Below are 114,007 nucleotides of genomic sequence, written 5' to 3' on the forward strand. Positions count from 1 at the left end.
TCGGCGGTGATCACTATCCGAGGCGACAGCTACCGGCTTCGCGAAAAGCGTCGCTCCGGCCTTCTGCAGAAGGCCGGAGCGACGCTCGAACCCAACGAAACCGCAAACCAATGAGGGGTCAGTTCTTCAATTCGGCAAAGGGGTCAATTCCTCGATTCGCTTGACAGGGTGATGGCGTTGAAATGGTGATAGAACGTCGACACGCCCATTGCCGCCATGTCCGCCAGAACCTCGATCGAAACGGCCTGAGCATAGTGCTCGCGCAGCCAGGTAATGATCCCTGCAATCCGGTTGCACTGCGTTCCGTACCTGGCAATTTGCCTGAGCTGTCCACCGGCCGGACCGACCAGCAGGTGATAGATGATCTCGCGCAGCACCAGCCGGCCCATGATCGGAATGTCTCGCGGCACGTCTGCAAGGGCCGCCAGCCGAAGGATCGCATCAAGCAGACCGGCCGTGACCACTCCGATCGTCATCCCCGATCCGGCCTCGCTTGTCGGAATCCCGTGGAGGTCGATCTTGCAGTGGATCGATCCCGCATCGCGCAGTATCGCCAGGACGGAGATGCCTTTGGCAGCGAGCTCGTCAAACTGCTCTGTAGCGTCGATGCCGTCGGTGGCTCGGCGCAGTAAGCCGGCGAATGCCACCAGGAGATTAGCGTAGTGACAATCTTGAGGTTGTCATCAGATTTTGCCAATCGGTGGCATCTGCACGCGCACACCGGCGAAAACACGCAGATACGCGCGGCGATTTCAGAATATCGATCAAAAAGAAGCAATTGTCTACTGCATTTGTATCGTCCAGCTGCTATTGCGAACCAGGGAGGTGCCGGACGGACCTACCATTTCCAAGCGAAAAAACGCCGCTCAGTCATTTCCCTGATTTCAGTACGAGAAGGACGACATGAGAGACTTCCACTTCCCAGGGCGCTCCGTATCGATCGGAACGCGGTACGCAGCCGCGACTTCGCACCAGCAGGCGACACTGGTGGCAATAGATGTGCTACGCGGCGGCGGCAATGCGGTTGACGCCGCCGTCGCCGCATCGGCGCTGCTGGGTGTCGTCGAACCGCACAGCGTCGGCATCGGAGGCGACACCTTCGTCCTCTACTGGTCGGCGCGCGATCGCAAGCTACACGGACTCAACGGTTCGGGCTATGCGCCAGAGGGACTGTCTCTCGACTGGCTGAAACGGCAGGGCCTCGGCAGCATCGGTGGCGACAGCGTCCACTCGGTCACCATTCCAGGTGCGGTGCGTTCATGGGAAGCGTTGCTGAATGCGTTCGGCTCGCGCAAGCTCGGAGAACTGCTGCAGCCAGCCATCGCAGCCGCGCGCGACGGCTGGCCGGTCGCCGAGCGCATTGCCTCGGACTGGCCGGCGCACGTAGCGCGGCTTGCCGCATCAGGCGCCTCTCGGGACCAATTTCTGATCAATGGCAATGCGCCCAAGACGGGTGAGGTGCTGCGTACGCCCCTGCTGGCAAAGACGTTGGAGGCGATCGCTGAGGGTGGAGCGGACGCATTCTACACCGGGCCGTTGGCGGCCGGCATGGTGAAAAGCCTCAACGAAGCGGGCGGCAGGCATACGCTGGCCGACTTTGCAGAATGGTACCCGCAGATGGTCGAGCCGGTGCGGATCAACTATCGCGGCCACGACGTCTACCAGATTCCTCCCAATGGACAGGGCCTCGTGACGGCGATGATGCTCAACATCCTTGCAGGTTTCGATCATCGGAGCCTCGATCCCCGGGGGGCGGATCGCTTCCATCTTCAGATCGAGGCCTATCGTCTTGCTTCGGCGGCTCGCGACGCCTATATCGCCGACCCCAATCACGCGCGTGTGCCGACCGAGGAGATGATTTCGGAGCGCTACGCCGACCGCATGCGCGACCGCATCGACCTAAGGAGGTCGATGAACGACGCCGTCATCGAACCAATCGGCCCGAACGATACGATCTATCTCACCACTGCCGATGCGGAAGGAAACTTCTGCTCTTTCATCAGCTCGATCTCCGGCGCCTTCGGCTCGGCGATCACCTGCTCGCGAACCGGCGTGCTGTTCCAGAACCGCGGTTCGGGCTTTTCGACGAGAGCCGGTCATCCAAACACGGTGGGGCCCCGCAAGCGCTCGCTGCACACCATCATCCCAGGCTTCGTCACCAAAGATGGTACACCATTTCTCTCGTATGGCGTGATGCAGGGCTTCTACCAGCCGGTGGGCCAGGTGCAGGTGCTGCAGAATATTGTCGAGTTCGGCATGGACGTGCAGGCGGCGATCGACGCGCCGCGCGGGCTTCGGACGGGGAACGCCTTCGAGGCGGAACGCTCGATCCCCGTCGCCACCCTCGAGGAACTGGCAAGGCGCGGCCATCCGATTGCGACTGCTGGCCTATCCTATGGTGGCGCACAGGCGATCATGCCGGTGAACGGCGTGCTATTTGCAGGTTCCGATGCGCGTAAGGACGGCCTGGCGCTCGCCGTCTGACAGCGCGGTTTCCGCGGGCGAGCCCCTTGCGCAAGTCTGTGCACAGGTTCGGGTCTGTAAGGCAGCGCCGATGGAGACGCCTAAACCTTGTCTCCCGTCACCACCGCGAGGTTGAAATTGGGGTGGCCGAAGGCGGCCTCAAGGCTCATCCAGAGCGGGATCAGCTGCTCCATCGCCCGGCAATGCTTCAGGTCGCCCAGATCGAGGATACGGCGCCAGCCGAAGGTCTTGAGCAATTCGGTCACTTGCGCCTTGGCATCGGCGTCGTTGCTGGCGATGAAGACGGTATGCTCGGCGCCCAGATGAGCCGGATCGACCATCAGGTGGGCACTCACACTGTTGAGCGTCTTAACCAGCCTGACGCTCGGAAATGCCTGCTGGATCGCTTGGCCCAGCGGCGCGACGATTGGCTGGTCGACTGCAATGTCGTAATTGCCAATGTCGATCAGGATCTTGCCGTCAAGATCGCAGCTCTTGAGCAGTGGGATGCTCTGCTCTCCCGGGAGCGCGTTGACGATCCATTCGCCATGCGCGGCGGCCTCGGCATGGCTGCCGACACTGGCGCCGGTGGCGTTTGCGACGGCTTTCGCCTTGTCGGCTCCCGGCGCGCGCGAGCCGAGCATGACCGAATGGCCAAGCCCGACCAGTCTGCCAGCGATCGCCGAGCCCACCATGCCGGTTCCCATGACTGCAATGTTCAATTGCGCCTCCACTCCCGATCCGCGGCTTCGGCCGTCCGTCTGTAGTCTATGTGATACGCCCGGCCGCGCAAATAAGTCAAATTCGATCACATCCATGATTGACATCGATCCAATACGCTTACAAACTTGGTCATATCGGGTTTATTGACAGGCAAACGATACTTTCCACGCGGGCGCTTTGCCGCGGCTGATGGCCGTGGCAAAGCACGGGAAAACTGTGCCCTCGTGATAGTCGCTGGAACGCGCTGGAGGGCGAATGACAAACGAGAAGTTGTCGCGGGATTTGCTGCTGAGTGAGTTCATTCCCGAACAGATGGTGCGATTACCTGAGCATCACCCCTCCCGTTTTCCTATCCCCGCCTATGATGCCCACAATCATCTCGGCCGCTGGTTCACCAAGGACTGGGTGATTCCCGATGTGCCGGCCTTCGTTGCCATGCTGGACGAGGTGAATGTCCAGGGCGTTGTCAATCTCGACGGCCCGTGGGGTGACGAGCTTGAAGTCACGCTCGATCGCTATGACCGCGCCTATCCAGGCCGCTTCGCGACCTTCTGCCGGCTGAACTGGGCCGAGACAGCAAATGCGGGGTGGGGCGAGCGGCTCGCTGCCTCCGTGCGCATTGCGGCTAAGAGTGGCGTCAGCGGGCTTAAGCTCTGGAAGGATATTGGGCTGCGCAACAGGGACGAGAAGGGCGAGCTGTTCTTCCTCGACGACACACGTCTTTCTCCGGTCTGGGCCGAGGTCGCCGATGCGCGTATTCCCATCCTCGTGCACATCGCCGATCCGGCCGCCTTCTTCCGGCCGCTCGATGCGACCAACGAACGCTTCGAGGAGTTGGTGAGGCATCCGGACTGGCATTTTTATGGTCCGGAATTCCCGAGCCTCGAGCGGCTGCTCGACTCGCTCGAATACTGCGTCGCTGCCAATCCGCGTATCCAGTTCATCGGCGCGCATGTCGGTTGTTATGCAGAGGATCTGGCCTGGGTCGACCGGATGATCTCGACCTATCCGAACTTCAATGTCGATATTTCGGCGCGTATTGCCGAACTCGGACGCCAGCCGCGAGCAACGCGCAACCTCTTCCTCAAGCACCCCGACCGGGTGTTGTTCGGCACGGATATCTTCCCGGCCAGGGCGTCTGACTACCGCAAGTATCTACGGTTTCTCGCCACGGATGACGAGTGCTTTCCCTATTCCGAACACAATCCGCCTCCGACCGGCAGGTGGACGATTTCGGCGATCGACTTGCCCGAGGACGTGCTCGCCAAGGTGATTGCGGGCAACGCCAGACGCATCATTCCGGCATTCTCGCGAGGACGGCTGCAATGAGAACCGTCCAGGATGACGGAACTTACGATGTCGCGGTCCTGGGCGGCGGCATCGTTGGCGTCAGCGCGGCGCTCAGGTGTGTGCAGGCAGGTGTGAAAGTTGCACTGATCGATGCGGGCCTTGAGGGCAAAGCGAGCGCTGCCGGCGCCGGGATCGTTTCGCCCGTCGGCCTCGGAGGTAACGAAGCGAGCAGGGAGTGGTCGCAGCTCGTGGCATCCGCCATCTCCCACTATGGTCGCATCCTGGGTTTACTTGGTGAGGCCGGCATGTCGGATGTCGGCTTCGGCAAGGTCGGCGAGATCGTGGTGGCGACCCGCGCGCAGGACGTGCCGCGCCTCGACGAGCTGCATGATCGCGTGAAACTCTTCGCCAAGGCGGGAATTCCGGTCGGCGAGGTTAAGAGGGTTGGTGCCGGCGAGCTCGGCCGGGCCTGGCCGGAATTCCGGCGTGATCTTGAGGGGCTCTATATCGAGAATATCGCCCGCATGGATGGGCGGCGCATGTGTGCGGCGATCTGCAAACTGGCCGAGCTTAACGGCGCAACCATCCTGTCCGGCCGCGCCGATATCCGGCTGAACGACAATCACTCGATTTCACTCACCGTCGCGGGCGCGCCGATCAAGGCAGACACGGTGGTGTTGGCGACCGGTGCCTGGTCGCAGCCGTTGCTCGAGCAGATCGGCGTCGCCATGTCGGTGGAGCCGGTGCGTGGGCAGATCGTGCATCTGCAGCTTGCCGACCGGGCGACCGGGCGGAGGCCGGTAATCAATACGTTCGAGGGCCACTATTTCCTGGGCTTTCCTGATGGCCGTGTAGTCGTGGGAGGCACCCACGAGCCGGAAGCGGGATTTAAGGTGGGTATAACGGCGGGTGGCGTTCACTCCGTGCTCGACAAGACATTGCGCATCGCACCGGGACTTGCGGCCGGATCGTTGCTTGAGACCCGTGTTGGGCTGAGGCCGCGCAGCCGCGATGGCTACCCGATCGTCGGGCGACCACGCAGCACGACCAATGTGGTCATTGCCACCGGACTCGGTGCCTGGGGACTGACACTGGGGCCGATGATTGGCGAGATTGCCGCCGAGCAGGCGCTCGAGTTGTCACCGACCTATGAGGCAGGGTTTCTTGGCCCCGACCGCCAGGACATCACCGAACCGGCAGTGCTCTCGCCAAACATCAACTGAGTTGGGTTGCCGTGTAGGGCGACGCCTGGCCAGTTCGCATCAGTAAGGAAACGACCATGCCAACGATCAACAAAAGAGGGAACAACATGCAAATGACATTCACACGCCGCAGCGCCGTTAAACGGCTTGTCCTTGCCGCTCTGGCCAGTGCTGCGCTGGGCGGCGCAGCACTGGCCCAGGAGAAAGTGACGATCTCTTACGCCATGTGGGATGCCGCGCAGGTGCCCGCAATGCAGCAGATCATCGCCGAGTTCAACGAGACGCATCCGAATATCGAGGTGAAGATTCAGGTGACCCCGTGGGACGACTACTGGACCAAGCTCCAGACTTCGGCCACCGGCGGCAGCGCTCCGGACGTATTCTGGATGACGCTCGCCTATTTCAAGCTTTATGCCAGCAACGGCGTGCTCTTGCCGCTCGACGAACAGATCGCCAGCGAGAGCATCAACATGGCTGACTATGTGCCCGCCATGGCCCAGGCCTACAAGTATGATGACGTACAGTATGGCATGCCCAAGGACGTAAATGCCTTCGGCCTGTTCTACAACAAGGACTTGTTCACCGCCGCCGGCGTGCCGTTCCCGGATGCGACCTGGACCTGGCAGAATGTGATCGATGCGGCCCAGAAGCTTACCGATCCCGCCACGGGCGTCTACGGCGTCGGAGCCCAGGAGACCGACGAACTCGCCTGGTACCTTACTGTGCCGCAGACGGGCGGCTACGTTCTCAGCGACGACGGTAAGAGCTCGGGCTACGACAAGCCGGAGACGGTCGCCGGGATCCAGTTCTGGGTTGATCTCGTCAACAAATATAAAGTCTCACCCAACTTGCAGCAGCTGACCGATACCGAGGCGCTTGCCCTGTTCACTTCGGGCAAGCTCGCCATGTACTACGGCGGCTCATGGGATCCGGTGGCTATTGCCGACGTTCCGGCGGCCAAGGCATTCACCGATGTCGCACCTTTGCCCAAAGGCCCGAAAGGCGGCAAATTCTACAGCAACGGCCTTGCCTATTCGATCTACGCAGGCACCAAACACCCCAAAGAGGCCTGGGCCTTTGTCAGCTTCCTCGGCTCCAAGCGCGCCAATGAAATCCAGGCAACGACCGGCACCGTGATCCCGGCCTACAACGGCCAGGCGGGCGGCTATATCAAGGCGTTGTCGTGGATGAACGCGCAGGCGCTGATCGACCAGCTCCCCGAGGCCCTTCCGTTCCCAGTGTCGGAGAACACCCCGATCTGGCGTCGCAACGCCACGGCGGAGTTCGCAAAGGCCTGGACGGGCAAGGAGACCGTGGAGGCCGTGGCAGCTCGCGTCGCCGCCCAGATGAACGAAGCTGTGGCTGCCGAGTAAGCCGGTATGACCCATGTCTCCCGACCGGAAACCTGGGATAAGTCGGCGAGACCGGTCGCCGAAACCAATTACCGCCGCGCTCGCATCAGCAGGGCGCAGCGGGAAGAGTGGGGATGGGCCTTTCTGTTCATCCTCCCCACGATGATCGGTCTCGGCGTCTTCTCGCTCTGGCCGATCTTCGAAACCTTCTATTATTCCTTCACCACCTGGGGCGCTTTCGGCGGCCACAAGTGGTCGGGGCTCAAGAACTACGACTTGGTGCTCCGCGATGCCGAGCTGTTGCAGTCGACGATCAATACGCTGGTCTTTACCGGCCTGTCGTTGATCGGCGTGCCGATCGCCATCGTGGTCGCGGCGTTGCTAAACCGACCCGGGTTGAGGGGACTAACGCTTTACCGCACCGTCTACTTCCTCCCCGTCGTGACGCTTCCGTCGGCAGTCGCACTGATGTGGAAGCTGCTCTACAGCGGCGACTACGGCTTGGTGAACTGGCTACTCAGCCTCGTCGGCATCGACGGCCCCTACTGGCTCTCCGACCCCAATACCGCACTCTACGCGGTGGGCATCGTCTCCATTTGGAGTTCGGTGGGCTACAACATGGTGATTCTACTCGCCGGCATGCAGACAGTTCCGCGCGAGTACTACGAGGCGGCCGAGATCGATGGAGCGGGCGGCATCCGTCAGTTCTTCTCGATTACCATCCCGCTGCTCACGCCCTCGATCTTCTTTGTGTGCGTGATCACCGTCATCAATGCCCTGCAAGCCTTCGACCTCGTGTTCCTGATGGTCAATGTCAACAACCCGGCACTCCCGTGGACGCAGACGGTGGTCTACCTGTTCTTCGAGAAGGGTTTCATCGAACACAATGGCGGCTACGCGGCGGCGATTGCTTTCCTGCTGATGATCGTGATCCTCGCGCTCACGGCCATCCAGTTCCGGCTCCAGCGGCGATGGGTGCACTATGGCTAGGAAAATCAACCGACACAGCAACGTCCTGCCGCATCTCTTCCTGTCCCTCGGGGCATTGATCATGATCGGCCCGTTCCTCTGGGAAGTGCTGACGGCCTTCAAGACATTCGGTGAATCCATCCAGGTGCCGCCGGTGATGATCCCGGCACATTTCAACCTCGACAATTTCCGGGAAGTGTTTCAGTCCCTGCCGTTCACGAGCCTGTTCATCAACACGGTGCTGATGACGGCGGCGCGGACGACTGGCCAAGTGTTCTTCTGCTCGCTCGCCGGCTACGCCTTCGCGCGGCTGAATTTTCCGGGGCGGAACTTCATCTTCATGCTGTTCCTCGCCGTTATGATGGTGCCGGGGCAGATGTTTCTGATACCGCAATATCAGCTCATGCAGAGCTGGGGGCTGCTCAATACGATCCCGGCGCTGTTCTTGCCGGGCATGTTCAGTGCCTTCGGCACGTTTCTGATGCGACAGTTCTTCATGCAACTTCCGAAAGAACTCGAGGAGGCGGCACGGCTTGACGGGGCCAATACCTGGCAGATCTACTGGAAGATCATGCTGCCGCTGGCGGCTCCCGGTATGCTGGCACTTGGGCTATTGGTGGCGATCTGGTCGTGGAACGACCTGCTGTGGCCGTTGGTGGTCAACACCGACCCGGAAAAGATGCCGCTCTCGGCCGGCCTCGCAAATCTCAAGGGCGAACATCTCACCGATTATCCGGTGCTGATGGCGGGATCGCTGATGGCCAGCGCGCCGCTGATCATCGCCTTTCTCCTCTTCCAGAAGCAGTTGATCCAGGGCATCGCCACCACGGGGGGCAAAGGCTGACGAAGGTCGGGCGGGCCTTCATCAGCCCGCATATCCGTAGAAGAAATAGGATAACGTCGGCTTGGGATGACACGCCTTCAATTGGCGTTTTGTAATACTTGCGCTCGAGCGCGGTCATCACTGTACGGCGTCAAGATCAATCATTGGTGTGATTGACTTCTGATGACTCGCCGTTCATGTGGATGCACTGGGGTGCACTTTCAGACCGAGTGACGGAGATCATGTCGCAGAGCGAGGGACTAAAGGTAGACAGGTTGGATGCCATTCGTGGATATCTCTATGCCCATGGTTTTTCAACCGTACAGGCGTTGGCTGACGCGGTCGGCGCCTCGCTCGCTACAATTCGGCGCGATCTCCAATATCTGGAGCGCAAAGGTGCAATCGACCGAGTGCACGGCGGCGCGCGCATCGCCGAAGGCTCGTCAGTGGAGGTTGCCTTCCAGGAGAGGGCCAAACACAACCTCGCTGCCAAGCGGGCGATCGCTCGCACCGCCTACGAGCTGCTGGTCCCGCATACGACGATCTTCCTTGACGCCGGGACGACGGTGCTGCAGCTCGCACTGCTGATCCGCCTCAATCCGTTGCCGCTTAGGATCTTCACCAATGGCCTCAGCGTAGCACAAGAGCTTCTTAATGTTCCCAATCTGAGCGTCTCTGTGTTGGGCGGCCAGTTGCGAAGTGAAAACGTCTCATTGGTCGGGCCTGAAGCCGAGGCCATGCTCGAAAGCCTATGGTTCGATCAGCTTTTTCTTGGTGTGAGTGCCATTGCAGCCGACGGCGCGCTCTATAGCGTCGATAGTGCCGAAGCCAGTCTTAACCGCAGGATGCTGGCGCGCTCGGCGGCCTCGCACCTGCTCACGGATTCCAGCAAATTTGGCACGACTGCGACTTACAAGGTGGCGCCGCTCACCTGCGCTCACGTCATTACTGACTGGCGGCTCGGTTCCGATTGGCGTACTCGCCTGGCCGAGATGGGCGTCGAGGTTGCCGTTGCCGAATCCGGCCCGTCCGACGACTGACGGCACGAACCGATCCTCATCCTGTCTGGAGGAGGCCCATTCGCACCCGATCCCATCGAAACCTAGCTGGTCCGCCGCGCAACGCCGGGAACGAAGGTCTCTATCTCCGGGGCGGGAGCCGGATCGTCTCGCCTCGCTCGCCGGAGAGATAAAGGCCCATCAGCATTTCGATGACCGCCACGCCATCGTGGAACGTCTCCAAGAGCAGCTTTTAGCCGATCGACAGTCGCTTTTCGCTTTTGGCATCGAAGAGATGCAGCTTTGTGAGATCCGGCGTCAGCCCGACGCTGTCGCCAGCCTGCAGGGAAAGGCGCTCGCGCACCGTCGCGACGATCGGATCCGATCCGAGCTTGGCGTTGATCTGGGTCTCGGCTCCGGTCGGTTCTATCACCACCACCTCCGCACTCACGCCGCTCTGGCTGATGATCAGATGCTCTGGACGGATGCCGTAGATTACGTCTGCGCCTCGCGCCGATGCGGCGTTGTCAGGTAACGGCAGGCGAGCTCCGCTGTCAGCGATGAATTCAACCGGTCCGGAGTTGCTGATTTTGCCTCTAATGACATTCATGCCCGGCGAGCCGATGAAGCCGGCGACGAAGAGATTGGCCGGCCGGTCGTAGAGATCGAGCGGCGAGCCGATCTGCTCGACATAACCGTCACGCATGACCACGATCCGGTCGGCCATGGTCATGGCCTCGATCTGATCATGCGTGACATAGATCGTGGTCGTTTGCAGTCGCTGGTGCAACTGCTTGATTTCCGAACGCATTTGTACGCGAAGCTTCGCGTCGAGGTTGGATAAGGGTTCGTCGAAGAGGAAGACCTGAGGCTGGCGGACAATTGCTCGGCCCATGGCAACGCGCTGGCGCTGGCCGCCGGAGAGGTTTCGTGGATATCGATCGAGCAATTGTTCGAGACCGAGGATCTGTGCTGCGTCGCGAACGCGGCCTTTGATCTCTTCCTTCGGTGCCTTTGCCAGGCGCAGTGAAAAGCCCATGTTCGCCTCGACGGTCATATGCGGATAAAGCGCATAGGATTGGAAGACCATGGCGATATCGCGCTCCTTTGGCGCCACATCATTGACGACCTTGCTCCCGATCAAAACATTGCCGTCGGAGATTTCCTCAAGCCCTGCGATCATGCGCAGCAGGGTCGACTTGCCGCAACCGGAAGGGCCGACGAGGGTGACGAACTCCCCGTCGCGGATGTCGATGTCGACGCCGTGCAAAACCTCGAAATGACCATAGCTCTTGCGGACATTTGCCACGTTTACGGATGCCATTACTGTCTCCTGCTGCGAATCTGGTTTCGGATCTATGGTCGCTCGCACCGAGCGACACGCGTCGCGCCTCTTATCGGGGCGCTGTCGCGGCGGTGTAGGGGGCGAGAGCCGCGTCAATGGCGGCAAGGCAGAGATCGCGGGCTTTCGGCGCGAGACGTTTTTCGACCACGTCTGGATAGAGACGGGCGAGATGCTGGCTGATCAATGTTTCCGGGATTGTCTCGGGCAATCTGGCCAGCAATCTATCGACCGCCGCCGCCGCACGGGCATCAGGCCAGTAATAGCGAATACGGTCGCTGTAGCTGAAATGTCGCTGCAGCCGCTGCTCATCCACTGTGCCGCCATAGTGACCGGCCCAATGTCGAGGTTCGGCCAGCATGATATCTTCCATAGTCGCAGCCAGTCGGCTGGCCGCGGTATCACAGGAAAGAGTGTTGGCAATCGCATCGAGACCGTAGAGTGCCTCGCGCAATGCGAAGGTCAGCCCCGGACCGACTTTGAGGATCGCAAATCCGCCGTCAACCAGCGCCGAAAGCATGTCCGCCGGCTGGTAGTCGGTCGAATGGGCTTCGAAGAGCAGTCCTTCCATCTCATGGAGCGCGGAAATAAGCTTCTGCGCCCGCTCGGGCTTGTAGAGCGCGACATTGGCGTTGCCGAATTCCACGCCCGGCTGAACGACGATGGCGATTACCCGCTGCAGCGCCGGATCGGCTCCTGCTTCCGTAAAGGCGTGACGGTGGACCTCAAGCGTTTTGAGGGCCGCGTCGCGGTGCGTGACCTCGAGCTCGTCCAGCGCATGTGTCGCGCCACCAGGCGGCGGCACCTCGGTGCCGATGACGTAGACCGGCAGACGACGGCCGTTGCGACGGGCAGCGTCTTCCGCTGCCCGCGCCAAGCGTGCTGCCCTTGCGGCGGTCAGTTCGTCGGCAAGGGCCACAGGCTCGCCGGCGCAGCCCATCGACGTGTCGAGGTGCAGCTTTTCGAAGCCGGCTTCGACATAGGCCGTTACCATGGCTTCGGCGCGCGCCATGGCTTCGTCCGCGTTGAGCTTTCGCCAGGGATTAGGGCCGAGATGATCCCCGCCGAGAATGATGCGGTCAGCCGGAAAGTCGATGCCTGCCGCGATGCGCTCGATGAAGGTTCGGAAATCGGCGGGGGTCATTCCGGTATAGCCGCCTTCCTGATTGACCTGGTTACAGGTCGCCTCGATCAGAACGGCCTCATCCTGCCGGGCGGCACGCCGCAACGTTCCTTCGATGACAAGCGGATGTGCAGAGCACACCGATGTAATGCCACGTGGTAGCGAAAGGCTCCTGGCGCCGAAGAGTTTTGCCAGGGCAATCTGTCGATTGTGATCGATCGCCGCGCTCATGCCAGTGTTACGACCTTGGTGAGATGACGCGGAGAAACGGTGTCTATGTTTCTCGCTTGCGCCGCGCGTTCGCCGAGGATCTGCAGTGTGGGCAGGACGACGAGACCGGCGAGCGACAGATCGACATCGATGGGGAGCTCCAGATCCCCGGGGCCGCCAAGCCCGATGACCAGGGCGCCTTTCTGGCGCAACTCGCTGACGAGTTTGGCTTCGGCCTGCTTCTGGTCCTCGCTGTAAAGCATGATCGCTGCGGTTTTTTCATCGACGAGACTGATCGGCCCATGCCGGTATTCGAGCGGATGGAAGGCTTGCGTCATCAACTGGCTCATTTCCATCAGTTTGAGTGCGCCTTCCAGCGCGATCCCGAAAAGCGGTCCACCGCCCAGAAAGACGAAATGCGAGCGATCCCTGATGATATCGGGCAGGGCCACATCAAGGGTATTGGCCAGTCTCTGAGCTGACGCGATGACAGAACGGGGCACGGTCTGGCCGATCATCTGCAGGCTGAGCAGCACCATGAGACTTGCCGAAACCGTCATGACGATGCCCTCGTCGGGGTGAGTGGGCGAGCAGATCAGTTGATCACAGTTTTTGGCAAGCGTACTTTCGGGCTCGACCGTCACGGCGGAGACGAAGGCACCGGCAGCGCGGCTCGCCTTTGCGGCGGCCACCGTCTCCGTGGTCTCGCCGCTGCGTGACAACGCAACCACGTGCGTCTTCTTCCAATCCGGCCAGAAATAGGAGGGCCTGTTGAGCCATTCAGCACCCGGAACAGCAATAGCCTTTCGCTTCAGGTTGTTGGCATAGGCGGCCAAAGATAAAGCGAGATTAAAGGACGTGCCGCAGCCGAGGAAGACGAGAAGATCTTCCTCCTTTCCGATTGCCGCGTTCGAGCCGATCGCTTTTCCCCAATAAGGGAACTGCTCGAAGATTACCTTTTCGGTCGTGTTCATGATGTCTCCGATTATTTGACCGAACCGGCCAGCAGACCGCTGACGAGGTACCGGTTGAGGAAGATGACGACCAGGGCAGGGATGACGATCGCGATCGATCCGCTTGCCGTGATCAGCCCGTAGTCGATGAAGTTCTTGGTGACGAATTCGGGGATGAGAACCGTCAGGGGTTTCGTCGCCTGCGGCGAGAAGATGAGGGGAACGAGGTACTGCCCCCAGGCTCCGAGAAAGGTCAGGATGGCGGCTGCCGTCAACCCGGGGCCGGCGAGCGGCAGCACGATGTTGAAGAAGATGAAGAGGCGGCCGGCACCATCGAGCTGTGCCGCCTCCTCGAGCGCAATCGGAAGCTGCTCGAAGACGCTGCGCAGCAGCCACAGCGAGAGCGGCAGATAGGCCGAGACGTAGATCAGCGAGACCCCGATATAACTGTCGACGAGATGCATCTTGATCATGATCTGGTAGAGCGGGATAAGCACCGCATAGGCGGGAATGGCGAGTGTCGCGACGACTGCCCCGAACAAGAATTGACGTCCGGGAAAACGCATCCTGGTGAAGGCATAGGCGCCGAGTGCCGAGATCGCGACGCAAAGCAGCGTGGCAGCGGCCGACGTGATCACGCTGTTGACGAGTGCCGCACGGAACTGCTTCCAGACTTCCACCCCGCCGATCCGCGCGATATTGACGCCGAGCAGGCGCGAATAATGGTCCAGCGTGAAATGCTGCGGGAAGAAGTGGATCGGCCGCGTGGAAAAATCTTCCGTCGGCGTCACGGAGCTTGCGAGCGTCCAGTAGATCGGACCGAGCGACCAGATCAGCAGCACGGCAAGACCGGTCCATATCATCAGGCGGTAGAGAATGGTTGGTTTCATCAGTCGAACCGTGTGTTGCGATAGACGCGGAGCACGTAGACGAGCGAGACCAGCAGAGAGACCAGCGTGATGACGACCGAGAGCGCCATGCCGTAGGAGAAACGCAGGTTCTGGAATGTCTCGAGATAGATCTGTACGAGGATCGGCCGCGTTTCGAGGCTCGATCCGGCAAGCACCCAGGCCTCGTCAAAGAGGTTGAAAGCATTGACGGTCGCATTCGTCATGGCGACGGCAATGGCGCTGCGCACGAGTGGGAGCGTCACAAGGCTGAACATCTGCACGCGTGTTGCTCCGTCTATGCGGGCCGCCTCGTAAAGATGCGCCGGGATGCTCTGCATGGCGGCGAGCACGATGACGATCGTCAGCGGCATCATCCGCCAGACATGCACAACGGTCACTGCAATGATCGCGCTCGTCCGGTCGTTGAACCAGACATGATTTTCGAAGGGCAGGCCGAGTGCCACAAGTATACCGTTCAGCAGGCCGGCGCCCGGCTGATAGATCCACAGCCAGATAACCGAGTTGACGACGCCGGGTAGAGCCCAGGGCAGGATGACGGCCGCCAGGACCCATTGGCGCCCAACTTTCACCTGGTTGATGAGAGCAGCAGCAAGTACGCCGAAGACCGTCTCGGCAACGACGGCGAGGACGACATAGATGAGTGTATTCATCCAGGTCGATCCCAGCTGCGCGTCCGACAGCATGCGCGTGTAATTCTCCAGCCCGACGAAGGGCGTTCCGGCCTGCATCGGATTGACCCTATGCAGTGAGTCCCAAACCGTCCGGCCCATCGGATAGAAGACCAGCGCTGCCATCGTCACGAGGATGGGCAGCACCAGCAGCACTCCGAGCGTAGTGTCGGCGTTGAGGCCGACACTACGCTTGGTTGCGACACCTTCAGCGGTGACTGCTGTCATTGGGCCATCGCCTGCTTGGCGGCATCGGCGATGCTCTGCATGGCCTGATCAACGGAGACCTGGTCCTTGGCAGCACTGTTGATCGCCGTGTTCACCGCGCTTGAGAACTGCGGATACCACGGCGGCGTTCCCTGCTGGAACAACGGCTCGACGGTCTTCGACTGTGCAACGAGTGCGTCGCCGCTCGTTAGCTTGCCCTCTGTATTGAGCTCGGAGAGTGCCGAGGTGCGTGTCGGCAGAAAGCCGTTTGCCGCATTCTTCTTCTGGAACTCCCGGCTGGTGAACCATTTGACGAAGGCGACTGCCGCTTCCTTGTTCTGGGAGACGTTCGGAATGGCAAGCGCCTCCGGAAGGCCAAAGCTCCGGGTCTGACCGCTTGCGGTCGGCACCAGAATTGCTTCCACCTGACCTGCGACCTTCGACTGCTTTGGATCGTTCATCTGACCCAACCGGCCGGGCTCACCCGAGATCATGATGCTGGTCAGCCCTTGGGCAAACATGCTCTCGTTGATCTGGCTGTCCTTCAGGCCCGTCGAAGCTGGATCGACCAAACCGTCCTTCAAGAGCGCCAGTTCGAAGGCGAGTGCCTTGTAGCCGGCGGAATCTGGCGTGAGGAAAAGCGGCTTGAAATCCTTGTCGAAAAGTTCGCCGCCGAAAGCCTTTGTCAGCAGATACCAACTGGTGGAAGCGCCTTCAGTCGCCGAGAGTGGCAGGCCGATCGGATAGGTGGAAATACCCTTCTCCTTGATCTGCTTGGCCGCGGCGACCAGCGCATCAAGAGTCTTCGGCGTCTCGGTAATGCCTGCATCCGTGAAATGCTTCTTGTTGATGAGCATGACACGGAAGTCGTTTGTATAGGGCACGCCCAGGAGTTGGCCATCGACGGTGAAGATCTTGGCGACGCCGATATCATCGATCGTGTCTTTGTCGATAACGTCGTTCAGCGGCATGTACCAGCCGGCGGCGCTGAACTGCCCGGTCCACGACCAGTCGAACTCCGTCACATCTGCCGGTGCCGTGCCGGCGACCAGGGCCGTGACGAGCTTCGGGCGGATATCGTCCCATGACAGGGTCTGGAGATCGACATGAATGCCGGTCTCCGCTTCAAAATCAGCCGCAACCGTCGCTCCCTGCGGCGACGGCATCAGCACGGTAATCGACTGACCGGCAAGCGGCTTGGCGTCATCGGCCAGAGCAGGCAGAGCGATGGCCGCTGAGGCCAGCAAAGGCAATATGAATTTATACATGTTCCCATCCTTCGTTATCGTTGACATTCATTGTCTTGATCGCGCGATCGCATCTTCGGAAGCGCCCGCGATTTGCCCGAACCAGCGCTCACCCAGCGGCCAGTCGAGAAGTTGGGCGGCAGCCAGAAGCGCACCGCCAATGGGGGGAAGGATTGGGGACACCGCCCGCCGGCCGATCCGCCGCTCCACCGCTTCGAGAAGAAGACGACTGGAAAAGGTGCCGCCCGCATAGGTCCAGTCGGTGCCGGCCTCGCAATGGCTCGATATCGCCCGATAATGCTTGGAAAGCTCGTCGGCCGCCTTCTCGATCAGGCGGATCGAGGTCTCGTCGCCTTGATCTGCCGCGCGGTCGACAAGGATGGCGAGCGCAGCAATGCCGGCACGCGGGCGTGCAAGCCCGTTGATCCAGCCGCCGAGCGCGTTGATCGGATCAGTGATATCAAGCCGGAGGTGGTCGTAGATGGCCTTCGCCAGTGCGGTCGGTTTGGCGCGTCCATCGAGGCTCTGGCTGATCAGATTCAGGGCTGCCCGACCGATCCAGTAGCTGCTCCCCTCGTCGCCAATCACATCACCCCAGCCACCGGCGCGGGCGGAGACACCTGCGCCGTTACGCGCCCAGGACATGGATCCGGTTCCCGACAGGATAAGGACGCCTGGCCGGCCGGCAAAGGCTCCGAGATGGGCAGCATCGACGTCATTCAGCACGATCCTGCGGATCGCCGGAAAGGCGTCGTCGATACATTGCTTCTGGAGCGCGGAGAGGTGTGCGACTTCGCCATAGGCGGGCAGGGCAGCGCCGATAGCGGCCAGGCCCGGCTCATCGCGGAAGGGTTCGATATGCCGCTCCAGCTCATGACGCCAATCGGGATTATCCATGGGATTGATGCCGCCGCCGAGTGCAGTGCGGAGAATTTGGCCGTTTCTGTCAGCCAATGTGACGAGCACCTTGCTGCCGCCGCCGTCGATGCCGAGGATCAACTCGCCACTCATTCTTTCGCTCCAAGCTCGGCAAACGTCGCATCGACACCGAAATTGGCGAGTTCGGCGCGCCATTGCGTCGTAAGGTCCTTATCCGTGATGAGCCTTGCCGCATTGACTGGCGCGACCTTATAGGTCGCCATCGTCCCGAACTTCGTCGAATCGGCGAGTAGATAGCGATTGGCCGAGCGAGCGAGCATGCGCCGATTCAGACTGGCCTCCGCGCTGTCCACGCTATAGATCGCTCCATCGCGGCTGATTGCGCTGGCACCCAGAAAGAGCTGATCGAGCCATATCGATTCCAGCATCGCCTCAGCCTGCGGGCCGACGAGCGAGACGTTTTCACAGCGTAGCTGGCCACCGAGGAGGACGACCTCTAGATTTGCGATGTTCAAGAACTCCTGAGCCACGATCAAGCCGTTGGTGAAGATGCGCAGGGGAATGGGATTGATGCGGATCAGCCGGGCAAGCTGCAAAACCGTCGTACCGGCATCAAGAAAGATCGTCGTTCGCGGCTGAAGCAGCTCATAGGCGGCATTGGCGATCGCGCGCTTGGCCGAGAGATGGCGCTTCTCGCGCTCCTGAAAGGCAAGTTCAACCGAGGAACCCCCGGCGATGCGAGCGCCGCCATGCAGGCGGTCGATAGCGCCATCCTGTTCGAGAATCTGCAGATCACGGCGCACGGTCGCCAGCGAGGCTCCAACTGCATCGGCGAGATCCTGAATGGTCGAAAAACCATGCGCATAGAGATGGCTGCGTATGGCGTCGAGCCGATCAGTCTTTACGCCGCCACTCTGGTCCAACGGTCGTCCCCTGCTGCAATCTTGTTATTTGTGCCGAGGCTCCCACTCAATATGATCAATGTCAATCATAAATTTGATCTTTTGTGAAATCTTAGGGCGCGATAATCTTGCTGGATGTCAAAAACGATTGAGGCATGCCGTCTTTAAGGACGGCATGCCTCTGGATGTGTCTGCGCAAGACGGACCTACGAGTCGGTCTCAGTTATATTTCGGCAGAAGGTCGCCATGCGCCTCGATCAGATCGTCCACCATGTTCCAGACCTCGTCCGGGGACAATTCAGCCGATGTGTGAGGATCGAGGAGGGCCGCCTGATAAATGCGTTCACGCTTTCCCGTCAGCGCCGCTTCCACCGTCAGTTCCTGAACCGATATGCTGAGTTTCATGACAGCGGCGAGCTGTGAGGGGATCCTGCCGACGCGGGTAGGCTGAATGCCGTTCCTATCCACATGGCAGGGTACTTCCACGATACATTCGGCAGGAAGGTTTTCGATCAGGCCGTTATTGGGAACATTGCCGTAGATCAGCGCCGGATTGCCGGTGACGGCGGCATGAATGATGCCGGCGGCATACTCGTTGCTACGGCAGACCTCGATTGGCCTGTCGCCTTCGAGATCCCGTCGCAGGGCATGCCATTCGGAAATCTGCCGTTCGCAGCGGCTGATATATTCGTCAAGCGGGATATTGAGCTTGTCGATGAGCTTGGGGCGGCGGTCCTTGATGTACCAGGACGTATATTCGGAGAAATGCTCGCTCGATTCGGTCACGAAATGGCCGAGCCGCTTCAGCACATCGAAGCGTACCCGGTCGTCGGACGGTACGCGTCCCTGATCGGCGAGCGCCATCAGCCTCGGATAGAGATCTTCGCGTCTGCCGTCGGCATGCAGTTTTTCGTACCTCAGGAAGAAGGCGATGTGGTTGATGCCCGCCGAGATATAGTTGATGTCGGAAATGTTCTCGCCGAGGCATGAGGCAAGATGAGCGGCGGTATGCTGAACGCTGTGGCAAAGACCGACCGTCCGGATGGACGGCGCCAGTTCCTTGATCGCCCAGCAATTGATCGCCATCGGGTTTACATATTGCATGAGCAGCGCGCTAGGGCAGACTTCTTCCATATCGCGGCAGATCGCTTCGAGCACGGGGATGGTGCGAAGTCCACGGAAGATGCCGCCTATTCCGAGCGTGTCGGCAATCGTCTGCCTGAGACCGTATTTCTTCGGCACTTCGAAATCTGTCACAGTGGCCGGCTTATAGCCGCCGACCTGCATCATCAGGATAACGAAATCTGATCCGCGCAGCGCAGCGCGACGATCGAGCGTGGCCTCTACCTTCACGTTCGGCATTTTGAGTGCTTCGCAGATGCGTCGCGCCACGATCTCCGATGTTCTCAACCGCTCGGGATCGATGTCGAACAGGCTGATGACATAGTCGCGGCCCGAAGGCGTGGACAGTACATCCCCCAGAATGTTCTGCGCAAAAACGGTGCTGCCCGCACCCACGAGGCAAATTTTCGGCATGTCGCTCTCCTGCCAATTGAAGTCGCAATAGTCGTGCCTCTTCCAAATCAGAATTTCTTCCGGTTATTAAAGCGAGTTTTCCCGGATTGAAGCGTTGGGGCACATGGCAGAGGATCATTTTAACAGGAGTGGCGAGTGGACGGGCTCGCCGCGGAGCTTCCTGATCGAACGTCACACGGCCGATGCCATGAGTGCCGCGCACTGGCACGACCATGTCGAAATCAACCTGCTTTTCGACGGTGCCATGACTTATCTGTTCAATGGCCGGCAGGAGCGGGTCGAGGCCGGGCGCCTTGTTCTCTTCTGGGCAGCCATTCCCCATCAGACGATCCTGGTCACGCCAGATGCGCCGCTCATCTGCATCTATTTACCGCTCTGCGACTTTCTCGCTCTGTCCATCGACAAAAAGGCAAGACAGGCGATCATGCAGGGAACGTTCGTGGTCGAACCTCGCCGTCAGGAAACGACGTTGCTGAGCGCTTCCACCTGGGCCGAGGAATGGGGTAGGGGTGATCCCTTGCGACGCCAGTTGATCGCCGACGAGGCCAAGCTCAGGGTGCGCAGGCTCATCCTCGATCACACCGAAGACCAGGGCTCATCGATTGCGGCTGCCGCGACGCCCATCAGTCCCGCCATCCGCCATTCGGAAGTGCTGACCGACCTGATCAACCGGCATTTCTCCGAGCAATTGAGCCTTACGGAACTCGGAAAGCGTGCCAACGTGCATCCGACGACCGCCAACCGGGCGTTCCGTGACGTGCTCGGCATTTCCGTGATGGAGTATCTGACACGCTATCGTCTCGCCAGAGCAATGCAACGCCTGGTCGAGACCGAAGATTCGATCCTGGAGATTGCTCTCGACTGCGGTTTCGGTTCCAGCAGCCGGTTTTATGACGTCTTCAAACAGCGCACCGGCACGACGCCCCGGCAGTTCCGTTCATCGTTGGAAGTGCCGCATCTGGCTGACCAGGCATTGACGCGCAGGACATTTCATACCTGAATGCCGCTTTCGAAACGCGGATCGATGATGGTCTAATAGGACATAGAGTCCTGATAGATGCGGCGGACGAGTTCCTTGCTAAGGGGTCCCATTGCGTTGTCACGCAGCTGAAAGCGCTCTTCGTTTCGCCGAACCATATAGAGGATTCTGGACGAGTTCGGTCCGATGATGCGACGAACCGCGAAATTCCCGCGGACAACCTCATCCACCACGCTGCCTTAAAAATCAGATGCTTCGCTGAACCAAAGTTGGTAACGACGGTTTCATTCCCATCAAGACAATCTGGCTCTCTTCACGGAGGCCGGAACCATTTTAATCCGGCGCGGTATCTTAAATCCCTGATCCGTCGAGTTGCTGCCCTTCGGCGCCTTCCCAAGGTGAGGGCATCGAGAAGCGATTGACGTTGGCCGAGGGCATCGGCATCCAGCACTTCAATTCCGGCTCAGCATATTCGATGATGTGCCCGGGCGAGGAGTCAGAGGCGCGCCAGCCTTCTCTACCGAACTGATCGCCGTTCGTCCAATAGGCGAGGTCAACTTCTGCCGGCCCCTGTTCGGACGGGCGGATCGTGACCAGGATCCGACTGCCGTCTTTCGGTGCGCTTGCCATGTTGCGCCAGCGATCTGGCTCGTCCATCGTTTTTCCTCCTGCCTTGTGCAGGTGGCAACTGTCGCCTCGTCATCGAAGGCGGTCAACTCAAACTTTGCGGAACCATCCTCCATCGATTGACCAGCGATCTCGATGGTCAATCCGGCGTGCCATGTCGGCGTGATAGCAGACGGCAATCTCTTCGAGGCTTATTTACCAGCAATCAATATCAGGGCCTCATCGGGACCACGTCTCCTGATCGTCAACATGGAACTTCATTCCTACGTTTAGTGATCTGCGTTGATCAGAGGCAAATCGAGCCGAATATTTTCTGAAAGGAACGCAAGGGCCGCGGCTCCGATCAGCCCGGAATTCTGCCCTAGAGCCGCTCGAAAGAGTTCGACGTCCTTGAAACCTGGCATTGCCCATTCCTTGATGTAGTTCCGGATACCTGGCTGAAGCCGGTCGAACTCGTTTGAAAGGCCGCCGCCCATTACGAGGATGTCGGGTGAGAATATATGAATGAGGCTGGTGAACCCCCGGCCGAGTATTTCAGCCTCTTCCTCGATCAACTGGTTGGCTAAGCTGTCGCCGCTTCTCGCGGCAGAAAACACATCACGACTGTGAATTTCCGCGCCGCTTTTGCCAAGCGTCGTCGAGCGGTGTTCGGCAGCCCAGGCGCGCGCGCGCCGAGTGAATGCAGTGCCGGAGCCATAGGCCTCGAAGCAGCCCCTATTGCCGCACGGGCAGGGCTCGCCGTTTGGCATCACCGACATATGGCCGATATGGGCGGCCATTCCCTTGCGGCCACGCAATACCCGTCCATCGGAAACGACGCCGCCGCCGATGCCGGTGCTGACCGTCACGTAAACAAGGTTGTCCACTCCCTTGCCGGCGCCGAACTGCCACTCCCCGATCGCCGCGGCGATTCCGTCATTTTCCAGGCTGACGGGGAAACTGAACCGTTTCTGGAGTTCCTCCCTCAAGGGGAAGTCCGTGAACCCGGAGAGGGTCGGTATGCTTGTCGCTATGCCGGCGACCGTATCGATCGGACCCGGCGCCGAAACGCCGATGCCGACAATGGCCGATGGTTTGGATGTCGCCACCAGTTCATCCGCGAGGCCACGGATCTGGGCGAGGATACGATCCGGACCGCCTTGAGCGTCGGTTCGCTCCTCGCACCTGGCGATGAGGTTTCCGCGTTCGTCGACAAGTGCCGCCCTGACCTGCGTCCCGCCCAAATCTATCCCGATCGCAATCCGCTGCATTTCTGAACCACGCGTTAGAGGGCACGAAGCCAGGTCATCCGCTCTTCGAGGGACGGGGCATTGAAGGCGAGAGATCCGAGCACGACGGTTTCAGCACCCGATTGACGCAGCAGCGGCACTGTGTGTTCACGGATGCCTCCATCCGCGGCCAGCACGATCCTTTGAGCCGCGCCGGTTTCCCTGATCAGCCGTTGCGCTTCAATGAGGCGGTTGCCGGCGCTTTCGTTGAGGCCCTGACCCTTCACGCCGATCGCCGTACCGAGAAGAGTGACAAAGCTCAGCCGCGGGATGTGGTGTTTGATCCGCTCAACCGGCGTATCGACCTTGAGGACCATGCCGGCGGCGACACCGCGGCGTTCGAGAAGATCGAGCGCTTCGCCCGCGACCGCCTCATTTTCCACATGGATGCTGATGAGATCGCAACCGGCATCGGCGAATTGTTCGATCTGGGACAGGATGATGCTGTCGACCACCATGAGATGGACATGAATGGGGCGGGAGGAAACCTTCCGGACACCGGCGACCAGATCGGGGAAAAACAGCATGGCCGGCGCGAAATGGCCATCGGCCACATCAATGTGCAGGATATCGACATAGGGATCGACGCGGGTGAGGTCGTCGGCAAGCCGCACCAGATCGGCCGACCACACGGAGAATTCGGCGATCAGCCGATCGCGCGGCAGGTCTTCGATCCAGCTCTTCGAGGCGGTGGGCATCAGCTAAAGCTCCCTCAGGAAATTGCGCATGGCTGTATGGAAGTCGGAGACGTACTGCGCCCGGTTGACGACCTTCGGTGTGATTTCCACAAACTTCGCTGCCGGAACGCATCCGGCTATCGAATGGGCGTGGGAGAGGGGATGGATGAGGTCCTGTTGATGCCCGATTACCAGGGTGGGGATGGCGAGATTGCCGATCTCCTCCTCGGTGACTCCAGGGCCGTCACCTGCGATGGCAGTCAGAAGGGTTGCCGTGACCTGAATGGGCTGGCGGGCAAAGAAGCCGGTGAGAGATGCCAGATTGTCTGGCGCTTCCTTGGCAAGACGCCGTCCGGTCTCGCTGGCCAGAAAGGCTGCTTTCGCCGCTTTCGGCTCCAATGTGCGGAGCAGATGCCCAACCTCGGCGTTTGCCCTCATGTTCGCCGGCGCGGCGGCGGCGATCCATGCCGGCCTGGCGATAACGAGAGCCCTGACGAGATCCGGACGTCTGACGGCGAGGCGAAGGCAGATCGCCGCACCCATCGAGATTCCTCCGACGACAACTGGCACACCAAGCTCCTGTTCGATGAAGCCAGCCAGATCATCGGCGAAAGTCGCTATCGACAGTTTTCGTAGATCGCCAGGTTCCGACGATCCATGGCCACGGGCCTCGACGGTGAAGCGTTGGTAACCGCAGTCTGACGGAAAGGCCTCGCGGGTCTGGCCCGCATCGCCGCATAGGCCATGCTGGAAGACAACTGCCGGTCCAGCACCAGCGGAATCCAGATTGAGCCTTGTTCCATCCTCCGTCATGAACGATCCGGCCTCACTCATTTGCGGCTCCGACTGTGCTCTGCAATCGCGAGCCGAGGAAAGTTGCCACGCCTTCAGCTTCGGATGCTGAAAGCCCGTGAGTGATCAGGCTGCCGCTAAAGCCGACAGAGGCCAGTTTCCGGAGATAGTGCGTGTAGTCGAGGACGCCCTTGCCAGCGGTCGCGAACCGGCCGTCGATCGTCCGGTCCTTGGCGTGCGCCATGACGATGCGATCGGCAAGCAGGTCGATCGCGGAGGAGACGATGGTGCGTTGTTCTTCTACCGTTGCGACTTCGAAGAGATTTGCCGGATCCATGACGATCTTCAGGCGCGGGCTTTTGAGTTCGTCGATCAGGCGGCGAGCTGCTCCGGCCGAATTCACCACGTTGGCGAGCTCCGGCTCGATGCCGAGATCGACATCATAGCGATCGGCGATGCCGATGGCTGTCTCCATCGCCTCGAGCAGGTCACGCCATGCCTCCGGCGAATTGTTGTCGGGATGCTCCTTCCACTGGTCGACCGGATCGCGCGTGCCGGTGCACAAGGTGATGAGCCCGGTCGACATGGCGGCGCAGCGCTCCGCCAGGACAGCAAGCCTGCGGTGGCCGGCGCGGCGGACGGCGAGATCCGGATGGATCATGTTGTAGGTGCCGGAGACGGCGACGATCTCGACCCCCGTGCTTGCCGCCGCGTCCGCTACCGAACGCGCCTGCGCGTCGCTGATTTCATCCGGCATGGGGGGCAGGCCGGAGCAGGCCATGTTGTATTGCGCGCAGGCGAAGCCGGCGCCAGCGACCGCCTTCAGCGCGGTTTGCGGATCGGTTCCGTCAAATGTCTTGGCGAAGATGCCGAGCTTCATCACACACCACCTGACGCATCAGCCAAAGCGACGGATTTGCCGCCTTCAGCGGACCGTGCGATCGCGACCATGGCCTGGACCGATGCGAGACCGTCATCGACATCCGCGCCTTCGATGGGCGTCCCGTCGAGAATAGTACGGGCGAAGCCCTCGACCTGACGGCGATAGAAGTGGCCGTCGGCCCCCAGGACCCGGTGCGTCGCGCCGTCAGCCTCCCGGAAGATGTCGACTTCACTCGTCCTGTAGTACCACGGGTTATAGGTCTTGCCGAGAATGCTGCCGTTCTTGCCATAGATCTGGAAGCCCTCGTGCCAATCCATGCGGACCTGCACAGTGAGATCGAGATGGCCGAGCGTGCCGGAGGCAAACTCGACATCCACAAACCAGCACCAGATGCCGGCCCGTTCGGACAGGCGCGCATGGACGGAGACGATATCACCGGCGAAATAGCGGGCCGTGTCGATCAAGTGGCAACCATGGGCGAGCATGTAGTAGCGCCGCAGGTTGGTTTTCGGATTTTCCGCCGGCTTCCTGGCATTGGCGCTTGAAACTATGAGAGGCTGGACGGCGTCGGTCATCGGGTAGCGATGCGTGCTGTCGCAATACCAGGCCTTGAGCGCGATCACCTCGCCCATTTCGTCGCGGATGAAGGACTTGGCGGCCTGGAGGCCGGCATCGAAACGCTTCATGTGGCCGACCTGGAAGACCTTGCCGGATTTCTCGACGGCCGCTTTCAGCTCGCGGCATTCCTCGACGGTTACGCCGACCGGTTTTTCGCAGAGAACATGCTTGCCGGCCTCGAGCGCCCGCAGAGTCGCGGGAACATGGAAGGCATCGGCGGTCGCGATGATCACCGCGTCGAGCTCCGGATCGGCAAGCATCTTGTCGTAATCATTGTAGGTCTTCTCGGCACCGTGGGTGATCGCCATGCGTTCGCGCAGATCGTCGGCCACGTCGCAGATGGCGTAAAGGTCGGCATTGGACGCTTTCGTGCAACTTTCGAAATGGGCGGCCTGGGCGATCTGTCCGGCGCCGAGGACGCCCACGCGAAGGCGTCGTTCCTGCTTTGCTGGCATCTGAAATTTCCTCGTCTTCGAAGGTTAAAGTGCGACACCGGTCTCGGCATCAGGGAGTATAGCTCTCAAAAGGTCTGCGGCGAGCCGAGCTTTCACTCCGACGCGCACTGGCGAGCCCGGTGCTGGCAGCAGATCCGGTGATCCCATGAAGTTTGTGACGAACACATTTGCCGGGCGATGGTACATGTCTTCCGGCCCTCCAAACTGCTTCAGGACGCCTTGCTTCAGCAGCACTTCGACGCTTTCGGCCGCAATGGCATGACCGCTGACGGACGCAATGAGTGCGGCCGAGGCCATCATTCTGAAAGACAGGCGCATATGCTCCTCCCAGCCGATCGGTCTGTTAAAGGCAATTGACACCCCCTAATTTGTTTGGATTGAAAACAAACATAATATGATATATGAGTCAAGAGAGTTTGTTGCGAAGGCGAACAATGGTCATTGGATTGACAATTCTGCTGCTGTTTCAGCTCCTTGGGGAGGTCGTCGCCTATTTGACCGGCGGCGTCGTACCCGGTCCGGTCATAGGCATGGCGCTGATTTCTCTGGCGCTCGGCACGCTGCGAACGAAGACAATGGCGAAACTGGTGGCTGCCACGGTCGCGACATCCAAAGGGCTGCTCGCCAATCTGGGTGTGCTCTTCGTTCCTGCAGGGGTAGGGATCGTCCAGCACCTGGACCTGATCGCGTCACGGGGACTTGAGCTTTTGGTGGTGATCCTTGTTTCCACCACCGCGACGCTGATCGTGACCGTTTTCTGCTTCCTGGCGACGAAGCGGCTAATGGGAGGCTCCATCGATGAGTGAGGGGCTCTGGGTGTATCTTGCGGCATCTCCGCTCTTGTGGCTGGCGGGAACGCTGCTTGTCTGGAACATCGCGCTAAGGATCGGGCAAACGCTGCCGTCAAACCCGCTTCTCAACCCCGTCCTGATGTCGGTCAGTGCAATAGTGGGGCTCCTCATGATGTTCCACATCAGCTACGACCGGTATTTCGCCGGTGCCCAGTTCATACACTTCCTCCTCGGGCCGGCGACCGTTGCTCTCGGAATCCCGCTTTATGAGAAGCTGTCGCTTGTCCGAGCCAATCTCCTGCCAATGATCGTGGCACTCATCTTCGGCAGCCTGACGGCCGTGGCCACCACGCTTTACATGGGGCGGCTGTTCGGCTTCGAGCCGACGATCGTGGCTTCGATCGCTCCGAAATCGGTGACGGCCGCAGTCGCGATGGCGATTTCTTCCGGACTGCACGGCGATCCGGCACTGACGGCGGCCGTCGTCATCCTCACAGGCATATGCGGCGCTATCATCGTCACGCCATTGATGAACATCATGCGGGTCCGCGACTATAGTGCGCGCGGTTTTGCTGTCGGACTTGCCTCGCACGGCATCGGCACGGCACGCGCCTATGCCGTAGATCCTGTGGCCGGGCTGTTTTCCGGCCTTGCCATGGGCTTGAATGCAATCGCTACATCCCTGATTGTGCATTTCTTTCTGTGAGTCTTTTCGATCGGGAAACCTCCTATGACCATGCCGCGCACCGTAAGGCACATAAACGAGGTCCGGGCGCTGGATGTGGTGTTTCGGCATGGCAGGATCAGCCGGGCGAATATCGCCAAGGAGCTCAATATGGTCCGCTCGACGGCGAGCAGTATCGTGGCGAGCCTTACGGACGAGGGCCTGCTTGTCGAAGACGAGTCAGAGGATGACAAGAGTGCCGGAACAGGTCGCCCGGGAACGTTCGTTCGCATCAATGCCAACTATGGAATGTTCATCGGTGCCGATATCGGCGTCGGTCGCATGAACGTTGTTGCCCTTGACATGGAGGCCTCGGTCATCGCGCAAGCGAAGGCCGAGCTCGATCTTGCCAATGCCGACCCCGACCGCGTGGTGCAGCAGCTTGTCCGTGCCGTTGCGGAGATAACCGAAAATGTCGGAAGGAACTACCGCATTCGCGGCCTTTGCCTGACCGCGCCGGGCGTCATCGACAGGTCAGGCACGATTCTGCGCGCGCCAATCCTTGGATGGCGGCAGGAGCCAATCCTGGAAAGGCTGCAGCAGAGGCTGCCCGGCATACCGCAGCTTGTTGCAGAGAACGATGCGAATGCTTTTGCGATTGCAGAAATGTACCAGTCCAAGGAAGAAGGCGTCGATACGGAGATCTACATCTATCTCGATGCAGGCGTCGGGGGGGCGATCGTCAATTCCGGCCAATTGCTTCGGGGCCAGGACGGGTATGCCGGCGAGCTCGGACACATTATTCTTGGCGATGAAGGCTTTGTTGAGCTTGCAACCATTTCCGGCTCGTTTGAAAGCTTCATCGGGAGAGAGGCAGTCCTTGCTCGCTATCGGTTCCACGGGGGCTCGGCGGGCGACATTACGGCCTTCATTCAGGCTGCGAAGCGGCAAGAGCAGGCTGCGCTGTCGACGCTGAAAGACTGGTCGTTCTATCTGGCCCGCGGAATGGCGACGCTCACCAGCATTTTTAATCCGGCAAGGATCGTGCTCGGTGGTCCGGTTGCGGAACTTTTCGATCTCTGTCGCCAGGAGACCTTGCAGAAGGTCGGTCGGAACCTGCTCGACGACCATCCGATTCCCGAAATAAAGCTCTCCTCGCTTGGCCCGGAGGGGCCGGCGATCGGGGGCGCGTCCATGTTGCACAAGCAGATGCTCTCAGTTGACGAAAGCCTCGTCTATCGCCGGGCGAAAACGGAACCCGCCCGGTAGGTCTTATCAGAGCTGCGACAGGCCCAGTCCGCCATCGACGATCCTCGGACGGATGCGTTCGTAGTTTGAGATTTGGCGATGACTGCCGGCTAGCCGATGTTTGTGGGTTTCGGCAACGACGACGACCTGGCAACCGGCAGCGGCCGCGGCAGTAATTCCCGCCTCCGCGTCTTCGAAAACCAGGCAACGGGCTGGATCGACCGAAAGCCGCTCGGCTGCAAGGAGGAAGCAATCCGGCGCTGGCTTGCCGCAACTGACGTCCTCGGCAGTAACGATCGTCGCCGGCATAGGCAGTCCCGCGACCTCGATCCTTCTTCTTGCGAGCACCGCCGGGGCCGAGGTTACCACCGCCCAGCGGCTGGGAGGAATCTGGCGGAGAAAGCGCGATGCCCCGCTGATGGGAACCACGCCTCTCACCGCATCGATTTCGGCCTTTGTGATTGCAGCGGCCTCCGCCTCCGCATCGACCCCGGGAAGGCCGAGCGAAGAAATCGTTTCGGCTGCGCGGCGCCCATGGATTGTCGGAAGAAACACTTCCGGATTGAGCCCGAACTTCCACGCCCAGGCACCCCAAACACGCTCAGCGACGGCTATCGAATTCAGGATTGTGCCGTCCATGTCGAATAGGAAGGCGTCGAAGGTTGACGTAAAAAGCTCGGGCATATCTCTCTCCTTCTGTCTCCAGGTGATCGCGTGGCGCGCCCTGCTCAGGTTGGAGGAATGACGCCCTTGCGCAGGATGACGCTGCCAAAGAAGCGTCGTTCACCTGTCACCACGACGGTGTGGGCGGCGCGGACGCGATCCTTGAAGTCATCGGGGTGGACAGCCGTCAGTTCGACCGGCTTCCCTTGAGTCCTTCGAAGTGTCGCGCCGTAGTCCTCGAAGACGGGCAGGATTTTGACCGGATCGTTTTCGGCGATCATTCGCCACGCCACGTGCGGCTCCTGCTCCTCCAGAGGGAATACTCCGAGAATGGCGTCGAGGGCTCGTGGGCCGGACACGCCGTCGAGGCGGACGAGGCGATTGTCGCCGGCATCGCACGGGAAGTTCGCATCGACGACGGCAATATCATGACGATGGCCCATAGCGCGAAGGGCGTAAAGGAGTTCGGGGGAAAGGATGGGGTCGACCAATTTCAGCAAAGTTTCCTCCTCTAGCTGGACATTTGCGTTTGTATTATACAAATACAAATTCGCTGTCAAACGGGTTTGACGGCGAGAGCGAAATCAGACCGTCGGCAACTCGGGAAGATCGAAAAGGTTCTCGCGCAACAATGCGGCCGCGCCGATCGCTGCGCCGTCGCCACCGAATCGTGCGACCGATATCGGAGGAACCTGGAAACCGTGGACAAGGTTGTCAGCTACCAGTTTCTCCACGCGCTGGGAGACCCGCGGATAGAGCACGGCGAGGGGGCCGCCAAGAACGATCGTCCTGGGGTCAAGGATATGGATCAGGTTAAGGAAACCCGTTGCTAGAGCCAGCGCCCATTCGTCAAGCGCCTTTTCGAAATCCGGGGGGCTGTCGAGCATTGCCAGCTTTGCGAGGCCCTCCGGAATGGGAAAGCGCTCATCGATGAAAGGCAGGAATTTCTGATAGCCCGCAAGAATTTCGAACGTATGCGTCGCCGCCATCCCAGGTTGGGCGCCCATCACCATGTGGCCGACTTCACCTCCCAGGCCATGTGCGCCTTCGACGACGCGGCCCTGTCGCAGGTGGGCGCTGCCGATACCCTGAGCGAGGAGGAGCAGAAGGACATCGCTCAGGTCGCCCTCGGCGGCATCGGCGGCAACGGCGCTCGCGAGCGCGACGGCGTCGTTGCAGATGTGGATCTTCAGCGAGGGCCGCATAGCGCTAGACAGGGCCGCCACAGCGTCCACGTCATGCCAGTTCAGCCACGGCGCCGAGATTATTCTGCCGCCGCGCACGATGCCTGGAACAGAAATACAGACGCCTCGCACGCGGGACGCGCGCACCTTGGACATCTCGATAAGCTCGCCGGGCAAGGCGGCGATAAGTTCGATCACGCGCTCAGGCTCGGTATAGCGGTCGGCGATCGACACAGTCCTCTTTGCGATCACGTGCATCGAGAAGTCGATGAGCACCGCATTTATCTCTGCCGAGGATATATCAAGGCCAATGAAGTAGGCGCCGGCGGGGTTGAGCGAGACTAGCGCACCGGGCCGCCCAGCACCGTTCGCCTCGGCACTTTCGTTAAGGTCGATGACGAGTTTTTCGGTGAGGAGTTGCTTGATCGAATTGCCGACCGTTGCCCGCGTAACGTTCAATTCGCGGGCGATATCGGCGCGCGATAGGGCCACGTCCCTGCGCAGGACACGCAGGCAGCGCACCGCATTCATGTGTCGCAAGACACTGTTCGTCGTCAATATTCCTCCCAGGCACAGCTAGTGCCGGTCAGGAGCTGTTGCGAAATACTGGTCGCCGTGTCGAATCGCTGCCGACAGCGCCTCCCGACGCAGTACCAGATGCCCGGCTGCAAGCAAAGGTTCGCATCAATTGTGGTGTCACGCGACTGACCATCCGCCGTCGACGAGTAGATTTGCTCCGGTGACGAGTGCTGCTGCGGGCGAGGCGAGATAGACCACGGCGCCGACAATATCGTCGGTGTCACCGATCCGGCCCAGCGGGATATGGCCGACTGTGCGGTTGTAGAAGTCGGGATCAGCAAGTGCGGGCCGGGTCGAATCCGTCCAGACGAAAGTCGGAGCCACTGTGTTGACGGTGACGCCGTACTGCGCCCACTCTGCTGCCAGACAGCGGCTCAGGTGATTGATCGCTGCCTTGCTCATGCAGTAGATGGCCTCGCCACGCAGCGTAACCGTTCCGGCCTGCGAGCTGATGTTGATGATGCGGCCGGCCTTCCTCTCGATCATGTGACGCGCGACGGCCTGCGTTACGAGGAACGTGCCCTTGATATTGACGTCAAGGATCCGGTCGAGATCCTTCTCTTCGACGAGCTCCGCGAGATTGCCAGGGGCCACGCCGACATTGTTGACGAGTACGTCGATCTTGCCGAAGACCTCCAGCGCCCTTGCGACGGCACCCATGATCTGGCTGCTGTCGGAAATGTCCATTTCGACCGCAAGGATTCGCTGTCCGGTCGTCTCCAGTTCCTGCACGAGGCCGGCGGCGGTTTCGACATTCCGTACGCCAACGACAACGTCGGCGCCGGCCGCTGCGCAGGCGAGCGCACAGGCCCTTCCGATGCCGCGCGCGGCTCCGGTGACGAGTGCCACCTTGCCCTCGAGACTGAAATTAGGTGCTTCAATTACCATTTTTCCCCCATTGCATTTTGATTTCGTCGCATCATACCGCGGTGGCTGCAAAGCGCGCGGGTTTTCGTCCAAGGATGATCATTTCGAGGGCGTCGTCCTGTGTGAGGTCCCGCGTCGGGAACGAGCCTACAACACGTCCGGACTTCATCACCGTAATCCGGTCGGAAAGGGTTAAGACATCGTGCATGTCATGGCTTATCAGCAAGATGCCCAGGCCGTGCCTCTTCAATTCATCAATGAGCACGCCGACGTTTTTCGTCTCCTCTGGTCCGAGGGCCGCCGTGGGCTCGTCCATGATCAGAATACGAGCGTTGAAATGCAGCGCCCGGGCAATCGCGACAGCCTGGCGTTGACCGCCCGACATGGACCTCACTGAGGCATCGAGAGATGGAATTCTCAGCCGCATGCGCTCGATCGTCTGTCTCGCGCCATGCTCCATCGCCTCGACATCGAGAAAGCCGAAGCGATCCGTGCGCTCGCGACCAAGAAACAGGTTCGATACCGCGTCGAGATTGTCCGCCAGGGCCAGCGTCTGGTGGATAGTCTCGATGCCGAGCTCCTGTGCATCGTGGGGCGAACGGATATCGACGTTCTTGCCGTCGATGAGGATTTCACCGCCGTCGGCCGGAAAGACACCCGACAACATCTTGATGAAGGTCGATTTGCCGGCGCCGTTGTGGCCGAGCAGGGCGACAACCTCGCCGGGCATGATCGACATACTCACATTTTCCACCGCATGTACGCCGCCAAAGGCCTTGCTGACATTGCGCGCTTCGAGCAACGGGATAGTCATGACGGTCTCCTTTCGCGCCACATCGTATCGATCCAGACGGCAAGCACGAGAACGCCGGCGAGCACCATGCTCTGCAGCGGGCTGGCAATGCCGAGGAGCACCATCGCGCTCTGGAGGCTTTGCATGATCAGCGCGCCGACGCAGCCGCCGAGGATCGTGCCGGCGCCGCCGGCGAGCGAGGTTCCGCCGATGACGGCGGCCGCAATGACATAGAGTTCCATCATCGTGCCCGCGCCGCTGGCGGCGGCGTTCAGCCGAGCCGTGAGCACGATCGAGGCCAGACCGGATAGAAAGCCCATCAGAACGAAGACCTTGAGGACAACGCGCTGCGTATTGATGCCGGTCAGGCGCGCAGCGTGCGGATCGCCTCCGACGGCAAAGACATGGCGGCCGAACCTGTGTCGCCTGGCGAGGACGGTCATCAGAACCGTTACCGCGATCAGGATCAGGACAGGGAAGGCAAGGCCCATGGCTTCGTCGGTTCCGGGCCGCTTGTAGCTGTTCATGACGGCGACGAAGCCGAATGCACCCAGGCACCAGATCGCCGCGGAGAGCAGATCAAAGGCCCGAAGCGGATTGCGGATGCCGAGCTTCTTCTTGCGCTGGTATCTGCGCCGCAGGTTGAAGGCGAGATAGGCCGTGACCGCAAGGGCAGCCGCCCAGCTGAGCGGTCCGCCGAGCACGCCGTTCTGGCCGCCGCCGAGAATCTGGAACGTTTCGTTGAGAGGCGCGATCGTCGTGCCGTCATTGAGTTCGTAGGCCGCATTGCGCAGGAAAAGCAGGCCACCCAGGGTGACGACGAAGGACGGGATGCGGGCATAGGCGACGAGCACTCCCTGGATCAGGCCGATGAGCATGCCTCCGGCCAACATGGCGAGGCTTGCGATCCACCAGGCATGCGTATTGCCTGGAAACCAGACGCTCTGTACGAGCCCGCCAAGGACGCCGAGAAACCCGACTTGCGAACCGACTGAGAGATCGATGTGGCGAGTGACGATCACGAGGATCATTCCCGAGGCCATGATCGCCACTACCGACACCTGAAGAGACAGGTTGAAGAGGTTCCGCGGCGACAAAAATATGCCGCCGGTGAGGACGTTTGCGGAAAGCCAGATCAGGCCGAGAACGATAACCATCGCCAGCAGGCGAGTGTCCCGGCCCCCACCCCCGGCCGCCTGCAGCAGCCGGGGAAGGAACTTCGCGGAAATGGACGCTGGTTGGAAGACAGGTGTCATGACGGGACTCCAGCTGGTTACTCGCAGGCCTTTGGCGGGTTCTTGGTCACGCCGTTGCAGAGAACGTCCTTCGAGATCCAGCCGGACTGGACGACGAGGTCGAGATTGTCACGGGTGATCGCCACGGGATCGAGGATGATCGCCGGTTGTGAAGCGCCGGAGTCCGTCTTTCCGGCCTTCGCGCCGGTCACGGCGTCGATCTTCGCGCCCTTGATGATCTCGACGGCGGCCTTTGCAGCGGTCTGGCCGAGCGCGTTCGCGTCTTTCCAGACGGTCATGGTCTGATCGCCCTTGGCGATACGGTTCAACACATTCTTGTCGCCGTCCTGGCCGGAGATGCCGACCTTGCCGAGCAGATCCTGGCTGGACAGCGCGGCAGCCACGCCATTTGCAATGCTGTCGTTCATGGCGAGCACCGCATCGACCTTGTTGTCGTTCGCGGTCAGCACCTGTTCCATGAGCGCCTGAGCAACGTCGGGCTTCCACTGTTCGACGTTCTGCTGGGCGACGATCTTGATGTCGCCCTTGTCGACCGCTGCCTGAATTGCCTGCATCTGGCCGCTCTTGAAGACCTGCTGGATGGTCTGGGCGGGGTCGCCGTCCATCGCGACCCAGTTGCCCTTCGGCACGGCCTTCAGCAGGGCCTCGCCCATGACGCGGCCGACGGCGACGTTGTCGAAGCTGGTGTAGAGAAGGTCGCCGGTGTCGATCGGCGCATCATAGGCGATGACGGCGATATTGCTTCGCTTTGCCTCGTCGATGACCGGGATGATCGCCTTGGCGTCCTGGGCGACGACGACGAGCACCTTCACGCCGCGTGCGATCAGGCTCTCGATGTCGGCGGCCTGCTTCTGCGGATCGCCCTGGGCGTCGATGCCGACATAGGAAACGCCCGCCTTGTCGAAGACCGATTTCATCGCGGCCTCGTCGATCTTCCAGCGCTCGTCCTGGAAATAGCGCCAGCTGACGCCGACCGTGTCCTGAGCGGCGGCCACGCCGGTCATAAGTGCGACACCCGCGACGGCGCCGGCAAGCATATGCGAAAGCTTCAACATCCCAATCCTCCCTTTGGATGAAGACCGCGCACGAACACTCCTCGTCGGCGCGCGGCGGCGCAACCTCCCGTCGCGCCATTTGTATTTGTTTAAAGCAGATACATATTTATGTCAAGTTTAGTCTGTTCCATGGAAAGTGATCCTTCGTGAGTCGCTCCGACTTACATGGAGACGCCCATGGTCGCCGCGGTGGAAGCTAAGAAGGAACGCATTCCAATCTGGCTGGCGGACACCGCGATGGGCCGCATCGGCAGGCCGGAGGAGGTGGCGCGGTCCTCTTCCTTGCATCCGGAGCGGCAAGCCTTATGACCGGAGCGATCGTCAATGTCGACGCCGGTTTCGCCTGCTGGTGGCCGCAGACAGGCGAGGCGCGGGTTGATCGATCAACATCTCTCGCTTCTGCCGATCGGACATGTACAGAGGCATTTTTCGGTCGAAGGCTGCCAGCCGTCAGGGTCTCGACGTAGGGACTGCGCCACAAGGTGGGTTCTAGCCGATCCAGCTCAGTTGCTGTCTGTTCCTTGGACCTTCCTGAACACCGATTAGTGAGGTGTCTGAATCTTGCAAATTCGCATAGGATGCGTTGGCATTCTGGCCCAGGGAGGAAGTGCCATGACGAAGGGCAAAATTTCGGCAAAGTTGCTGGCGGCAACTATTCTGATGGTCGCATACCAAGGACTTGCTGTTGCGCAGATGCCGCAGCAACAGCCAGATGCGAAGGCCTTCAAACTTGGCAATCTCGATATTGTCGCCCTTCATGACGCTCAGTTTGTCCTACCCAACGACGGCAAGGTATTTGGCCTTGACCATCGCCCAGCCGAAGTCGCGGACTTGCTTAAGGCGGCAGGCGCACCAACCGATACGATCACCCTTAGCGTCGATGCCCTGCTGGTCAAGTCGGACCGGCACCTTGTCCTGATTGATACCGGTGTCGGCGGCGCACTTCAGGGCAGTCTGGCAAAAGCCGGATATCGCGCTGACGCAGTCGACGAAATCCTGATCACCCATTCTCATCCTGATCACGTCGGCGGGCTTGTTTTGGATGGAAAACTCGCTTTTCCGAATGCCACGATCCGCATGTCGGAAGCGGAGTGGTCCTTTGCCAAAGCTAACGAAAAGCTGACCCCCATCGTCAAGGTCATCGAGGATCGTGTTAAGACATTCAAACCTGGTGGCGAGGTCGCTCCCGGCATCACATCCGTGGCCCTGAGTGGTCACACGCCCGGCCACGTCGGCTACCAGATCGTATCGGGGAAGGAGAGGCTGTTCGATATTGGTGACACCGTTCACAGCTCGATCATTTCGCTTGCCGAGCCAGATTGGGGTGTCTCGTTCGATGCCGACAAACCGGAAGCCGAGCAGAACCGTGTCAAGACGCTGAGCACACTCGCCAAGAACAAGGAGAGGATTTTCGCACCGCACTTTCCGTTTCCGGGTGTGGGATATATCTCAGCAGAGGGCGACCACTTCTCATGGACCGCGAATGACAAGGCCGAGTAGTTGACCGCAATGGGCGCAGGCTGAGCAAAAGTTCGGCCAATAGGCGGCAGGCTGCCACAGGAGCGCACCAAGATGGCGGGCGACCTCGCCATGGCAGTCAGGCAGGCCCGCCAAGGTGGCGTCGGACCCATTTCATTTCTTCCGAGGCGGTGCGTCCAAAATGCCGTTTGAAGTCCCGGCTGAACTGGGCCGGGCTTGCATAGCCGACTGAACTGGCGACTTCTGCGATCGTCCTGCCGTGGCGTGCGATCATCAATCTCGCTTCGTGGAGCCGCATCGCCTTCACGTACTGCATCGGGCTGCTACCGGTCAGATCCTTGAAATGGACGTGGTAGGAAGGAACGCTCATTCCCACATCCCTTGCCAAGTCGGCGATCGCGATTTCAGAGCCGTAGTTTTCCCGCAACCATGCCAGGCTCTGGACGACCCTTCCGGCCGTGCCTTTCTGTTGCAGAGCAGCGGTCATTGCTCCGCCTTGCGGGCCAACCAGGACCCGGTAGTGCAGTTCGCGCAGAATACCGGCCCCAAGAACAGCAACTTCGACAGGGCTGCGAACGGCCATCAGCAGGCGCAACAGAACATCCTCGATATCGGCGGCCATCCTGCTCGACACGAGGCCTCGTGGTTTGGCGCTTGCCAGTTTGCCGTGCTTTTCTACTTGCATGGCGATCTCGGCTGCCATCTGCATATCGAACTCGACGTAGACCGCAAGCAATGGCCGTTCCGGACTGGCCGTCGATTCCATTCTGAACGGAACGGGTATCGAGACCGCCAGATAGTGTTCCTCATCATAGAGGTAGATCTCCCCTTCCAGGATGCCTTGCTTGCTCCCCTGCAATACGAACACCGCGCCTGGTTTGTAGAGCACCGGGATGTCGTGAAGCACGGCTTCCGTCCGCAGTATGCGGACGCGATCGAGCGCGGTCGGATTGTATCCGTGACGAGGCGCTAGAACGGAGGCCAGTTCGATCAACTCGCGTCGGCGGGATCGTCCGTTTCCGACAGTCATAGGATTTGACAGCATATTCATAGAATCCGCAATCGATGCGCTGGCCACATCATATTATTTGTCAAACATGACCTCAACAAGGAATGTTTGAACATCATGTCACGAAAGACCTTTTTCATCACCGGAGCGAACTCCGGCTTCGGGCTTGCCATTGCTTCGGCGGCTGTCCAGATGGGCCACACGGTGATTGGTACGGTTCGCTCGGAAGCGTCACGCGCAGCGCTTGCCAAGGCCCTGCCTGCGGTCCAACCGGTTCTCTGCGACGTAACGGAGTTCAACCGCATATCTGATGTCGTTACGCAGGCGGAGGAGCAGCATGGACCGGTTGACGTGCTGATCAACAATGCCGGTTATGGCCACGAGGGAGTGCTGGAGGAGTCGCCGATTGAAGAGATGCGGCGCCAGTTCGACGTGAACGTCTTCGGCGCCGTCGCCATGGCCAAGGCATTTCTTCCGAGGTTTCGCGAGCGACGCCATGGCTTCATCGTCAACGTCACCTCGATGGGAGGAATGATCACCATGCCCGGCATCGCGTATTATTGCGGCAGCAAGTTTGCGCTTCAGGGCATATCGGAAGTGATGCGTTCGGAAATGGCCCCGTTCGGTGTGCATGTGACGACCCTTTGCCCCGGCTCCTTCCGGACGGACTGGGCGGGACGATCGATGATCCGCACGGAGCGATCCATCCCGGACTATGATGCACTTTTTGATCCGATACGCGAGGCACGGCAGGCCGTGAGCGGCAAGCAGCTCGGCAATCCCGCCAAACTGGCAGCGGCTGTTTTAGACTTGGTCGAATCCAATAGTCCGCCGCCGCAGCTTCTACTCGGCAGCGATGCCCTCAAGCACGTGTCGGATAGGATCGTACGCCTGCAGCAGGAAATTGAGGCATGGAAGCCTGTCACGGTCTCGACAGACGGCTGACGGCGCAGGACTTCAACTTTCTGCTTGACGGTCTACCTACTAGAAGGTAGATAAAGCTATGAGCAACCTTTTGACGACTTCCGACGAGATCATTGCCTCCGCGCGAACGCTGATCGTGGGCGGAGGATATAACGGCTTCAGCTATGCCGATATTGCTGGAGTTGTCGGCATCCGCAAGGCAAGCATCCATCACCATTTTCCGAGCAAGGCCGATTTGGTCCGCACGCTTGTAAAGCAATATCGTGAAGATGCCGAGGTGGTCGCGGCGGGTCTGGAGCAGAGTGTACGAGATCCCCTCGAGCTCCTCAAAACCTACGCGGGCCACTGGGCCAAGTGCATTGAGGACGCAAGCAGGCCTTTTTGCGTGTGCGCCATGCTTGCGAGCGAATTGCCAGCCCTGCCGCCGGAAGTCGCAGGGGAGGTAAAGGCTTTTTTCCGCTTCCTCTCGACATGGCTGACCTCGGTCATGGAACGAGGCTCCAAGGAAGGGGCCCTGAGTCTGTCAAGCGAACCTCGCGCAGAGGCTGAGGCATTCATGGCGTCCGTCCACGGAGCAATGCTTTCGGCACGGGCCTATGGGACCCCGGAAGTATTCGCCAGCATTCTGGCGCCTACCCTGGAACGGCTGTCACCGTCAGCCGCCTAGCAAAGTTCCGGAGGGAATAACCACCCGGAGCGATAATTGTGTCATTGAAACTACCAACTAGTAGGATGTTATTCAGATGATCAAGAGCATTTTTCACGCAGTCGTACTAGGCCTCTCCGGCATATCGTCGGCGGCCATGATAACAACACCTGTACATGCCGAGGACAAGAACGCTGAACAGGTTCACGTCCGGGGCAGCATCGTCAACTACAGTGGATCCACTCTGAAGGTGAAGACGCGCGAAGGGGAGACGGTCGATGTCGCCCTCGCCGACGACTGGAAGGTTTCCAGCGTGGCAAATGCTGAGGTGACTGACATCAAGCCTGGCGACTTCGTTGGCATCGCGTCCCTGCCGAAAGAGGGCGGTGGTGATGGTGCGCTTGAAGTGCTCATCTTCCCGCCGGCACTGAAAGGGGCAGGTGAGGGCAGCTACGGTTGGGACCTCAAACCCAACAGCAGCATGACCAATGCTACCGTGGCGGATGCGGTCAAAGGCGTCGACGGCCGGACGGTCACCGTCTCCTATCACGGCAAGGAAAAGAAGATCTCTATTCCGGATGGTACGCCCGTCGTGACTTTTGCTCCGGCGACCAAGGATGATCTCGTTCCTGGTGCCGTCGTCTTCATACCTGCCGAGAAGGCTGCAACCGGCACCATCGCCCATCAGGTCCTTGTCGGAAAGAACGGCGTGGTTCCGCCCATGTGAACCAAGCCGTCGCCGGTCGGCTCGGCCGCCCCACCGGTTCGACCGGCGACTACCAAAGAATGCTGCGTGACTTGCAGCTGATGGATGATTTGGACGGAGGACGCCGTCATGAACGAGAATGCCACCGATGACAACGTTCGATATCCTCGGACGATCTTCATCCGCCGCCACTCCCTTGTGACGCGGCTCACTCACTGGCTGAACGCGCTTTGCTTGAGCTTCCTCCTGTTGAGCGGGCTGCAGATCTTCAACGCCCATCCGGAGCTTTATTGGGGCCACTACGGCGCAGACGGCGACCCTGCTGTCCTGACGATCGGCTCCGAGGGACAAGGAGGCGAGGCACGCGGTTTCGTGCGGGTCGCTGGCCTCCGATTTGCGACGACCGGCGTTCTCGGAGTCTCGGACGTCGAAGGTGAGCGGACGCCGCGGGCTTTCCCGGCCTGGGCTACCATTCCGTCGTTTCAGGATCTCGCGGCCGGGCGCCGCTGGCATTTCTTCTTTGCCTGGCTGTTCGTTGTCAACGGCATCCTCTACCTCGGCTTCAGTGTTCTGACCGGCCACTTCAGGCGAGACCTGGCACCGACAACGGGAGAGCTTTCGCCCCGTCATCTGTGGCACGAGGTGCTGGATCACGCTCGTCTTCGCTTCGCGGAAGGGGAAGCGGCAAAGCGCTATAATGCGCTTCAGAAGCTGGCCTACCTGGTCGTGATTGTTGTTCTGCTGCCGCTCATGGTCCTTACGGGCCTGACCATGTCACCTGGCGTCGACGCTGCCTTTCCTGTGCTGGTGGATGTCTTCGGGGGACGTCAATCCGCCCGAACCATCCACTTCGCCGCCGCATCGTTTCTGGTGCTGTTCGTCGTCATTCACATCGTCATGGTCGTGCTGTCGGGGACCTGGAACAATATCCGCTCGATGATCACCGGCCGCTACGCGATCCAGGAAAAAGGCCCGACATCATGAGCCACATTCTTACCCGCCGCCGCTTCCTGATTGGCAGCACACTTGGCGCCACTGCACTCGCTCTTCCTGGCTGTGACATGCTGGATCAGAACACCGACATCGCCAATGTCCTTCGTTCAGCCGAACGGCTGACAATGAAGGCTCAAAGGTTGCTCCAGGGCAGTCATGCCCTGGCCCGTGAATTTGCCGAGGCGGATATTTCTCCGTCCTTCCGGGTAAACGGTACCAGTGCTCCCGACAGCGACGAATACGCTGAACTTTCGGAAGGCAAGTTCAAGGACTGGAAGCTGAAGATAGACGGTCTGGTGGAGCGCCCTCAGGAGATTTCGCTCGCTGAGCTGAAGGCGCTTCCGGCGCGCACCCAAATCACCCGTCATGACTGCGTCGAGGGCTGGAGCGCCATCGGGAAATGGACCGGTGTCCCGCTCGCGAGCCTTTTGAGCCTGGCCTTCCTCAGGCCCACGGCGCGCTACGTGGTCTTCCATTGTGCCGATGAGCTCGAGAAGACGCTCGACGGAAGCGGTCGTTACTACGAGAGCATCGACCTCATTGACGCGTTCCACCCACAGACGATCCTTGCCTATCAGATGAACGGTCAGGATCTCTCGATTGGTCACGGCGCTCCATTGCGCCTGCGGGTGGAACGGCAACTGGGCTACAAGCAAGCCAAATACATCATGCGCATCGAAGTTGTTGACAGCTTCCGTGGCCTGTGGGGCGGCAATGGCGGTTTTTGGGAAGACCGCGGCTACGAGTGGTACGCGGGCATCTAGTTCGGCTCTCTGCTGCCTTGTCTTTACGAAGTACCCCTCACCAAATCGCCCAGCAGTCGTCCCGAGCCGGTTGCTGCAAGACCAAGATCGCGAACGCAGCTCATGTGGTTCGAGCCCGCTAGCGTCTCCCGGGACGCCACCAGCCCCTGTTCCCGCAAATAAGCCGCAAATCCGTCCGCTTGCTGGTGAAACGGTGGAGTTTCGTCAGCACCCACGGCGACGACAACATTGCAGCTTGCATGGTAGCGGTGCGACATCGGCGTAAACGCAGCGACTTCTTGGTCGGTGATGGCGATCTCACGCGCGAGGAAGGACGACTGTAGTGGCTTCAAATCGTATATGCCGCCGAGAAGCAACGCTGCCGCGACGTCTGGCTTCGCGGCCTCCCGCTGGAACAGGAACGTCGCCAGATGAGCACCGGCAGAGTGGCCGCTTACGGTGAACCGCGACGGATCTCCGCCGTGGCTTGCGATGTTTTCAAGCACCCATTGCTTTGCTCGACGCACCTGGTCGACGAGCACGTCCATTCTCACGCTCGGCATCAGGCTGTAGTCGACAATGACTGCAATGGCTCGAGCGCGAGTGACGGTGTCAGCGACATAGGAATAGTCGCGCTTGGAAAACATCCGCCAATAGCCGCCGTGGATGAACATGTGCACCGGCCGGCCCTTGCGAATTCCTTCCGGAAAGAAGATGTCGAGGGTTTCATTTGGTCCGTCGCCATACGGTACGTCGGCTGCCATGGGCAGCGTGTCTCGTGTATTGGCGCTTGCCTCGACGATCTGCGCAATGATCGCGTCGAAGTCTGCGACATGCCCGCGGATGCGGAAGGGGTCCGTCTCCAAAGTCGCTCCTCCCGGCCTAGAAACTGGTCGCGATGTATTTGGCCTCCATGAATTCGGCAATGCCATGGTGCTGTCCGCCTTCGCGGCCGAGGCCGCTCTGCTTGACGCCGCCGAAAGGTGCTGCCGGATCGGAAACCAACCCTCGGTTCAAGGCGATCATTCCCGCTTCGATCCCGGAGGAAACGCGCAGTCCACGGCCGAGGTCGCGGGTATAGATGTATGCGGCAAGACCATACTCGGTATCGTTGGCCAGGTTGATCGCCTCTTCTTCCGTTTCAAAGCGGTAGAGAGGCGCGACAGGACCAAAGATTTCTTCATGGGCCAGTTCGGAGCTGGCCGGCACGTCGGCAAGAACTGTGGGTGGGTAGAAGAAGCCCCGCTCTGCCAGCGTTTTGCCTCCGCACAGCACGCGAGCGCCTTTGGCCATGGAATCCTCGACAAGGCGATTGATCTTCTCCACGGCTTTCCGGGTGATCATCGGGCCACATTCTGTTTGTGCATCGATCCCAGCTCCAAGCTTCAGCGCCGACATCCTCTTTGCCAGCCCTTCCGCGAAGGCATCATAAATTCGCGACTGGACGTAGAACCGGTTCGCGGCGGTGCAGGCTTCGCCGCCATTGCGCATCTTGGCGATCATGGCCCCGTCAAGCGCTGCATCAAGGTCGGCATCATCGAACACGAGAAAAGGTGCGTTGCCTCCCAGTTCCATCGAGCACGAGATGACATGTTTTGCCGCCTCCGCAAGCAGCAGGCGGCCGACGCCGGTAGAACCTGTGAACGACAGCTTCCTGACGCGAGAGTCCGCCAATACCTCGGCGGTGACAGGACCAGGATTGCTGGTGGTCAGAACGTTGACGACGCCCGGCGGAACGCCCGCTTCCTCATAGATCGCTGCGAGAGCGTAGGCCGTGAGCGGCGTCTCGCTGGCAGGCTTCAGGATCACGGTACAGCCGGCGGCCAATGCAGGTGCGATCTTTCGGGTGGCCATGGCGGCCGGAAAATTCCAGGGCGTGATCAGCAGGCAGATGCCGATCGGCTGATAGTCGACGATGATCCGGTTGGTACCTGCTGGGGCGATACCGAATTCGCCGGTTATGCGTACCGCTTCCTCGGCGTTCCAGCGGAAGAACTCGGCAGCGTAGGCGACCTCGCCGCGTGCATCGCGCAAGGCCTTGCCGTTTTCCATCGATATCAGTCTCGCCAGCATTTCCGAGCGTTCGATCATCAGTTCGAAACAGCGACGCAGGATTTCGGAGCGTCTGCGGGGAGGTGTGGCGCGCCAGGCGGGAGCTGCCGCTGCTGCTGCGTCGATACTCGCGCGGGCGTCCTCGATTGTCGCGTCCGGCACAGCGGCGAGACGAGCACCTGTCGACGGATCAATGACGTCGATCAGAAGTCCAGTGTGGGACTGCCGCCAGGCTCCGTCGATGTAGAGGCCGCGGGCGGCCGCCTGGACGTCGGGCAGTTGATGGTCAGCCTGAGGCGTTTGTTGGGCAATCGTCATGTCATTTCCTCGATGGTCAAATAGCGGAAGCGGCGAGGTCGCCGTCGTAGGCCGCTCTTACGAGACGCTTCATCGCGTCGAGGTCGAACGGCCTGGGGTTATTCTTGATCAATCTGTCGATGCCGAAGGCCTGCTCGGCGGTCCAATCGAGCTTGTCTGCCGACAACCCGAGGTCGGCAAGCGTCGGCGTGATGCCGATCGCGGCAAACAGCCTGCGGATCTCTTCGATGGCAGCCCTGGCCATCTCCTCGGTATCGTGAGCCGCGCTGTCGAGGCCGAGGGCCGAGGCGATCTCCGCCATTTCGACCGCGGAGACAGATCTGTTGTAGTTCATAACGTATGGCATCATCGTCGCGACCCCGAGTCCGTGTGCCGTGTGGGTAAGCGCTCCGGCGGGATACTGAATAGCGTGGGCCGCGGCAGTCCCTGCTGTCCCGAATGCGCAACCGGCAGCCAGCGCGCCCATCATCACGTCAGCGCGCGCATTTTCGTCAGAGCCGTCCTTGCAGGCCTTCTCGAGACTGCGGCCAAGGAGCTTGATGGCGAGCAGGGCAAAGTGGTCTGTCAGCGCGCTCTTGCCGATGAAGACGTGGTTCTGTGCAAGGAGGGGATCGGTCCCACGGCGCGCCGCTGTAAAGGCCTCGATGGCGTGGGTCAGAGCATCGGCACCAGCGACCGCCGTCAGCCCGGGCGGGCAGGTCATCGTAAGGTCCGGGTCACATATCGCCGTGGCGGCGATCAGGTAGGGACTCGAAATTCCCACCTTGAGGGTTCTATCGGAATCGGAAATCACCGCGACCGGGGTGACTTCCGAGCCTGTGCCGGCCGTGGTCGGCACCGCGATCACCGGAAGGGTCGGACCAGGAACCTTGTATTCGCCGTAGTAGTCCTGCAATCGACCTCCGTGACTGAGCAGTAGTGCCGCGCACTTCGCCATATCCAGGCAGCTTCCGCCACCGATGCCGATCACCATCTGGGGCTCGAATGCCCGCGCATCATCGACACAAACCGAGACGGTCTCACTCGGAACGTCTGGTTGGACACCATCATGGATCAGGACGTCGATAGAGGCTGCTTCCAGCGCCTCGACGATTTCAGCGAACACGGGCGTCGCGGCGAACCGCTCGTCGGTACAGATCAACGCGCGTTTGCCCAGCCTCGCCGCAACGATCGGCAAGGCATGGCGTTGGCCTTTGCCGAACAGTATTTCCTGGGGAAGCCGGATGGCGGCGAAGAGGGTCATTAGCCATGTCCTTTGACAAGCGTTTGGCCGGAAAGGGCGTTCGGTTCGTCCCAAAGCCGAGACGCTACTTCGAAGCCATCGGCGAGGGCCCGGTCGCGACATGTCGAAGCGCCAAGCCGTTGAGAGGAATGACCTCTGAGCTCGCCCCAGACGAGCACCTCGGCCTGGAGCGCCGCGTACGCCAGACGCTCATTCTGTTCCTCCAGAAGGGTGATCGCTAACCCCGACGCTTTCTCTTTCGTGACCTTCACATTCACTCCAATATTAAATCCTATATGATATTAGATTGCATATCGCGGAGCATCGTGTTAGCGATTGGTGATGTCAAGAGGCAAAAATATGCAGAACCGGAATACTACGATGCCGAACAATGCTCCCGATGCGAGCGGTTTCATCCAGCGAGCCAACAGCCTGGCGGACAGCGTATACGAAGCCATCTTCGCGCAGTTGATGTCCCTGAAGATTGCGCCGGGATCGCGCATTACGGTTGACAATCTCGTCCGCGAACTGAACGTCTCGCAGACGCCCATTCGCGAGGCGCTCGGTCGGCTCGAGGGCGAGGGGCTCGTCGTCAAGACCCACCTCATCGGTTACAGCGCCGCCCCGCAGATCGGCCGGCGTCGGTTCGACGAACTCTACCAGCTTCGCCTGCTTCTCGAACCTGACAGCGCTGCGCGGGCGGCGATTGCTATGGATGAAGACAAGCTTGCCGCCCTTCGGGAGGCAGCGGGCGTCATGGGGCGCCGCGAGGGTGGCGACGAACGCCTCCGCTACTCGACCTTCGCGAGGCAGGACGCCGTGTTTCATGACAGGATCCTGGAGTTCGCAGGCAATGAGCTTATCCGCGAAACGCTCAATCATCAGCACACTCACTTCCACATCTTCCGCCTGATGTTCCATTCGCGCGTGACCGAGGAAGCGCTGGACGAACATGAGGCGATACTTGCCGCGTTCGCAGCAGGTGACGCGTCGGCGGCCGAGAAGGCAATGCGGGTCCATCTCGAGCATTCGCGTGACCGGCTTCTGCCGGCCTTCGACTAAGGATCGCCGGATGTCCAACGTCGTGAGCATCGAGAGAGCGGGGAGGGCAGCCGTGGCGCAAGTCGACGACAAGTTCCACCATCCGGTTCTCCGTGCCGAAAACCTTTCCAAGCAGTACGGCCCGGTCACGGTCCTTGCCGACGTCACGCTTGACATCCTGCCCGGCGAGATTCACGCGATCATCGGGGAGAACGGCGCCGGCAAGTCGACGTTCATGCGGCTTCTGTCCGGTTATGCCGAACCGACCGAGGGCACGCTGACGATGGGCGGCAGGCAGATCCGTTTCACGAAGCCCGAACAGGCCCAGGACGCAGGGATCGTTCTTGTCCACCAGGAAATCCTGCTCGCCGAGGCGCTGACAGTCGCAGACAACCTGTTTCTCGGTCGCGAACTCATGCGAAACGGCGTCGTCGATGACCGGAGCATGCGACGTCTCGCAGCGGAGAAACTCGCGGAGCTTGGCTGCCTGGTGTCGCCGAATGCGCTCGTGCGCAACATTGCGCTCGCCGACCGCCAGCTCGTGCAGATCGCACGCGCCCTTCTCGACGACTATAAGCTGGTCATCTTCGACGAACCGACCGCCGTCCTCACAGGGGAGGAGGTAGAAAGACTGCTTGCCATTATCCTGCAGTTGAAAGAGCAGGGAGCGGCGGTCCTCTACATCAGCCACCGTCTCGACGAGGTGCAGCGGCTTGCCGACAAGGTGACGGTGCTGCGCGACGGCAAGATGATCGGAACCTACCCCGGCCGGACTCTCAGCCAGATGGATATGGCACGCCTCATGGTCGGCCGCGATCTTGCTGCGCTCTATCCGGAGAAGACCGTCATAGCTCCCGCCGAGGCGATGCTGACGGTCCGAAATCTGTCGGTCCCGGGGTTTGCGAAAGACATCGCCTTTCAGGCCCGCAAGTCGGAGATCCTTGGCTTCGCCGGAATGATTGGCGCTGGCCGCACCGAACTGTTCGAAGGCATCATGGGGTTGAGGCCTGCGACTGGTGAGGTCGAACTCGAAGGCAAGCCGATCAACATCCACTCGCCGCGTGCTGCGCTCGATGCCGGAATTGGCTATCTGACGGAAGATCGAAAGGGAAAGGGCCTCCTGCTCCAGGAGCGGCTCGCGCCAAACCTTACCCTTTCCGCGCTTCAACGGTTTCATCCGGGCCTCCTGATGCGCCGACGCCGCGAACAGAGCGCCCTTACGGAGGCTGTCGATCAGTATGACATTCGACTGAAGAGCTTAAGCGTCAAGGCAGGGCAGCTATCCGGTGGCAATCAACAGAAGCTTCTGCTTGCAAAGGTTCTGCTGACCACGCCATCGGTTGTCGTCATCGACGAGCCGACACGTGGGATCGATATCGCCAACAAGGCGCAGATCTACGCTTTCATTCAGAGGCTGGTGGCGCAGGGGAAGGCATGCATCGTCATATCGTCTGAAATGCAGGAACTGATCGGGATCTGCGATCGAATTCTTGTGATGCGCGAGGGGCGTCTCGCAGGGGAGGTTTCAGGGGATGAAATGACTGAACACAACGTCGCGCTTCTGGCGACGAGCGACGTCGCTCCGGGATGCGGCGAGGGAGGAAACAGATGACTGTCATCACGGGATCGACCCCGGTCAGGCCAGAGCGGGAATGGACTATCGGATGGACGGATATCGGGCCGTTCGTCGCACTCGTTGCCCTGATGGTGATCGGCTTTGCGATCAATCCGGATTTCCTTTCCGCGACAAACCTCGGCAACGTCATCACCCGTAGCGCGTTCATTGCGATCATCGCGGTCGGGGCAACGTTCGTCATCTCGTCCGGTGGCCTTGATCTCTCCGTGGGCTCCATGGCGGCGTTCATCACCGGGATCACGATCATGTTCATGAACCGGATGGCACCGGATTGGGGCGTCTCGGCGATCCCGGCCGGGATGGTGGTGGCGATTGCCGTGGGCCTCCTCTGCGGATTGATGAACGGCCTTATTGTGACTGTCGGCAAGATCGAGCCGTTCATTGCGACGCTCGGAACCATGGGCATCTTCAGGGCACTGATCACGTACATGTCCGACGGCGGCACGATCCCGATCGATCGCAGCCTGCGCGATGCCTACCGCCCTGTGTATTTCGGTACTGTCGCGGGTATCCCGTTGCCGATCCTGATCTCGATTGCCGTTGCTGTCGTCGCCTCGTTCATTCTCTACAAGATGAAGTTTGGCCGCAAATGCGCGGCAGTCGGTGCCAACGAGGACGTTGCCCGCTATTCCGGCATCTCGATCATCAAGACCCGTACGATTGCCTACGCCATCCAGGGTGTCTGCGTTGCGATCGCCGCAATCTGCTACGTGCCTCGTCTTGGCGCGGCCACTCCGACGACTGGCGTTCTCTGGGAGCTCCAAGTCATCACGGCTGTCGTCATCGGCGGCACCGCCTTGCGCGGCGGCAAGGGCCATGTCTGGGGCACCGTTGCAGGTGCGGTCATCCTTGAACTGATCGCCAACCTGATGGTGCTGTCCGACTTCGTATCCGAGTACCTGGTGGCGGGCGTCCAGGGCGTCATCATCATCATCGCAATGCTCATTCAGAGGTTTTCGAAATAATCCGCGTCCGGACCGCGCGGTGATTGAAATTTGTCGGTCCAATTCTGGGAGGAATGAATGTTGAAGAGGAAATGGGTTGCGGCACTCGCCGTAAGCACGGTGCTGCTCGCGGGTCATGCATTCGGCGCCGATAAGAAAGTGGTGGCCGTTTCGATCCCGGCTGCCGACCACGGTTGGACGGCAGGCATCGTCTATCACGCGCAGGCCGCAGCAAAGGAAATCAATGCCGCGTTTCCGGACGTCGAGGTGGTGGTGAAGACCTCGCCTTCGGCTACGGCGCAGGTGAGCGCGCTCGAGGATCTGTCGGCTGGACGCAAACTCGATGCACTGGTGATCCTGCCGTACACGTCCGAGGAACTGACGACCCCGGTCAAGGCAGTCAAGGATGCGGGAACCTTCATCACCGTAGTCGACCGCGGCCTGAATGACCCGACTATCCAGGACCTTTACCTGGCGGGCGACAACATTGCTGTCGGACGCAACACGGCGAAGTTCATGATCGACAAGCTGGGCGGCAAGGGCAACCTCGTCGTGTTGCGCGGAATTCCCACGGTGATCGATGACGAGCGCATTCAGGGCTTCCAGGACGCGATCAAGGGTACCGACCTCAAGGTTCTCGACATCCAGTACGCGAACTGGAACAGTGACGAAGCCTTCAAGCTGATGCAGGATTATCTTGCCAAGTATCCGCAAATCGATGCCGTCTGGGCAAACGACGACGATATGCTGCTCGGCGTGCTTGAAGCGGTCAAGGAATCTGGCCGTAAGGATATCAAGCTGGCACTGGGCGGCAACGGCATGAAGGACATCGTCAAGAAGGTCATCGACGGCGACGCCATGACCCCGGTCGAAACGCCTTATCCCCCGGCCATGATCAAGACGGCGATCTATATGACTGTCGCCAACCTTGTTGGCCAGGCTCCCATCAGAGGCAACGTCAAGCTTGACGCGCCACTCATCACGCAGGCGAATGCCAAGGAATATTATTTCCCGGATTCGCCGTTCTGATCACCGAAACGGGGGTGGCAACGAGCCACCCCCAGCATGAACCAGGAGGAGTAAATCATGCCAGGCAAGAAGATACTGATGCTCACCGGTGAGTTCACCGAAGAATACGAAATTTACGTCTTCCAGCAAGCGATGGAAGCAGTCGGCCATACGGTCCATGTCGTCTGCCCCGACAAGAAAGCCGGAGACCTCATCAAGACGTCGCTGCACGATTTCGAAGGCGATCAAACCTATACCGAGAAGCTCGGGCACTTGTTCACAATCAACAAGACATTCTCTCAAGCCGAAGCCCAGCTTGACCAATATCATGCCGTCTACGCGGCAGGCGGTCGCGGCCCCGAATACATCCGCACCGACAAGCGGGTGCAGGCCATCGTCAGGCACTTCCACGAGAAGCAGAAGCCGATCTTCACGATCTGCCATGGCGTCCAGATTCTAATCGCGGTCGACGGCGTTGTGCGTGGGAAGAAAGTCGGCGCGCTCGGCGCTTGCGAGCCGGAGGTGACACTTGCAGGCGGTACCTACGTCGACCTTTCGCCGACCGAAGCCTACGTTGATGGCACGATGGTATCCGCAAAGGGATGGACGGCGCTCGCAGCCTTTATCCGCGAATGCCTAAAAGTGCTGGGTACCGAAATCCACCACAGCAAAGACGTCGCAGAGGCTGCTTGATCCGTCTCGGGATTAGTGCCTGGTTTGATAGAAGTCATCTACCGTCGAAACGGGTTGGCCGTCCAAAATGGGCGGCCTTTCTGTGTCACTGAAAACCAGAAAGCGATGTCTAAGTAACCCCGACGGAGAGCGTAGGTGCGATGTCTTTGGCAAGTTCAGTTCTGTGTCCGGGGTCGCGCTGTTAAGTGGCCAACAGTTCGGATCCTTTCAACGCTATCGCTCTCCTCGCGGAGGCCGGAACCATGTTGATACGGCGCGAATTCTTAGATCCCTGATCCGTCGAGCTGCTGCCCCTCCAGGCCTTCCCAGGGTGAGAGCATCGAGAAGCGATTGACGTTGGCCGAGGGCATCGGCGTCCAGCACTTCAGTTCCGGCTACGACCGCATCCTATTTCCAGACCTTGACCCACTCGACCGGCATTCGAGCGGGGAACGTCGCTGGATCCGCGGGCTTGGTGACGAGGCCGCCAACGGCGATGTTGAGCATCAGGTAGCAGTCCTTCGACGGGAAGACGTTTGGCACTGTCATGTACGGAACATCATCGCAGAAAAAAGTTGCTGCCTGCTGACCCCAATAGACGCCCCAGACATGAGGCTGAGCAATGTCGATGCCGAGCTGCGGCAGGCGTAGCGAAAACATGGTGTGAGCACCGCTATCTGCCTTCCAATGGACGGTCGTTCCAACCTGGTCGAGTGAGCCAGCTTTCGAGAAGAAGCCTTCGAACATGTCAAACTCTATCGACGGCCAGGACAGATCCGTGGCGACGAACCAGAATGCCGGCCAGCACCCCTGCACTCTCGGCATGGTCAGCTTCGCCTCGACATAGCTGCCGACGTTGATCGTATTGAAGTTGCGCTGCGTCGAGATCAGGCTTGCCGAGAAGCGGAACGGTTGCACCTGGCCGCCGACGACATCCCAGCCGCAAGGGATCGGAGTTCCCGTTGCGTCCTTGACGCCGTCTTGGAAAAATTCCGACTGCAGGTTGAACTTGCCGTCGACGGTCAGAAATGGTGTCGTACCCGGGTTGATGACTGCGTCAGCGTAGTAGCCGACTTCCTTGTTGGTTGCCTGTGTGCGGCCATGGGCCAATCGGGTACCCCAGCACGGCGTGATCCCGTCTGCCTTGAGACCGCCATCCGTGGCCGCGAAGCCTGTGCCAAACGTCTCGCTGAAGGCGAGCGTCATATTGGCGGGGCGCTGTAGCAAACCGGACAACGACGGCAGAACAGCGCCTTGTTGCAAGCCGGTAAGTGCGGCGACGTCGCCTGAGATAACTCCGGTTCCCCGTGTGATCTTTACGGACGGGTTGTTCTGCGGCCAGCCCACGATCAGACGGAACCGTTTGGCGCCAAGCTCCTGCTTGAGCGTCACGGCGATGACCTTGGACTGCTCGCCGGGATGAAACGCGGCGTAGCCCTCGGCGCGGTTGAACTGGAAGCCTTCGACGGCGGTGTCGTTCTGGGTCACATATTTCACGACGATCGTCTGCGCGGCCGGTGCATCAAGCACGATCGGCACGCGGGCGACGCGGTCGCCGGGCGCGACAAAGGCGTCCCGCACATAAAGGTTGAGGCCTTCATGATTGAAGGCCGGTTGAGGCGATGGCGCCGCCGCTTCCGTAGCCTTCACCATCAATGCCATGATCTGCTGGGCGAGATTGTTCTGCTCTGTTGTTAGGTTCATTTCCCGCTCTCCACATTGTGCTGATCCAGACTGCAGGCGCAACCACGAAAGAGCCCAGATGCCCGGTTTGGGGGCACGTAGGGGGCACGGGCCAAGCGCAACAAGGGTACACCCGGCCGGACGAACTTAAACTTTAGCGATTATAAATATATAAATCGAAACCAGCGCCAGTGCTACCGAAGATTTCGGCGGCGGGGGTCAAATAGCTCGCCCGGCAGTATTCTGCACCAGTGTCCGCAGCCGCCTGATCTCGTCTGCTGCCTCTGGCAGGGCGGCGTGGGAAGTCAGGATGATCTCCGTAGATCTGATGAAAAGGGGAACCCCGGCGCGCGAGACTTGTGCCAGCATCAATTGCCGTGGAAGATGGGCGGCCGACCTTCCGCCTGGGCGGTCAAGCCCTCGACAAAGTCCCTGGTGCGATAAAGCGCGCCATACTGGGCACCGAGCTTGGAGAACGCGGCGCCTTCACCGGAATCGATCGCCAAATGCGCCGACACCAAGGTTGTCTGGATGCCAAGAGGCGCGCATGCTGCCACCCTGTTGGCGATCGCTACCGCACGGTCGAGAGTCGCCTGGGGCGTCTCGGCGATCTCTTGCAGAATCCCCATGCGGTACGCGTCTTCGGCGGTCCAATGGTCGCCAGTGAGCATGTATCGCATCGCGTTGCCCCAGCCTGCCTCCCGAACGAAGCGGACGGTTGAGCCGCCGCCGGGGAAACGCCCATGCGCGTTCTCGTCTTGACCGAAATTGGTGTTCGCCGCCGCAAGCCGAATGTCCGCGGACAGGAACAGTTCGTGAGCCATGTTCCATGTGTCGTCATGGACGGCAGCAATCAGTGGCTTGGTGCGCTGGACGCCGTAGTTGAGGGGATTGACGATGTGGGTAAGGCCAGCGAGTGGACTTCCGGAATGCGCGACGGCCCGGTACGCCTCGACGTCGATACCACGGGAGAAGCAGTCCCCATGGCCAAAAAGGATCGCCGCTCGAAGCGACGGATCGTGGTCATAGTCGTAAATCGCCCTGGCCAATGCCTGAAACGTCTCAGGGTCGACCCGGTTCTGTACCTCGGGCCGATTGAGACCGAATAGCACCACATGTCCGCGACGTTCGATCGTCAGCTTCGTATCCGGCTGCAGCGGTACCTCGGCAAGAGTCGTCTGCTGCGCGGCTGCCTCGGCAAAAGGTTGCTGGCTGGGTTGGGATTGTTGCGCGAGTGCAGACGTCGCTGCGATCGCGGGAACCACGGCAGCAATTGTTGCGGTCGCCTTGATGAGGTCGCGGCGCGCGATGGCTGGTTCTTTTTTCATTCGTCTCAACTCCGATATTTTGGGGTTCTGGGGCCACAGATCTTTGTCGGTCATCCGTCAGGCAGCGACGGTTGCCAGCGGATGCGAGCGCCTGAGCAACTGGCGCAATGAGAGCGCGTGCAGGATCAGGGACGTGGGCACGGTGAAGGCGGGAATGATCGCCATGGGATATGCCCCGGTCGACAGATTGGGATGATCAAAGGCAAAGCGCTGCAGCGGCCCGGGCGAGGTAAGCGCTCCCAAGGTCACTGCGACGGCGAGATCGGTGATACCGATGAAGTTCCAAATCACAGCGGACCTCGTGCTGCCCGGCTTGCCTCTCGCGAGCGCGATGGCCGTTGGAAGGGCCAGTAGGCCGGTGATGACATCGCCGGTTCCGGCCGGCAAGGCGAAGAGACCTGGCGTGGTCCCCACCAACCAATTCACGAGGAAAACGCCCCCGATCACTCTGTAGGCTTGCAGTCCGATCAGCCAACTGGCGGGCATCGCATCGAGTAGCGTGCCAATCCGGCTTGAACGCCACAGCAACACGATGACCAGCGTCGCGGGCACGACGATCATTATCGGCAGCAACGGAATCGCGGTGACGCCTGGGAGAAGGAGGCCCCTCGCGACGATCGCCCAGGCGACGCCGTGCCAGATGGTCAGCGGAATGGAGATAGCCAACCAGGTTGACCTGCGCTGCGACGCCGTCAGTGACGTGCGCGACAGTCCCGCCCACGCTCCCGCGAGCACGATGAGATGCACGGCGATGCGCGCAACGATCACGGAAATGCCTGAGGTTTGAAGCCCGGGAATCGCGATGAGCGCGGCAAGCCAGAGGCCGGTCGCGATGGCAATGCCAGCGAAAGCCGCCGCCGGACTGATGGAGTTGGAGGTGTTGTTCGACGCCAATGGGAAACCCTCTTCGTTGGGTGAGTTCGGTGGCGTTCTTCGGCGATCAGCGTTGGACCTCGCATTGAGCGACAAGCGGCATGGCCGCGGTCGCCTCGAACGGAGCGCCCGCCAAAAACAGTATTAACTCTTATAATAAGAGTGACTGTTTTGCAAACAGTTTCTCCGTGCTGAGCAACCAGACATGTGCGGCCAAATCGACCTCCTCAACACGCCCAGGCTTTGAATCGCCAAACAAGCTGTTGCTGCCGACGAAAGTGTCTCTTATAATCAGAGTATCGCTCGCAATCTCCGGCGGGCTTGGGGAAAGATTGAGATGCGCTCGAAGGGCTTCGATGGAATGGTTTGCTCGATCGCCGGCGTCATGGGCGCGATTGGAGACCGGTGGGGTTTGGTGATCCTGCGCGATCTTGTGTGCGGGCTCAGCCGGTACGAGGATTTTCGCCAGTCGTCGGGCGTAACCAATGCGACCCTAAGCGACCGCCTGAAGCACCTCGAAGCGAGAGGCCTCATTGAGCGGCGGCTTTATCAGGTGAATCCGGAAAGGTTCGAGTACGTCCTGACCCAGAAGGGTTGGCAAATCGCGCCTATGATGCCCGTGCTCGCTCAGATCGGGGATCGCTTGGGTATGTCCGGAGCGTCAGAGCCGCCGATGACATTCTTCAATCGCAAAACGGGCGCCGAGGTACGTTGGAGCTTTGTCGATCAGGAAACTGGCGAGCAGGTAAGCCCGGCGGATCTCGAAATTAAAGAGGGTCCCGGCGCAGACGATCTGGTTCGATGGCGATTGTCCCGTGGAGGGCGACTCGACAGACATATGGCAGACAACGCTTCCCGCGCGCCAGCCGGCACGGCATCCGCTGGCGCAGAGCAAGATGAGAGCTGAACAGTAGCACCCGTCGGCTGACATGAGGGGTAACGCGACCGTGTCCCGCCGAGATCAAGGCCCGTGCCTGACCCTCCACCCGGACCTCAGGCGGGCAAAAGCCCCGCTGCGCGGTAGCTCTCGATGAGAGTATCGTAGAGGGCGATGTCCGCACGGCTTCTGGCGGTGAGCTGTGCACCCGCGACCGCGGCGAAGATGGCATTGGCGCGTGCCTCGCTTGCATCCGCCTCGACTACGCCGGTGGCGAGCAACGCCTTTTTCAACCACGCGACATTGACGTCGGCGAAGGTCTGAACTTCCCTTTTCACTAGGTCCGGCAGGTCATCATACTCTGCACCCATGAAACTGCAGAGGCACATTCGGTTCTCGTCTTCGAGTGCCCGGCGGAATGTCACCGGAAAATAGCGCAGGAGCTCGGCGGGATCGGAATTTTCGCTCCAGATCCTGTCCAGGTCGGCGGAAGAGTCCTCCCAATATCGCTTCGCGACCGCTGACGCCAAATCGGCCTTGCTCGGAAAATGATAATAGAGACTGGCAGCCTTGATGCCCACCTCGGCCGCGAGATCGCGCATGCTGAGGCCGCCATAGCCGTGCGCCTGTGCTGACTTCTTTGCAGCCTCGAGAATGTCTTCACGCGCATTCGAGCTCATTTCCACGCCTTTCTGATCGGTCCCAGTTAATCGAAAAAAGGGGGTTGACCAAGGGAAAGTTCGCTTCTAACTTGATCTAACTAACGTTAGTTAGGTACAAGGATGGAAAAATGCAACAGGAAAAGCTCCACTACACCGACGCCACGAAGCTGGCCGAACTCATCCGAACCAAGCAGGTCTCGCCCGTCGAGGTCATCACAGCGCATCTCGATCGTATCGAGGCGGTAAATCCCAGGGTAAATGCCATCGTCACGCTCGCCACCGGCGCGCTGGAAGCCGCCAAGAACGCGGAAGCCGCGGTCATGTCCGGTGAGGAGCTCGGTCCTCTTCACGGGGTGCCGTTCACGGTCAAGGACAGCATCGACACGGCGGGCGTCCTCACGCAGCGTGGCTCACCGATCTTCAAGGATCACGTTCCGGATACCGACGCCATCGCCGTCGCCAGGATCAAGGCTGCGGGCGGCATCCTCATTGCAAAGACGAATCTGCCGGAGTTCGCATACTCGGTCGAGAGCGACAACCTGCTGACGGGGCGCACGAACAACCCGTGGAACCTCGACTATACCCCCGGCGGATCGAGCGGCGGCGAATCTGCTGCGATCGCTGCCGGCATGTCCCCCCTCGGCCTGGGCAGTGACGTTTCCATCTCGACTCGTGGCCCGGCAGCGCATGTCGGTATCGTCGGCCTCAAGGCGACCCACGGTCGCGTACCGGCGACGGGACACTGGCCGCGCGTGCCGCGCCGTTTCTGGCATATTGGCCCGATGGCACGCAGCGTTCGCGATGTGGCGCTTGCCTATTCACTGCTCGCTGGTCCCGATGGCGCCGACGGCTTCGCCTCCATTGCGTCCGGTGTCGACACTGGCCTGGGTCCCTGGACCCGTCCTCTGCGCGTGGGCTGGCTGACGGACTTCTTCGGGCCGCTCGATCCTGAAGTGGCTGCAACTGTGAAGGAAGCGGCAAAGGCCCTTGCCGGCGCAGGCGTTCAGGTCGAAGAGGTCAAGCTGCCAATCCTGAAGGAAACCGATGGCGTCAGCATCTTCTGGCAACTGCAGCAGATGGAAACCCGGTCGGTATTCGAGAAGGTTACTGCTGGCCACGAAGACAAGGTCTTCCGTCATGTCAAGGCGATCTTCGGCACGCCCGACACATCGATAAAGGATTTTGTCGCAGGTGAGGAGGTTCAGGAGCAGCTTCGCGACACCTTCGCCGAGTACTTCAGGAACTACGATGTGCTGCTTTGCCCGGTGACCCCGTTCCCGGCAACAAAGCATGGTCTCGACGATGTCGTGATCGAGGGCAAGGCATACTCGCCGTTCCAGGTGATGAACGCGACCTCGATCTTCAGCCTTACCGGCAATCCGGCAATGACGCTGCGCTTCGGAACGAGCAAAAACGGTCTGCCGATCGGCGTCCAGATCGTCTCCTCGTGGAACGCAGAGTCCAAGATGTTCGACGCTGCATCGCGCCTCGAAGAGCTGAGCCCGGTCCGCAACCTTCATCCGTCGCTATGACAACGAGGCACCCGGTAGTTCGCTTCCGGGTGCGCCACCTGTACCGAGCGCGGCGGTCCGCTACTTTCCGGCGTCGCCCCTTCGGTACTCGACGCTCAAATCATCAAGCTGCTCACGGTCGCCGACTACGAGGCCTCACACGTCGCTCCCAATCACGCCAACTTCTCCAGCATCGCGAGCCGCAGACACCTCCGCGCTGGAGGAGGTCGGCGCGGTTGACGTCCGCTGCCATCACGTTGACTGGAAGGTCGCCCGTGCGGACGTCCGGTGTGGGAGCCTCGGCGAGACGAAGACCGTCTGCATCGCCGAACTCGTCGCCTTTACCTTGTCGCTCCTCACTTCGCCAGCGCCCGACGGGCGATGCTTGCTGCGAAGAGCGGTGTCTCGCGGCTGTTGTGGTCGCTGCCGGCTGCCTGTCGCGCCGCGGCGGCGTCCTCAAACTTGACGCCGTGGTCATCAAGGAAATTCATGAACGCATCTGTGGGATGGGCGGTGACGCGGTTGGTGTAGCGGGTGCGGTTGCCGTCGATTTTCTCCGCGATCAGTTCCCAAACGACGTTGACCTGGGTGCGGCCGTTGGTAGTGAAGACGTCCGAAATCGAGTTCATGCGGCAGTAGACGGGTTCGGCGACCTCTGCGACGTAGTGCTGGACGACGAGGCCGGAGCCAATCTGCTCGACGTTGATCGACATGCGACGGCCGTCATCGGTCCATGTTACGCCGGCGGCTATGTGGTCCGGCGGGCAGCAGCGCAGATATTCGGCTTCAGGCAGGTTGAAGAGCCAGTCGGCGATGTCGAGCTTTTCGATCGGAGCGTCGATTTCGGCGGAGTATGCCGATTGGGAGAGAATTGTATCGAGGACCTTGACCATCGCATTGTTCCTTCTGCTGAATGAGCACGAACGCTCGTTGACGAGAAGGAATGTGCTCCGGATGCCTACAGATGATAACGAACTGAATGCTCGAAACCGTTTTGCGTCGTAGGCAAAGATGAAGGATCCAAGGTTCGCCGAACATCTCGCGGTCTATGTCGACGTCGTTCGCACCGGCAGCTTTTCCGCCGCTTCCCGACGCCGTGCGGTCACCCCTTCGGCCGTGGTCCGGCAGATCGACGCGCTGGAGCAGGATCTAGGCGTTGCACTTCTGGTCCGTTCGACGCGGGCGCTCGCACTGACGGACGCCGGCCGTCACCTCTTTGATCGCGCCCAGCGTCTGCTCGACGACCTGGCCGACACTCATGCGGAGGTGGCCGCCTTCGACGACGCGGTCACCGGTACGCTGCGCATTGCCTGCTTCCCGACCTTCGGAAAACGCTACGTCATCCCGGTTCTGGCATCGCTCGCGCGCGACCATCCTGACCTGCATGTCGAACTGGATCTCACCGAACGGCTCGCCGATCCGGTCGCGGAGCGGCTCGACCTTGTCGTCAGGATGGGCGAACTGCAGGATAGTTCCCTGATCGCGACAAAGCTTGCTCCTCTCAACCGGATCTTGGTGGCGAGCGCCTTCTATCTTGAGCGCTACGGCACGCCGGGGAGTGCCGAAGACCTGCGCCAACATCGTCTGCTCGACAAGCTGCATGGCAACGACCTGCTCGGGTGGTCGGACATCTTTGGAAGTCCGGCGGGGGCGGCATGCGAGCGGGTTGCGTTTCGATCCGATGACTTCGAAGCGCTGAACGGTGCGGCGGCGTCCGGGATGGGCGTCGCTTTCCTGCCGAGCTGGGTCTCGGGAATGGCGGTGCAGTCAGGCGATCTTGTACGTCTTTCGCTCGAGGGCGAGCGGTGGAACGACCGTTCGTCCGGCATTTATCTTCTGCGTGCGCTCCAAGTCCCGTCCGCGAAGATCAGGGCGTTCTCGGATGCGCTCAAGACCCATATCGGGACGCCGCCGCGCTGGGACTAGCTCGTCGGGCTCCGAAGCGACGCGAGCTGTGTTTTCAGAGTGAGCTCACCGGCCAAGTGCCTTAATCCAGCTTTCAAACGAGCGCGCCCTCTCCAGCAAAGTCGCTGGCGCGGCATGGCCGAAATAACGTGGAACGGCCACGTTTCTCGCCTCGCGGGGGCTATAGCCAAATTCCTTGCTGAACGCCCGACTAAAATGGGCGGCCGAAGCAAATCCGACTGCCAGCGCGATGGCTCCTGAGACGGTGCTGTTCCACGACGCGCCGGGCGTACTCGATTGATCGGCACTGGCAGTGACAGTCACGTCTGTAAACGGGTAATGGGATCCCGGAAATAGCATTGAAACGAGGACAGTAATGAGCGTGGGTTCCCAGAACAGCAGACCATTGGCGGGCGTCGCGCTTGCCTCTGCGGGCTATGCCTGCTTTGCCTTGCAGGACGCCATCGTGAAGTGGCTTGTCGCCGACTACGAAGTACCGGAGATACTTTTCATGAGAAGCCTCGTGATTGTCGTGGTCACGGGCGTTCTCCTGCGCTTCTACCGACACCCATCGATCCTGAAGAGTCCGTACCGTGGCACCGTCGTGCTGCGGGCAGCGCTGATGCTGGTGGCGTGGCTGTTGTTCTACAATGCTGCCAAGTATCTGGGCCTTGCGGAGCTGACGACTCTCTATTTCTCTGCTCCGATCATAACCGTGTTCCTGTCCATTCTGGTTTTGAAGGAGGCCGTGGGAGCAGGACGCTGGGTTGCCTGCGTCGGCGGCTTTGTCGGTGTTCTCGTGGCGGCCAACCCCAGCCACTCCCCGAACCTGATTCCCGCTGCGATGTGCATCGTGGCGGGCTTCTGCTGGGCATGGAGCACCATCCTCATTCGCCTCGTGAGCCGAAGCGAAAGCACGCTGAACCAGATGTACGCGACCGGCCTTCTGTTCGGGCTGGCATGCGCCGTCTCGTTTCCATGGATATGGAAGACACCGGATCTGCAGGGGTGGGCGTTGATGCTCGGACTGGGAGCGGTGGCGACCATCGGGCAGTTTCTTCTCTATGAAGGCTTCCGGCATGCGCCCGCGTCGGCCCTCGCTCCAGTCGAGTACACCGGTCTTATCTGGGCGTTCATCTATGGCTACATGATCTGGGCCGAGATCCCCGCGACGAATGTGTTCATCGGCGCTCTCCTGATTGTCATCTCGAGCCTTGTCCTCGTCTCATTCGAACGGCGTGGAGAGGCGAAGGCCGCAAAGCGCGCCGCGCTCACTCAGCAATAGCGGAATCCTCGATCACCGCCGAGCGAAATCGAGAGATCGCTCCGCCACACGTTGGCGCTCGCGGCGGCCGAGCTATCGCTCTCAATCCCACGGTTGTATAATTCACAGGGAAACGAAAACATCTGTTCAGAGTCCACCGTCCAAAGGGAGGAAGCCTTGCCTAGATCATTGTTCCTGTCACTAGCGCTGGCTGCCGGTCTGTCCATCACATCAATATCCCTGCCGACCGAGGCAATCGCACAGACCAATATCTCCATCAACGTTGGCACCAATCTCAACAGAGGCAGAGGGATTAGCTGTAGTCAGGGCGAGAGGCTGCTGCGCAATCGCGGTTTTAGGGATGTCAGGCGGATCGACTGCCGTGGTCGCTTTTTCGTCTATCGTGCCTGGAGGGGCAGCAGCAGGTTCGAGATTGCCTTACGGCAGCGCGATGGCCGCGTTGTGGATATGCGCCGCATCAGTGGAAGGCGATAGTGCCTGCCGCAAGTGTTGCTGACTATGTTTCTGGAGGTCACGCCCTGGTATTGGCGGATCGCACCGCGCCAGATGATCAACCTCGCGGACCGAGCCATAGCACGACCCAGCGAGACTATGTGACCCGTAACAGCTGGGATCAGCTACCGGATTTCAGAAAGGCAGTCACGAGGTCGACGGTCTGCTTCGGATTTTCCTCCATCAGCCAGTGACCCAGAAGCTGAGGGGAAATGTGACGATTGTCGAGGCCGTTTTCGCCCCCAACAATGATTTCAAGCTGCGACCTCGGCGACAACGATGTCGTCTCTCGCAAGCCAACCGAGCCCGGTCCCGCCTCGCGCGCCGAACTCGAACTGGCCCACCAATTGTCTTGAGGGCTCAACGCTATAGCGGAGGAGGGGAGAACGCGACCCTCACCAACATTGCAGGCTTCCAGGCCGCGAAGGCCGACCTCACTCTGACGATCAACCGCTCCGACCTGGAGCAGACGATGATGGGCGCGAAGACCTTGGAGGCCCAGCTTGCCGACGGAACCGCCAAGGCTGACGGCGACGCCGGAGTGCTCACCAAGCTGGCGTCTACAATGGTCGACTTTGATCCGCGGTTCGAGATCATGCCGGGAAGCAAGGCTCGCACGGTCCAAGTCGCACATGCTGACCCGTACGAGGCGGTGCCGACGAAGCCGATTGCGGAATAGAGATGCGTGTGGCCCGCTAGCGATGGGGGCCACACACCTCAATCGATCGCCTTTGAATGTAACCATGAAGCGGACCAGGAAGAAGACGGTTCCGTTAGCGTCCGCGTGGAGATTCAGGGCAAGCAGGCAACGTTTAAACGCCAGACCTTGCTTGCTAGACATCGCCTGTTACCACCAGACGTTACCGAAGAGTGATCTCATCGGCCAAGTGCCTTGACCCAGTTTTCAAATGAGCGCGCCCGCTCCAGCAATGTCGCTGACGCAGCATGACCAAAATAACGTGGAACGGCCACGTTCCTCGCTTCGCGGGGGCTGTAGCCAAATTCCTTGCTAAATGCCCGACTAAAATGGGCGGCCGAAGTGAAACCAACTGCGAGGGCGATTTCGACGACCTGTTGGTGATTGGCTGAATTGCTGAGTGCCGCATGGGCGGACAAGAGACGGCGCTTTTGAATGTAATGATGGACCCCGCCACTCGGTTCGAAGAGGTTATAGAGGCGGGTGCGGGAGATGCCGAGTTCCCGACACAGCGTATCCGGCGTCAGGTCGATGGATCCCAGATTGCGCTGCACGTAGCGCCTTGCGCGTTCCATTTGCGTCAGGCCACCCTGTCGATCCACGGGACCGAAATATTCCGCCGATGACAACGCGGAGGTGAGAATCATATTGCATATGGTTTGCACCACCTGCGGAAGGTCAGTCGCGGCCAAAGACGAAAGTCTCACTTCGAAACTGTCCAGGTAGTCGATCAGCAGCTGAGTATAAGTTCCAGATAAAATGACGTTGTTTTTGATCTCACTGGTTGCCGACATGTCCGAAAGCAATTCGCGCGGCAAATACAGCGAGATCGACTGTGATTGGGTCGTTCGGCCTCTGAAGGGATGCCCTAAAGATCTCAGTTCGACCTTCCCCGGTTCGCCCTTGGCGACCTGCCTTTCCACTTCCGTCCATGACTGGCCGGTACGCAATAATGCGATATGCCAATGGTCGATTGAATTTGACCGGATTTTGGCGGCCGATCGTGTGTAGCTGTGGGCAGGTGTACATTGTTGAACTACCAGCATGTCGCCGAGATTCCAGGCAGTGTGATCCGCGGGAAACCCCGCGTCTTCGACCGACGCATCTGGCAGTCTGACATCCAAGAGAGGCGCCAAATACGCCTGCCAGGCGGCAAATTGATCTGCTGGGTCGAGATCACGTGTAGAAAAAACCAATGGCTCCAAGACAGGGGCAGCAACAAGGTTCTCGACAGGAATTTCCGGCTCCCGCGGCCAGCGGCGGCGATCAACCGACGGCGGCGGATTATCGCTGCTTTGCGCCTCATCATGTTTTTCGACAACGGGAGGCAACGATCGCCCTTTTTCCCCAGAGTGCCCCATTCATCCTCCCATGATTGCCTTGTTGCAGCCCAGGATAGCAATCACTCTACACAACTAACTGGGAAATCGAGGAAAAGTTCCGCACCGGAAGCTTCCAGCGCTCGCTGTGGCCGGTCGCTCTCTTCTAGCAGAATGTGTCACCCGAAACGAGTACGCCGGACCGTTCCGATTCTTCAAGATCGGCCTGTTCTCGGTGTGTGCTTTCGACGTCGGCCTGTCGGGAGAATTCCATGTGATCGATATCGTTGCGCTCGCCGATCAACCTCCACCGCTCGAGCGATTTTGGTTGCAGAAATGGACGCTGCGGCAAATTTCGTGACGCCTAGCTAACGACAATCGGCGTACAAATACATAAATATATCAACAGTATCGCATTGCAGAGATAATAAAAATCTTGATGCGATCATGTACAACTAAAATGTAGTCGCCGCCTGTAACGTATAGTAAACCAGTAGGGCTATATCAATGGAATACAAGCGTCCAATGGCAAACATAATAGGTCCTCGACATCCTGTCGATACTGCCTATCGAGTCGTAGAGCGCGAGGAAGTTCTCGCATCAGCATTTGAAGATTTCGTACGGCAGATTGTCGCCGCAGGGTGGCACGAATCGGAGGTCGCTTTGACCCTGGCCGATATTGCGGATGACTATGTCATGACGCTTGCCGCACGGCTGGCATAAATCTGCTGGCCGACCGAGCGCGGCGCGTGATTTCACCCGCGCCTGCGCCCGGAAAGGATGGCTAACCTGACCGGAGTAACTGGGGACCTACTCCGTGTCAGTTAGATGGGCGGCCGTATTGCGTCATGCCGCCTAAGACCGCCGGTTGCTTCTCGATGGGGGACGCCGGCGGTCTCTGCGTTCCCTGGCAAGGCACACTATCGCCATTGTGAGGCGCGACCCGCACTATGCACTAGCCCCTTGAGTGAGCAGCTTGCCAAGGAGATGGGCCCATTCCCTTTCTATGGCTTCCCACAGGTGTAGTCAGCGACGTCTGGCGATAGGTTGTTGTAATAGTCTCCGCGCTCCCGCGCATACATCTGCCATGCCGCGTTCGTAAAAAACCAATCCCGGCTGAAGTACAGTCCTGCCGGACCAAAGGGCGATGGCCCGGTCTTCAATGCTTCCCGGACTTGATCGCCGAGTGTGTCGATCGGTATTCTGAACCGCGAATAGGTGCCGACTTTGCCGCATTCAATTTCCACCAGATCATCCTTCTCGAAAATTTTCGCAACGAGCGTTTTCGTGTCGGAGGCAGATTTGATGAGCGAGTGGACCTGCGGCAGGAGGTCGAGCGAATAGCACCTTGAAGGGGTCGTCAACAGCCGCTCGTAGAGCCGGGGCAGGGATATCCTTATGAACCGCTCCGCCGCGATGCCAATCTGGTCGCCAGACGGGACCGCTTCTTGAGTAACCGAAGGATCGCGGACCCACAGTCCGTCCGTTCCCTCAGTTATGGTCAATGACACATCTTCCCTGGCGTCCTCGAACTCTTCCAGAATCCCCAGCAACTTGGGCGGAAGCGTAGGATAGCCCTTGTCGTCGGCAATCATATCCGCCGCGAGCCCTTGTGAAATCAGCGGGCCACCTTTCAACGATCTGCCGTCGTTGACGAGCCTGGCGAGCCGCTGAGCCAGATCATCTTCGGCGGCTGCCCATTCTTGCAGGAAGGCCTTCTTATCCCAGCCGTCCAGGACGACATCGCAGGATGACAAGGCGTTGAGAATTGATACGACTTCTGTCGGCTGTTTGAGCACGGGCTGGTTGGGATCGGTCCCCTGTACCCATTCCTGGAGCGCTTCTTCTGCCGTGGGCGGCAGCACGATTGCAGCACCTTGAATAGCCGTCTCAATCTCGCTCGCGCGGGCGGGTAAAGACGAGATCGCCGCATTAAGAAGGAAAGCGATGGCAAGGGCGATACTCACCGATGGTACAGGCATAATCGTACCTCCTTCCTAAAGGACAGCCTCCGGTGTGTGCAGGTCAGTACAACTTCAATAATCTGGTAAGCAGCGCGATTTAGCTTAGACGCCGGTGCGCCGTGACTGTCGGCATGTCATTGTTCTGCTAGCGGAACGGATGTCCGGTCAATGCGACGTGAATCTATCGCCTTCACAGGAAGATGCAACAGGGTCCCTGGCCGTGCAGCTTGAACGAAGATAACGCCAACCGACATCCGCAAGACTCCTGTCGATTAAACTTGTGGGATTGTCTTTGACGGAGAACCGGGCGCTCTGACATCATTCGTCGTGCGTTCGAGGCCGCGGATATGTGCATCGAGCAGGGACACCGCACTATGGGTATCACGCTTCTTTAGGGCGTCCACGATCTGCCGATGGGCATGGCTCGAGCCCGGTCGCCAACCGGCCGAACGCGTCGCCGAGAATATGATGCGCGAGTTTACGAGTTGGAGGTCATCGAGCATGCTCAGCAGTCGAGGCATCCGGCAAGGACTTACCAACTCCCTGTGGAAGGTACGGTTCGCCTGTTCCCATTCCACGATTGTCGTTGCCTGGTCTCCGGCTGCGAGGGCCAGTTCTATCCTCTCGAACGCGGCCGCATTCATTCTGGAAGCTGCTAACCGCAATGCCAATGTCTCGAGCGCGGCGCGAATTTCGACCGTTTCGCGAATTGAGGCCTGGTCCAATGGTGCAACTCGCATGCCGCGACGTGGCTCGTTGACGAGAAGCCCCCGGGCGCGAAGAAGCTGGAAAGCTTCCCGGGCCGGCACGTGGCTGGCATCGAATTCCTCGGCGATGTGATCTTGCCTGAGCGGGGTTCCCGCAGCGAGTTCTCCGGCAACGATCCTCTCCCCAATGATACGTGCAATTCGCTCTGCAACTGTTTCAGCCATGACATCCTATAGATAATCTATGATAATAATGATTGATCGCACCAGATCTGCGCTCTAGCCTATTGATAGGGCAGCATAATCATAGATTATCTATAACTCAAGTAAGCTCTTCCATGCTGACCTCGAGCGCTGGTGTAGGAGAACGGCATGTTGAAAACTGTGGCAGCGGCGGTCGCGGAACGCGCAGGCGGTGGAGATCTTTGGACGCTCAGTTCGGCGCGAGAGCTGTACGACCTGCCGTTCAACGACCTGCTGTACCAGTCACACACCGTGCACCGGACCAACTTCGACGCCAACCGTGTCCAACTCAGCAAGCTGCTCAACATCAAGACCGGTGGCTGTCCAGAGGACTGCGGCTATTGCAGCCAATCCGCCCACCATGCTTCCGGCGTAACAGCCTCCAAGCTGATGAAGCTCCAGGATGTGGTCTCGGAGGCGCGGAAGGCAATGGAGAACGGGGCCACTCGTTACTGCATGGGTGCGGCCTGGCGCAGCCCGAAGCCTCGCGATGAGGCCGCGATCGTCGCAATGGTAAAGGCCGTAAAGTCGCTCGGGCTTGAGACCTGCATGACGCTCGGAATGCTTTCGCCGGAGCAGGCTGAGACCTTCGCAAACGCCGGGCTCGACTACTACAACCACAACATCGATACCTCGGAGAGTTTCTACCCCGAAATCATCACCTCGCATAGCTTCGGGGATCGCCTGGAGACGCTGGCCCGTGTCCGCGAGGCAGGCATCAAGGTCTGTAGCGGTGGAATACTGGGTATGGGCGAGACAGTGGACGATCGTATCGACATGCTCGTCACCCTGGCGAATTTGGAGACACCGCCCGAGAGCGTGCCGATCAATCTGCTGATCCCCATGCCGGGCTCCAGGCTGGCAAACGCATCTCCCGTCGATCCAATCGCGTTCATTCGCATTATCGCGCTTGCACGCCTTATGATGCCGAGCTCGTCCGTGCGTCTGACTGCTGGCCGTACGGCAATGAGTGATGAGATGCAGGCGCTCTGCCTCTTCGCCGGCGCCAACTCGATCTTCATCGGCGACACACTGCTGACGGCGACCAATCCTGGCCAGGATCGCGATTCGAGCCTCCTCGGCCGGCTCGGCATCACGCCCATCACTGTGGAGAAGTCGGGTGAACTCTGATCGGCTTGCCCGCTACGCTTCGAAGCTGGAACAACTTCGCCAAAAGGGTCGTCTGCGTTCTCTGAGGCACGACGCTGGCATCGACTTCACGTCGAACGACTATCTGGGGCTTGCCGCATCGCCCGCTATGGGTGCGGCGTTGATCGCCGCAATCGAACGCGGAGTGCCGGTGGGCGCAGGCGGGTCGCGTCTGCTTCGCGGCAATCATGCGGAGCACGAAGCCCTTGAGGAGGAGGCTGCCGCATTCTTTCGATGCGAGCGAATGCTTTATTTCGGCAGCGGGTACACCGCAAATCTGGCCGTTCTCTCGAACCTGCCGCAGCGCGGCGACCTTATCGTCCACGACTGCCTCGTGCACGCAAGCGCGCACGAGGGGATGAAGGCTGGTCGAGCCGAGGTCATTTCAGTGCCGCATAACGATGCGAGCGCGATCGATGGCGCAATCCGCTCCTGGCGTGCGACAGGCGGCATGGGCTTGCCCTGGATTGTCGTCGAGAGCCTGTACTCGATGGATGGCGACCGCAGCGCCTTGCCCGACTTGGCGGAAATAGCCGATCGTCACGATGGCTTTCTCTTCATCGACGAAGCACACGCGACAGGCGTGCATGGCATCGATGGGATCGGCTATTCCGCCGAGCTCGAAGGCCGCGACAACGTCATCGTTCTTCATACCTGTGGCAAGGCGCTCGGCGCCGCCGGTGCCTTTGTGGGCGGCAATCGCGTGGTCTGCGACTTTCTCGTCAACAGAGCCGGCCCCTTCATCTATTCGACGGCGCCTTCGCCCTTGCAGGCAGCCTGCGTACGCCATGCTCTGGCCACTCTTGCGAAAGAGCCGGAAAGGCGGGTCAGACTTCATGACCTCATCGCCTTTGCAAACGCACAATTCTCCGAGCGTTTCGGCATGCCGGGAAGCGGCACGCAAATCTTGCCGGTCATCATTGGCGACAACGGCCGGACCATGCGCGTCGCGGCTCGCATGCAGTTGAAGGGCTATGACATCAGGGCTATTCGGCCCCCAACCGTTCCTGTTGGAACGGCAAGGCTTCGCATTACGATCACTCTGAACGTCGACAAGCCGACGATCGCACGGATGATGGCTGAGCTTGCCAAGGTGATTGAGGAGGAGGCGGCATGAGCAAGCGCTTCGTCATCACCGGGACCGATACCGGGATTGGCAAGACCGTCTTTTCGGCAGCGCTGACCAATGCTCTGGATGGTTGCTACTGGAAGCCCATCCAATCAGGCATCGAGGACGAGATGGACAGTGAAGCGGTCAGGAGACTTGGCTCGCTTTCGCCTGACCGGATCCTGCCGGAAGCCTGGCGCTTCCAGACACCGGTTTCGCCACATCTTTCGGCGGAAATCGATGGCGTTGCAATCGATCCAGATGCGCTTGTGCTACCGGACAGCGAACGGCCTTTGGTCATCGAGGGCGCAGGTGGTTTGCTTGTCCCATTGACCCGACAAACCACCTTCATCGACGTGTTCGCACGTTGGCGCCAACCGACAATTCTTTGTGCACGGACCGGGCTCGGCACCATCAACCACACCTTGCTGTCAATAGAGGCGATGAGCAAACGGCAAGTCCCCATTTTCGGCATTGTTTTCATTGGTGACGAGCGGTCCGACACGCAGAGAATTATCTCGGAACTGAGCGGCGTCCCAATTCTCGGCCGCCTGCCTTTCCTCGAGATGCTGACGCCGGGCACACTACACAGCGCTTTCGATGACCACTTCGATATCTCGGTCTTTCAGGAGGTCGCTGCGGCATGACCGGCTCTCCACGCACATCACCGGTCTGGCATCCATTCTGCCAGCATAAACTCGAACCTGTTTTCAAGCAGATCGTCGGGACGGAAGGGGCCCACCTGATCGACGAGGACGGCCGCTCTGTCCTTGATGCGATATCCTCCTGGTGGGTCATCACCCACGGGCACCGCCACCCAGTCATCATGGCGGCGATCCGGCTCGCGCTGGAGCGCTTCGACCAGATCATTTTTGCCGAATACACGCACGAGCCGGCTGAGGAATTGGCGCGCGGCCTGATCCGCCTGGCCCCGTCAGGCTTGGCCCATGTGTTTTATTCCGACAGCGGGTCAACTGCCGTGGAGGTCGCCATAAAAATGGCCCTCGGGTTCTTTCACAACAGGCGAGCGCTACGCTCGCGGGTCGTCGTCATGGAGCACGGCTATCACGGGGATACGATCGGCACCATGTCTGCCGGGGAGCGTGGCGTCTTCAATGCGGCCTACACGCCGCTGCTATTCGACGTTGATACCATCCCTTTCCCAGCACCAGACCGCGAGCAGCAGACTCTCGATGCCCTGGAGCGCTTCTGCCGCGGCGGCAACGTCGCGGCCCTACTGATCGAGCCGCTGGTTCTCGGTGCCGGAGGCATGAAGATGTATTCGCCTCGTCTGTTAACGGAATTCAGGCGAATTACCGAGCGTTACGGCACGCTCATGATCGCCGACGAGGTGATGACGGGCTGGGGGCGGACAGGAACCCTCCTGGCATGCGCGCAATCCGGGATCACTCCCGACATACTGTGCCTTTCCAAGGGGATTACCGGCGGCGCATTGCCTCTTGCTGCAACCTTGTGCACGGCGGAGATATTTGATGCGCATCTGTCTGAGGACCGCAGCCGCACATTCTTTCATTCCAGTTCGTACACCGCCAATCCCATCGCCTGTGCTGCGGCCTTGGCGAATCTGGAAGTGTGGCGAGAGGAGCCGGTAGAAGAACGCATTCAGGCGATCGCGGGAATGCACCATGACAGGCTGGCACGGTTTCGGTCTGATCGACGCTTTGTCAATGTCCGTCAGCAGGGCACGATCGCTGCGCTTGATCTTGCTGTCGAGACAACAGGTTACCTCTCTGAGGTCGGCCCGCTTCTCCGCACTTTCTTTCGTCAAAGGGATGTCCTCATTCGCCCGCTCGGGAACGTCATTTATCTGATGCCTCCATACTGTGTGACAGTGGGCGATCTCGATCGAGCCTATGGCGCCATCGAGGAAGCAGCAGGGTTTATCGAGAAGGCGGCACGATGACGATCTCGAGCCGGATTGCAGGCTTCGGGCACTACGTCCCTGAGCGGTGCGTCGAGAACCCGGAAATCGAAATGCGCCTTGGCCTCGATCCGGGCTGGATCGAAAGACGCACCGGCATCACGTCACGGCGCTGGGCGTGGCCGGATCAGACGCTAACGGACCTCGCGGCGAATGCGGGCGCGATGGCACTTGAGAAAGCCGGCGTGGATCGCAGCGCCGTTGCGCTGACCCTTCTTGCAACATCGACACCTGATCACCTTTTGCCGCCAACGGCCCCGCTGCTTGCACTTCGTCTCGGCTTGTCGGCCTCCGGAGCGATCGACCTTGCCGGTGCCTGTTCCGGTTTTCTGTACGCGCTCGTGCTGGCCGACGGTTTTGTCAGGGCACAGGGTAAGCCGGTGCTTGTCGTTGCTGCCAACATACTGAGCCGTCGCATCAACATGGAGGAGCGGGGGACGGCGGCGGTCTTTGCGGACGCGGCCGGCGCGGTCCTGCTCGTGCCGTCGATGGATCCGCAGGGCGGCATCCTCGGCGTCGAACTGATGCAGGACGGAGAGAGCTACAATCTCATACAGATTCCATCTGGCGGCAGTGCGCGTCCTTTTGATGACTGTACCGATCCAAGTGACCTTCGGATGACTATGCGGGATGGGAGAGCTGTATTTAGCCAGGCTATTCGCATGATGACGCAATCCTCGTTAAAGGCCATGGGACAAGCTGGACTTGAGCCACGCGACATAAACCGGTTCATTCCACATCAGGCCAATTCCCGCATTATTGATGCCGCTTGTGATCGGCTTGGTCTTTCGTCCGCGATAGCGGTGCGAACAGTTGGGGAATTCGGCAACTCGTCGGCAGCTACCATCCCTCTGTCTCTATCGATTGCCAACAAGCAGCGCCCCTTCGTCCTTGGTGAACGGTTACTGCTCGCAGCGGCCGGCGCAGGCATGATTGGCGGAGCAGTCGTATTTGGAGTGGTGTAGAAACGCGATTGAGCCCCGACCAGAACGTTCGAAGCCTATGGCAACTCCAGCAACCAAGCCGATAGACGTTGTGCGAGGCTTCGGAGATGATCTTGCGTTGAAAATCCCGAGATCTTCTTCCTTGGTTTCAGATCGTGGTCGCCATCCTCGAGCCAGTGGATGTCGATAGACTTCGACAGTTGATAGGTCGCGACCTCTTCGGGGGTTCCAAAGGGGTCGCGGGTTCCCTGAAATATGAGAGTTGGCGTTTGGAGCCTCTCAAGATGCGCCGTTCTGAGCTGATCTGGTTTTCCTATAGGGTGAAACGGATAACCAAGGCATATCAAGCCTTTGACCTTACCGGCGCGGTAGAGTTCGTCCGCGACCATACTAGCAACGCGGCCGCCCATCGACTTTCCTCCAATTACAAGGCGGCCGGCGTTCAATCTCTCGACAGCATCCCGATACTCGCCCAACAATTGTTCGGCGCGGGGAGGTGGCTTGACCTTCCCGCTGCGACGGCGCTGAGCCATGTATTCAAACTCAAATCGCGCCACCTTGATACCGTTGTCCGCAAGGGCTTCGCTGACGGCTGTCATTGTGGCGGAGTCCATCGGTGCGCCTGCGCCATGAGCAAGCAAGATCGTAGTGCTGGAGTCCGAAGGACCAGAGATCAGAAAGTCACTTTGGGTCATATGCGCAGGGTTCGGCAAGCGGTCCGGTTCTGTCAATCGCCATCTTCCAATCCTCACTGATCGGTACAGACAGAGCAGGTCCTCGGTTCATATCCCTTCAATGGCGTCGCCTTGGCGCCACGATGAAGTCCTGGCCGATCGTCGGAGTGATGCTTTGGCTGCGATCGTGTGTGGTGTCGCATGCGGACGGATCGATGTAGTCTGCGGAACGATTCGTCGCTGCGAGCTGCAGGCATATGGAAACTTCGCTTTATCTGCCCGTCAAAGGCTTTCTCGAAAAGGCAGGCTACGTCGTCAAGGGCGAGGTCGGCGGGTGCGACCTTGTCGGCTTGAGCGATGTCGATCCGCCTGTGGTCGTGGTTTGCGAACTGAAGATGAACTTCAATCTCGAACTCATCCTGCAGGCCGTCGACCGCGCAACTGTCGCAGACGAAGTCTGGATTGCGGCGCGAGTCTCGGCCAAGGGCCGAGGCCGCGAGGCCGACAAGCGCTATCGCGATCTCTGCCGCCGCCTCGGGATCGGCATGCTCGGCATTTCCGATGCCGGCGAGGTCAGCCTTATCGTCGGCTCCGTATCGCCGATGCCACGGACAAATCCGAAACGACGCTCGAGGCTCATGCGCGAGCATCACAGACGGCGCGGCGATCCGGCACCGGGCGGGAGCACACGCGTGCCGGTCATGACGTCTTATCGCCAGCAGGCGCTCGGCTGTGCGGCAGCGCTGGAGTCGGGACCGCTTCGCGTGCGCGATATCAGATCCAGTGTACCGGATGCCGGAAGGATCTTGCTTTCGAATGTCTATGGCTGGTTTGAACGCCTCGACAGAGGCGTCTACGGCCTGACCGACGCCGGGCACGAAGCACTGCAGCGATGGCCGCAGCCGGACGGGAAGGCTGTTTATGGCCATTCCGGCGTGACTTCCATTTCACAATAGAGCTTTGTATCGCTCAAATCGGAAATGCCGTGTGTGGTTCGAGTTTGCTCGAGACACTCACCCTTTTCCACTTGTGGCCCGCAGATTATAGATGATGCCATCGCTGGCCGTTGCTTGGTGTCGATACGCGGCGACCTAAATGTTTACTTTCCGAAGCGAGGAGAAAGACATGACGGCAATTCCCTATCGCAGCGCTCTTATCATCGGGGCGGGGTCCGGCATCAGTGCCTCGCTTGCTCGAGTGCTGCGCTCGGCGGGCCTGTCGGTTGTCGTCGCCGCCCGAGACGTCGAGAAGTTGAGCCCATTGGTCGACGAAACCGCCGCCTTCGCCCTGCCGGTCGATGCCAGCGATGCAAAACAGGTGGAGCGTCTCTTCGTAGAGACGGACGCGCTGATAGGCTCGCCGGAGGTGGTGATCTACAATGCCAGCGGGCGGGTTCGCGGGCCGATTGCCGAGCTCGATCCTTCCGAGGTGGAGAAGGCGGTCGCCGTCTCGGCATTGGGCGCCTTCTACGCCGTGCAGCAAGCGGCTCGACGAATGCTTCCGGCGGGAAAGGGAGCCATCCTTCTCACAGGCGCCACGGCCGGCGTCAAAGGCTTCGCGAACTCGGCGCCGTTTGCGATGGGTAAGTTCGCCTTGCGCGGTCTCGCGCAAAGCGCCGCGAGGGAGCTTGCCCCCAAGGGAATCCATGTCGCACACGTCGTGGTCGACGGCGCCGTACGCAGCAAGCTTCGCCCCGATCCGAACGAGTCTCCGGACAGCACGCTCGATCCCGACGCCATCGCCCAATCATACGTAGACCTGCTTCGTCAGCATCGCAGCGCATGGTCATGGGAGATCGAAGTCAGGCCGTGGGGGGAAAGGTTCTGACGAGCCCGAGCTGTCCTACGATGCTGCAAACCGCGGCGAGGAAGACCCCGTTTGACATGGATGAGTTGCTTGCGGCTGTCGGTGCTGTTACGGACGATGGGCCCCATCTCACCGCGGCTCATCTGACGGGCGGTCATGAAGTCGATCCAGTTCTCGCCATCCTGCGCCAACTTCGAGACCCAGTCCTTGTCGTCCATCCTATATGGATTGTACATCCGGCGACCACCCTGAGTTCGCCGGCCGAAAAGTCTCTTGGGCATCAACGACTGCCAATGGGTCAGGGCGGAGGTGTCTTCGTCGCCACGGCCCTGGATCGACGCGGCTGGATCTGTAGTTAAACCTCAGCGTCTTCGCTGCTTTCGGCATTTCCGCCGTTGAATATGTTGGTCAGCGCGGCGCAGTTTGGATCTCTGACGTCGAACAGTTCGGCTGGAGACTTCCAGCCGGTCGCGATGCCGATGGCAGTTCCTGTTGCCCAGACCGGCTCTTCTCCTGCCCGCTGCAACAGGCGGGGGCCGTGGGCCGCGACGCATTGCTGAGATTGCTGCAATGCCGCGACGGGGAGGTTAGCGCTATCGACGCGCTCACGGATTTCGGCGTGGAGAGGGTCGACGACGAACAGAGCGAATAGCCAGGCAGCGATTTCGGAGATCAGGGCGGTTTTTCCCTTGGCGTCGGCGTGAATGTCGGGAATGGTCCGACATCGCGAAAGTGCCGATGCTTTCGCCAGAGGGGCCCGGACCAGCGGGTCGAGCGCTCATTTGGGGATTGCAGGGCGCATTTCAAGTGCCGCGGGCGGCCGACGCTGGCCCAACACGTCCGGACGCCTATATCCGTGTCCGCCAGGGATCAAACCGGGCGGGGCAGTGGGCAAAGACCTATCCTGGTGGCCGATCGCTTCAAGGCGCCTTGCGATCGAGAGATGGCAGCCGCGTCCTGCGCCGGTCGCCATCGGCCGGCCATCCGTCCGTTCCCATTGCCGCGACGTCGAAAGCCAGTGGTTCGGCTCACTACTTCAAGAACCTGGTCAGCAGCTCCCACAGTGTTAGCTCATGATTGAAACGGCCGTTGCGAAGGAACTCCAACACCTGCGCAATTGCGAGCGGATTGTTCATGATGAATGTATGCGTCGCTGCCAGGACGATGTGATCTGCCATACCGTCCAGCTTGGTGCTTTCCACCGAAACCTTGCCGTCATTCGGCCCGTCGAAGGCGCTCGAAAGAAGTGGATTGACCGAGATATTGCCGGCAATGATGCCGAGGTCGAAGTCAGCAGGACCCAAGCTGTTCGGGACACTGCCGGCTTCGGTGCCGAGCTGCAGCCCGGCTGGCCCGTTGAGGATCTCGAAAAGCTTTATGTCCCTAACGGAATCGACGATCTCTGACCCGTGGTTGGGGGGAGCCAGCATAACGACTCGCCCGAGATTGGCGGGCCGGTCCTGCTTCAGCCAGGCCCGAACAAGGATGCCGCCCATGGAATGGGTAACGAAATGAACCTTTCGCTCACCGCACTCGGACACCGACTGACCAATGTATGTCAGCAGCGCCTCCAGGGGAGCCTCCGTGGACGGATATGTGTTGTTGACCACCTTATAGCCCGCCGCTTGCAAGCTTTCTTCCATGATGAGCAACGAGGCTTCCGTCCTGGCGAGCCCATGCAGCAGCACCACGCACTCCACAGCAAGGGCAGACGTCGGGCAGAAACACATGATGCAGAAGGCCAGCACACGCATTGACGGCCCGCATATAGTTGGAAGTCTGGCGCATGATGTCCGTACTGGTGCGCGTTGTCCATCGCAACGCCTGCGCCGTCGGCGTATTTAGGCCTTCGTCCAACTCGGCCAACGGCCTCAAGTGGCGGGATGACATCTTTCAGGCCGAGCACTTCTGCCCATCGGCTGGCGCGCCAACGCGTTCGGTCCGGCCTCGCGTCTCTTGCATTTCGCTCCGCGCCGAGATCAACCTGTGGCCACCATCTTCTTTTGAAAGCTGTCATGCGCCTTCCGCCTCTCAACGCCATCCGCGCTTTCGAAGCCGTCTGCCGGCAGGGCAGCGTGTTGCATGCCGCTGAAGAACTCGGTGTCGTACGTGGCGCGGTGCGCCTGCAGATCGCAACACTCGAGAATCATTTCGGCGAGAAGCTCTTCACGAGGGACGGCCGGCGGCTCGTGCCGACGGAAAGAGCGAGGGATCTGGCTGAAGCGGCGACGGCGGCTTTTTCCCTCTTGCAGCATGCTTCCGCCGATTTCCAGAACGGGACTGCGCGCAAGCTGCGGCTCGGTGTTCCATCGGCCTTTGGCATATGGTGGCTGATGCCGCGCATGGGCAGTCTGCAGGATGCGATGGACTCGACGGAAGTCGACATCGTCCCGATGGTTGTCGCCGAGCCTCTTCTCAAGCATCCCGAGCTCGACGCTGTGATCATGGGCGGCGAGTATCGTTCTTCGGCGGGCGTTACTGCGGTGCGTTTCATGGAGGATGAATACGGTCCGGTGGCCGCCCCGTCTCTTGTCGCGGGGTTCGGGAAAGACCCCTCGACCATGTTGAAGGCGACCATGCTTGTCAGTCGCAGTGTGCCGAAACTCTGGGAAGAGTGGTTCGCCGAGAGCGGGACGCCGCCGGTGGATTTTGTGCGCCGCCTGGAATTCGAGGACCTCCTGCTGGCACTTGGCGCCGCCCGCTCGGGCTTAGGTGTCGCACTCGCACCGCGCGCCTCCATCGAGGACGACCTTGCGCGCAATGTGCTTGCTGCTCCTTTCGGCTTCATCCGCCGCCCGGCCGGCTACAGCTTCTGCTGCCGCACGACCGATCTCCGAAAGCCAGGCTTCGCGGCAATCCGGGATTGGCTAGTCAGGGCAGGGGCCGGAGATCAATAGGGCAGATTTTCTGCCCTATTGGCAGGGGAATGTCCATACCTTCTGACGGCGCCTATCGTTAAGACGGCTTATCGCCATCGGAGACGCCATGATGAACAACACCGCCACCCGTATTGACTGGATCGGAAACAGCTGCCGCCTGTTGAAGGCGACTAGCGCGGAGTTCGAGCGCACGCGGCCGTTCGCGGGGCTTTCGATCGGCACCGGCATTCATCTGGAGCCGAAGACGGTCGCCTTGCTGATGACGCTCCTGGCGGGTGGCGCCAAGCTCGTTTGCACCGGCAATCTCAACAGCACGCAGCCCGCCACCGTCGACTATCTGCAGTCCCAGGGCGTCACCGTCTTCGCGACGCAGACCACCGATCCTGCCGAACACCACCGCAACCTTGAGGCGGTTGTCGATGCCAGGCCTGACTTGTTGCTCGACAATGGCGGCGATCTCTTTGCCATCGCAGCCGAGCGTCCCTACGCCAATCTGCTCGGCGGCACAGAGGAAACGACGTCCGGACGCACGCGCCTCCTGCCGATGCGCGAAAAGCTGAACATGCCGATCCTGGTCATCAATGATAGTCCGATCAAGCAGTTTGCCGAGAACAAGCATGCCGTCGGCCAAAGCCTATTTGAAAGCTACATGCGCTTCACGAACCGGTCCACCAATGGCAAGCGCGTGACGGTCTTTGGATACGGCGCCTGCGGCAGAGGCACCGCCGCCTGCTTCCGCAATGCCTTCTCCACGGTAAGCGTCGTCGATATCGATCCTGTGACTGCGCTTGAAGCGCATCTCGATGGCTTCGTCACACCGCGACGCGAGGAGGCGATCCGATCGGCGGATGTCCTCGTCACCGTCACCGGCTTTCCCGATATCGTAACCGCCGCGGACCTGCCGCTTCTCAAGGATGGTGCCATCCTGATGAATGGGGGCCACTTCCCGTGGGAGATCGATGTTGCCGGCTTTCGCGCTCATTCCGACGTTGCGCATATCGAGCGCTATGAGACCGACGCGATGGAAGCGCTGCATCTTAGCGACGGCCGCAAGTTTCACATTCTCGGCGGCGGGCATATGGCAAATCTCGCCGGACCCCGGCCGCTCGGCAATTCCGTCGAGTCCATGGACCTTGGATTCACGCTGCAGGCACGCTGCCTGGAGCGCGTTGCAAAGGGCGAGGTAGGAGCCGAATGCTGCATCGTCCCGGTGCCCAAGGATATCGACGCCGCGGTCGCAAGCGCCTATCTCGATCTGGCACGCTAGCACTCCGGCCAGCAAGGCTCCCCGGCCGCACGCTTGTCGTGAATTACCGTTTGCGCAGGAGACCCTGTTTCGGCCCGTCCGCAAGTAATGATGCGGACCTTGGCCTGTCCGGCCGAGTGCGGATGCAGGTGCAAAGCAAGTGGGCCGGCTGCGACAACAGTCGGCTCAAATCAGTATCCCATTCACCCCTAGTTACGCTGGACATCGAAGATTAACATGAGTAACACACTCATGAAATTTTTCGGTTCGTCCATCGGCTTGCTGCCACCGGGATACGGGTAGCTCAAGGAGTGATCTATGTCTCGACGCCTCAAGGCTCTTTCCGCACTGGCATTGTCCCTGCCTATCTTTCTGCCGACAACGCTGCATGCCGAAAGTTCGTTTCTCGATCACCGCGGAAAGAAAATCACCTTCGAGAGGCCGCCGGAAAAGGTCGTCACGATCGTCCGTTCCGCGCCGATCATATATCGCGCGGTCGACGAGAAGGCGGACAGCATTGCCGGCATGAACAGGGATTCGCTGGTGCGATATTTCACCAGCGGCATCTACGCCGAAATGCTGCCGGAGATGGCAAAGATCAATGCCAGCGCAGCCCAGGACGGTTTTGTACCGAATGTCGAGGCAATCCTCGCCCAGAAGCCGGACGCGGTAATTCAATGGACCCATGACGAAAAGCTCATCGAGCCACTGGAGCGTGTCGGTCTCACCGTCGTGGGCTGGCAGTGCTGCACGGAACAGGACCGCCTCGACTACATCACGCTGACGGGCTACATGACCGGTCGCAACGACCGCGCACAGGCGATCCTGAATGCACAATCCGATACATTGAAGGCACTCGACGGCAAGGTCGCCAAGCTCGACAAGACAGCTCTTCCTTCGGTTCTTCATATCGACAAGCTGGCCGACCAGATCCAGGTCATCGCCAACGGTTCACAGGATCTTTCGCTCAGCGGCGTGACGAATCCGGCGGCCGACAATACTGGCGAATGGTGGCGCACGGTCGATTTCGAGCAGCTACTGGTCTGGAACCCCGACATCATCATCATTCCGGCCTATGCGGACCTCACGCCCCAGGACTTCTTCAACAACCCGGTGATCGCCAGCCTCAAGGCGGTCAAGGAGAAGCGGGTTTACAAACAACCAGTCTTCGCGCGCACGCCGGATGCGCCGGAAATCTTCCTCACCTCGGAATGGCTGGCCGCCATCGCCCACGGCGCCGACTTCGCACCGGAATTCAGGAAACAAATCGTCGATACCTACAAGCTGATCTACGGCGCGGAACTGACGGACACTCAGATAAAGGCAATCCTTGAATCCGAGAGCAATGCGCCGGCGCTGAAGTATGTCGAACTTTTCGGCTAAGGCACCGGCAACCGGTCTTGCAGGGCGGAGCCGAGCTTCGGTTTCCGTCCTTCCCGTGCTGATCTGCATTCTCGTTCTTGCGATCCTCTATTCGCTGACGATCGGACGCTACGACCTGTCGGTCCGGGATGTCGCCTACATTCTGATCGACAACGTGCATCCCATGATCATCCCCTATTGGGAACCGGTGCAGGAAGTCGTTGTCGAGCAGGTTCGTCTTCCGCGCATCATGGCAGCGGTCATTGTCGGCTTCGGCCTGTCCGTTTCGGGTGCGGCACTGCAGGGGCTCTTCCGAAATCCGCTGGTGGATCCAGGCATCATTGGCGTTACGTCAGGCGCGGGCTTCGGGGGCACGCTGGCAATCCTGCTCGGATTGCAAGGTCCTCTTCTGCTGACGATGGCCTTCCTCTTCGGCATCGGGAGTGTCTTTCTCGTCAAGCTGTTGTCGACGGTGCGGGGACGCACAAGCATGCTGACGCTCGTTCTGGCGGGCGTCGTCATATCGGCCTTCTTTTCGGCAGCGATTTCCATCGCCAAACTGCTTGCCGATCCCTTCCAGAAACTGCCCGCCATCACCTACTGGCTGATGGGCAGCATCGCATCAAGCAACTATCTGGACGTTTTGCTGGTCGCTGCGGCAGTGGTGCCTTCGGCCGTCATGATCTATCTGCTGCGCTTCCAGATCAACATCATGTCGCTTGGCGAGGAAAGAGCCAGGGCGCTTGGCACGAAGGTCGTGCTGGTCCAATGGATCATCCTCGTCGCTTCGGCTCTTATTTCGGCAGGCGTTGTTGCGACTTCCGGCATCATCGGCTGGGTTGGCCTCGTCATCCCGCATGTCGCTCGTGCGTTCGTCGGCGCCGACCACCAGCGGCTGCTGCCGGTATCTGGCGTGATCGGTGCGATCTACCTGCTGATGGTCGACAATCTGGCACGGACGGTGACAACGGCAGAGATCCCGCTTGGCATCATCACTGCTCTGATCGGCGTTCCGGTCTTTGCGGTAATCCTGCGTCGTCTCCATGCGAAGGGGGGCTGGTCCAGTGATTGAGGCAAGCGACCTCACCATCGAGCGCGGTGGTCAGACCATCCTCAGAAATTATAGCCTGCGTCTGGAACGGGGGCGGATTCTGGCGGTGCTTGGCGCCAATGGCGTCGGCAAGACAACCCTGATCAATACACTGATCGGCGTTATAAAGCCGAGGTCCGGACGGCTTTCGATCGGTGGTCAGGTGGGCTTCGTTCCCCAGCTGTTCGAAGTGCCGTTTTCTTATTCCGCGCTCGATATCGCCCTGATGGGCAGAGCTCGCCATCTCGGTATGTTCGGCGCGCCCGGCAAGTGGGACTACGAGGTCGTGCGGCACTATTTCCACATGCTCGGGATCGAACATTTCGAACAGCAGGCCTTCAATTCGTTGAGCGGCGGCCAGCGTCAGCTGGTGATGATTGCCCAGGCGCTGACATCGGAATGCGAGCTGCTGGTGCTCGACGAACCCTGTGCGGCCCTCGACTACAAGAACCAGGACAAGGTCCTGGGGCTTCTTGCCCATCTCAGGGAAACGCACGGCATGACGATCGTCTTTTCTACCCACATGCCGCAGCACGCGGTGGAGATTGCCAGCGACGTCCTGCTGATGACCAGCGGGACCAGTTATGTCTGCGGCCCGACGGCGGATGCGCTTAGCCCCGAAAACCTGACGGTTCTTTATGACCTTCCGATCGCTCGGGCGGATTTCAACGGGCTCGCCAAACATACCTACGCACCCGTATTCCGTCACGATGGAGCGCGCTTCGATGGCTGAGCCAACCGTGCCCGGCAAGAGGCTTGCCTATGTCCACTGGGGCAATAGCTGGCAACTGCGAAGCTTCCAGGATTTTCGTCACTATATCGACGACCTCATCTATATCCACGACCTGCCCCAGACCGACCTGTCGTCCTACGCAGCCGTCGTCGTGCCAGACGCGATGGACACGCCCACGCTGCATCCTTATGCACGGCAGTTGAACGCCTATATGCATGGCGGCGGTTTTCTTGTCGTATTGCTCCAGGGCCATGCTGACTGGCTCGACATTCCGGGACTTGAGTGGACGCAGGGGAACTGCCGCGACTGGCTGTGGTGGACGAAAGGCAAACAGCTGGAGGTAAGGCTTTCCGAGCCACGCCACCCTATCACAGACAGCATGCCTCTTTCCCATATGAGCTGGCATTGGGGCGGCTCCTACAACGTTCCGGACGGTGCCCGCTCCATCCTCGAGATTGAAGACGGGCGCGGCAGCCTGTTTCTCGACTTTCCCTCGCTGCCCGGCGGCGGCAGATTGCTGCTCGCAACGCTGGATCCGCACTCGCACAACGGCCAACGCTTCATGCCGGCGACCACGCGCTTCCTCCGGTCGTTTTATCCTTGGCTGAACCGCGAGCTGGGGATCGAGCGGCCTGCGAAAAACCGGTTCACCTATCTACAATGCTCTCACGTCCCGTCGGAGTGGCATCCTGAATGGATAGAGGAAAGTCTTGGACGAGCCGAGTTCGAGCTCCTCTTTGCTCCCTGCGATCGGCTCGGCCCCGAATTGCTGGCGAAGACGGACACGCTCTATATCCCGAGCAGTCACGACGAGTTCTTCCTCAAGAGTCGAGCCGACGATCTTGTCGCGTTTTTGGAGCGGGGCGGGAACCTGATCATCTGCGCCGAACCGTTTCAACCGTGGTTGCCCTTCATGGCACCGTTCCACGCCGTTCCGCCGCGCCCTTTCGCCAATATCAAGGTTCGCGTGCGCGATGACCGGTTCGGGATTTTCTCCGATCTCGGCGAAGGATTCGACGGCTGGCAAGGCATTTTCGGCCAGTATGCGCGCGGCTGGACCGATCCACCTCCCGGTGCGATAAGGCTGACCGATGTCGGCCCCGAGCACGACCCGAAACCGGCGGACTGGATCTGGCAGTACCCGACCCCAACCGGACGCGGGGGATACGTCTTCATGCACAACGGCGACAACATGACCCGATACCCGGACCATGGCCCGAAAAAGGAGGGCCTCGTTGCCAATATCGCCGTCGCGCTAAGAAGGCTCTCCATGGGTGAGTTGTTATTCTAGCGGGATGGCAAGGGGTCGAACTGCCGGATGCCCGCCCCGCACGGCCTTTTGTCTTGCCGCAGCAATAAAACGCCGACCGCGCTAGCGGCTGCCGAACCGCGCAGTTGCGGCGCTGGCTTGATCTCTTAAACCTTGGTGGAGAACTGGGCGGGCGCGGCGCAGGACTGCCCGATGAGCAGCCTCGGGTCAACGATGTGTTCTCTGGCGGCTATTGCCTCGGGCGTGCGGCTGCTTATGCGCTCCAGCAACCACTTGCTTGCCACACGGGCAATCTCATCGATTGATTGCACGGCCATTGTGAGCCGAGGAGAGATGACGTTTGACCACGGCACGTCGTCTATGCAGGTGAGGGAAATGTCGGCTGGGCATTTCAGCCCGAGATCGTTAATCGCCTGGAGGACGCCAAGCGCGGTGATATTGTTGGCCGCCAGAATGGCCGTCGGCCGATCGGGACGGGTAAGGAGCCGCATCGCCTGCGTATACGACAAGTCTCCATCGTATTCGCCACGGACGACAAGGCTGTCGTCCACCGGCAGCCCCGACGCCGCCATGGTGTCGTAGAAACCCTTCATCCGCTGTTCGGCTGTCCAGAGGCCTGTGATCCCAGCGATATGCGCGATGCGCGTGTGGCCCCATCGGATCAGGTGTTCGGTCAACATGGCGCTGGCCAGGACGTTGTCGGACCCGATGAAATCGGCATCGATCCCCTCCACCTTGTGATCGAGCATCACGATCGGCATTCTGTATGAGGAGATACGCTCCACGTATTCGCGTCCCCTGCCGTGTGGCGATAGGATGACGCCGGCGACTCGCTGGCCGCTCAATTGCTCGAGGATTGCCAGATCGCGCTCGGGGTCTGCCCTGGATTCCGAGACGATGACCAAATGGTTCTTCTCGATGGCATAGCGCTCGACCTCCTGAAGAATCTTCCCGAAAAACGGGTTGGAGATGTCGCCGACGATCATCCCGATCAGCCGGCTGCGACCGCTTTTGAGGCTCTGAGCCACAGGATTTGCAACATATCCGACGTCACGCGCAGCCTGCCAGATACGCTGATAGGTATCTTCGTTCACCTTGCCTGTTTCATTCAGTGCCAGTGAGACCGTCGAGATTGAGACGCCGGCCAATTTCGCGACATCGCGTATCGTTGCCATTTCATCGAACCGTTTCTATCGGAACCAGCGTCCGAGGCGATCGGACATATCAGTTGCCAATACAGAGCTTTCCGCGTCTCGTCTAGATCGCGCGATCGGCTATTGACACCGATATTGCTCTTATGGCTTATTTCACATCGAAACGGTTCGATGCTTAGTGGTTGCGGGTTTCCGCATGCATTTGAGGATGTTGCCGAACCGGTTCGGAGGGGTGGTGCCAACTGGGACCGCCTGCCGGCTCGGCAACGTGAGATGGACACCGGGGCGCGCCCCAAACCTGTCCCTGGGAGGGGATCATCGATATGAACTGGACGAAGACGCTCTCGCGTTCTGTGCGCCTGTGCGCGTATGCATTGGGACTGGCCGCCGCAGCCGGCCCGCTTCATGCTCAAGAGAAGGTGACCATCAAGATGTGGAACCTTGTCGAGGAGGGCTACCCTGCCTTTCTCGATTACGCCAAGGCCGAATACGCAAAAACACATCCTGATGTCACGATCGTCAACGAGTTCTTCCCGAACGAGGCCTACAAGACGACGCTTCAGGTCGCCCTCGTCGGTTCTGCGCCGCCGGACGTATTCTTCAACTGGTCCGGTGAGGACGCGCAACGCCTGATCCGCGACAAGTTGGTGCTGGACATAACCGACCTCGGCAGCGCGCCCGGTGGATTCAAGTCTTCGATATCCGAAAGCTGGCAAGCTGCCTTCGAGAAGGACGGCCGCAACTACGGTGTCCCGAATGAGGCAGTCTCCAAGTATTTCTACTACAACAAGGGATATTTCGACGAGCATAAGCTGACCCCGCCCACGGACTTTGCGGGGCTCATCGGCCTTTGCAAGACCATCCGCGAGATCGATCCGAGCACGGTGCCACTGCCGCTGGGCAATTCCGAGCGGTGGAAGCTCATCCATTACATGACCATGCTCAATGATCGCATACTCGGTTCGGCAACCACCGCTCCGGACTACGGGTTGACCGCTGACGACGCGGCACTTTTCACCAACCCGGGCTATGTCGAAGCCTGGCAGAAGGTCTTGGATCTCAAGGCGGCAGGCTGCTTCCAGGACGCACCGAATGCGACGTCTCCGGAGGTTAGCCGATCGATGTTCTCGTCAGAGGTCGCGCCCATGATCTACTGCGGCAGCTGGTGCGCCGGGATCTTCGATGCAGAAGGCTTTACCAACTACGCAATGTTCCGCATGCCCCCTATTGCTGGCGGCAAGGGCGATCCGAATACAAACTTCCTCGTGCCTCAGGGCCTGATGGTGTCATCGAAGACGGCGCATCCCAAGGAGGCTGTCGAATGGCTGAGCTTCCTGGTTTCGGCTCCGATCGCGGCCAAGTACGCGGAGATCAAGAAGGCCATCCCCTCGAACCCTGCGGATATCGACTCTGTCACGAACACCACCGAGCAGTTCAAGTGGATCGTGAAGGATGTCGCGACATTCTCGGAGGGCATCAATGTCCTTGACGTCAATCTCGAGCAATCAGTCTCCGAGGCCTATCTCAACGCCGGCGTCGAAGTGCTGAACGGCAGCCTTACTCCGGAGCAGGCGATGGAGAAAATCCGCACGACAGCGCTCGCTGCCAAGGCGAAGCGGGCGCAATAGCCGGGCCCGCCCGATACGCGACGTATTCCGAAACTGCGCACCGGCGTCTGTCAAAGCAGACGCCGAGCCTCGCCCACAGTTCGAATTTCCCTTTTGAGCATGAGCGTCGATGTCCAACACGACATATGAAACGACCATTCGAGAGACGAGCGGAATCCGCACGAGCCCGAGGCGAACATATTCTCCGCAGATGGCCTCTCTCCTCTTGCTGTTTCCAGCGATTGGCTTGTGCTCGGTCTTCATCTTCATCCCGGCTTTCCTGGCAGTGGTCGGTTCGCTTTACGAGTTCAGCCTTACGTCTCCGGAGTGGCGTTTCGTCGGCCTTGGCAACTACGCGCAGGCGATGGCCGACCCGGTTTTCTGGCTGGCGCTTCGCAACAATGCCCTCATCGTCATCGGATCGATCGTTCTTCAGGTCGGCTTCGGAACGGTGCTGGCCGCAATTCTCGATCGCGGACTGCCGGCCGGCTCCACGATATTTCGGACGATCATCTTCGCGCCGATGGTTATCTCGTCGGTTGCGGTAGCTCTGATCTGGCTGATCATCCTCGACCCCAACACCGGTGTGTTGAACGCGCTGGTCAAGCATGTTGGTCTGACCCCGCCGATCTTGGGTTGGCTCGGCGACCCGAACATAGCCATGCCGATGCTGCTTGTGATCGCAGCCTGGCAGTATACGGGCTTCATGATGGTGCTGATCCTTGCGGGACTGCAGGGGGTTCCGAAGGAACTCTACGAGGCGGCGGCGCTCGATGGTGCCAAGGGCGTCAAAGCGTTCTGGCACATCACACTCCCCTCGATCCGCAACGTTCTCGTGGTGGCAATACTGATCACGACCATTGGCGGCATCAAAGTCTTCGACCTGATCTACGCAACCACGAACGGTGGGCCGGCAAACGCCACCCAGGTGATGGGCACCTACATCTATCTGCAGGCCTTCTCACTGAACAACATGGGTTACGCCGACGCGATGTCGGTCGTCCTGCTCGTGCTGGCGGTGCTTCTCGGTATCCTGCAGCTCAAAGCGTCGCGGAGGGCATGAGACATGAACATGCCGCGTTTTCGCATGGCCACCCTGATCCTTTACGGCGTCGTTTCGCTGTGGAGCCTCTTCGTCCTCATGCCGATGGCATGGATGCTGTTTGCCGCCTTCAAGACCCGCCGGGAAATCTTCACCAATCCCCTCGGCCTGCCTGGCAGTTTGACTTTCACCGCCTTCGACAGAGCCTGGGGTGTCGGTGTAGGCACCTTCATGCTGAATTCGGCACTGGTCACGATCGTGGCCGTCACCCTGATCGTCATCATCAGCGGAATGGCCGCCTATGTGCTGGCTCGATCCGAAAGCATATGGATGGGGCTGCTGTACCTGATGATCGTGGCCGGCTTCGCCGTACCCGTCCAAGCGGTGCTGGTGCCGCTATTCCAGATGATTTCGGCCGCGGGGCTGCTGAACCAGCGGTTTGCAATCGTGCTCCCGTATGCGGCCTACGGCATACCGTTCACGACCATTCTCTTCTACGCATTCTTCCTTGATTTTCCACGTGAGCTGGAGGAAGCGGCACGTTTGGACGGCTGCGGCAGGCTCCAGACGTTCTTTCGGGTGATCCTGCCTTTGTCGGGACCTGCAATCGCGAGCGCAGCAATCTTCCAGGCAGTCTTCATCTGGAACGAGTTTCTCCTGGCGCTGCTGATGCTCACAAATCCCCAGGTCAAAACGCTTCCCGTAGGCATTCTTCAGCTGCAGGGCTCGTTCACTGCAGACTGGCCCGCGATCATGGCGGGCCTCTCGATGGCCGTCGTGCCAATCCTGCTCGTCTTCGTTTTCGCCCAGAAGTATTTCGTCCGCTCGCTCGCCGGGCTCGGGAAATAGGATCGCCAATGCCGAACTTGGAAATAGAGAACGTCGTCAAGAACTACGGAAGCTTTCATGCCATCAAGGGTGTCAGCTTCAAAGTCGAGCCAGGCGAATTTGTTGTCATGGTCGGGCCGTCGGGTTGCGGCAAGTCCACACTTTTGCGGACAATCGCCGGTCTCGAGACTATCAGCGGCGGTTCCATAAGCATCGACGGGCGTGACATTTCGCGAGATGAACCCTCTGACCGCGGGGTGGCGATGGTTTTTCAGAACTACGCCCTCTATCCGCACATGACCGTGGCGCAGAACATGGGTTTTGCCCTCAAGATCGCTGGCAGACCCAAAACCGAGATCAACGCTGCTGTCAGGCGCGCCGCGGAAATCCTCCGCATCACGGATCATCTGCACAAGAAGCCTAAGGCTCTTTCCGGCGGCCAGAAGCAGCGTGTCGCGATCGGCCGCGCGATCACGCGTTCGCCCGACGTCTTTCTGTTCGATGAGCCACTGTCAAATCTGGATGCCGCACTGAGATCGCAGATGCGGGTGGAGCTTGGCCGGCTGCATGCCGAGCTCAAGGCCACGATGGTCTATGTCACGCATGACCAGACCGAGGCGATGACCATGGCAAGCCGCATCGTCGTTTTGAACGACGGAAGGATCGAGCAAGTGGGCTCCCCGCTGGAACTGTACAACAGGCCGCTGAACCGGTTCGTGGCCGGATTCCTTGGCTCGCCCAGGATGAACTTCATCAGGGCGCGCGTTACTGCGGCTTCGACAGGCAGTGCCACCATTGTCGCCGATGGCCTGCACGGCTCGTTCGATCTCGATCTGACAGGCGTTTCCGCCAATGACGAGATCACGCTCGGTGTTCGCCCCGAGGCGTTCGGGGATTCCGGCCAGAAGGGCTGGACAATCGACGCAACGGTGGCCGTCGTTGAAAGCCTTGGCCGCGAGACCCTCATGTATGTCGACGCCGGAGCCCTTCGCGCGTTCGATTCAGAATCTCATGAGGGCTACTTCGCCGTGCATCGCCCGGCTCAGATCAACGCCGTCTACGGCGATCCTATTTCGTTCACCCTCGACCCCGCCGCTCTCTTCGTGTTCGCCAAGGACGGCCGTTCCTTGCGTCACCCGCCGGTGCAAAGAGCAAACCACTGACCCAGGAGGCCTTTTATGCGTTTTCGCCAGATCCATCTCGATTTTCATACGTCAGGCCTCATCCCGGGCATCGGCTCTCGGTTCAATGCCAGTGAGTTTGCGTCAGCATTCAAGAATGCGCATGTCGATTCAGTCACCGTCTTTTCAAAGTGCCATCACGGCTATTCGTACCATCCGACCAAGGTCGGCGAGACCCATCCCGGTCTGCGCTTCGACCTGCTGCGGGCTCAGCTCGACGCCTTGCACGGCGCTGGCATCAACGCTCCCATTTATCTGACGGCCACATGGGACGAGCTTGCCGCCCATCGTCACCCCGAATGGCGTGCAGTATCACCCGAGGGTGGCCAGCCTCGTCAGGGCACGACACCAAACGGACCCGGGTGGGCATTTCTCGACTTCTCGACACCCTATCTCGACTATCTGTGCGCGCAGACAGAGGAGGTAATGACCAACTACCCCGACGGCGATGGCATCTTCATGGACATCGCCTTCCAATTGCCATCCGTCAGTGCCTCGGCACGCGACAAGATGGACGCAATGGGGTTGGACTGGACCAATCCGCAGGATGTGCATAAGTTCACGCATCAGTCGGCTGAAAATTTCTATCAGCGTGTGCGTGACGCGGTTCACAAGCACAATCCCAGCATGCCTCTGTTCTTCAATTCCGGCCATATGCGCCGCGGCTTGCGGTCTCACTATGCCGATTATTACAGCCATCTGGAGATCGAGTCGCTTCCGACGGCCGGTTGGGGCTATGATCACTTCCCTCTCAGTGCCCGCTACTTTGATGCGCTCAAAATTCCCTTTCTCGGGATGACCGGGAAGTTCCATTTTCATTGGGGCGAAGTCGGTGGCTACAAGGTGCCCGAAGCGCTTGTGTATGAATGCGGAGCCATGCTTGCCCACGGGGCGCGGTGCTCCATCGGCGACCATCTGCATCCCACCGGGCAGATCGATAAATCCACGATGTCTATCATTGCTCCCGCCTATGAGTGGGTCGAGCGGCGCGAGCCATGGGCAATCGACACCGAAAACCGGGCGGAGATTGCGCTGCTTTCGGCGGAGGCCGCGTCGAGACCCTCCCTCGTGGGAATTCCGGGGCAATCCGACCATCGGTTCGACGGTCCTGAACACGGAGCAGTCCGGGTGCTGTTGGAAGGCAAATTCGCCTTCGACGTCGTCGATACCGAAAGTGACTTCTCGCCGTATCGACTGCTCATCCTGCCTGACGTGATCGAGGTCGATCCGCGGCTCAAGGCTAAAATAGACGCCTATGCGGCAGAGGGCGGAAGGGTGCTTCTGACCGGCAAGAGCGGCATCGATCCAGACAAGGGGTTCCTGTTCGACGTCGGGGCGAAGTGGAAGGGAACGTCGCAGATGACTGGCGGTGACTACCTGTTGCCGATCGACGAGTTGCGTGCCGGATTCGTGAATGATCCGCTCTTCACCTACCAGCCGTCGGAGCAGATCGTGGTGACCGATGGCACTTCGTTGGGTGAAGTGTATGATCCCTATTTCGATCGACGGCCACAGCACTTCTCGGGCCACGTGAACGCTCCCAGCAAGCCCGAGGCATCCGGCTTTGCGGCAGGGTCGGAGAAGGGCAACTTTACCTATCTCGCTCACCCCATATTCAGCTGCTATCATCAGGCTGGCGCCGTGGCGATGCTGGAGATCGCCGAAAAGGCGATCAATCGCGCCTTGGGTCGCCCCAAGATCGTTACGACCTCCCTTCCGCGTGCGGGCAGGGTGACCGTGCGCAGCCAGCCGGGTGAGCGTCGCGACATCGTACATCTGCTCCATGCCACGCCTGCGCTCCGAGGCAACCTGCGCGGCGCGAACATCCAGCCAATTCAAGACATCACAACGCTACACGAGGTATCGGTCTCACTCGCTTCGCGAGGCCAGGTGGAGGCGGTGCGTATCGTCCCGGCCTTGCAACCGCTGGACTTTGTCGTCGACGCGGACCGCGTGGATTTCGTGGTTCCTGAGGTGAACGGCCACGCGATGGTGGAGATTGTCTATGCATAGCCGTTGGCGATGAACGGCTTTGCTCATCCATGAACGACGCGCTCAACGCGTGAAGAAGTGGCTCTCCACGCGTTGTTCGACATGTTTCAGCTCTCAACTGCGTGGTAGGTGGCAGTCAGCAAGCGCCGCAGGAGACAGGAAATCGGCGATGCGCTGAAATCCTGCGACAGTCGTCAGGAGATCGGCTGCGGGAAAGCCATATGCTGCAATGCTTCATAGGCTGCGAGCACGGTCTCCATCTGCGCCGTATGACCGTCGATGAAGGCCTGACCGTAGATGGTCTCGTCGGGATACTCGGTGATGAGCGTCAGCGGCACCGTGTGGCGGTCGTCTACCGAGATCATGCAGGGAAAGCCGTTGATGACCTTGAAGCCGGTATCACCGGCATGGGTCTCGAAGAGCCGGATCTGGGCATTGTTGTAGTCGACGAGGCCGGGGACGGCGGCAAGCCGCCTGCTCACCGCATCGATGAGATATTCGCCCGCCTCGACCCAGCCGGCATGATGGCGCATGATGAGGAAGAAGCCCTTCGGCAGCGTCCACATCGCGAAATTGCGCGGCACGTAGCCGGAGAGCGGCCGTGTCCATTCATGGGCGGGATAGCCGTGCAGGTTGACGTGAAGCTTTGCTCCGGTCAGCCGCTCGGCCTCGATGCGGATGGCTTTCTCAAACAATCCTTCACCGGAGCGGTATTCCAGATCGTCGCCTAGTGCCGTGTAGCGGGAGGCATGATGCATATGGCCGGGATTGTCGGCGCGAAGCCGCCAATGCACCTGGTATCCATCCGGGTTTTCGAGCGGCGAGACCGAAAAATGCGCGCCTGGCTGTCCGGCCAGCTGCTGTGCCGCGCGCAACGCCCCCACGATGCCGGTCGTCTCGTTGGCATGCTGCCCACCTGAGATGATGAGAGCACGGTCGCCCCCGGTGTGATAGCGCGCCGCCACGGCGCGACCCGCGCGCGAGCGGGCCTCGAAGGACACGCCTTCGATCGTCAGAAGCTCTGTCCTGACCTGTTCTGCCGCAAGCGGTGAGATCGCGGCAGCAAGCGGCTGGTATTCGGCGGTCAGTTCCGTTGCTGACAATGGCAGCGTCTCTATGCGAAGGGAGGGTGCGGCATCGGCATAACGGACATTCGGCACGATCTGGCCGGGCTGCAGCCCGCGGTCGCCGATCGGCCGGCCCGATCTCTTCTGGAAGACTTCGAGCAGCGAGAAGTACAAATCCTCGTGCAGAGCCTCGCGCAGACTTACCACTTCGTCGCCGATCGGCAGAGACCGGTCCTCGATCGGCAGGGACACGGCGATGTTCAACTCATCGAAATATGGCTCCGTCGAACCCCAGCTGTGCGAGGCGATCGCCTGCATCGCGCGGTCGAACAAGGTCTCGTAATCAGTCTCCAGCGTTTCACCGGCGGCGCCGTCGATCGAGAGCCAGCCGGTTGGAGACAAAAGGGTCTCACCGACATGATCGGTATGTACCCGGTTGGGGGCAAAGATCCTGTGCGTCTCGGTCGCGCCGTTCTTCCGCGTCAGCGCCACCCGATAGAGAAGTCCGCCCTCGTCCGCCGCTGAAAAGGCAAGCTTGGCACTGCCGACAAGGCCGGCAAGCGGATAGGCTTCCAGAAGGAAGCGGTTCGCCGGGCAGGCGGGATGCCGCGGATAGGCGATATCGATCGCTTCGATCGATCCGAGGTCTGCCTCTTCGAGAAAGAAATGCAGCAGCGGCTTGTAGGCGCTGCGGAAGCGGGCGGATACGCCATATGCGGCGAGCGTCTCCTCGGCCCGGCGCCGGCTCGCTTCGTCGTCGAAGGTCCAGGCCTCGACCCTGGTTCCTCTGGAACCGGAGAATCGTGTGACGAGCGCGTCGAGCGTGCGCTCGAAACTCTTTTCGCAGATGAGTGTCATACGGATGTCCTGCCTGTGGGATCGAGACTGTCGCGCAGCCAGTCGCCAAGGAGATTGAGACCGAGCACGGTCAGGAGAATGGCAAGGCCGGGAAAGACGCTGACCCACCAGGCCGTCTGCAGATAGGTGCGGCCTTCCGCCAGCATGCCGCCCCAACTCGGAGTGGTCGGGTCGATGCCGAGACCGAGGAAGGTGAGGCTGCTTTCGAGAAGGATATTGGTGGCGACGTTCAGCGTCATCAGCACAATGACCGGACCGATGAGGTTTGGCAGCAAGTGCTGCAGGATGATACGCCAGTCCTTCACCCCGATCGCCCGGGCAGAGAGGATGAATTCGCGCTCGCGCAACGCCAGCACGGAACCACGTACGAGGCGGGCATACTGCACCCATTGCGAGACGACGAGCAGGATGATCGTGTTGGCAAGCCCGCCGCCCAGAATGGCGATGAAGGTGATGGCAAGCAGGATGAAGGGCAGCGCCAGCTGGATATCGGCAAAGCGCATGACGACCATGTCCCAGAACCCGCGATAGTACCCGGCGACGAGCCCCATCACGACGCCGAAGACGACGCCGCCGGCGACCGAGACGAAGCCGACGAGCAGCGAGATCCTGCCGCCGGCGATGACCCTTGCCAGCACGTCACGGCCGAGCGGATCGGTGCCGAAGATGTGGGCCGGCCGAGTGAAGGGCGGCACCAGGCGCGACATCAGGTCGATCCTCTCCGCGCCGCCCGGAAAGAGCGTGCCGGAGAAGAGCACCGCGAGGCAGATCGTGCCGAGCAGCACGGCGCCGAGCAGAAATTCGAGCTTCAGGAAATGCGAGGAGGCATCGCGCGCGGCCATGGTCTACTCCGTCCGGATGCGTGGGTCGACGAGGCCATAGGCGATATCGACGAGCAGGTTGACGCCGATGATCATCAGCGAAAGCACGGTGATGACGGCCTGCAGCACGGGATAGTCGCGTGCACCGACGGCATCGAATGCCAGCGTGCCGAGGCCCGGCCAGTTGAAGACGCGCTCGACGACGACGATGCCGCCGAGCAACCCGCCGAACTGCAGGCCGAAATAGGTGATCAGCGGAATGGCGCAGTTGCGCAGGGCATGCTTGTAGAGCACCACGTTCTCGCTGAGGCCCTTGGCGCGCGCGACCATGATATATTGCGACTGCAGCGTTTCCAGCATTGCCGTGCGCACCAGCCGCACATTCGTCGCCGTCAGGATGATCCCCATGGTGACGGCCGGCAGGATGAAGCTGGCAAAACCGTCCATGCCGCTCGGCGGCAGCCATGGAAGAGTGATGGCAAACAGCAGCACGAGCATCGTCGCCAGCCAGAAATTCGGGAAAGAGAGGCCGACGAGGGAAAGAATGCGGATCGCCTGGTCAGCCCATTTGCCCCTGGCCGTAGCCGCCTTGATGCCGAGCGGGATCGAGATGACGATCGAGACGATGAGCGAGGAGGCGGCAAGCGAAAGCGTCGCGGGCAGGGCCTTGCCGATCAGCACCGAAACCGGCGTGCCGCCGAGGAAGCTGCGACCAAAATCAAGCGTGACGATGCCCTTGAGGAAATTCAGATATTGCACGACGAAGGGCTGGTTGAGGCCAAGTCCCTCGCGGATGCGAACGAGATCGGCCTCGGTGACACGGCCGGCACCCTGCGTCAGCATCAGCGCCGGGTCGCCGGTCAGACGGATCGCGAAGGCGACCGTCAGGGTCACGGCAATGACGACGAACACCGCCTGCAGCAGACGTTTGATCAGAAATGCGGCCAAGTCTCGCGTTCCCCTTTTTGCGTGGCCGCCGCCCCTTGTGCGGGGCGGCGGCCGATCTCTTTATTCGACGGTGACGTCGGTGAACTTCAGGCGGCTATCCGGTACTGGCGTGAAGTTTTTCACGCGCTTGTTGATGCCGAAGATCGCGTTGAGGTTATAGAGCGGCATTTCGAGCGCCCGATCAGCGGCGTAGTGGGCGATCTCCTGCAGCAGCTTCTCGCGCTCGGCCTTATCGGTGATGGTGCGCTGCTTGGCGAGCATGTCGTCCATCTTGGGGTCGCTGTCGTAGGGATTCCACTTTTCGCCAGTGTGATACATGGCGACGGCCGTGTTGTCGTAGTCGAGTGTCCAGCCGCCCCAGGACTGCTGGAACATCGCGCCGGTCTTGCCCGACGGGATGATGTCATTGAGCAGCACGTTGGTCTCATAGGGCTTGATCGTCGCCGTGATGCCAATCATCTGAAGATAGGCGGAGATCGCCTGGGCGACCTCGATGAAGGTTGCTTCGTTGCCGCGAAGGTCGATCTGCACGGCAGCACCTGGCGCAACGCCGGCTTCCTTCAGGAGCGCCTTTGCCTGTTCCGGATCGTAGGGCAGCGGCTTCATCGCCGGATCGAAGCCGAAGGAGAGCGGACCCTGGAAGCTGGCGATCGGCACGGCCTGGCCGCCGAGCACCGAGTTGATGATTGCATCGCGGTCGACGCCCATGATCAGCGCCTTGCGCACGCGCTCGTCCTTGGTGATGCCGTCGCGCGTGTTGAAACGCAACGCATAAACCGTCGGACCCGGCGAGGTGACGATGGCGAGCTTGGAATCACCCTGGACGGTCGGGATCATGCCGATCGGAATGGTCGGCGGGATGACGAGGTCGACGCGCCCGGCCTGTAGCTCGGCAATTGCCGTGGAGGGCTCGGCGATGAAGCGGTATTCGAGATCGGAGATCTTCGGTGCGCCGCCCCAATAGTCGGAATTGGCGGCCAGCTGGATGTTGACCTTCGGCTCGTAGGAAACGAACTTGAAGGCGCCGGTGCCGACGGGATGGGCGTTGAAATAGTCGTCGCCCTTTTCCTGGATGTATTTCGGGGGCACGATCATGGCGCCATAGCCGGCAAGTTTGGTCAGAATGACCGGGTCGGCGACCTTCATCTTGAACTCGACGGTGTTGTTGTCGATCACCTCGACACTGCCGATCGAATTGTAGTTGGACTGCTGCGGGCCCTTGGCGCCTTCCGGACCGAGCAGGCGGTCGAAGGTGAACTTCACGGCTGCCGCGTCGAAGGCCTCGCCGTCATGGAACTTCACGCCATCGCGCAGCTTGAAGCGGATGCGCATGCCGTTATCAAGCACCTCCCAGGAGGTCGCAAGGCCGGGCACGAGCTTCAGGTCCGGACCGCGATAGGTCAGGCCATCGAAAATATTGGTCGCGACCGACGCCCAGTTGACGAGAAAGGTGTCAATCGGGTCCCAGCTGCCCGGATCCTGTGGCGAAGAAACGGTCAGCTTGCCGGCGGCGAAGGCGGGTGCTGTCAAAAATGTAGTTCCGGCCATGGCAAGCGTCACCAGAGCCGTCGTCAATCCCCTTTTTAATATTGTCATGCTTATGCTCCCTTTGAAGTATTCATGGTTCGTATCCGTCATGCACTGCGTGCCACAAAGTGGCCTGGCGCGATCTCCTCTTTCGCAAAGAGCGCGGGCTCGTTGCCGATCGGCCGGATCGGGCTTGGAATTTCGCCGTCGAGGGCAAGGTGTTCGCGCTGGCGCCGTGGATCGGCGATCGGCACGGCTGCAAGCAGCCGGCGGGTATAGTCGTGCGACGGCGTCTCGAAGATCTGGCGACGGCTGCCGAATTCCATGATCTGGCCGAGATACAGTACGGCGACGCGATGGCTCATCTTTTCGACCACGGCCATGTCGTGGCTGATGAAGAGATAGGCGAGACCACGCTCCTCCTGCAGATCCATGAAGAGGTTGATGATCTGCGCCTGGATGGAAACGTCGAGCGCCGACAGCGCCTCGTCGGCAATGATCAGCTTCGGATTGGAGGCAAGAGCGCGGGCGATGCAGACGCGCTGGCGCTGGCCGCCGGAAAATTCGTGCGGATAGCGGCGGGCATGTGCCGAGGTCAGCCCGACGCGCTCCAGCAGTGCATCGACGGTTTTGGCAATCTCCTTTTCGCTCTCAAGCAGGCCGTGCGTGCGGATCGGCTCGGCGATCGAGAAGCCGACTGTCTTGCGCGGGTCAAGCGAAGCGTAGGGATCCTGGAAGATATACTGCACGTCCTGCCGCAGCCGCTGGCGCTCTGCCATGCCCATCGACGCTAGCGTCCGGCCACCGAAGGTCATGCTGCCGTCCGTCGCCTTCTGCAATTGCTGGATCGTTCGGCCGATCGTCGATTTGCCGGAGCCGGATTCGCCGACAAGCGCCAGTGTCTCTCCCGGATGGATATCGAAGCTCACCTTCTCGACGGCATGGACGCGATGGGTGACGCGACCGAACAGGCCTTTCTTGATGTCGAAGCGCACCACGAGATCGCGCACCGAAAGCAGGGGAGACGCATCATAGCGCGCAGTGTTCTGGATTCGCTCGGAGCCGGAGAGCTTCGGCTCGCCGTTTTCGAGGATGGTAACCGGCAGCCGCTTCGGGAAGTTCTCGCCCCTCATGCTGCCGAGTTTCGGTACGGCTGCAAGCAGCGTCCGCGTATAGGCATGGACAGGCCTTTCGAACGTCTCGAGCATGGAGCCCTTCTCGACTGCATTGCCCTTCCACATGACCACGACGTCATCGGCCATTTCGGCGACGACGCCCATGTCGTGGGTGATGAAGATCACGGCAGTGCCGAGTTCCTTCTGCAGGTCGCGCAGGATGTTGAGGATCTGCGCCTGGATGGTGACGTCGAGCGCCGTCGTCGGCTCGTCGGCAATCAGGAGGCGCGGCCGGCATGCGAGCGCCATGGCAATCATTACGCGCTGGCGCATGCCGCCGGAGAGCTGGTGCGGATAGCGCGTCAAGAGCTCGGCCGCATCCGGTAGCCGCACCATGTCGAGCAGGCGCCTGGCCTCGGCAAGTGCCGCGCTGTTCGATTTGCCTTCATGCAGCTTCAGGATCTCGGCGATCTGGTCGCCGATCGTGAACACCGGATTCAGCGAAGTCATCGGCTCCTGGAAGATCATGGAGATCTCCTTGCCACGAATGGCGCGCATGCGCTTCTGCGTGAGCGCAAGGAGATCGACCTGGCTGTCTGGCCGGTTGAAGAGGATGCGGCCGGAGGGGAATCGTGCCCCGAGCATGTCGGCAAGCCGCATGACGGAGAGCGAGGTGACCGATTTGCCCGATCCGGATTCGCCCACGATCGCCACAGTCCGCCCGGGAGCGACGGAGAAGCTCAGGTTCTCGACGACACGCGAGGTGCCGAATTCGACGGACAGGTCTTCAACGGAAAGAAGCGGGGAGGGAATGATCACGCCATGTTTCTCATAAGGTAGTCGCAGCTCGGGCAGCCTGGTTGAAGGCACCCGACATGAAGCGCAGTACGGCAGCGAGTTCCGAAAGCGTCTCTTCGGAGGGCCGGGCATTGGCGGTGGAATCGACAAGCAGGTGCTCGCGGATCTGCCCGTAGCGGCTGCAGGCTTCCGCGCCCTTGTCGGTGATCTTGACCGTCTTTTCTTTCGCTGCCCGTCCGGTGGTCAGGAGGCCCGCGGCCTCCAGCTTGCGGATTGCGTAGTTGGCAACGTGCGTATCCTCGATATCGAGTACGAGGCAGATGTCGGCAAGCTTCTTTTCCCGGCCGCGGTGACGGATGGAGTGCAGGATCAGCACCTCCATCGGCGAAAGGCCGGGCAGCCCCGCAGCCGACATGCAACGCACCATCCAGCGCTCGAAGGCATGCGAGGCGAGGATCAATCCGTACTCGACTTCCGACATTCCCGGCGAACCGCCCTCGGCGAGATGAGACGAAGAAACGATTGGACCGATCGAGGCGATCGGACGCAAATGCTTGGGAAGCCTCTTCTTTTCGTCCTCCTTGCGGGTCCGAATTTCTTTCGGTTCTACCGTCATTTGCGTGATCCCCATCTTGGCGAAATTATGCCACCATTTTATCGACATTTTGTCAACGACACGATTGCCTATAATTTCGCCCTGATGATGAAACAAGCAGATCGAGGGGAAGGAGGCTCCGGCGCGGCCCTTGCGGCCGGCTCCGTTGGCGTCCGGCGCGCCGGCCGTCTTACGCGATGGCGCCTCCAAAGACTGCTATGTGATCGATTCTCCCGTGCCATCACCAAACCCACGGGCCACTCCAGCGCCTGGAGGGCAAACCTATCCAATGAACACTGGCGATAATCTCCCTTGGGGTTTACCAATGGCCGGTAAGGCCTTCTGGCGGCTTGCGCCGGCCACAGGAGCGCCGTGCAACGCTCAGAAGGCAGGCAGTGAACAAGTACCTATTCCGGCCACGCATCCTCCAGACGATCCTGGCTCGATCGGAATCAGTTGTCGTCCTCGAGGCGGCCGCAGGCATGGGCAAGTCGGTGGTGCTTACGGACTTGGCCAGCCATTTTGGGGTCGGAATACATCGAGGCAGGGAGGCGCCTGCCACGCGACCGGATAACGGCCCGTGCCTCTGGGATATACCGCCCTACGTCGAGGTCGGCTCCCTGCCGGAGGACTTCCTTTCGGGCGAGAGGCGTCTGTTCATTGCCAAGCGGCCGAACATCCGGCTGCCCGGACTATCGCGCGCGCTTGCCTACGGCCAAGCCTATAAAGCTGATCCAAGTCTCCTCCTGGCAACGACGGAGGAAATCGCTGAGATCGTCGGCCCGGGACATGCGGCTTCACTGCTGGAGAGCAGCGGCGGCTGGCCGCTCCTCGCATTCAATCCGCAGGCGAGCGGTCATGGCAGGCTCGCGGCATTCCTGGGCAGCGAAATACTCGCGACGATGCCACCTGCCGCTCTTGTGGATCTGCGCATCATGCTAGACGACCACCGTATAGGGGGTGATGACCAGGAAGCGCTGCTGCCTTTTGCCAGAGGCGGCGGGCTGCACGTGCCGGGGATTGCCGATGAACTTGCCAGCGCGCTCAACGTTGCGATCGAAGAGCGCGTCGGAACGCCTGCTGACGCCAAGGCCATTGCAGAGGCCTTCATCGCCAGTGGCTATCCGGTGCAGGCCATCGAGATCTTCCAGCGAGCCGGCTTTAACGACAATGCCCTGCGCGTTCTCGTGGAGGCAAATGGCATTTTTCTACTCTATTTCCACGGTCCGGATGCCTTTGACCGCGTGCTCGCCGGCTTTCCGCGCAGCTATGCACTTCAGAGCGAGGTGCTGGTGCTCTGTCTCGCATTGCAGGCTCTCAAGCATGGCGACGTGTCGAGGGCGAGGCGGCTGCTTGCAGATCGTTTCGGCGATCTCGCCAATGATCCGGAAGCGGTGTTTTCGCACCGCTCGGTCTTCTCGCGCGAGTTTCGCGCCTTTCGGCTGTTGATGCTGATCTACGAGGACTACTTCTTTTCGGAAGAATTGCTCGAGATCTGTTTCGCGCTGGTCGCGGAATTCCCGCTCGATGATCACCTCTTTCGAGGCAGCTTCTACAATTCCGTGCTCGAATTCTACATCCGCAACCGCCGCTTTGCCCAAGCCGAGGAGGTGGCGCAGCGGGCCATGTATCACTATGAGCGCGCAAAGGCGCCGATGCTTTGCTTCTATATCAGCCTGCATCAGGCATTGATCCGCCTGCTGATGGGCGATGCGCTTGCAGCCCGCAAGCACTCGGCACTTGCAGCACAGAGCCTGCGGGAGCTGCCCTTCGACAGTCCGAACGACGTGCGCCTGCAGGCGCTGCTCGAGGCTTGCATCGAGTATGAGGGCGGGCGGGCTGAGCCGCTGGCGCGGTTCCTCAGCCTCGAGATCGATGATTTCTCGCATGGCGAAATTTGGCCGAGCCTGCTTGAATTCGCGCTGCATTATGGCAGCCAGGCCCTTGGCGACCATTTTTCGACGATCGCGGCCCGAAGCTTTCTCGACCGCTGGCGCGTCTACCAAGTGTCCAACAAACAGTTCCAGGCGATGATCGAGATCCGTGAGGCCGCCGTGCTGCAGAATGCCAGCCGCTGGCAGGAAGCCGCCCAGCGCCTCAGCGCAATCAGCTCCCGCATCGATCGAAACTGGGTCCTGAGCGCCGGGCCTGAACTCGCGGGGCTGCATGATCGCGATGAAATCGCGCTTGCATTGGCCTGGTTGCGACAGGCGACCTATGAGCAGCCCGGCCGCGAGCGGCTGGAGGAACTCATTGCCAGCATTATCGGGAACCTGCACCTGACGGACCGACAGCGCATGGGCTCGGAAATCTGGCTCGCCTATATCGCCAAGCGCCGGCGCGACCTGACCCGCGCCCGCTCGATCCTGCAGAAGACCTTCGAAGACTGCGCCCGCCTTGGCGCGATCGCGCCGCTTTCCGAGGAGCGCATGTTCCTTGAGGAGCTTATCGACAACCAGCGCATCGGCGGCTTCCTTTCGACCTCGCTGCCCGTCAAGCAGATCATTCGCAAGCTTCGAGACAGCGGCAGGCTTTCCAGCCCATCGGGCGGGCGAAACGAGCTTTCGCGGCGCGAGAGCAAGATCCTGCTGATGATCACCGAGGGAGCGGCGAACAAATTCATCGCCAATACCCTGGGTCTCAGCGAGGCGACGGTGAAATTCCATCTGGGAAACGTCTACCGCAAGCTTGGCTGCCGCAACCGACAGGAGGCGATCAGCTCTGCCCGCGCGCTCGGCATTGTCAGCTGATCGAGCTCAACCAGGAGAGGTCAGGCGCCAAGATTTGCACAAAACCTATACCATTTAAGCAAAAACCTAGACCTGCCTTCTGTTGAGCAGAGTTTTGCCCTTGTGCAATCTTTGCTGCAGGCCTTTTCCGACACAAGGCGGAAGCGGGCAAAAAAGCGAGGCAGAAGCTCCCGGCGACCCAAGCGCCGGCCGCTGTCTGTGTCGCCGGACGTGATTGGGCCGCCTACTCAGCAGGCACGGAAGATGCCGGGGTGGCCGATCAGACAGAAATTGCGATCTCCAAGGGATCGCGGGGAACTTTTGAACCGGGAGACATTATGAGCAAGTTGAAATTCGTTGCATCAACCGCGATCGCCGCGCTTCTCGCCGGCTTTGCGGGCACCGCGGCGGCCAAGACCGTCGTGACCATGAACACCGTGCAGATCTTCGGGTCCATCGATCCCGCAAAGATCTCCGACTATACCGACTACATGGCGGCGGTGAACCTCTATGACGGTCTCGTCACTGTCGACTCCAGCGGCAACCTGCAGCCGGAACTCGCCGAGAGCTGGACGGTATCGCCGGATGCCAAGGAAGTTACCTTCAAGCTCCGCCCTGACGCACATTTCACCGATGGTTCGCCAGTCGAGGCTTCCGACGTCGTCTATTCCTTCGAGCGGCTGCTCAAGATCAATCTCGGCCCGGCAAACCTCTTTGCCGATGTGCTGAAGCCAGGCTCGGTCATTGCCGTCGATCCGCAGACGGTCAAGTTCACGCTGGCGAAGGCATTCGCGCCCTTCCTCAGCACCGTTCCGGCCGTCTTCATCGTCAATGCCGACGTAGTGAAGGCCAATGCCGGTAGCGATGACGGCCAGACCTACCTCGCGACGAACACAGCCGGTGCCGGCCCCTACACGCTCACGCAATGGGATCGCGGTGCGTCGATGACCATCGAGCGCGACCCGAAATACTACAAGGGCTTCGGCGAGGGTCCCATCGACGAGGTGCGCTGGATCATCACCAATGACGAAGCGACCGTGCGTTCGCTTGCTGCCTCCGGCGAGTTGACGATGAGCAGCCAGTACCAGGCGCCCGATACCTACAAGGCGCTCAAGGAGATGGGCCGCTTCAACATCGTCAGCGAGGATACGACCGTGGGCTTCTACCTGAAGCTCAACACCAAGGTGCCGCCGACCGACGACATCCATATCCGCCGCGCGCTCGCTTATGCCACGGACTACGGCACGATCCGTGACGTCATCCTGCCGGGTGGTCAGTTGAACGGTCCGCTGCCGGCCGGCTTTGCGGACTTCTATGCGAGCGATCTGCAGGCGCCCAAATACGACCTCGAGGCCGCAAAGGCCGAGATCGCCCAGTCGAAATATGCCGGCGGCGAGATTCCGATCACGCTTGGCTATGTCGCGGGCACGAAGTTCGAGGAGGAGATCAGCCTTCTGATGCAGGCGAACCTCGAGCAACTCGGCTTCAAGGTGACGCAGCAGGCCGATCCCTGGAACCGCATCACCGAGATCTCCAACAAGGTCGAGACGACACCGGCCGTCAACCAGATCTTCTTCGGGCCGACCTATCCCTCGCCGGATTCCATGTTCTTCACGCAGTATCATTCGAAGGCCGCCGGCACCTGGGCATCGGCCGAGTGGCTGCAGGATCCGGCAATCGATGCCCTGATCGACAAGGCGCGCGAGACATCGGACAAGACGCAGCAGGCCGAGATCTACAAGGAACTGCAGCACAAGATCGTCGACCTCCAGCCCGACGTGTTCCTGCAGACGCAGACCGTGCAGCATGCGATGGACAAATGCCTGGAAGGCTTCCACTCCGTGCCCATGCAGTCCTTCGACTACAAGTTCACACGCTACAAGTGGACCTGCAAGTAACGGCTGGCCCGTGCTTCAGGCTCCTTCCCGCGATCGGGTAGGCGCCTGAAGCGGGGCGGCCATCCGCGGCCGTCCTCGTCCCACCATTCTGAGACAAGGCTGGAACATTGGAATTCCTCCTCTTCATGATCAGGCGCGTGCTCTGGTCGCTGCTGGTGCTCTTCGGGCTCTCGATCGTGATCTTCACGATCGCCCGCGGCATGCCCGGCGATCCGGTGCGCCTGGCGCTCGGACCGCGTGCCAGCAACGAGCAGGTGGAGCAGCTGCGCGAGACGCTCGGCTTCAACAAGCCGCTGATCCAGCAATACGGCATCTATGTCGCGGGCCTGGCCGAGGGCGATCTCGGCCTGTCGCTTCTGACCAAGCGGCCAGTTAGCGACGACATCCGCGAAACCTTCGCCGCAACCTTCGAACTGGTGTTGGCGACGATCACGATTGCTTTCGTGTTCGGCGTTCCGCTCGGTGTGGCGGCGGCACGCTGGAAGGACAAGTGGCCGGACAATCTGGTGCGACTGATCGCGATATTCTCAGCCGTAACGCCAAGCTTCTTCCTCGCGCTGGTGCTGCAGATCCTTGCCGGCTACGTGCTGCATATCCTGCCGACGACCGGCCGGCTGCCGCCGGGGATCGCTTTCAGCGCCGACATTACCGGCCTCATCACCGTCGATTCCCTCCTCCAGGGCCGGTTCGACGTCTTCGGAGAGGCGCTGCGCTACCTGCTGCTGCCCTCATTTGCGCTCGCTGCCGCCACCATGGGACAGATCGCCCGCATCACGCGCTCCTCGATGATCGACGTCGCCAGCCAGGACTATATCGAGGCGAGCCGTGCCTTCGGCATTCCGGAGCGAGTGCGTGTTTTCAAATACATGCTGCGGCCGAGCTTCGTGCCACCTCTGACCATATCCGGTCTCGAATTTGCATCTCTGATCGGCAATGCCTTTGTCGTTGAGCTCGTCTTTGCCTGGCCCGGCATGGCGGCTTACGGCGTGCGCACCATCATGCAGAAAGACCTGAATGCCGTCATGGGCGTGGTGATCGTCTCCGGCGTCTTCTTCGTCATCGTCAATCTCGCAATCGATGTGCTGGTCGGCATTGTCGATCCACGCATCCGTATCCGGGGGAGGCGCTGATGTCCGACACGCCCATGGTCGAGGTCGACCGGCTCTCCAACGCCTACCAGAACTGGTACCGCTTCTCGCGCAATCCGACGGCCGTCATCGGCGCGGTGATCGTCATCATCTGCGTGCTTGCGGCGCTTCTCGCTCCCTGGATCACCCCGCACCCCGAGCATGTCGGCGCCGCGGTCAATTTCCGCGTCCGTCATCTGCCGCCTTCGACCGAATACTGGTTCGGAACCGACAATGTCGGCCGCGACATCTTCAGCCGTGTCGTCTTCGGCATGCGCATCTCGCTGCTTCTGGCTCTTGTCGTGCTTGGAACCGCTGTACCCGTCGGCACGATCCTCGGCATGCTTGCCGGCTATTTCGGCGGCTGGGTCGAAGCGATCATCATGCGCATCACAGATATTGCGCTCGCGATCCCGCCGCTCGTCATGGCACTCGCTGTGGCGGCAGTGCTGTCGCCGAACCTCATCAATTCGTTGCTCGCCATTTCCGCGCTCTGGTGGACCTGGCATACACGGCTCATCTACTCGATCACCAAGCAGGTGCGCAGCCAGGAATTCATCGAGGCGGCAGAGACGCTCGGCGCCAGCAAGTTCCACATTCTCTTTCGCGAAATCCTGCCGAACTGTGTTTCGGCAATCGCGGTGAAGACCTCGCTCGATTGCGGCTTCGTCATCCTCGTCGGCGCATCGCTCTCCTTCCTGGGCCTCGGCATCCAGCCGCCGACGCCGGATCTCGGCACCATGGTCGCGCAAGGGGCATCCTTCCTGCCGGACTACTGGTGGGAATCGGTTCTTCCCGGCTCGGCAATCCTTTTTGTAGCGCTTGGCTTCAATCTCTTGGGCGACGGCCTGCGTGACCTCTTCGATGTGCAGGAGGTCAGATGAGCTTCCCGCTTCTGCGTGTCAGCAACCTCTCCGTCGAATTCTCGACCTACGGCCGCACCAGCCGCGTGCTGCATGGCGTGAGCCTCGATGTGCCAGCCCGTTCGCAAGTCGCCCTGGTCGGCGAGAGCGGCTCGGGCAAGACGGTGACGATGAAGGCGATCATGGGCCTTCTGCGACAGCCGCCAGCGCGCACTACCAATGGCGAGATTTACTATGACGGAGCGGACCTCCTCACCATGCCGGACAAGGAGCGCCTCAGGCTACGCGGCACGGCCATGTCCATGGTCTTCCAGGACCCAATGAGCTCCCTGAACCCTGTCTTCACCATCGGTGACCAGATGGGCACCATCCTGAAATACGCCGACAAGCGGCTCGGCCGCTCCCGCTCCCGCAGGGAGCGCATCGCCCGTGTTCATCAGGTGCTCGAACAGGTCCGCATGCCCGATCCGGAGCGGATCGCGCGTTCCTTCCCGATCATGCTGTCGGGCGGCATGCGCCAGCGCGTGCTGATTGCCATGGCGCTGCTCAGCGAACCGCAGCTCCTCATCGCCGACGAGCCGGGCACTGCGCTCGACGTCACGACGCAGGCGCAGATCCTCAGGCTGCTCAAGGACCTCGTCGAGGAGCGTGGCCTGGCACTGTTGATGATCACCCACAATCTTGGCGTGGTGCGCGAAACCTCGAACTATGTCTACGTGATGAACAAGGGCGTCATCGTCGAGCACGGCGAGACGGCCGGCATCTTCGAAGCGCCGCGTGATCCCTACACCCGGAGCCTGATCGATGCCGTGCCGCGTCTTACGGGCGGCATGCGCTTCGGCGGGGAGGCAAGGGCATGAGTAGGCCGATGCTGGAAATCAGAAGCCTCAGAAAATCCTTTTCCGTCCGCAATGCCTTCGGCCGCCAGATCGGCGAGGTAAGGGCGGTGGACGATGTCTCGTTCTCGATCGAGAAGGGGCAGGTCTATGGCCTTGCCGGTGAAAGCGGCTCGGGCAAGTCGACCATCGCCCGGATGATCATGGGGCTCGAACAGCCCGATGAGGGCGAGATCCAGATCGACGGGGAGAGCCTTTCGAGATCGTCTCGCGGCCATCGGCGGCACGTGCAGATGGTGTTCCAGAATCCGGGTTCCTCGCTCAATCCGCGCCGCACGGTCGGTCAGTCGGTCGCCGTGCCGCTCGATGCGCATTCCTTCGAGCGCAACAAGCGCCAGCGGATTTCCGAGCTATTGGAGATGGTGCAGCTTCCGGCCAATTTCGCGGAGCGTTATCCGCATGAGCTTTCCGGCGGCCAGAAGCAGCGTGTGGCGATCGCTCGCGCGCTTGCGGTCGAGCCGAAGCTGCTGGTGCTCGACGAACCCACCTCGGCACTCGATGTCTCGGTGCAGGCGCGTGTCATCGATCTGCTTGCCGATCTCGGGCGGCGCATGGACCTCACCTATCTCTTCATTTCCCATGATTTGAGCCTGATGCGCAATTTTGCGGGCAGGGTCGGCGTGCTCTACCGCGGCCAGATCGTCGAGACCGGCAGCTCGACCGCCGTCTTCGAAAACCCATCCCACGACTACACCCGGCTTCTCCTCGCCTCCGTTCCGGTCATCTCGAAGGAGGAAGAGGCGATGCGCCCAAAAATTCCATTGATCGACGGGGAGATCCCGACGGCAGAGAAACTGCTGGCGCTTCGGGGAGCCGATCCAAGAGCAAGTCACGAACGAGGTTAGACTGATGATTAGAATTGGTATCGATGTCGGCGGCACCAACACGGACGCCGTCATCATGAACGGGCCGGAGGTGATCGCCGGGGTTAAGTCTGCGACCACTGCGGACGTCATGAGCGGCGTCGTCAACGCGCTGCGTGACGTGCTTGCCGCCTCTCAGATGGATGCTTCCGCGGTCGATTTCGTCATGATCGGGACGACGCATTTTACCAATGCAGTCGTTCAACGCCGCGATCTGGCGCAGACCGCGGCAGTCCGCCTCGGCCTGCCGGCGACTGCTTCGCTTCCGCCGATGGTCGACTGGCCGGAGGATCTGAAGCAGGCGATCGGCAACCATGCCTATCTCGCCCATGGCGGCAACGAATTCGATGGGCGCGTCATCTCGCCGCTCGACGAGGAAGAGCTGCTCCGCATCGCCGGCGACATCAAGGCGAAGGGCATCAACACGATCGCCATCACCTCGGTCTTCTCGCCGGTCAGCACCGATTTCGAAAAGCGCGCCGCCGAAATCTTCGAGAAGGCGCTGCCCGGTGCCCATATCACGCTCTCCAGCGAGATCGGCCGCATCGGCCTTCTCGAGCGCGAGAACGCGGCAATCATGAATGCGTGCCTGCGCGACCTCTCGGCCCATGTCATCGATGCATTCCGCAAGGCGATCAGCGAGGCGGGCATCAGGGGCAAGTTCTTCCTGACGCAGAATGACGGTACGCTGATGGATGCCGCCTTCGCCGAGAAATTCCCGGTCCTGACCTTTGCCTCGGGGCCGACCAATTCCATGCGCGGAGCCGCCTTCCTCTCCGGCGTCAGCGACGCGATCGTCGTCGATATCGGCGGCACCACCTCCGATGTCGGCTCGCTGCAGAAAGGCTTCCCGCGCCAGGCGACAGTTGCAGTCGAAGTCGGCGGCGTGCGCACCAACTTCCGCATGCCCGACGTCTTCTCGATCGGGCTCGGCGGCGGCTCGCATGTCGTCGAAACCGAAAGCGGCATCAAGGTCGGACCGGTCTCTGTCGGCTATCGCATCCAGACCGAGGCGCTTGTGTTCGGTGGCGAGACGCTGACGACCACCGACATCACGGTTGCCGCCGGCAATGCGAAGCTCGGTGAGCCGAGCAAGGTCTCCCATCTCTCCGCTGACCTTCTGCAACGCGTCCAGGCGAAGATCCATGACATGCTGGAGGATTGCGTCGAGCGCTCGCGCCTCTCGCCCGATCCGCTGCCGGTCATCGTCGTCGGCGGTGGTTCCATCCTCGTCAACCGTCCCATCGCCGGTCTCGAGGTGATCAAGCCTTCCCATTTCGGTGTCGCCAATGCCGTCGGTGCGGCGATCGCGCAGGTCTCTGGGGAAGTGGACCGCGTCTACGCGCTTGCGGAGATGGGCCGAGAGAAGTCTCTCGAGGACGCCAAGACCCGCGCCATCGACGCTGCCGTCGCGGCGGGTGCTGCGCGTGAATCCATCGAGATCGTCGATGTCGAGGACGTGCCGCTCGCCTATCTCCCGGGCAATGCCACCCGCATCCGCGTCAAGGCCGTGGGAGAGCTCAATGCCCGTTGAAGGTTACCTGCTCAGGGAAGAGGATCTGCTTCCCCTTTCGATCGGTGCGGCGCTGCTCGGCACCGGCGGCGGCGGCAATCCCTATATCGGCATGCTGCGTGCCCGCGAACTGATGCGCAAGGGAGCGCAAGTTCGCGTCATGCCCCTGGAAGCACTCGCCGATGACAGCTGGGTCGCCGAGGTCGGCGGCATCGGCGCGCCGGTCGTCGGCGTCGAGAAAATCGAGGAAGGCGGCGAATGCTATCGTGCGATGCGCGCCGTAGAGGAGACGGCCGGCGTCAAGGTATCCGCCGTCATCTCCGCCGAGATCGGCGGGGCGAACTCGATCGAACCGATCATCGCCGCCGCAATGGCGGGTCTGCCGGTGGTCGATGGCGACGGCATGGGCCGTGCCTTCCCGGAAGTCCAGATGACGACCTACATGATCTACGGAGCACCCGTCGCGCCGGCAGCGATCGCCGACGAGAAAGGCAATGTCGTCGTCTTCAAGGATGTCATCGACATGTTCTGGCTTGAGCGCTTTGCCCGTGACACCGCGGTCGCCATGGGAGCAGGGGCGGGCTTTGCCACGGCGCCAATGCGCGGCGACTTTGTCCGCCGCACTGCCATTCCCGGCACGGTTAGCCAGGCGCTCGAGATCGGCCGCACGGTGCTCGATGCCCGTGCCAGGCGCCAGAACGTCGTCGATCGTGTCTGCGAGAGCGCCGGCGCAAAGCTGTTCTTCACCGGCAAGATCACCGATATCCGCCGGGAGTTGAAGGGCGGCTTTGCCCGCGGCCATGCGATCATCGCGGGTACGGGCGACTGGACCGGCTCTGAGGCGCGCATCGCCATCCAGAACGAGAACCTCGTGCTCTGGATCGACGAGAGGCCCGTGATCATGGTGCCGGACCTCATCATGAATCTCGAAATCGATACCGGCGAACCGATCACGACGGAGATGTTGCGCTACGGCCAGCGGGTGGCCGTCATCGGTCTGCCGGTGCATGACCTGATGAAGACGCCGCGCGCGCTCGAAATCGTCGGGCCGAAGGCATTCGGCTTCCCTGAACTCTCTTTCGAACCGCTGATCACCCGCCAGGCCGCGGAATAAGAGGAAACATGAAGACCTTGAGAACGATCTATGCCGAGGATCTCGAAGATATCGCCATCGGCGGCGCCATTCTCGGCACGGGTGGCGGTGGGGATCCCTATGTCGGCAAACTGATGGCGCAGGAGGCGATCCGCAAGCATGGCCCGGTGAAGCTTATCGATGTCGAGGAACTGCCTGATGATGCGCTGGTCGTGCCCGTCTGCATGATGGGTGCGCCGACTGTGATGACCGAGAAGTTGCCCCAGGGCGACGAGCTGATGAACGCCTTCCGGCAATTGGAAAAGGTGCTTGGCCGCAAGATCGATGCGGTGCTCTGCGGCGAGGCTGGTGGCATCAATTCGACCACCCCCTTCGTGGTTGCAGCGGCCAGCGGCCTGCCGCTGGTCGATGGCGACGGTATGGGGCGTGCATACCCCGAACTCCAAATGGAGACCTTCGGCCTGCACGGTGTCTCCGCCACACCGATGGTTCTCTGCGACGACAAGGGTAATTCCCTGGTACTCGAGACCGTCAACAATGCCTGGACGGAGCGTCTGGCACGTACTGCCACCGTTGAAATGGGTGGTTCGGCCTTGCTCGCCTTCTATCCGATGAACGGCGAAATCGCCAAGAAGGCGGTGGTGCGCGGCACACTTTCCCTCTGCATCAATCTCGGCCGGACTCTTCGCGAGACCCGTGCTGCGCACGCCGATCCGGTTGCCGCCGTCACTGATATGCTCGGCGCCGCTATCATCTTCAACGGCCGCGTCAAGGATGTCGACCGCCGGACGGTGGGTGGTTTTGCCCGGGGCAGCGCCCGCTTTGACGGCCTGGATGAATGGAAGGACCACACCTTCAAACTCGACTTCCAGAACGAGTTCCTGGTGGCCGAGAGAGATGGTGAGATCATATGTACGACGCCGGATCTCATTACGCTGCTTGAAGCCGAAAGCGGAAATCCCGTAACGGCGGACTCGCTTCGCTACGGACTGCGACTCGTGGCGCTGGCCTTCCCCTGCAATCCGCAATGGCAGACGCCTGCGGGCATCGCTCTCGTGGGTCCGCGCTATTTTGGCTACGACGCCGACTACAGACCTTATGCGTTCCGTGGTTGAGATGGCGGACAAGAGTGGCGGGTAGACCAGGAACCGGACCACGCAAGCATGCCACCGTCAAGGCGAGGGGCCCGCTGTCATCGCATCTGTCGGTTGAGTGACCGGCAAGATTGCGGATAGCGGGCCTTCTTTCCCTCGCCGGCAAGGTCAATGCATCCCGGCGCTTCTGCCTTGGCGAGTCAGGCCGGGTCGGCGCCCATGACAAGGCCCTCGATATCGTGCTTCTGTGTAATCGGCACGAGTTCCTCGACGATGCGGCAGACCAGATGCTTCTTCGCGATATCGGGCAAGGCGTCGTGCCACTGCCGGGTGACCATCATGTCATGCAATTCTGCGTGTCCGGCGCCCGGCGCATCGACGCCCAACACCATGACAGGGCGGGCGATCGGAGACAGGTGCTCGGTCCCGCGATGAACCGTCAGGGCTGACCGGCAGGAGATGTCGCCACGCCGCGGATATTTGCGCGTCGCCCGTTCCTGGAAGCGGCTCCAGAGCGACTTGTCCGGAAACATCTCGTGCTTCCATTCTCGGCCGTCGTCATATTGGGTTCCGGGTGCAATCTCGAACGGACCCATATCTTCGGTGACGTCGACGCCCGTCAGATTGAAGGCGAGCGAGGTGAGTTTTCGGTCATGGTAGGTGTCGACGGGAGAAGGAAAATCGCGGTGCCATGGTTGGTACTTCGCGCCCTCGAACGGCACGTCGAGACCGATCTCCACGATCTGGTATTCGGGGCCAAGCGCGTTCGTGCATACGTCTACCACCCAGGGATGAGTGACGAGATCGACGAAGCCGCGAAAGTCTTGCGGATGGATCTCCACGTACCATCGCCGGGGGCCGCGTCCAACGGCGCCGCCGGGGCGCTGAATTGCCGACCAGAAGGCGGTCATCATGTCCTCGCGCATCGCATCGGCCCATTCGGGAGAGAATGCCCCCTTCAGACCGATGATGCCGTCCTCTGCAAGCTGCGCCACCTGGGCTGCGATGTCGTAGTCGAATGCCGTGCGTGCGTTCATCACTTTCCCTCCTCCACAGAGGCAAGCTAGGGACGCCGGCAAATCTTAGTCAATGGCGAATATTCGTTGGCTGCAGTAGGCATCGCTGAATCTGGAGAACAGGCAGACAGGAACCGGGAAACGATCAAACGCGTGACGCCGTTCGACGTTGCCACGCCGGTGGGCTTCTGTCACGCCGGTCGCGGTCCCACGATCGCACGGGCATCACAGCGCGGAGTGAGCTGAGGCTGTCTGTTAGCTGGTCGGCGCCGACTCTTGAGCAGCATTGGGCATCAGACGGCTTCCTCTCGGCCGCGCAGGAGTGGGAGCAGTTGATTGCCCTGCCGTTTGATCTCAGACAGATACGGCGTGTCGGAGAGTACGAAATGGGTGATCCCCAGAGCCTCGTATTTGCGCAGTGACCGGGCGACATCTGCCGCCGAGCCGACGAGCCATGTGGTGCCGGCGCCACCCCCGCCAAACTTGCCCGGTGCGGTGTAGAGGTTGTCATCGAGCACGTCGCCGCGCTCGTGCAGGTCGAGCAGTCGCTGCTGACCGACCGCGACTGTTCGCTTATGGTCGTTCCAGCCGGCGCCCTTGCTCTTCGCCATCTCGGCGACTTTCGCCTCGGCGTCGGCCCAGGCCTGTTCCGTGGTATCGCGGACGAGCGTCGTGATCCGCAATCCGAACTCCAATGGAGCGAGGTCGCGGCCCAGTTCTCTGCTCAGCGCCTTGAGACGCTCGATCCGCTCCCGGACGCCGTCGAGGGGCTCACCCCAGAAAAGCTGGACATCCGCCTCGGTGGCCGATACCTGCTCGGCCGCCTCCGAGGCACCACCGAAGTAGAGCCTCGGGTGTCGACGCCCGCTGCGGACATCGATGCGTGGCACCACGGTGGATTCAGTGACGCGGAAGTGCTCGCCCGCATAAGTCACGTTCTCCTCGGTCCACAATCTGCGGACCAGCCGCATGAACTCCTTGGTGCGGGCATAACGGTGTGCCTGATCGCCCTCGCTGTCGCCATAGGCGGCAAGGTTATCCTTGCCAGATACGATGTTGATGCGTACGCGGCCGCCGGTCAGGTGGTCCAGCGTGGCGGCCGCGGAAGCAAAGTGCGCCGGCCGCCAATAGCCGGGCCGGATCGCGATGAGCGGCTCAAATGTGGTGGTCCGTGCGGCAAGTGCAGCCGCGACGGTAAAGGTATCCGGCCGCCCCCAGCCGGTACCGATCAGCGCGCCCTTCCAGCCATGATCCTCCAGTTCCCTGGCGTGGCTGGTCAATGTCTCCAAGCTGTTGTGGTTTTCGATGGCCGCATCGCCGCGGTGACCGGCTTTGACGTCGTTGGGGATGTACCAGAGAAATTCGGATGTGCTGCTCATGCGATGGGCCTGCCGTCAAGTTGTGGTTGGAATACGAAATCCGCGGGAAGATGTCCGACATCAGGTAAGTTGTGATCATCCAGGGAGACCTTATCTCGCCAGCTGTGCCTCTTGCTTCCGTGTTGCCTGAACTACAAAGCCGTTCGGCGGGCGCTTGAGGCCGAGATTCTCCCGCAGGGTCGTGCCTTCGTATTCGTCGCGGAACAGGCCGCGCCTGCGCAGAATCGGCACAACCTGATCCACAAAATCCGTCAAGCCGGTGGGCAGGATCGGCGGCATTATGTTGAAGGCATCGGCCGCACCATTCACGAACCACTCCTGCATTGCATCGGCTATCTGTTCCGGCGTGCCGACCACGGTTCGGTGTCCGCGGGCCGTAGCAACGGCGAGATAGAACTGGCGCAGGGTCAGGTTGCTTCGCGACACAAGGTCTGAAACCAGCTTCAACCGGCTCTTGTTGAGCTCAGTGTCCTTCGGCAGCGGCGGGGCGGGATCGTCTAGCGAATAACCCGAAAGGTCGATGCCCTTGTAGTGGCGGCTGAGGATGTTCCAGGCGATGGAAGGATGAACAAGTGACTGGATATACTCGTAATGCGCCTGGGCCTCCGCTTCAGTTCCCCCGAGAACAGGGAATATGCCGGGACTGATCAGCAACTCGTCGGGTTTGCGGCCGTAACGGGCAAGCCTGCCCTTGACGTCGGAATAGAATTCCTGCGCGTCCTCAAGGGTCTGATTGGCGGTAAAGATCATCTCGGCCGTGCGGGCTGCGAGCTCTCGCCCTGGCTCCGAGGCGCCGGCTTGCACGATCACCGGATAGCCCTGAACGGGACGGCCCACGTTAAGCGGACCGGTTACGGAAAAGAACTGGCCTGTGTGATCGACGAGATGCACTTTGTCCGGATCGAGATAAACGCCGCTCTCCTTATCGCGGATGAAGGCGTCGTCCTCGTAGGAGTCCCACAATCCTTTCACCAGGTCGACGAACTCCTCGGCTCGTGCATAGCGGTCGGCATGGGCGGGATGACCGGGAATCGAGAAGTTCTTGGAAACGTCGGCGCCGGTGGTCACGACGTTCCAGGCAGCACGCCCTTTCGAGATGTAGTCGAGCGAAGCGAACTTGCGCGCGAGAAGATAAGGGTCCTCATAGGTGGTTGAGGCGGTGGCGACGAAGCCGATGCGGCTCGTCACCTGAGATAAAGCCGCCCACAGGGTCAAGGGCTCGAAATGAGCGCCCTGAGCGGTGCGGCGAACTGCTTCGGGATCCTTGGCGCGCTCCCAGCCAGCGGGACTGTCGGCCACGAAAACCAGATCGAACTTGCCGCGTTCCGCAGTCTGCGCAAGCGCCCGGTAGTGGTCGATATTCAGGCCGGCATCTGCCTGCGCGTCGGGATGGCGCCAGGCGGCGACGTGATGGCCCGTGGCCATGATGAACGCTCCGAGCCGCATTTGTCTCTTCCGTGTGCTCATTGGCTTACCTCCCATGGATTTCAGGCGATCTTGCGGCCTGGTACGTCGACCCCGAGCCGGTTCAGCAGGCGCGCCCGGAATCGGGCAAAGCGTGGATCGCCATGATCGCGCGGTGTTGGAAGATCGACGCGGAGATCCTCGATGATGCGGCCCTCGTCGAGGACCAGTATCCGGTCGGCGAGCGAAATCGCCTCATC

Annotated in this window: 108 protein-coding genes and 3 pseudogenes (1 of these 111 cut by a window edge); 58 read left to right on the top strand and 53 right to left on the bottom strand. The window is 60.5% G+C overall.

What is annotated here, in order from left to right:
• Positions 1-114: pseudogene (locus EV286_RS29030) on the top strand (ATP-binding protein); the annotation flags it as partial.
• Positions 115-143: 29 nt separating this feature from the next.
• Here the strand turns inward: EV286_RS29030 and EV286_RS29035 are convergent.
• Entirely contained in the window at positions 144-647 is a 504-nt protein-coding gene (locus EV286_RS29035; RefSeq protein ID WP_132960732.1) for an AraC family transcriptional regulator N-terminal domain-containing protein, read from the bottom strand.
• Positions 648-903: 256 nt separating this feature from the next.
• Between EV286_RS29035 and EV286_RS29040 the strand changes: the two genes are divergently transcribed.
• Complete coding sequence (locus tag EV286_RS29040) at positions 904-2,484, top strand: gamma-glutamyltransferase family protein (RefSeq protein WP_132960733.1); 1,581 nt, start codon at positions 904-906, stop codon at positions 2,482-2,484.
• Between the two features lie 80 nt (positions 2,485-2,564).
• Here EV286_RS29040 and EV286_RS29045 read toward each other — a convergent pair whose 3' ends face one another.
• A complete protein-coding gene (locus tag EV286_RS29045; RefSeq protein ID WP_132960851.1) occupies positions 2,565-3,185 on the bottom strand; it encodes an NAD(P)-binding domain-containing protein in 621 nt (206 codons plus the stop codon).
• 256 nt (positions 3,186-3,441) lie between these two features.
• Here EV286_RS29045 and EV286_RS29050 point away from each other — a divergent pair, with 256 nt between their 5' ends.
• The 6 genes from EV286_RS29050 (at position 3,442) to EV286_RS29075 (ending at position 9,862) form a co-directional block, all read left to right on the top strand.
• Positions 3,442-4,515, top strand: coding sequence for an amidohydrolase family protein (locus tag EV286_RS29050; RefSeq protein WP_132960734.1), 1,074 nt, complete (start codon positions 3,442-3,444; stop codon positions 4,513-4,515).
• Entirely contained in the window at positions 4,512-5,699 is a 1,188-nt protein-coding gene (locus EV286_RS29055; protein ID WP_132960735.1) for an FAD-dependent oxidoreductase, read from the top strand. The genes EV286_RS29050 and EV286_RS29055 overlap by 4 nt, the downstream gene beginning before the upstream one ends.
• A gap of 92 nt (positions 5,700-5,791) precedes the next feature.
• Positions 5,792-7,051 carry a sugar ABC transporter substrate-binding protein gene (locus EV286_RS29060; RefSeq protein ID WP_165932979.1) on the top strand — a complete coding sequence of 420 codons (1,260 nt, stop codon included), beginning with the start codon at positions 5,792-5,794 and terminating at the stop codon, positions 7,049-7,051.
• Between the two features lie 6 nt (positions 7,052-7,057).
• A complete protein-coding gene (locus tag EV286_RS29065; RefSeq protein ID WP_132960737.1) occupies positions 7,058-8,020 on the top strand; it encodes a sugar ABC transporter permease in 963 nt (320 codons plus the stop codon).
• A complete protein-coding gene (locus EV286_RS29070) occupies positions 8,013-8,843 on the top strand; it encodes a carbohydrate ABC transporter permease (protein WP_132960738.1) in 831 nt (276 codons plus the stop codon). Before EV286_RS29065 ends, EV286_RS29070 begins: the two co-directional genes overlap by 8 nt.
• Positions 8,844-9,064: 221 nt before the next feature.
• On the top strand, positions 9,065-9,862 hold the full coding sequence (locus EV286_RS29075; protein ID WP_132960739.1) for a DeoR/GlpR family DNA-binding transcription regulator: 798 nt from the start codon (positions 9,065-9,067) through the stop codon (positions 9,860-9,862).
• 62 nt (positions 9,863-9,924) lie between these two features.
• Here the strand turns inward: EV286_RS29075 and EV286_RS32605 are convergent.
• From EV286_RS32605 to EV286_RS29125, 10 genes and pseudogenes are all read right to left on the bottom strand, one after another.
• A pseudogene (locus EV286_RS32605) lies at positions 9,925-10,064 on the bottom strand (gfo/Idh/MocA family oxidoreductase); the annotation flags it as partial.
• A 9-nt stretch (positions 10,065-10,073) separates the two neighbouring features.
• Positions 10,074-11,144: a sn-glycerol-3-phosphate ABC transporter ATP-binding protein UgpC gene (gene ugpC, locus EV286_RS29085; RefSeq protein ID WP_132960740.1), complete on the bottom strand. Its 1,071-nt coding sequence runs from the start codon at positions 11,142-11,144 to the stop codon at positions 10,074-10,076.
• 70 nt (positions 11,145-11,214) lie between these two features.
• The gene (locus tag EV286_RS29090) at positions 11,215-12,516 is read right to left on the bottom strand and encodes a D-tagatose-bisphosphate aldolase, class II, non-catalytic subunit (RefSeq protein WP_132960741.1); all 1,302 of its coding nucleotides are present in this window, start codon (positions 12,514-12,516) and stop codon (positions 11,215-11,217) included.
• Positions 12,513-13,469: an SIS domain-containing protein gene (locus tag EV286_RS29095; RefSeq protein ID WP_132960742.1), complete on the bottom strand. Its 957-nt coding sequence runs from the start codon at positions 13,467-13,469 to the stop codon at positions 12,513-12,515. The genes EV286_RS29090 and EV286_RS29095 overlap by 4 nt, the downstream gene beginning before the upstream one ends.
• Positions 13,470-13,480: 11 nt before the next feature.
• Positions 13,481-14,338 (bottom strand): carbohydrate ABC transporter permease, encoded by an 858-nt coding sequence (locus tag EV286_RS29100; RefSeq protein ID WP_132960743.1) that lies wholly within the window; start codon positions 14,336-14,338, stop codon positions 13,481-13,483.
• Positions 14,338-15,255, bottom strand: a complete 918-nt coding sequence (locus tag EV286_RS29105) for a sugar ABC transporter permease (protein ID WP_132960744.1) — start codon at positions 15,253-15,255, stop codon at positions 14,338-14,340. The genes EV286_RS29100 and EV286_RS29105 overlap by 1 nt, the downstream gene beginning before the upstream one ends.
• Positions 15,252-16,529, bottom strand: a complete 1,278-nt coding sequence (locus EV286_RS29110) for a sugar ABC transporter substrate-binding protein (RefSeq protein WP_207909942.1) — start codon at positions 16,527-16,529, stop codon at positions 15,252-15,254. The genes EV286_RS29105 and EV286_RS29110 overlap by 4 nt, the downstream gene beginning before the upstream one ends.
• Positions 16,530-17,492: a BadF/BadG/BcrA/BcrD ATPase family protein gene (locus EV286_RS29115; RefSeq protein WP_132960746.1), complete on the bottom strand. Its 963-nt coding sequence runs from the start codon at positions 17,490-17,492 to the stop codon at positions 16,530-16,532. It lies immediately after the preceding gene.
• A complete protein-coding gene (locus EV286_RS29120; RefSeq protein ID WP_132960747.1) occupies positions 17,489-18,283 on the bottom strand; it encodes a DeoR/GlpR family DNA-binding transcription regulator in 795 nt (264 codons plus the stop codon). The genes EV286_RS29115 and EV286_RS29120 overlap by 4 nt, the downstream gene beginning before the upstream one ends.
• Positions 18,284-18,481: 198 nt before the next feature.
• Positions 18,482-19,798, bottom strand: a complete 1,317-nt coding sequence (locus EV286_RS29125) for an alpha-glucosidase/alpha-galactosidase (RefSeq protein WP_132960748.1) — start codon at positions 19,796-19,798, stop codon at positions 18,482-18,484.
• Positions 19,799-19,901: 103 nt separating this feature from the next.
• Between EV286_RS29125 and EV286_RS29130 the strand changes: the two genes are divergently transcribed.
• Entirely contained in the window at positions 19,902-20,798 is an 897-nt protein-coding gene (locus tag EV286_RS29130; RefSeq protein ID WP_132960749.1) for a helix-turn-helix domain-containing protein, read from the top strand.
• Between the two features lie 330 nt (positions 20,799-21,128).
• Here the strand turns inward: EV286_RS29130 and EV286_RS29135 are convergent, their stop codons facing one another.
• From EV286_RS29135 to EV286_RS29165, 7 genes are all read right to left on the bottom strand, one after another.
• Positions 21,129-21,434: a hypothetical protein gene (locus EV286_RS29135; protein ID WP_132960750.1), complete on the bottom strand. Its 306-nt coding sequence runs from the start codon at positions 21,432-21,434 to the stop codon at positions 21,129-21,131.
• Between the two features lie 239 nt (positions 21,435-21,673).
• Positions 21,674-22,654 carry an ROK family protein gene (locus EV286_RS29140; protein WP_132960751.1) on the bottom strand — a complete coding sequence of 327 codons (981 nt, stop codon included), beginning with the start codon at positions 22,652-22,654 and terminating at the stop codon, positions 21,674-21,676.
• Positions 22,655-22,668: 14 nt separating this feature from the next.
• Positions 22,669-23,370: a ribulose-phosphate 3-epimerase gene (locus EV286_RS29145; protein WP_132960752.1), complete on the bottom strand. Its 702-nt coding sequence runs from the start codon at positions 23,368-23,370 to the stop codon at positions 22,669-22,671.
• A gap of 3 nt (positions 23,371-23,373) precedes the next feature.
• Positions 23,374-24,183 carry an alpha/beta hydrolase gene (locus EV286_RS29150; protein ID WP_132960753.1) on the bottom strand — a complete coding sequence of 270 codons (810 nt, stop codon included), beginning with the start codon at positions 24,181-24,183 and terminating at the stop codon, positions 23,374-23,376.
• Positions 24,176-25,021 carry a sugar phosphate isomerase/epimerase gene (locus EV286_RS29155; protein ID WP_132960754.1) on the bottom strand — a complete coding sequence of 282 codons (846 nt, stop codon included), beginning with the start codon at positions 25,019-25,021 and terminating at the stop codon, positions 24,176-24,178. The genes EV286_RS29150 and EV286_RS29155 overlap by 8 nt, the downstream gene beginning before the upstream one ends.
• Complete coding sequence (locus EV286_RS29160) at positions 25,021-26,097, bottom strand: Gfo/Idh/MocA family oxidoreductase (protein ID WP_132960755.1); 1,077 nt, start codon at positions 26,095-26,097, stop codon at positions 25,021-25,023. The genes EV286_RS29155 and EV286_RS29160 overlap by 1 nt, the downstream gene beginning before the upstream one ends.
• 24 nt (positions 26,098-26,121) lie before the next feature.
• Positions 26,122-26,415 carry a hypothetical protein gene (locus EV286_RS29165; RefSeq protein ID WP_132960756.1) on the bottom strand — a complete coding sequence of 98 codons (294 nt, stop codon included), beginning with the start codon at positions 26,413-26,415 and terminating at the stop codon, positions 26,122-26,124.
• A gap of 116 nt (positions 26,416-26,531) precedes the next feature.
• Between EV286_RS29165 and EV286_RS29170 the strand changes: the two genes are divergently transcribed.
• Genes EV286_RS29170 through EV286_RS29180 form a run of 3 tightly spaced genes read left to right on the top strand, consistent with a single transcriptional unit; the run spans position 26,532 to position 28,821 of the window.
• Entirely contained in the window at positions 26,532-26,903 is a 372-nt protein-coding gene (locus tag EV286_RS29170) for a CidA/LrgA family protein (protein WP_132960757.1), read from the top strand.
• On the top strand, positions 26,896-27,594 hold the full coding sequence (locus EV286_RS29175) for an LrgB family protein (protein WP_132960758.1): 699 nt from the start codon (positions 26,896-26,898) through the stop codon (positions 27,592-27,594). Before EV286_RS29170 ends, EV286_RS29175 begins: the two co-directional genes overlap by 8 nt.
• Before the next feature lie 24 nt (positions 27,595-27,618).
• Positions 27,619-28,821 carry an ROK family transcriptional regulator gene (locus EV286_RS29180; protein WP_132960759.1) on the top strand — a complete coding sequence of 401 codons (1,203 nt, stop codon included), beginning with the start codon at positions 27,619-27,621 and terminating at the stop codon, positions 28,819-28,821.
• A gap of 6 nt (positions 28,822-28,827) precedes the next feature.
• Here EV286_RS29180 and EV286_RS29185 read toward each other — a convergent pair whose 3' ends face one another.
• From EV286_RS29185 to EV286_RS29215, 7 genes are all read right to left on the bottom strand, one after another.
• Positions 28,828-29,484, bottom strand: coding sequence for an HAD-IA family hydrolase (locus EV286_RS29185; RefSeq protein ID WP_132960760.1), 657 nt, complete (start codon positions 29,482-29,484; stop codon positions 28,828-28,830).
• A gap of 44 nt (positions 29,485-29,528) precedes the next feature.
• Entirely contained in the window at positions 29,529-29,963 is a 435-nt protein-coding gene (locus EV286_RS29190; protein WP_132960761.1) for an RbsD/FucU domain-containing protein, read from the bottom strand.
• Positions 29,964-30,047: 84 nt separating this feature from the next.
• On the bottom strand, positions 30,048-31,205 hold the full coding sequence (locus EV286_RS29195) for an ROK family transcriptional regulator (RefSeq protein WP_132960762.1): 1,158 nt from the start codon (positions 31,203-31,205) through the stop codon (positions 30,048-30,050).
• 138 nt (positions 31,206-31,343) lie between these two features.
• A complete protein-coding gene (locus EV286_RS29200; protein WP_132960763.1) occupies positions 31,344-32,114 on the bottom strand; it encodes a glucose 1-dehydrogenase in 771 nt (256 codons plus the stop codon).
• A 31-nt stretch (positions 32,115-32,145) separates the two neighbouring features.
• Positions 32,146-32,907: an ATP-binding cassette domain-containing protein gene (locus EV286_RS29205; protein WP_132960764.1), complete on the bottom strand. Its 762-nt coding sequence runs from the start codon at positions 32,905-32,907 to the stop codon at positions 32,146-32,148.
• On the bottom strand, positions 32,904-34,142 hold the full coding sequence (locus EV286_RS29210; protein ID WP_132960765.1) for a sugar ABC transporter permease: 1,239 nt from the start codon (positions 34,140-34,142) through the stop codon (positions 32,904-32,906). The genes EV286_RS29205 and EV286_RS29210 overlap by 4 nt, the downstream gene beginning before the upstream one ends.
• 17 nt (positions 34,143-34,159) lie before the next feature.
• Positions 34,160-35,197, bottom strand: coding sequence for a substrate-binding domain-containing protein (locus tag EV286_RS29215; protein ID WP_132960766.1), 1,038 nt, complete (start codon positions 35,195-35,197; stop codon positions 34,160-34,162).
• Between the two features lie 144 nt (positions 35,198-35,341).
• Between EV286_RS29215 and EV286_RS29220 the strand changes: the two are divergent.
• Both EV286_RS29220 and EV286_RS29225 read left to right on the top strand, forming a co-directional pair.
• Positions 35,342-35,547 (top strand): annotated as a pseudogene (locus EV286_RS29220) (SDR family oxidoreductase); the annotation flags it as partial.
• Positions 35,548-35,809: 262 nt separating this feature from the next.
• On the top strand, positions 35,810-36,697 hold the full coding sequence (locus EV286_RS29225; RefSeq protein ID WP_132960767.1) for an MBL fold metallo-hydrolase: 888 nt from the start codon (positions 35,810-35,812) through the stop codon (positions 36,695-36,697).
• A 97-nt stretch (positions 36,698-36,794) separates the two neighbouring features.
• On the opposite strand, the gene EV286_RS29230 is transcribed toward EV286_RS29225, so the two are convergent.
• A complete protein-coding gene (locus tag EV286_RS29230; RefSeq protein WP_132960852.1) occupies positions 36,795-37,721 on the bottom strand; it encodes an AraC family transcriptional regulator in 927 nt (308 codons plus the stop codon).
• A gap of 81 nt (positions 37,722-37,802) precedes the next feature.
• Here EV286_RS29230 and EV286_RS29235 point away from each other — a divergent pair, with 81 nt between their 5' ends.
• The 5 genes from EV286_RS29235 to EV286_RS29255 all read left to right on the top strand — a co-directional run bounded on the left by EV286_RS29235 (position 37,803) and on the right by EV286_RS29255 (position 41,718).
• A complete protein-coding gene (locus EV286_RS29235; RefSeq protein WP_132960768.1) occupies positions 37,803-38,630 on the top strand; it encodes an oxidoreductase in 828 nt (275 codons plus the stop codon).
• Between the two features lie 58 nt (positions 38,631-38,688).
• Positions 38,689-39,276, top strand: coding sequence for a TetR/AcrR family transcriptional regulator (locus EV286_RS29240; protein WP_132960769.1), 588 nt, complete (start codon positions 38,689-38,691; stop codon positions 39,274-39,276).
• Between the two features lie 76 nt (positions 39,277-39,352).
• Positions 39,353-39,982 (top strand): hypothetical protein, encoded by a 630-nt coding sequence (locus EV286_RS29245; RefSeq protein WP_132960770.1) that lies wholly within the window; start codon positions 39,353-39,355, stop codon positions 39,980-39,982.
• Positions 39,983-40,090: 108 nt separating this feature from the next.
• Positions 40,091-40,945 (top strand): cytochrome b/b6 domain-containing protein, encoded by an 855-nt coding sequence (locus EV286_RS29250; RefSeq protein WP_132960771.1) that lies wholly within the window; start codon positions 40,091-40,093, stop codon positions 40,943-40,945.
• Positions 40,942-41,718, top strand: coding sequence for a molybdopterin-binding protein (locus EV286_RS29255; protein WP_132960772.1), 777 nt, complete (start codon positions 40,942-40,944; stop codon positions 41,716-41,718). The genes EV286_RS29250 and EV286_RS29255 overlap by 4 nt, the downstream gene beginning before the upstream one ends.
• 23 nt (positions 41,719-41,741) lie before the next feature.
• Here the strand turns inward: EV286_RS29255 and EV286_RS29260 are convergent, their stop codons facing one another.
• Genes EV286_RS29260 through EV286_RS29270 form a run of 3 tightly spaced genes read right to left on the bottom strand, consistent with a single transcriptional unit; the run spans position 41,742 to position 45,310 of the window.
• Positions 41,742-42,563 carry an alpha/beta hydrolase gene (locus EV286_RS29260; protein ID WP_132960773.1) on the bottom strand — a complete coding sequence of 274 codons (822 nt, stop codon included), beginning with the start codon at positions 42,561-42,563 and terminating at the stop codon, positions 41,742-41,744.
• Positions 42,564-42,579: 16 nt separating this feature from the next.
• Positions 42,580-44,067 carry an NAD-dependent succinate-semialdehyde dehydrogenase gene (locus tag EV286_RS29265; protein ID WP_132960774.1) on the bottom strand — a complete coding sequence of 496 codons (1,488 nt, stop codon included), beginning with the start codon at positions 44,065-44,067 and terminating at the stop codon, positions 42,580-42,582.
• Positions 44,068-44,083: 16 nt separating this feature from the next.
• Positions 44,084-45,310 (bottom strand): iron-containing alcohol dehydrogenase, encoded by a 1,227-nt coding sequence (locus tag EV286_RS29270; protein WP_132960775.1) that lies wholly within the window; start codon positions 45,308-45,310, stop codon positions 44,084-44,086.
• A gap of 5 nt (positions 45,311-45,315) precedes the next feature.
• Between EV286_RS29270 and EV286_RS29275 the strand changes: the two genes are divergently transcribed.
• The 6 genes from EV286_RS29275 (at position 45,316) to EV286_RS29300 (ending at position 50,611) form a co-directional block, all read left to right on the top strand.
• Positions 45,316-45,531 carry a hypothetical protein gene (locus EV286_RS29275; protein ID WP_132960776.1) on the top strand — a complete coding sequence of 72 codons (216 nt, stop codon included), beginning with the start codon at positions 45,316-45,318 and terminating at the stop codon, positions 45,529-45,531.
• Between the two features lie 139 nt (positions 45,532-45,670).
• Positions 45,671-46,351 carry a GntR family transcriptional regulator gene (locus EV286_RS29280; RefSeq protein WP_165932980.1) on the top strand — a complete coding sequence of 227 codons (681 nt, stop codon included), beginning with the start codon at positions 45,671-45,673 and terminating at the stop codon, positions 46,349-46,351.
• 10 nt (positions 46,352-46,361) lie between these two features.
• The gene (locus EV286_RS29285) at positions 46,362-47,942 is read left to right on the top strand and encodes a sugar ABC transporter ATP-binding protein (protein ID WP_132960778.1); all 1,581 of its coding nucleotides are present in this window, start codon (positions 46,362-46,364) and stop codon (positions 47,940-47,942) included.
• Positions 47,939-48,931 (top strand): ABC transporter permease, encoded by a 993-nt coding sequence (locus tag EV286_RS29290; RefSeq protein WP_132960779.1) that lies wholly within the window; start codon positions 47,939-47,941, stop codon positions 48,929-48,931. Before EV286_RS29285 ends, EV286_RS29290 begins: the two co-directional genes overlap by 4 nt.
• 57 nt (positions 48,932-48,988) lie before the next feature.
• On the top strand, positions 48,989-49,939 hold the full coding sequence (locus EV286_RS29295) for a substrate-binding domain-containing protein (protein ID WP_132960780.1): 951 nt from the start codon (positions 48,989-48,991) through the stop codon (positions 49,937-49,939).
• 57 nt (positions 49,940-49,996) lie between these two features.
• On the top strand, positions 49,997-50,611 hold the full coding sequence (locus EV286_RS29300) for a DJ-1/PfpI family protein (RefSeq protein ID WP_132960781.1): 615 nt from the start codon (positions 49,997-49,999) through the stop codon (positions 50,609-50,611).
• Positions 50,612-50,998: 387 nt separating this feature from the next.
• Here EV286_RS29300 and EV286_RS29305 read toward each other — a convergent pair whose 3' ends face one another.
• From EV286_RS29305 to EV286_RS29315, 3 genes are all read right to left on the bottom strand, one after another.
• Positions 50,999-52,294: a family 16 glycosylhydrolase gene (locus tag EV286_RS29305; protein WP_132960782.1), complete on the bottom strand. Its 1,296-nt coding sequence runs from the start codon at positions 52,292-52,294 to the stop codon at positions 50,999-51,001.
• A gap of 347 nt (positions 52,295-52,641) precedes the next feature.
• On the bottom strand, positions 52,642-53,655 hold the full coding sequence (locus EV286_RS29310) for an enoyl-CoA hydratase-related protein (RefSeq protein WP_245500871.1): 1,014 nt from the start codon (positions 53,653-53,655) through the stop codon (positions 52,642-52,644).
• 3 nt (positions 53,656-53,658) lie between these two features.
• On the bottom strand, positions 53,659-54,495 hold the full coding sequence (locus tag EV286_RS29315) for a hypothetical protein (RefSeq protein ID WP_132960783.1): 837 nt from the start codon (positions 54,493-54,495) through the stop codon (positions 53,659-53,661).
• Between the two features lie 316 nt (positions 54,496-54,811).
• Here EV286_RS29315 and EV286_RS29320 point away from each other — a divergent pair, with 316 nt between their 5' ends.
• Entirely contained in the window at positions 54,812-55,381 is a 570-nt protein-coding gene (locus EV286_RS29320; RefSeq protein WP_132960784.1) for a helix-turn-helix domain-containing protein, read from the top strand.
• Between the two features lie 86 nt (positions 55,382-55,467).
• Here EV286_RS29320 and EV286_RS29325 read toward each other — a convergent pair whose 3' ends face one another.
• Complete coding sequence (locus EV286_RS29325; protein ID WP_132960785.1) at positions 55,468-56,031, bottom strand: TetR/AcrR family transcriptional regulator; 564 nt, start codon at positions 56,029-56,031, stop codon at positions 55,468-55,470.
• A 110-nt stretch (positions 56,032-56,141) separates the two neighbouring features.
• Between EV286_RS29325 and EV286_RS29330 the strand changes: the two genes are divergently transcribed.
• Entirely contained in the window at positions 56,142-57,545 is a 1,404-nt protein-coding gene (locus tag EV286_RS29330) for an amidase (protein ID WP_132960786.1), read from the top strand.
• A gap of 335 nt (positions 57,546-57,880) precedes the next feature.
• Here the strand turns inward: EV286_RS29330 and EV286_RS29335 are convergent, their stop codons facing one another.
• A complete protein-coding gene (locus EV286_RS29335; protein ID WP_132960787.1) occupies positions 57,881-58,417 on the bottom strand; it encodes a hypothetical protein in 537 nt (178 codons plus the stop codon).
• Positions 58,418-58,535: 118 nt separating this feature from the next.
• Here EV286_RS29335 and EV286_RS29340 point away from each other — a divergent pair, with 118 nt between their 5' ends.
• Positions 58,536-59,450: a LysR family transcriptional regulator gene (locus tag EV286_RS29340; RefSeq protein WP_132960788.1), complete on the top strand. Its 915-nt coding sequence runs from the start codon at positions 58,536-58,538 to the stop codon at positions 59,448-59,450.
• Positions 59,451-59,495: 45 nt separating this feature from the next.
• On the opposite strand, the gene EV286_RS32910 is transcribed toward EV286_RS29340, so the two are convergent.
• Positions 59,496-59,789, bottom strand: coding sequence for an AraC family transcriptional regulator (locus EV286_RS32910; protein ID WP_348633593.1), 294 nt, complete (start codon positions 59,787-59,789; stop codon positions 59,496-59,498).
• Positions 59,790-59,805: 16 nt separating this feature from the next.
• Between EV286_RS32910 and EV286_RS29350 the strand changes: the two genes are divergently transcribed.
• Entirely contained in the window at positions 59,806-60,714 is a 909-nt protein-coding gene (locus EV286_RS29350) for a DMT family transporter (protein WP_132960789.1), read from the top strand.
• A 613-nt stretch (positions 60,715-61,327) separates the two neighbouring features.
• Here the strand turns inward: EV286_RS29350 and EV286_RS32610 are convergent.
• Positions 61,328-61,483: a hypothetical protein gene (locus EV286_RS32610; protein ID WP_245500872.1), complete on the bottom strand. Its 156-nt coding sequence runs from the start codon at positions 61,481-61,483 to the stop codon at positions 61,328-61,330.
• A 75-nt stretch (positions 61,484-61,558) separates the two neighbouring features.
• On the opposite strand from EV286_RS32610, the gene EV286_RS32615 reads away from it, so the two are divergent.
• Positions 61,559-61,885, top strand: a complete 327-nt coding sequence (locus EV286_RS32615; protein WP_245500873.1) for an alkyl sulfatase C-terminal domain-containing protein — start codon at positions 61,559-61,561, stop codon at positions 61,883-61,885.
• A 197-nt stretch (positions 61,886-62,082) separates the two neighbouring features.
• Here EV286_RS32615 and EV286_RS29365 read toward each other — a convergent pair whose 3' ends face one another.
• A complete protein-coding gene (locus tag EV286_RS29365; RefSeq protein ID WP_132960792.1) occupies positions 62,083-63,264 on the bottom strand; it encodes an AraC family transcriptional regulator in 1,182 nt (393 codons plus the stop codon).
• Between the two features lie 465 nt (positions 63,265-63,729).
• Here EV286_RS29365 and EV286_RS29370 point away from each other — a divergent pair, with 465 nt between their 5' ends.
• A complete protein-coding gene (locus tag EV286_RS29370; RefSeq protein ID WP_132960793.1) occupies positions 63,730-63,945 on the top strand; it encodes a hypothetical protein in 216 nt (71 codons plus the stop codon).
• Between the two features lie 281 nt (positions 63,946-64,226).
• Here EV286_RS29370 and EV286_RS29375 read toward each other — a convergent pair whose 3' ends face one another.
• Both EV286_RS29375 and EV286_RS29380 read right to left on the bottom strand, forming a co-directional pair.
• Positions 64,227-65,204: a hypothetical protein gene (locus EV286_RS29375; RefSeq protein ID WP_132960794.1), complete on the bottom strand. Its 978-nt coding sequence runs from the start codon at positions 65,202-65,204 to the stop codon at positions 64,227-64,229.
• 254 nt (positions 65,205-65,458) lie between these two features.
• Positions 65,459-66,118, bottom strand: a complete 660-nt coding sequence (locus tag EV286_RS29380; RefSeq protein ID WP_132960795.1) for a GntR family transcriptional regulator — start codon at positions 66,116-66,118, stop codon at positions 65,459-65,461.
• A gap of 147 nt (positions 66,119-66,265) precedes the next feature.
• On the opposite strand from EV286_RS29380, the gene bioB reads away from it, so the two are divergent.
• Genes bioB through EV286_RS29405 form a run of 5 tightly spaced genes read left to right on the top strand, consistent with a single transcriptional unit; the run spans position 66,266 to position 71,300 of the window.
• The gene (gene bioB / locus EV286_RS29385; protein ID WP_132960796.1) at positions 66,266-67,267 is read left to right on the top strand and encodes a biotin synthase BioB; all 1,002 of its coding nucleotides are present in this window, start codon (positions 66,266-66,268) and stop codon (positions 67,265-67,267) included.
• Positions 67,257-68,402, top strand: coding sequence for an 8-amino-7-oxononanoate synthase (locus EV286_RS29390; protein ID WP_132960797.1), 1,146 nt, complete (start codon positions 67,257-67,259; stop codon positions 68,400-68,402). Before bioB ends, EV286_RS29390 begins: the two co-directional genes overlap by 11 nt.
• A complete protein-coding gene (bioD, locus tag EV286_RS29395) occupies positions 68,399-69,040 on the top strand; it encodes a dethiobiotin synthase (protein ID WP_132960798.1) in 642 nt (213 codons plus the stop codon). Before EV286_RS29390 ends, bioD begins: the two co-directional genes overlap by 4 nt.
• The gene (locus tag EV286_RS29400; RefSeq protein ID WP_132960799.1) at positions 69,037-70,317 is read left to right on the top strand and encodes an adenosylmethionine--8-amino-7-oxononanoate transaminase; all 1,281 of its coding nucleotides are present in this window, start codon (positions 69,037-69,039) and stop codon (positions 70,315-70,317) included. The genes bioD and EV286_RS29400 overlap by 4 nt, the downstream gene beginning before the upstream one ends.
• Entirely contained in the window at positions 70,314-71,300 is a 987-nt protein-coding gene (locus EV286_RS29405) for a beta-ketoacyl-ACP synthase III (protein WP_132960800.1), read from the top strand. Before EV286_RS29400 ends, EV286_RS29405 begins: the two co-directional genes overlap by 4 nt.
• Positions 71,301-71,335: 35 nt before the next feature.
• Here the strand turns inward: EV286_RS29405 and EV286_RS29410 are convergent, their stop codons facing one another.
• The gene (locus EV286_RS29410; RefSeq protein WP_132960854.1) at positions 71,336-71,974 is read right to left on the bottom strand and encodes an alpha/beta family hydrolase; all 639 of its coding nucleotides are present in this window, start codon (positions 71,972-71,974) and stop codon (positions 71,336-71,338) included.
• 236 nt (positions 71,975-72,210) lie between these two features.
• On the opposite strand from EV286_RS29410, the gene EV286_RS29415 reads away from it, so the two are divergent.
• Positions 72,211-72,909 (top strand): DUF2161 domain-containing phosphodiesterase, encoded by a 699-nt coding sequence (locus tag EV286_RS29415; protein ID WP_132960801.1) that lies wholly within the window; start codon positions 72,211-72,213, stop codon positions 72,907-72,909.
• A gap of 169 nt (positions 72,910-73,078) precedes the next feature.
• On the top strand, positions 73,079-73,780 hold the full coding sequence (locus EV286_RS29420) for an SDR family NAD(P)-dependent oxidoreductase (RefSeq protein ID WP_132960802.1): 702 nt from the start codon (positions 73,079-73,081) through the stop codon (positions 73,778-73,780).
• 1,010 nt (positions 73,781-74,790) lie between these two features.
• On the opposite strand, the gene EV286_RS29430 is transcribed toward EV286_RS29420, so the two are convergent.
• Positions 74,791-75,513, bottom strand: coding sequence for an alpha/beta hydrolase (locus EV286_RS29430; RefSeq protein ID WP_132960803.1), 723 nt, complete (start codon positions 75,511-75,513; stop codon positions 74,791-74,793).
• Positions 75,514-75,774: 261 nt separating this feature from the next.
• Between EV286_RS29430 and EV286_RS29435 the strand changes: the two genes are divergently transcribed.
• From EV286_RS29435 to EV286_RS29460, 6 genes are all read left to right on the top strand, one after another.
• On the top strand, positions 75,775-76,656 hold the full coding sequence (locus EV286_RS29435; RefSeq protein ID WP_132960804.1) for a LysR substrate-binding domain-containing protein: 882 nt from the start codon (positions 75,775-75,777) through the stop codon (positions 76,654-76,656).
• Positions 76,657-76,747: 91 nt separating this feature from the next.
• Positions 76,748-77,905 (top strand): adenosylhomocysteinase, encoded by a 1,158-nt coding sequence (locus tag EV286_RS29440; protein WP_132960856.1) that lies wholly within the window; start codon positions 76,748-76,750, stop codon positions 77,903-77,905.
• A 297-nt stretch (positions 77,906-78,202) separates the two neighbouring features.
• Positions 78,203-79,267 (top strand): ABC transporter substrate-binding protein, encoded by a 1,065-nt coding sequence (locus EV286_RS29445; RefSeq protein ID WP_132960805.1) that lies wholly within the window; start codon positions 78,203-78,205, stop codon positions 79,265-79,267.
• On the top strand, positions 79,248-80,318 hold the full coding sequence (locus EV286_RS29450) for an iron ABC transporter permease (RefSeq protein ID WP_132960806.1): 1,071 nt from the start codon (positions 79,248-79,250) through the stop codon (positions 80,316-80,318). The genes EV286_RS29445 and EV286_RS29450 overlap by 20 nt, the downstream gene beginning before the upstream one ends.
• Positions 80,311-81,069, top strand: a complete 759-nt coding sequence (locus EV286_RS29455) for an ABC transporter ATP-binding protein (RefSeq protein WP_132960807.1) — start codon at positions 80,311-80,313, stop codon at positions 81,067-81,069. The genes EV286_RS29450 and EV286_RS29455 overlap by 8 nt, the downstream gene beginning before the upstream one ends.
• On the top strand, positions 81,062-82,360 hold the full coding sequence (locus tag EV286_RS29460; protein WP_132960808.1) for a hypothetical protein: 1,299 nt from the start codon (positions 81,062-81,064) through the stop codon (positions 82,358-82,360). Before EV286_RS29455 ends, EV286_RS29460 begins: the two co-directional genes overlap by 8 nt.
• Before the next feature lie 125 nt (positions 82,361-82,485).
• On the opposite strand, the gene EV286_RS29465 is transcribed toward EV286_RS29460, so the two are convergent.
• A complete protein-coding gene (locus EV286_RS29465; protein WP_132960809.1) occupies positions 82,486-83,514 on the bottom strand; it encodes a LacI family DNA-binding transcriptional regulator in 1,029 nt (342 codons plus the stop codon).
• A gap of 302 nt (positions 83,515-83,816) precedes the next feature.
• Between EV286_RS29465 and EV286_RS29470 the strand changes: the two genes are divergently transcribed.
• The 5 genes from EV286_RS29470 (at position 83,817) to EV286_RS29490 (ending at position 90,164) form a co-directional block, all read left to right on the top strand.
• The gene (locus EV286_RS29470; RefSeq protein WP_132960810.1) at positions 83,817-85,121 is read left to right on the top strand and encodes an ABC transporter substrate-binding protein; all 1,305 of its coding nucleotides are present in this window, start codon (positions 83,817-83,819) and stop codon (positions 85,119-85,121) included.
• 109 nt (positions 85,122-85,230) lie between these two features.
• The gene (locus tag EV286_RS29475) at positions 85,231-86,163 is read left to right on the top strand and encodes a sugar ABC transporter permease (protein ID WP_207909943.1); all 933 of its coding nucleotides are present in this window, start codon (positions 85,231-85,233) and stop codon (positions 86,161-86,163) included.
• A gap of 3 nt (positions 86,164-86,166) precedes the next feature.
• Positions 86,167-86,991, top strand: coding sequence for a carbohydrate ABC transporter permease (locus EV286_RS29480; protein ID WP_132960811.1), 825 nt, complete (start codon positions 86,167-86,169; stop codon positions 86,989-86,991).
• Between the two features lie 8 nt (positions 86,992-86,999).
• Positions 87,000-88,133, top strand: coding sequence for an ABC transporter ATP-binding protein (locus EV286_RS29485; RefSeq protein WP_132960812.1), 1,134 nt, complete (start codon positions 87,000-87,002; stop codon positions 88,131-88,133).
• 15 nt (positions 88,134-88,148) lie between these two features.
• Positions 88,149-90,164, top strand: a complete 2,016-nt coding sequence (locus EV286_RS29490; protein WP_132960813.1) for a beta-galactosidase trimerization domain-containing protein — start codon at positions 88,149-88,151, stop codon at positions 90,162-90,164.
• A 173-nt stretch (positions 90,165-90,337) separates the two neighbouring features.
• Here EV286_RS29490 and EV286_RS29495 read toward each other — a convergent pair whose 3' ends face one another.
• The 6 genes from EV286_RS29495 to EV286_RS29520 are packed head-to-tail and all read right to left on the bottom strand — an operon-like array spanning position 90,338 to position 97,893.
• Positions 90,338-92,068, bottom strand: a complete 1,731-nt coding sequence (locus EV286_RS29495) for a M14 family zinc carboxypeptidase (RefSeq protein WP_132960814.1) — start codon at positions 92,066-92,068, stop codon at positions 90,338-90,340.
• Positions 92,065-92,910, bottom strand: coding sequence for an ABC transporter permease (locus EV286_RS29500; RefSeq protein ID WP_132960815.1), 846 nt, complete (start codon positions 92,908-92,910; stop codon positions 92,065-92,067). Before EV286_RS29500 ends, EV286_RS29495 begins: the two co-directional genes overlap by 4 nt.
• A 3-nt stretch (positions 92,911-92,913) precedes the next feature.
• On the bottom strand, positions 92,914-93,837 hold the full coding sequence (locus EV286_RS29505; RefSeq protein ID WP_132960816.1) for an ABC transporter permease: 924 nt from the start codon (positions 93,835-93,837) through the stop codon (positions 92,914-92,916).
• Positions 93,838-93,897: 60 nt separating this feature from the next.
• Complete coding sequence (locus EV286_RS29510; RefSeq protein ID WP_132960817.1) at positions 93,898-95,433, bottom strand: ABC transporter substrate-binding protein; 1,536 nt, start codon at positions 95,431-95,433, stop codon at positions 93,898-93,900.
• 38 nt (positions 95,434-95,471) lie between these two features.
• Positions 95,472-97,298 (bottom strand): dipeptide ABC transporter ATP-binding protein, encoded by a 1,827-nt coding sequence (locus EV286_RS29515; protein ID WP_245500874.1) that lies wholly within the window; start codon positions 97,296-97,298, stop codon positions 95,472-95,474.
• 10 nt (positions 97,299-97,308) lie between these two features.
• Entirely contained in the window at positions 97,309-97,893 is a 585-nt protein-coding gene (locus EV286_RS29520) for a winged helix DNA-binding protein (protein ID WP_132960819.1), read from the bottom strand.
• Positions 97,894-98,267: 374 nt separating this feature from the next.
• Between EV286_RS29520 and EV286_RS29525 the strand changes: the two genes are divergently transcribed.
• The 9 genes from EV286_RS29525 to EV286_RS29565 all read left to right on the top strand — a co-directional run bounded on the left by EV286_RS29525 (position 98,268) and on the right by EV286_RS29565 (position 109,969).
• Positions 98,268-100,622 (top strand): LuxR C-terminal-related transcriptional regulator, encoded by a 2,355-nt coding sequence (locus EV286_RS29525; RefSeq protein ID WP_132960820.1) that lies wholly within the window; start codon positions 98,268-98,270, stop codon positions 100,620-100,622.
• Positions 100,623-100,939: 317 nt separating this feature from the next.
• Complete coding sequence (locus tag EV286_RS29530; RefSeq protein ID WP_132960821.1) at positions 100,940-102,499, top strand: ABC transporter substrate-binding protein; 1,560 nt, start codon at positions 100,940-100,942, stop codon at positions 102,497-102,499.
• Between the two features lie 125 nt (positions 102,500-102,624).
• A complete protein-coding gene (locus tag EV286_RS29535) occupies positions 102,625-103,629 on the top strand; it encodes an ABC transporter permease (RefSeq protein ID WP_245500875.1) in 1,005 nt (334 codons plus the stop codon).
• Positions 103,629-104,510, top strand: a complete 882-nt coding sequence (locus EV286_RS29540) for an ABC transporter permease (protein WP_245500876.1) — start codon at positions 103,629-103,631, stop codon at positions 104,508-104,510. The genes EV286_RS29535 and EV286_RS29540 overlap by 1 nt, the downstream gene beginning before the upstream one ends.
• Entirely contained in the window at positions 104,507-105,349 is an 843-nt protein-coding gene (locus EV286_RS29545) for an ABC transporter ATP-binding protein (protein WP_132960823.1), read from the top strand. Before EV286_RS29540 ends, EV286_RS29545 begins: the two co-directional genes overlap by 4 nt.
• Positions 105,346-106,230: an oligopeptide/dipeptide ABC transporter ATP-binding protein gene (locus EV286_RS29550; RefSeq protein WP_132960824.1), complete on the top strand. Its 885-nt coding sequence runs from the start codon at positions 105,346-105,348 to the stop codon at positions 106,228-106,230. Before EV286_RS29545 ends, EV286_RS29550 begins: the two co-directional genes overlap by 4 nt.
• Before the next feature lie 4 nt (positions 106,231-106,234).
• A complete protein-coding gene (locus EV286_RS29555; RefSeq protein WP_132960825.1) occupies positions 106,235-107,782 on the top strand; it encodes a hydantoinase/oxoprolinase family protein in 1,548 nt (515 codons plus the stop codon).
• On the top strand, positions 107,772-108,875 hold the full coding sequence (locus EV286_RS29560; protein WP_132960826.1) for a DUF917 domain-containing protein: 1,104 nt from the start codon (positions 107,772-107,774) through the stop codon (positions 108,873-108,875). The genes EV286_RS29555 and EV286_RS29560 overlap by 11 nt, the downstream gene beginning before the upstream one ends.
• A gap of 8 nt (positions 108,876-108,883) precedes the next feature.
• Entirely contained in the window at positions 108,884-109,969 is a 1,086-nt protein-coding gene (locus EV286_RS29565) for a DUF917 domain-containing protein (RefSeq protein WP_132960827.1), read from the top strand.
• Positions 109,970-110,148: 179 nt separating this feature from the next.
• Here the strand turns inward: EV286_RS29565 and EV286_RS29570 are convergent, their stop codons facing one another.
• The 4 genes from EV286_RS29570 to EV286_RS29585 all read right to left on the bottom strand — a co-directional run.
• Positions 110,149-110,985 carry a phytanoyl-CoA dioxygenase family protein gene (locus tag EV286_RS29570; RefSeq protein ID WP_132960828.1) on the bottom strand — a complete coding sequence of 279 codons (837 nt, stop codon included), beginning with the start codon at positions 110,983-110,985 and terminating at the stop codon, positions 110,149-110,151.
• 272 nt (positions 110,986-111,257) lie between these two features.
• Positions 111,258-112,343, bottom strand: a complete 1,086-nt coding sequence (locus tag EV286_RS29575; protein ID WP_132960829.1) for an LLM class flavin-dependent oxidoreductase — start codon at positions 112,341-112,343, stop codon at positions 111,258-111,260.
• Positions 112,344-112,433: 90 nt separating this feature from the next.
• On the bottom strand, positions 112,434-113,810 hold the full coding sequence (locus EV286_RS29580; RefSeq protein ID WP_132960830.1) for an LLM class flavin-dependent oxidoreductase: 1,377 nt from the start codon (positions 113,808-113,810) through the stop codon (positions 112,434-112,436).
• A 20-nt stretch (positions 113,811-113,830) separates the two neighbouring features.
• Positions 113,831-114,007: the 3' end of an ABC transporter ATP-binding protein gene (locus tag EV286_RS29585; protein WP_132960831.1), read on the bottom strand. Its footprint extends 573 nt past the window's final position; the window shows 177 of its 750 coding nt (coding positions 574-750); its start codon lies off the right edge, out of view; the stop codon is at positions 113,831-113,833.

Source organism: Rhizobium sp. BK251, assembly GCF_004345245.1.
GTDB lineage: Bacteria > Pseudomonadota > Alphaproteobacteria > Rhizobiales > Rhizobiaceae > Rhizobium.

Coding starts and splice junctions, on each gene's coding strand:
- EV286_RS29095 (WP_132960742.1), bottom strand. CDS start 13,469: ATGAACACGACCGAAAAGGTAATCTTCGAGCAGTTCCCTTATTGGGGA.
- EV286_RS29340 (WP_132960788.1), top strand. CDS start 58,536: ATGAAGGATCCAAGGTTCGCCGAACATCTCGCGGTCTATGTCGACGTC.
- EV286_RS29370 (WP_132960793.1), top strand. CDS start 63,730: ATGGAATACAAGCGTCCAATGGCAAACATAATAGGTCCTCGACATCCT.
- EV286_RS29365 (WP_132960792.1), bottom strand. CDS start 63,264: ATGGGGCACTCTGGGGAAAAAGGGCGATCGTTGCCTCCCGTTGTCGAA.
- EV286_RS29175 (WP_132960758.1), top strand. CDS start 26,896: ATGAGTGAGGGGCTCTGGGTGTATCTTGCGGCATCTCCGCTCTTGTGG.
- EV286_RS29555 (WP_132960825.1), top strand. CDS start 106,235: ATGATTAGAATTGGTATCGATGTCGGCGGCACCAACACGGACGCCGTC.
- EV286_RS29450 (WP_132960806.1), top strand. CDS start 79,248: ATGTCGAACTTTTCGGCTAAGGCACCGGCAACCGGTCTTGCAGGGCGG.
- EV286_RS29125 (WP_132960748.1), bottom strand. CDS start 19,798: ATGCCGAAAATTTGCCTCGTGGGTGCGGGCAGCACCGTTTTTGCGCAG.
- EV286_RS29490 (WP_132960813.1), top strand. CDS start 88,149: ATGCGTTTTCGCCAGATCCATCTCGATTTTCATACGTCAGGCCTCATC.
- EV286_RS29440 (WP_132960856.1), top strand. CDS start 76,748: ATGAACAACACCGCCACCCGTATTGACTGGATCGGAAACAGCTGCCGC.
- EV286_RS29280 (WP_165932980.1), top strand. CDS start 45,671: ATGCCGAACAATGCTCCCGATGCGAGCGGTTTCATCCAGCGAGCCAAC.
- EV286_RS32910 (WP_348633593.1), bottom strand. CDS start 59,789: ATGCTATTTCCGGGATCCCATTACCCGTTTACAGACGTGACTGTCACT.
- EV286_RS29435 (WP_132960804.1), top strand. CDS start 75,775: ATGCGCCTTCCGCCTCTCAACGCCATCCGCGCTTTCGAAGCCGTCTGC.
- EV286_RS29250 (WP_132960771.1), top strand. CDS start 40,091: ATGAACGAGAATGCCACCGATGACAACGTTCGATATCCTCGGACGATC.
- EV286_RS29465 (WP_132960809.1), bottom strand. CDS start 83,514: ATGGCAACGATACGCGATGTCGCGAAATTGGCCGGCGTCTCAATCTCG.
- EV286_RS29325 (WP_132960785.1), bottom strand. CDS start 56,031: ATGAGCTCGAATGCGCGTGAAGACATTCTCGAGGCTGCAAAGAAGTCA.
- EV286_RS29040 (WP_132960733.1), top strand. CDS start 904: ATGAGAGACTTCCACTTCCCAGGGCGCTCCGTATCGATCGGAACGCGG.
- bioB (WP_132960796.1), top strand. CDS start 66,266: ATGTTGAAAACTGTGGCAGCGGCGGTCGCGGAACGCGCAGGCGGTGGA.
- EV286_RS29240 (WP_132960769.1), top strand. CDS start 38,689: ATGAGCAACCTTTTGACGACTTCCGACGAGATCATTGCCTCCGCGCGA.
- EV286_RS29270 (WP_132960775.1), bottom strand. CDS start 45,310: ATGACCCTCTTCGCCGCCATCCGGCTTCCCCAGGAAATACTGTTCGGC.
- EV286_RS29575 (WP_132960829.1), bottom strand. CDS start 112,343: ATGAGCAGCACATCCGAATTTCTCTGGTACATCCCCAACGACGTCAAA.
- EV286_RS29185 (WP_132960760.1), bottom strand. CDS start 29,484: ATGCCCGAGCTTTTTACGTCAACCTTCGACGCCTTCCTATTCGACATG.
- EV286_RS29305 (WP_132960782.1), bottom strand. CDS start 52,294: ATGAACCTAACAACAGAGCAGAACAATCTCGCCCAGCAGATCATGGCA.
- EV286_RS29140 (WP_132960751.1), bottom strand. CDS start 22,654: ATGCAGCGGATTGCGATCGGGATAGATTTGGGCGGGACGCAGGTCAGG.
- EV286_RS29130 (WP_132960749.1), top strand. CDS start 19,902: ATGGCAGAGGATCATTTTAACAGGAGTGGCGAGTGGACGGGCTCGCCG.
- EV286_RS29445 (WP_132960805.1), top strand. CDS start 78,203: ATGTCTCGACGCCTCAAGGCTCTTTCCGCACTGGCATTGTCCCTGCCT.
- EV286_RS29565 (WP_132960827.1), top strand. CDS start 108,884: ATGAAGACCTTGAGAACGATCTATGCCGAGGATCTCGAAGATATCGCC.
- EV286_RS29225 (WP_132960767.1), top strand. CDS start 35,810: ATGACGAAGGGCAAAATTTCGGCAAAGTTGCTGGCGGCAACTATTCTG.
- EV286_RS29290 (WP_132960779.1), top strand. CDS start 47,939: ATGACTGTCATCACGGGATCGACCCCGGTCAGGCCAGAGCGGGAATGG.
- ugpC (WP_132960740.1), bottom strand. CDS start 11,144: ATGGCATCCGTAAACGTGGCAAATGTCCGCAAGAGCTATGGTCATTTC.
- EV286_RS29075 (WP_132960739.1), top strand. CDS start 9,065: ATGTCGCAGAGCGAGGGACTAAAGGTAGACAGGTTGGATGCCATTCGT.
- EV286_RS29510 (WP_132960817.1), bottom strand. CDS start 95,433: ATGACAATATTAAAAAGGGGATTGACGACGGCTCTGGTGACGCTTGCC.
- EV286_RS29230 (WP_132960852.1), bottom strand. CDS start 37,721: ATGCTGTCAAATCCTATGACTGTCGGAAACGGACGATCCCGCCGACGC.
- EV286_RS29545 (WP_132960823.1), top strand. CDS start 104,507: ATGAGCTTCCCGCTTCTGCGTGTCAGCAACCTCTCCGTCGAATTCTCG.
- EV286_RS29255 (WP_132960772.1), top strand. CDS start 40,942: ATGAGCCACATTCTTACCCGCCGCCGCTTCCTGATTGGCAGCACACTT.
- EV286_RS29150 (WP_132960753.1), bottom strand. CDS start 24,183: ATGAGTGAGGCCGGATCGTTCATGACGGAGGATGGAACAAGGCTCAAT.
- EV286_RS29430 (WP_132960803.1), bottom strand. CDS start 75,513: ATGCGTGTGCTGGCCTTCTGCATCATGTGTTTCTGCCCGACGTCTGCC.
- EV286_RS29520 (WP_132960819.1), bottom strand. CDS start 97,893: ATGACGGTAGAACCGAAAGAAATTCGGACCCGCAAGGAGGACGAAAAG.
- EV286_RS29375 (WP_132960794.1), bottom strand. CDS start 65,204: ATGCCTGTACCATCGGTGAGTATCGCCCTTGCCATCGCTTTCCTTCTT.
- EV286_RS29275 (WP_132960776.1), top strand. CDS start 45,316: ATGTCCTTTGACAAGCGTTTGGCCGGAAAGGGCGTTCGGTTCGTCCCA.
- EV286_RS29580 (WP_132960830.1), bottom strand. CDS start 113,810: ATGAGCACACGGAAGAGACAAATGCGGCTCGGAGCGTTCATCATGGCC.
- EV286_RS29235 (WP_132960768.1), top strand. CDS start 37,803: ATGTCACGAAAGACCTTTTTCATCACCGGAGCGAACTCCGGCTTCGGG.
- EV286_RS29200 (WP_132960763.1), bottom strand. CDS start 32,114: ATGGTAATTGAAGCACCTAATTTCAGTCTCGAGGGCAAGGTGGCACTC.
- EV286_RS29415 (WP_132960801.1), top strand. CDS start 72,211: ATGGAAACTTCGCTTTATCTGCCCGTCAAAGGCTTTCTCGAAAAGGCA.
- EV286_RS29530 (WP_132960821.1), top strand. CDS start 100,940: ATGAGCAAGTTGAAATTCGTTGCATCAACCGCGATCGCCGCGCTTCTC.
- EV286_RS29215 (WP_132960766.1), bottom strand. CDS start 35,197: ATGTTGAAGCTTTCGCATATGCTTGCCGGCGCCGTCGCGGGTGTCGCA.
- EV286_RS29550 (WP_132960824.1), top strand. CDS start 105,346: ATGAGTAGGCCGATGCTGGAAATCAGAAGCCTCAGAAAATCCTTTTCC.
- EV286_RS29295 (WP_132960780.1), top strand. CDS start 48,989: ATGTTGAAGAGGAAATGGGTTGCGGCACTCGCCGTAAGCACGGTGCTG.
- EV286_RS29400 (WP_132960799.1), top strand. CDS start 69,037: ATGACCGGCTCTCCACGCACATCACCGGTCTGGCATCCATTCTGCCAG.
- EV286_RS29205 (WP_132960764.1), bottom strand. CDS start 32,907: ATGACTATCCCGTTGCTCGAAGCGCGCAATGTCAGCAAGGCCTTTGGC.
- EV286_RS29535 (WP_245500875.1), top strand. CDS start 102,625: ATGATCAGGCGCGTGCTCTGGTCGCTGCTGGTGCTCTTCGGGCTCTCG.
- EV286_RS29500 (WP_132960815.1), bottom strand. CDS start 92,910: ATGGCCGCGCGCGATGCCTCCTCGCATTTCCTGAAGCTCGAATTTCTG.
- EV286_RS29335 (WP_132960787.1), bottom strand. CDS start 58,417: ATGGTCAAGGTCCTCGATACAATTCTCTCCCAATCGGCATACTCCGCC.
- EV286_RS29170 (WP_132960757.1), top strand. CDS start 26,532: ATGGTCATTGGATTGACAATTCTGCTGCTGTTTCAGCTCCTTGGGGAG.
- EV286_RS29560 (WP_132960826.1), top strand. CDS start 107,772: ATGCCCGTTGAAGGTTACCTGCTCAGGGAAGAGGATCTGCTTCCCCTT.
- EV286_RS29180 (WP_132960759.1), top strand. CDS start 27,619: ATGACCATGCCGCGCACCGTAAGGCACATAAACGAGGTCCGGGCGCTG.
- EV286_RS29090 (WP_132960741.1), bottom strand. CDS start 12,516: ATGAGCGCGGCGATCGATCACAATCGACAGATTGCCCTGGCAAAACTC.
- EV286_RS29470 (WP_132960810.1), top strand. CDS start 83,817: ATGAACTGGACGAAGACGCTCTCGCGTTCTGTGCGCCTGTGCGCGTAT.
- EV286_RS29155 (WP_132960754.1), bottom strand. CDS start 25,021: ATGAAGCTCGGCATCTTCGCCAAGACATTTGACGGAACCGATCCGCAA.
- EV286_RS29070 (WP_132960738.1), top strand. CDS start 8,013: ATGGCTAGGAAAATCAACCGACACAGCAACGTCCTGCCGCATCTCTTC.
- EV286_RS29300 (WP_132960781.1), top strand. CDS start 49,997: ATGCCAGGCAAGAAGATACTGATGCTCACCGGTGAGTTCACCGAAGAA.
- EV286_RS29475 (WP_207909943.1), top strand. CDS start 85,231: ATGTCCAACACGACATATGAAACGACCATTCGAGAGACGAGCGGAATC.
- EV286_RS29105 (WP_132960744.1), bottom strand. CDS start 15,255: ATGACAGCAGTCACCGCTGAAGGTGTCGCAACCAAGCGTAGTGTCGGC.
- EV286_RS29055 (WP_132960735.1), top strand. CDS start 4,512: ATGAGAACCGTCCAGGATGACGGAACTTACGATGTCGCGGTCCTGGGC.
- EV286_RS29165 (WP_132960756.1), bottom strand. CDS start 26,415: ATGCGCCTGTCTTTCAGAATGATGGCCTCGGCCGCACTCATTGCGTCC.
- EV286_RS29480 (WP_132960811.1), top strand. CDS start 86,167: ATGAACATGCCGCGTTTTCGCATGGCCACCCTGATCCTTTACGGCGTC.
- EV286_RS29540 (WP_245500876.1), top strand. CDS start 103,629: ATGTCCGACACGCCCATGGTCGAGGTCGACCGGCTCTCCAACGCCTAC.
- EV286_RS29485 (WP_132960812.1), top strand. CDS start 87,000: ATGCCGAACTTGGAAATAGAGAACGTCGTCAAGAACTACGGAAGCTTT.
- EV286_RS29135 (WP_132960750.1), bottom strand. CDS start 21,434: ATGGACGAGCCAGATCGCTGGCGCAACATGGCAAGCGCACCGAAAGAC.
- EV286_RS29115 (WP_132960746.1), bottom strand. CDS start 17,492: ATGAGTGGCGAGTTGATCCTCGGCATCGACGGCGGCGGCAGCAAGGTG.
- bioD (WP_132960798.1), top strand. CDS start 68,399: ATGAGCAAGCGCTTCGTCATCACCGGGACCGATACCGGGATTGGCAAG.
- EV286_RS29245 (WP_132960770.1), top strand. CDS start 39,353: ATGATCAAGAGCATTTTTCACGCAGTCGTACTAGGCCTCTCCGGCATA.
- EV286_RS29570 (WP_132960828.1), bottom strand. CDS start 110,985: ATGAACGCACGCACGGCATTCGACTACGACATCGCAGCCCAGGTGGCG.
- EV286_RS29160 (WP_132960755.1), bottom strand. CDS start 26,097: ATGCCAGCAAAGCAGGAACGACGCCTTCGCGTGGGCGTCCTCGGCGCC.
- EV286_RS29100 (WP_132960743.1), bottom strand. CDS start 14,338: ATGAAACCAACCATTCTCTACCGCCTGATGATATGGACCGGTCTTGCC.
- EV286_RS29110 (WP_207909942.1), bottom strand. CDS start 16,529: ATGTCAACGATAACGAAGGATGGGAACATGTATAAATTCATATTGCCT.
- EV286_RS29330 (WP_132960786.1), top strand. CDS start 56,142: ATGCAACAGGAAAAGCTCCACTACACCGACGCCACGAAGCTGGCCGAA.
- EV286_RS29405 (WP_132960800.1), top strand. CDS start 70,314: ATGACGATCTCGAGCCGGATTGCAGGCTTCGGGCACTACGTCCCTGAG.
- EV286_RS29320 (WP_132960784.1), top strand. CDS start 54,812: ATGCGCTCGAAGGGCTTCGATGGAATGGTTTGCTCGATCGCCGGCGTC.
- EV286_RS29210 (WP_132960765.1), bottom strand. CDS start 34,142: ATGACACCTGTCTTCCAACCAGCGTCCATTTCCGCGAAGTTCCTTCCC.
- EV286_RS29410 (WP_132960854.1), bottom strand. CDS start 71,974: ATGACCCAAAGTGACTTTCTGATCTCTGGTCCTTCGGACTCCAGCACT.
- EV286_RS29380 (WP_132960795.1), bottom strand. CDS start 66,118: ATGGCTGAAACAGTTGCAGAGCGAATTGCACGTATCATTGGGGAGAGG.
- EV286_RS29350 (WP_132960789.1), top strand. CDS start 59,806: ATGAGCGTGGGTTCCCAGAACAGCAGACCATTGGCGGGCGTCGCGCTT.
- EV286_RS29050 (WP_132960734.1), top strand. CDS start 3,442: ATGACAAACGAGAAGTTGTCGCGGGATTTGCTGCTGAGTGAGTTCATT.
- EV286_RS29265 (WP_132960774.1), bottom strand. CDS start 44,067: ATGACGATTGCCCAACAAACGCCTCAGGCTGACCATCAACTGCCCGAC.
- EV286_RS29310 (WP_245500871.1), bottom strand. CDS start 53,655: ATGACCGACAAAGATCTGTGGCCCCAGAACCCCAAAATATCGGAGTTG.
- EV286_RS29420 (WP_132960802.1), top strand. CDS start 73,079: ATGACGGCAATTCCCTATCGCAGCGCTCTTATCATCGGGGCGGGGTCC.
- EV286_RS29285 (WP_132960778.1), top strand. CDS start 46,362: ATGTCCAACGTCGTGAGCATCGAGAGAGCGGGGAGGGCAGCCGTGGCG.
- EV286_RS29145 (WP_132960752.1), bottom strand. CDS start 23,370: ATGCCCACCGCCTCGAAGAGCTGGATCGAAGACCTGCCGCGCGATCGG.
- EV286_RS29065 (WP_132960737.1), top strand. CDS start 7,058: ATGACCCATGTCTCCCGACCGGAAACCTGGGATAAGTCGGCGAGACCG.
- EV286_RS29460 (WP_132960808.1), top strand. CDS start 81,062: ATGGCTGAGCCAACCGTGCCCGGCAAGAGGCTTGCCTATGTCCACTGG.
- EV286_RS29060 (WP_165932979.1), top strand. CDS start 5,792: ATGACATTCACACGCCGCAGCGCCGTTAAACGGCTTGTCCTTGCCGCT.
- EV286_RS29495 (WP_132960814.1), bottom strand. CDS start 92,068: ATGACACTCATCTGCGAAAAGAGTTTCGAGCGCACGCTCGACGCGCTC.